Here is a 115343-nt window from a genome sequence, read left to right as displayed (position 1 = left end):
CTGGTAATGGTTGTGATTGCCAGCTCGGCCCTGCAAGTGCGACAGCACTGACAAGCAAAAATAAGCTTAACCACAGAGAATTGGTTTTGCTGTGTTTGGTTTCACCATCTAACAGAAATTGTGCAAGGTGAGGGGCGATAGGACTATTGCTAATATGTTTGCGTTTTTTAATAAACTGCAATGCCATTACCAAGGCAACTAACGGTAATAGGTAAAAGGCTTCAGGGCGAATAAATTCTAACGTCATGCGCCACTCCGTGTTGTTAAACTGCGAATACTATTTACTAATGTTTGCGTGAATAGTAGTAGCACTGCGATAAATAATGGAATATAAAACAACGCTTTTTGCGGTCTAACGGTTTCACTGTTATCGCTAATGGGTTCTAACTGATCAAGCATTTGATAAATGCGTTGTAAACTCGCCACGTCGGTTGCGCGAAAGTATTGGCCACCGGTATCACGTGCAATTTCTGTTAATAAGCCTTCATCTAATGCGCTACCACGCTGCATTTGAAAGCCAAAAAAGTTTGATTGGCTGTCGGCACCTACACCAACGGTATATACTTTGATTCCCGCATCCTTAGCAAGGATCAGCGCTTCTTCTGGGCTTAAATTACCAGCGGTATTTTGTCCGTCGGTTAACAAAATAAGTATGCGGTTACCATCTTCTTTTAATGCAAACCGTTTTACAGCAAGGCCGAGTGCGTCGCCGATTGCGGTGGCTTGACCCACCAAGCCAATTTGCGCTTCTTCTAGCATTTTAGCTACTGTGGTTAAGTCGCGGGTAAGTGGCGTTTGCAAAAAAGCGGTATCGGCAAATAAAATAAGGCCTAGACGATCGCCAGTGCGGGCCGTAATAAATTCGTTAAGTACTGCTTTAACTACAGATAATCTGTCAATGTACTGCCCCTGATATTGCATATCTTGCTCACGCATTGAGGTAGATAAATCGACAGCCAGCATAATTTCACGCCCTTCGTTGGGTAACTGGATCGGTTCGCCATAGTACTTAGGGTGCGCTAGGGCAACGCATAAACATGCCCAAATAAGCCAAGGCCAAAGTGAAAAACGTGTTGGTTGCGATATGTTACCGGTTTGCACTACTGGGTTATGGTAAAGCGCTGTTGTTCTAACGGTTGCGACTTGTTTGTTTTTTTGTAACTTACGCAGTAAAAACGGCAGTGGCAATAATAAAGAAGCAAATGGCCAAGCAAACTCAAACATTAATCGCTCCTTTTACTTTAAAACGATTAATAGCCTGTGTCAGCTTGTTATGGAAATCGGTAAGTGGTTCATTATTTTCGGCTTGATATAAGCGCATTAGCTGATCATTGCTGAGCGTTGTTTTTGATGTTGCGGCGACAAGCTCAAGCCATTTTTCACCACTTTGACTGGCAGCTTCTGCGCCATAGTAGTGTTTTACAAGACGTTTCAATAACAAATGCAACGCCTGAACATTATCTAAATTGCAAGATTGATATGCTTTACTTTCTTTAATTGCTTGTTTTTTAGCTTTATTGAGTAAGTGACGTTGGTAAATTGCATAGCTGGCAATAACGAGTAGCAATAGGGCTACTGCAATGATTGCTATTGCGGGCAGCGAAAGAGGCCACCAAGGCACTGTCGCAGGTGCGATAACATCATGCAAATTATCTAACGGAGATGTTGGTGTCGCCATTAAATCATTATCCCTTTAATTGTTCGGTGATTGATTGCGCTGCACTAAAAGGCATCAGCGCTAACCCTGATTTATGTAATAGCTGATAGAGCGCATTTTGTTGGGCATTGGCTTTTGCCGCATAGCTTTCGCGAAATTTAGCGTTAGCCAGCGGTAAACTTGCTTGGCGATTACCTGATTTTAGTGAAAGTTGCTCGCCAACATTCGGCAGCGCACGTTCCATAGGGTCAAAAATAGGGCAGGCAATTAACTCGCAGTGGCGGGTTAATAACAGCAATTGCTTTGCCATATCTTCACTTAAATGATGAAAATCCGAAATGAGATATACCAAGGAGCCTGGTTTTGCTAAGTGTACTAAACGATTTAATTGATCATTTAGCGTTTGCGATTCGCCGTCGAGTTTACTGCTTAATGCTGCTTGGTGGGCAAGTTGTAAATTATGAAACAGCTTTAATGCAGCACTTTGACGTGAAGCGGGCTTTAGCTCCCAATGGGCATTATGATTAAACACTAACCCGCCAACGCGATCGCCGCGCTGAACGGCACTCCAAGCAATCAGTGCACTTAAATGAGCCGCTTGCACAGATTTTAAAAGTAACTGAGAGCCAAAGATCATGCTGTCGCTAAAGTCAGTCAAAATAAAAACGGGGCGTTCTTTTTCTTCCTGAAATAGCTTGGTATGGGCGATTCCTGTACGAGCGGTAACACGCCAGTCGATGGCACGTACATCATCACCCGGTTGATAATGCCGAACTTCGGCAAATTCCATACCTCGGCCTTTATGTGGCGCAAGATATTGACCGGCATTGTGGTGCTTCACTTTGCGTTTTGGCGTTAGCTCAAGCAAGGTGGTTTTGTTGTGATACGCCATCAACTCATTGAGCGAGAGCTCCACACCATTGCTTTGCAGTTCGGCGAGTTGTGCAGTTTGTGTATTCATAATGGGATTAAGGTGCTACCACGCGCGCGATTATCTCGGCGAGCACATCATCTTTGCTTACGCCATCAGCTTGCGCTTCGTAAGATAAAATAATGCGGTGACGTAGCACATTAGCAAATACACTTTGAATATCTTCAGGTGCGACAAAATCACGACCGGCGAGCCATGCATGCGCTCGGGCACAGCGATCAAGCGCAATTGTGGCGCGCGGACTTGCGCCGTACTCTATCCAGCGGCCTAACTCTGGGCTTAACTTTTCAGCTTGGCGTGTTGCGATTATTAGCTGCACAAGATAGCGTTCAAGTGGTTCTGATAAATGCAGTGAAAGCACTTGCTTGCGCGATTCAAACAAGGTTTGTTGCGAAATTTTTGGTGCTTTAACTTGCTCTTCTGACAGCGCTTCACCACGGGTTAGGCGTAGTATGTCGAGCTCGTTTTGTGCGTCTGGATAATCAATACTAAGGTGCAATAAAAAACGGTCAAGCTGCGCCTCTGGAAGCGGGTAGGTCCCTTCTTGCTCTAGCGGGTTTTGCGTTGCCATAACAAGAAATAATTCTGGCAGTGGGTAAGTTTTTTTACCTACCGTGATTTGCCTTTCTGCCATGGCCTCTAATAAGGCTGACTGAACTTTTGCTGGCGCACGGTTAATTTCATCAGCGAGCACAAGGTTATGAAACAACGGTCCTGCTTCAAAGACAAATTCGCTGGTTTGCTGGCGATAAATATCGGTTCCTGTGATATCTGCCGGCAATAAATCGGGGGTAAATTGTACGCGTTGGAAATTGCCTTCAACACCTTTTGCCAACGCATTTACTGCACGGGTTTTAGCAAGACCTGGAGGACCTTCAACAAGTAGGTGTCCATCAGCAAGTAATGCTAGTAAAAGTGCTTGAGTAAGTTCTGGTTGGCCAATGATTTGGCTGTCTAAATAATTTTGTAGCTGAACAAACGCTGATACCGCCATGTTAGTCGCTATCCTTATTGTTTTAATTGGCTTAAATAGTTCTTAACCGCTAGATTATACTTAAGCTGTTAGTTAAGCCAAGGGCTTACGTTAATAAATGTATCGGGAAAAATTAGGTGTGTTGATCTTCGCATTTGTTTTATGAGGCAAGAACAACAGAGGCTAAGATGGTGGCAGTAATAAAAAGTTCAAAAAAAGCTGCATAGGAAATGCAGCTTGGCAGTGATAATGTCAACACATGTGCGCATTAGGCGCTTTCGTTGCTATTTTGTTCGCTTTGCATTTTGCGGTATTTTAAACCGTCGATAACAAGTTCCAGAATGGGACGTTTTTCACCATTGTACCAATTATTAGCTGTACGCTTGCTAAGTGCACCTTGGGTTTGTTCTGAAATCGTGTTAGCGGTCCATTGCGTGCCTAGCTCCAGTTTTATGTATTGAGTTAGCTTCATAGCGCTCTCCATCTAACGTGTTTGTAATATGGAAATTGTTACTTTTATTTCGGTGAAAAAACAGATAGCCCCCGTAATCCTTTGTTTTAATTTGTGATCAAATGTTATTCAATGAATGTTGGGATTAAAGCGATAGCTGGCAGAAGACTTTTACCGCGATCACAGCAAAGGGAAGTCGGCAAGGGTGGTTGACAAAAACTTACGCTTTGCTATTGGCAAACAAAGATACCTTGTTTAGAATCAATAAACTTGATAACAGGTCAGACCTGTAACCAGAGGAACAACCTATGTCTGAACAAAATATACTAAAAACAACAAAAGGCGACCGAATTGCCGTTGTCAGCGGATTGAGAACTCCATTTGCAAAACAAGCTACTTACTTCCACCACGTACCTGCATTAGATATGGGAAAAATGGTTGTAAATGAAATGCTTGAACGCATGAATCTTGATAAAAATGAAATCGATCAGCTGGTTTTCGGACAGGTTGTTCAAATGCCAGAAGCGCCAAATATTGCGCGTGAAATTGTACTGGGTACTGGCATGCCAGTATCGGTAGATGCGTATTCTGTGTCACGTGCATGTGCAACTAGTTTCCAAGCAGTTGCCAACGTAGCCGAATCAATTATTGCCGGTTCTGTAAATGTCGGTATTGCTGGCGGTGCGGATTCATCATCTGTTTTACCAATTGGCGTAAGTAAAAAATTAGCTGGTAGCCTTGTTGATTTAAATAAAGCACGCACCTTTGGTCAGCGCTTTAAAATTCTTTCGAAATTGCGCTTCAAAGATTTACTGCCAGTACCACCTGCGGTAGCTGAATACTCAACGGGCCTTTCCATGGGCCAAACCGCAGAGCAAATGGCAAAAACTCATAACATTAGCCGAGCTGATCAAGATGCAATGGCGCATCGTTCACACTCGCTTGCGGCAAAAGCCTGGAATGACGGTTTACTAAGCAACGAAGTAATGACTGCACATGTGCCGCCTTACAAAGGTTTCCTTGATCGCGATAACAACATTCGTGAAAACTCAACAGTTGAAGGCTACGCAAAATTACGTCCGGTATTTGATCGCCAACACGGTTCAGTTACGGCTGCAAATGCAACGCCACTAACTGATGGTGCGGCAGCTGTGTTAATGATGAGCGAATCAAAAGCGAAAGCACTTGGTTACCCAATCTTAGGTTATATTCGTAGCTTCGCGTTTAGCGCGATTGACGTACATGAAGATATGTTAATGGGTCCTGCACACTCAACGCCAATGGCGCTTGATAGAGCGGGCATCACGTTACAAGATCTTGATTTAATTGAAATGCACGAAGCATTCGCAGCTCAAGCACTTGCTAACATGAAGATGTTTGGCTGTGATAAATTTGCCCAAGAGAAGTTGGGCCGTTCTAAGGCGATTGGCGAAATCGATATGGATAAGTTTAATGTAAACGGTGGTTCACTCGCTTACGGTCACCCATTTGCAGCAACAGGCGCACGCTTAATTACACAAAGCTTAAATGAATTAAATCGTCGTGGCGGTGGCCTTGCATTAACAACAGCATGTGCTGCAGGTGGTTTAGGTGCGGCATTCGTTTTAGAGGGAGCATAGTATGACAGCTGAACAAGCGAACTCAGTATTTGATTTTAAGGTTAATGATGACAACATTGCGATTGTCACCATTGACGTAGCAGGGGAAAAAATGAATACCCTGCGCGACAGCTTTGTTGATGACCTTAATGCGGTTATTAAACAAGGTGTTGAGCAAAATATTAAAGGCATGGTATTCATCAGCGGTAAGCCAGATAATTTTATCGCAGGCGCTGATATTAAAATGTTGGATAACGCGAAAACTCGCGATGACGCGCTGTATTTATCACAAACGTGTCACAGCGTATTTGCTGAATTAGTAAAACTACCTTTCCCAACCGTTGCAGCAATGAATGGTGCAACCTTAGGTGGTGGTTTAGAGTTTGCACTGGCGTGCGATTATCGTGTTGCAAGTGATGCCAGTAATACCAAGTTAGGCCTGCCTGAAGTACAGTTAGGCTTATTGCCTGGCGGTGGCGGTACACAACGTTTACCTAAACTGGTAGGGATTCAAAAAGCACTTGAATGGACACTAACAGGTAAACAAGTGCGTCCTAAACAAGCTAAAAAAGCAGGCCTTGTTGATGATGTAGTACCTAATAGTGTACTACTTGATGTGGCGCTTAAATTTGCTGTTAAAGGCAAGCGTAAGAGCATTAAGCCAAAGCTTGGTAAAGTGTCTCAATTACTCGAGTCGAACCCATTTGGTCGCAATATTATCTTCAAAAAAGCAACTGAAAATGTTGAGAAGAAAACAGGCGGTCACTATCCAGCGCCATTTGCCATAATTAAAGCAATTCGTGCTGCTGCTGAAATGGCACCAGCTAAAGGCTATGAAATTGAAGCGCAAGGCTTTGCTGATCTGGTAATGAGCAAAGAGTCAAAAGCGCTTCGTGGTATTTTCTTTGCCACCACTGAAATGAAAAAAGAGTGGAATGAGCAATCGCAGCCAACTGAAAATGTTGCTGTGCTAGGCGGTGGTTTAATGGGCGCTGGTATTGCACATGTGAGTGCATGTAAAGCAGGTGCCCGTGTACGTGTGAAAGACATTGCACAAAAAGGCATTTCTGGTGCACTTAACTACAGCTTTAAAATTCTGAATAAAAAGCAAAAACGCCGTATTTTATCTAAAGCTGAATTGCAGCTTCAAATGGCACGTATTACGGGTGGCACCGATTACGCTGGTTTTGAAAATACCGATATCGCTATTGAAGCGGTATTTGAAGATCTAAAACTGAAGCAAAGCATGGTTGCAGATATCGAAGAAAATTGTAATGAAAATACAATCTTTGCGTCGAACACATCTTCGCTGCCAATAGGTCAAATTGCTGAAAATGCAGCGCGTCCTGAAAATGTAATTGGTCTTCATTATTTCTCACCGGTTGAAAAAATGCCACTAGTGGAAATTATTCCTCATGAGAAAACAGCGAAAGAAACCATTGCGCGCGTTGTAAACTTTGCTCGCAAGCAAGGTAAAACACCGATTGTTGTAAAGGACAAAGCCGGTTTTTATGTAAACCGTATTTTAGCGCCTTACGTTAACGAAGCGGCAAACTTATTACTTGCTGGTGAGCCAATTGAAAAGATTGACGAAGCCTTAGTCGAGTTTGGTTTCCCAGTAGGCCCAATGACACTACTTGATGAAGTAGGCATTGATATTGGCTCGAAAATCGCGCCAATTCTTGAAAAAGAGCTGGGTGAGCGTTTTAAAGCACCAGATGCTTTCTCACGCTTAATTGATGCGGGTCGCTTAGGTCGTAAAAGTGGTAGAGGCTTTTTTGTTTACGATAAGAAAGATAAAAAAGTCGATGAGTCTGTGTATGAATTGCTTGGCGTTAGTAAAAATCCACGCTTGAATAAAGAAGAAATTGCAGAGCGTTGTGTTGCGCAAATGCTAAACGAAGCGGCACGCTGCTTAGATGAAGGCATTATTACAAGTGCACGCGATGGTGATATTGGCGCAATATTTGGTATTGGTTTCCCACCGTTCCTGGGCGGTCCATTTAGTTACATGGATTCGTTAGGTGCAGGGCATTTAGCATCGCGCTTAGCAACATTTGCAGAGTACAATAAGCACTTTACACCGTGCGAGCCATTAATCGCGATGGCAGAAGCTAAAGCAGCGTTTTATACGGAGCAGGCAAGCGCAAGTTAAGGGTTCTTGTTCAGTAAACGTTTAGTATAGATTTCACCCTGAAAGCTCAATTAATCATCGATTTTTTGAGCTTTTTTTTGTACTATAGCGCCCCGATTTTATGTTGTGCTTGGTGAGAAGCGATGCTTTGGTATTTATTCGCGTTATTAATTATTAATGGTTATATGAGCGCTGTTGTGGCGGGCCGCTTTGGGTTAGTTGGCAAGCGCTGGGCGATCGCGGGGTTATTAACTGGGCCTGCGGTATATAGTGTAATTAATGTTAAACAGCGAATGTTACTAAGAAAGTCACTAGGCTTTGTTTTTACACGTATTAGTGCATAAATCAGAGCGCCTAGTGTGTTATTGCACTAGGCTCAGCTTTACTTCTTGTTCCAAATCTCTTGGCGGCAAATGCGCTTCTTTACAGCGAGCTAGTAGAAACTGTTCAAATTGCTCATGTGAAAGCGGTTTAGAGTAAAAATAGCCTTGCACTGTCGCGCAGTTTAGTTCTTTTAATTGCTCCACTTGATCTTCGTACTCAACACCTTCAGCTACCACAGATAAGCCAAGGTTGTGGGCAATCGTCACGATTGAATCGACCATATTCTTACCTTTTTCATTGCCCATGTCGTCAATAAAGGCTTTATCAACTTTTAGGGTGTTTAGCGGAAATTGTTTAAGATAAGCGAGTGATGAATAACCCGTGCCGAAATCGTCGATTGCTAAATGAATACCGCGAGCACTTAGCGTATTCATAATGCGAATAGCATCTTTTGGATCTTCCATGATAGTGCCTTCGGTGATTTCGAGTTCTAAATAGTACGACGCGAGTCCTTCACGTTTTAGTATTTTATCAATACTGCCAATGAGATCTGGCTGCATAAACTGTTTTGCGGAAAGGTTCACTGCCACACGACCATCAAATAAACCGCGGTTAATCCAGTCTTTTACATCGCGACAGGCTTTTTCGAGCACCACTTCACCTACTTCAACAATTTGGCCTGTTTCTTCAGCGATTGGAATAAATTGGGCTGGGCTTATTAGGCCCTTATTTGGTGTAATAAAGCGCACTAGCGCTTCCATGCCGACAAGTTCGCCACTGTTAATGTCCATTTTAGGCTGGTAGAACACTTTAAAGTGGTCTTCTTTTAAGCCATAACGAATTAAGTTTTCGATTTGTAGGCGTTTAACCGCTTGGCGGTTCATGGCATCGTTAAAGAACAAGTAACGATTACCATGTTGTTTTGCATGGTACATTGCCGTGTCTGCGTTTTTAAGCAGTAGTTCTGGTGTATTACCATCTTCAGGGAAGAGCACAATGCCCACACTTGAGGTGATCACCAGCTCGTGCCCAGACATATGGAATGGTGCTTCAATCAGCGCTAAAAAGCTTTTGGCAGCTTGTGTAATGGTATGAATATCATTAGTGTTTTGCATTACAAGTGCAAATTCATCACCGCCTAGGCGATAGAACTGGTCGCGCTCACGAGTGCGTTTGGATAGACGCGATGCTAAACGGCACAATAAAATATCACCTGCGTGATGGCCTAAACTATCGTTAATTTTTTTAAAGTTGTCTAAATCAAATACTAATAATGCATGGCGGTTTTTGCTACCGACAAGGGATTTCATATTACTAAAGAACTGATTACGGTTTGGCAGGCCGGTTAAGCGATCGCGATTGGTCAGTTTTTGCAGTGCCAATTCAGTTTGCTTGTTGTCGGTGACATCGTTGTAAACTGCAATGTAGTGGCGCAGATTGCTCTTTTTGTTATCAATGCGGTCAATAGAAAGTGAGAAAAACGTGCTTTGCTTGTCTTTGCTAAATGTTAGTTCTTTGTGCCAGTGCGATTTTTTTTGTATTGCTTTGTACAGCTGGCTTGTTTTTGTTTTGTCGTAACCTGGAAGTCGGTAAGGGGTGCCAATGTGATTTGCAGTAGTGCCGCCAAAATAGCTTAAGTAGGCCTGATTTACTTCGACAATATTAAAGTTTGCATCAAAAATAACAATAGGGTCAGAGAGGTTTTCAATACAGTTTGCCAGTAAATTTAAACGTTCTTGGGTTTGTTTCACCGAACCAATATCTTTGACCGTGCCCATCATTCTAAGTGGTTTTAAGTCCGTATCCGTTTCAATTACGCGGCCTTTATCGAGTACCCAACGCCAATCGCCATTTGCATCTTTCGCACGGTAACTCGCTTCGAAATGCGAAATTTCCCCTGACAGGTGTTTTTTAAGAATTTGTTCAACGTGCGGTAGATCAGATGGGTGGATATTTGATTTATTAGGTGGTAAATCGGGAGTGTGGTCAATGGCATTAAATAAACCGTCATTAATGCGCTCTAGGCGATGTTCACTAATGTGCCAATCCCAAACAGCATCGCCACTTGCTAATATACTGTTTTTAAATCGATGTTCTGAACGTTTTAAGGCAAGTTGCGAGCGTCGCAGGCGCAAAACAGCAACCAGCGCTATCAGCAAACTTAATGTTGCGAGCGCAAGTGGGATCACCAGCTTGGAGTCTAGCAGCGTGGGTTGGTGTGCATCGCTTGAAAAAGCAGTAAACAAACCAGTAAACCCAGCAATTATTTTTATTATTTTATTGGGCATTGGCTTAACGCATTGTATTTAACCCCCTTACACTAAGGGATTGTCTTTATGGTGTCAAAGCTTGTTTAACCGATTGTGAACTAGTTGCTTGTTTTGCGGCCTTTTCTTTGGTTTTTAGCTCAAGACGTGTACTATTTTCGCTAAATAAACGTTTGCTATAACTTACTAATTGCGCCTTACTTAATTGCAATAGCGCAGTTTTTAACTGGTACTGCATATTAAATTGGCCATCACCATTGCCGATTGCAAGCCAAAACCGCTGTGATTTAAGACGTAGGTTCTTATCTTTTTCAACAATTTGCATCATTAATGCTTGTTTGGCTTGTTGCCAATCTTCATCGCTCATGGCGTTAATTTTCTGATGATAGTTGGCTAAAAAGTGATTGCTGTGTTGGGCTAAAATATCGGACGCGATTTCTGGCGACTGAATATAAAATGCGATACCAGCGCGATTATTTAAAGGCGCAAAGCCTGAGCCAACTAAATAGCCAAGCTGTTTTTCGGTACGCATATCGTGGAAGTAGTCTTGGCTGATTAAATGGTTTAGTGCCATTAACCTGATTTTTTCGCTGATTGAATCAGAGCTTGCTTGGAAGTAACTTACCAGCGCATTGTCAGGATGCGGCACATCGTGGGTTTGCTCTTGTTTGTTATCTAACGTTACGATAGGGCGGTTTAAATCAGCAATAGTGGTGCGTGTTTTTAGTTTTTCTCTGATTAATGCTACACAATCGTCGGCTTCTAATGGTGTCCAGTTGCCATGCATTAAAATTTGACAGTGCAGGGCTTCAAATAACTGACTACAAAATGCGTTAAATTCACAGAAACTGATTTGTTCAATCGCTTCGGCAAGTTTTAACGGCGTTGGATTCCACGGTAGCAATGTAGCGCTCAGTTCTGAGAATAAAAGACTAACCGGTTTACTTTGGTTGCCATTTTGCCAATGGCGAACAAGCTGACGTTGGTATTCATAAAAGCGAATTGAATCAAATTTACAGATCAATAACTCATTTAAAATTTCACCGATTAATTCAATTTGATTACCACTTAACCCCCAAGTGTGCAGCGTTAAACCGCCTTGGTGAGCTGAAAGCTGATAATTAATGCCCGCTAATTCAGCCGGATAAAATTGCTCAGCGACTTTATCCATAAAAAGGTCAGCAAACAGGCGTGTCATCGCCATATTTTTAACGTTTTGCACCGTAATTTCACTGTCTAGCGCCAAGTAAAAATGACCTTTGGCGACTCTAAAGGTGGAATCTTGTTTATACCAAAATTCGAACGTGTCGCTTGAAACGCGTTTTTCCGGTGTTTTATGTTTATGCTCTATCGGATGCAGCACAACCGGCTTTGTTAAATAAGGGTTGCTGGTTGGCAGGGTTAGTTCAACGGCGTTCGCATCTACTTTTTCCAGTGAGTCTAACCAAGGTTGCGATATTTTTTTGATGCTGTAAGGCGTACCATACCACTTTGCGTTGACATCGGTTGGCACGTCAGGGTGGATATGAATCAGGCGCATATTATTGGCATTTAACAGCGTGAACACATTATCAAACTGATCACGGTTAAAGCCTGTCATTATGTAATCGCCATAAATTAAGTGCTCATCTGGATAGTGATGCATATTGACACTTAAACTATTAACCCAATCCAGTACGCGGGATTTCTCTTGATTATTAAACGCGATGTCCATCAGCACTTTTTTATCTTGGTAAAGGCGCTCTAATAGCGGGGTTTCGGCTTTGGCAATCAGCTGCAGGTAACAAAACAGGTATTCCACAATGGCGGTTTTATGTTTTTCGCCTTCGTCGGTCAGTGCAATACTAATGTTAAAATCTTTAAAGTTACTGCCATTAATACCACCACCGGCACTGAGCCCGTTAATCCATCCCGCTTTTTTTAACACCGAATAAAGTGAGCATACGCCTTCGTAGCCAATTAGGTGGGCGATAAAGCTTACTGTTTTTTCGCGGTAAAAATTATCAATACTGGGCAGCGCAAACGATACAATGAGCTTTTGCATATGTTTGTGTGGCTCAATATAAATTGACTGGCACATGTTTTCAGGCAGATAAAGTGGTGCTTCAATATTGGGTTTTTCGCGTTTAGGGTTGCCACTAAGGCAATTAAATAGTTGCGCTATTTTAACCTTCATGAGTTCGCAAGGCGTATTGCTTGAAATCACTAGGGTCATGTTTTGTGCTTGGTAGTGTTTTAAAAAGAAAGCGCGGATCTCTTCGCTAATACATTCGTTTTTATTAACTAAGGTTTGATGGTTGCCGACCGAAAATTTTGCAAATGGGTGGGCACTGTTACACGTTTCTTTATGGACTTGGTAAATGCGACGTGAATCGTCTTTCAGCTTTAATTTAAATTCTGCATCAATGGCATTGCGCTCTTTCTCACATGCAGACGGTAAAATAAGCGGCGCATGAAAAATATCAGCAAACTGACTAAGCGCTTGTAAAAAGTGTTCGTTCAGGACTTCAAAAAAGTAACTCGAATGCTCTGTGCCTGTCCACGCGTTACAATTACCGCCATGATGCGATAAAAATTGTGAAAAAGAGCCGGGCTCAGGGTATTTTTCTGAACCTAAAAATAGCATGTGCTCTAAGAAGTGTGCTAAACCTTGACGGCTGATAGGGTCGTCGAAGTGTCCGCAATTTACGGTAAGTGACGCCGCTGATTTATCGCTGGCAGCGTCTTCAATCACTAAGATTTTTAGACCATTGTCCAGTTTTAGGGACTGATAAATTCTGCTATCATTGCTGCTGGTTATCAAGGTTTGCTCCGTATCTAATAAAGAAAAGAATAATCGCTTATCAACACGATTGAAGTGGATCTGGAAGCAACACAGCTAAACTAAAAACTACCTGAGTTTTTATTGCTTTAAAGCTAATATAGCGGACATATCATAGATTTGGCTATAGCAAAGTCGTTATTTTTTGTAGTTTTACGGTTTTGCCTTATTGAGCATTGTTATGAAAAAAATTTTTATTATGCGTCATGGTCAAGCACAGTCTTTGACGGTAAATGACCAAAACAGAATGCTAACAGATATAGGTCGACTTGAAGTGGCCGCAATGGCGAGTAAATTACAGCAGGACTGTAAAATAGATGCTGTACTAACAAGTACTTACCTTCGTGCTTTGCAAACGGCCGAAATTGTTACGGCAAAACAAGAAAGCATTCGTTACCAAGACAGTTTTGACGACTTTATTCCAAGTGGTGATGCTGAAAACGCTGCAGAACTGATTAAAGCAATGATCAGTTACAAACCTAACTTAAATAACTGGATTTTGGTCGCTCATATGCCAATTGTCAGTTATATCGTTGAGCAATTTTGTCCTGATAATATGCCAATTTTTGCAACAGCGGCGGTCGCTGAAATTCATTATAATGAAGAGTCAGGTTTAGCTGAGTTAGTCGCCATGCATTTACCTGATGTTGGTGAAAAAGCTTCTTAAAACAAAAAATGATTCAGTTGAGTCATTTTTTATTAGCTGAAACACATTAGCGGAAAAACGGATCTTCTGGAATATCCACCAAAATCAGTAACGCGCCACGCCCACCATATTCAAGCGGCGCTTGATGAATTGCCAGCACATCAGGGTGCTGTACTAAATAATGCGGCACTTTGTGTTTTAATACGCGCTCACCCACACCAGTCACAATGCATGCGCAGCGTAAATGGCGCTTTTTACACGCACTGATAAGGCCTGCTAACTCCAGCTTTGCCGTTTCTTTATTCATGCCATGCATATCTAAAATAAGTTCAGGAGCAAAGTCACCACGGCGTAATTGTTTGGCTAAATAGCTATCCGCACCAGGCTTAACAAAGTTAACGGTACCTGATGTGTCTATGTCTGGAATATATTCATCCGAGAAATAAAATTCAGCATCGAGCTGTTTTACCTTAGTGTTGGTAGTTTGCTCCGGTGCTTTTTGCGCTTTTTTAAAATGAACAGTATCTTGGCTTATTTTTTTTGAGCCTGACATTTCACTGCGAAAAAGGGCAATGTCGTCATCGGAAAGTGAGTGATCTTTTTTCATGGCGCGATTGTAGCCAAAAATATGTAAAAAACATAGAGTATTGCGCCTTTAAACCGTTACAATAGTGCTTTTAAACACTAGTGAAACTTGATTATGGAACAGGCATTTTTAGATTCGGCAATGCAAACAGAAGCCGTTACAGAGCTTAATACAATTAATGATTGGTTACGTTGGACGACCAGTCAGTTTGCTGCGTCAGGTATTTTCTTTGGTCACGGTTCAGATAACCCGTGGGATGAAGCAGTACAATTAATTATGCCGGCATTGAGTTTACCGATTGATGCGCCAAAAGAGCTTGCAACCAGCAAACTGACCACGTCTGAAAAAGAAACGCTGGTGGCGTTAATTGCGGCGCGCATTAATGAACGTGTACCAGTTGCTTACTTAACCAATCAAGCTTATTTCGCAGGCCTACCGTTTTATGTTGATGAGCGCGTATTAGTGCCGCGTTCACCGTTTGCTGAGCTTATCAATAAAAAGTTTGATACTTGGCTAGACCCAGAACAAGAAGTTACCCGAATTTTAGATATGTGCACAGGTTCGGCATGTATTGCTATTGCACTGGCACAAGCGTTTGAAAATGCTGAAGTCGATGCGGTTGATATTTCGTTTGATGCATTAGAAGTAGCGGATATTAATATTTCTAATTACCAGTTAAACCATCGTGTTTTCCCAATTCAATCGGATGTGTTTTCGGGTGTGCCTGGCCAAAAATACGATTTAATCGTGGCAAATCCACCGTATGTTGATGCCGAAGACATGGGCGATTTGCCAGATGAATTCCATCATGAGCCTGAACTAGGCCTTGCCTCAGGTGAAGACGGCCTTGATGTTACTCGTACATTATTAAATGAAGCGGCAGAGCATCTAACTGATAACGGTTGGTTATTTGTTGAAGTGGGTAATTCTATGGTACATATGGAAGCGCTTTATCCTGGCGTGCCATTTGAATGGATTGAATTTAAACACGGCGGCTTAGGCGTGTTTGCAATTAATAAACAAGATTTAATTGCACATTTAGGATAGTCACTAAGTAAAAAACGCAGTTTGGCGGCACTGTATCTACCAACGCTGCCATTTGGGAATGAGGAAATGAGACGTTATGGCCGGAAATAGTATTGGTCAATTATTTAAGGTGAGTACCTTTGGCGAAAGCCATGGTATTGCACTGGGCGGGGTGGTCGATGGCTGCCCGCCGGGGTTGGAGATTTGTGAAGCTGACCTACAAATCGATTTAGACAGACGAAAGCCTGGGCAAAGTCGTTACACCACGCAGCGCCGCGAAGAAGATGCCGTTAAAATTTTATCAGGTATTTTTGAAGGTAAAACGACAGGCACGAGCATTGGCCTGCTTATCGAAAATGGCGATCAGCGCTCAAAAGATTATTCAAAAATTGCTGATGTGTATCGTCCAGGTCATGGTGATTATACTTACTGGCACAAATATGGCATTCGCGATTACCGTGGTGGCGGTCGCTCATCAGCACGCGAAACAGCCATTCGTGTTGCCGCAGGCGCAATTGCTAAAAAGTATTTAAAACAATTTCATGGTGTTGAAATTAATGCGTGTTTATCGCAACTTGGGCCAATTAAAGCAGAGCAATTTGATTGGTCTGTGGTTGAAGAAAACCCATTCTTTTTTCCCGATAGCACTAAGCTAGATGCGCTTGATGAATATATGCGCGCGCTGAAAAAAGAAGGTGATTCAATTGGTGCCAAAGTTACTGTGGTTGCGAAAAATGTACCTGTGGGATTAGGTGAGCCAGTGTTTGATCGTTTAGATGCTGAAATTGCTCATTCACTGATGAGCATCAACGCGGTAAAAGGCGTTGAAATTGGCGACGGTTTTGAAGTGATTGAGCAAAAAGGCTCAGAGCACCGCGACACCATCACTCCTGAAGGCTTTACCTCAAACCACGCAGGCGGTGTACTTGCGGGCATTTCAACAGGGCAAGATATTGTCGCATCTATTGCGCTTAAACCAACATCGAGCATTACAGTGCCAGGTAAAAGCATTAATACGCAAAACGAAGCGGTTGAGATGATCACCAAAGGTCGACATGATCCGTGTGTGGGTATTCGTGCAATTCCAATTGCCGAGGCTATGTTGGCAATTACCTTGATGGACCATTTATTGCGCCATCAAGGGCAAAACAAGCATGTGAATGTGCAGCCTGGCCCGATTCCAGGGCAAGCTGAATAATTACCGCAGATATTTAAAAAAGGGGCTATTTCAGCCCCTTTTTATTTTTGCTAAAATGCCAGCAATTTTTTGCTGTACCTATCGTTATGCATCGTTATCAAGATTTAATTACCATCTTTAATGGCTGTTTTGAGCGCACATTAAACACACGTTTAGTGAAAGGCGATGGCGAGCCGATTTATCTGCCAGCGGATGACAATACAGCATTTCATCGTATTGAATTTGCCCATGGCTATTATGCCAGTGGCTTGCATGAAGTGGCGCATTGGTTAGTAGCAGGTGAGGCTCGACGCTTATTAGAAGATTACGGTTACTGGTATTGCCCTGATGGGCGTGATGAAGCGCAGCAAGCTGAATTTGAAAAAGTGGAAGTGCACCCACAAGCCATAGAATGGGCGCTCAGTGTAGCAGCTGGCTTTAATTTTAATGTATCAGCAGATAACTTAAACGGCGCACAAACGTGTCGCTTTGCATTTCAGCGTAAGGTTTACAAAAAGGTATGTGAGTTACTTGAGAGCGGGTTTAATAAGCGTATGGAAACCTTAATCAAGGCGTTATGCGATTTTTATGACACACCATACCCGTTAACACGCGCACAATTTACTTGGCAGGATGAATTAATCAATGACGAAGCAGTTTAAACTAGGCCTTATTATTAACCCTGTTGCTGGTTTAGGTGGCAGTGTTGGCCTAAAAGGCAGTGATAATGTTACTGAAGAGGCGCTTGCCCTTGGTGCAGAGCCTAAATCGCATAAACGCACCCAAGCGGCACTTGAAGTGCTTTTGCCGTATAAAGAACAGATTCAAATATTTACCCCAAGTGGCAAAATGGGGCAAACCCTTGCTGAAGAAATGGGGTTTAGTACCGAGGTTGTATTGACGGTAGGTGAGAATACATCGCCTGCTGATACTGAGCTAACGGTTAAAACCTTAATTGAACAAGGCGTTGATTTAATTTTATTTGCTGGTGGTGATGGTACAGCGCGCAATGTGTGCAGTGCGGTTAGCGATAATACAACCGTACTCGGTATTCCTGCTGGTTGTAAAATTCACTCTGGCGTATATGCGATTACCCCCAAAGCAGCAGGGCGCGTTGTTGAAATGCTGATAAACGGCGAACTAGTTACGCTTTCAGATGCTGATGTAATGGATATTGATGAATCGGCATTTCGCGAAGGGGTTGTTAAAGCCAAACGCTATGGCGAAATGCAGGTGCCAAGCGAATTGCGCTATGTGCAAGCAGTAAAAAGTGGTGGCAAAGAAACGGATGAGTTAGTACTTGCTGACTTATCGGCCTATGTAGTGTCAGAAATGGAAGATGACGAATATTATGTAATGGGCTCTGGCTCTACCGTTGCTGCGATTATGGATGAAATGGGGCTTGAAAACACCTTACTCGGTGTCGATGTTGTGCTCGACCAAGACGTTATTGCCGCAGATTGCACCGCAAAGCAGTTAATTGATTTAACCAAGGGCAAACCGACTAAAATTGTGATCACCTTAATTGGTGGGCAAGGCCATATTTTTGGTCGAGGTAATCAGCAGCTTAGCCCTGAACTTATTCGTCAAGTAGGTAAAGAAAATATTATTGTGGTTGCAACTAAAAGTAAACTGCAAGCGCTGAATGGCCGTCCGCTTATTTGTGACACAGGCGACAGCGTGTTAGATGATGAACTATCAGGTTTTATAAAAGTGGTAACTGGATACAACGATCATGTGATGTATGCAGTGGGCCTTGAAGAGGAAAAATAAATGCAATTTTTAGCGTATGTTGATAAGGCCAATGAGTACTTTGACAAACTAATTGAAACAGCGACCGATGATGAGCTGTTTGCAAGTGGTTACTTACGTGGACACTTTGACTTGCAAGTAGGCTACGCGCAAGTTGAAGGTGATGATTTAAGCTGCGAAGAGTTAAATGAAAAAATCGAAAAGTCACTGGTTAAAGCATATCGCAATGGTGAACTAACTGATGAAGACCGCGACCATGTGGTAGCGATTTGGGAAAAAGTAAAAGAGCTTGTTTAAGCTTTTAGAGCATTTTCAATATCAAAAAAAGCAGCCAATGGCTGCTTTTTTAATTTTTAAACACATAATTGAATTGGTATTACTCAGCGTATAAGCCTAAGTGCTCTTTTGCGTATGCTTCAAAATCAGTGAAGCCGCCAATGTGTTTTTGATCTAAAAAGATTTGAGGTACTGTTTCACATGGCTTGCCAGCTGATTTTTCTAAATCCGCTTTTGATACGCCTTCTTTAATAATATCTACGTAACGGAATTTAAAATCATCACGCTCCTGGGTCAAACGCTCTGCTAGTTCTTTTGCACGAACACAAAATGGGCAGCCATCACGGCCAAAAATTACTGTAAACATTATTCTTTCCTCTTTAAATTTAATAAGCCCATTGTGTCAGCGAAAAACGTATTTGTGAAATTGATTAACTCAATCGCATCATTCGCAAATAACGATGGGTAGTTTTAAATAAACTATTTTTAGAGAATTAAGTGCGGTATACCGTTTTAATTAGGTGATAACCAAATTTGGTTTTTACAGGGCCGTGCACTTCAAATAATGGCTTTTTAAAAACCACATCATCAAATGCTTTTACCATATCGCCTTTATTAAACTCGCCCAAATCGCCACCGCGCTTGCGCGACGGGCAGGTTGAATGTTGTTTTGCAAGCTTGTTAAAGTCAGCTCCTTTTTTAAGCTTCTCTTTTAATTCTAAACAAAGTTTTTCAGTATTAACTAATATGTGATAAGCGCATGCTTTAGGCATTGGATTCTCGAATGCAAATTAAGATACGCGTATTTTAATGGCTTATGGCTATTTTGTCTAAAAGCTGCGAGCTCTTAGGCCTAATTCTGTGGAGTAACCCATCGACTTGGCAATAATTTTTAAATCTTCTGAAATCACATAATAAGTGGGAAACGCAGCAATTTTATAATTGCTAGCGGTGTGGCTATCGGCTAATAACACTGGCATGCTGAGGGATAGTTCATCTACAAATGCTTCAACCTGTTGTTTGCTCTCATAGTCAGCGGCAATGGCTATGGCATTGATACTGCCATTTTTAGCCAGCTTATCGAGGTTTGGCATGCTGAGTTTGCATACGGTGCACCAAGGGGCAAAAAAATAAACCACAGTTTGTTGGTTTTGTAACGATTTAATGGATACTCGCTCGCCGGTTTCTAGTGTTTCTAAATTAAAATAGGGTGCTGGTTGGTCGTTACTGAGTAAGTTTCGCTGCTGAAAAGTGGTGATTACGAAAAAAATCACAGAAAAAAATAAAATATTTGAAATGATGCTTTTTATTTTTAATTTCATAGGGTTGAAGTGTTCTCTAAAGATGAAGTTTAGGTGGTTAATTAAAAAAATTTAAATTAATACCTTGAAAAAGAATTTAGCCACCACATATCTAGTTATGAAGACGCCATAAGGGTTTTCTACTCAGGTAACAATTTGAATTTCCTGACTTTATTTAAGACTTGTCCGCTTTAGGAGAGTCGTTTTTAAGACAATTATCGCTTTATGAGGATATATACTATGCGTAATTTAGATCTATCTCCACTTTATCGTTCTTTCATCGGTTTTGATCACTTAGCTCAAATGATGGATAACGCAAGCCGCAATACCAAACAATCAAATTTTCCACCTTACAATATTGAGCTTTTAGGTGAAAATGACTATCAAATCACCATGGCTGTTGCAGGCTTTTTAGAATCTGAGTTAACCATTGAAACAGAGAAAAACACGCTAAAAGTATCAGGCGTGAAAGCAGAAAAAGAGTCGCAAGCTGAGCGTAAATTTATTCACCAAGGCATTGCTGAGCGAAACTTTGAGCACAAATTCCAGTTAGGTGATCATGTTAAAGTTGTTGGCGCAAATTTAGAAAACGGTTTATTGAACATTACTTTGCTTCGTGAAATTCCAGAAGCGCATAAACCACGTAAAATTGCGATTAACTCAACGCAAGAGTTACTTGAAGAAGCATAAACTTTAAAACAGATTTCCCAACCACAAAAAGCGTCGTAAGGCGCTTTTTTTAGTTTAAGGTGTCGAGCGCGCGCTGTAATTTGACTTGGGCGAGGTGATTAAGGTTTTGCGCTTTTTCAATACTAATTGCATTAAACGCCACTTCATCACCCGCGCGCTTTTGTAACAATCTTGCACAATCTAATGCAGTGACTGAACCTAGTTTCGGATAGCCGCCAATGGTTTGGCGATCATTTAAAAGTACGATGGGTTGACCATCGGCAGGGACTTGAATGGCACCTAGGTTAATGCCTTCAGAAAAGCGTGCACCGGCTGGGCTTTCTAACGCTGCGCCTTGTAAACGATAACCCATGCGGTCACTTTGCCCAGTTACGGTATAACTTGAACTTAAAAAGCGGTTTATATCAGCCGCTGAAAATTCATGATGTTGCAGTGCAAGCACCATATTAAGCGGTGTGTTTTGGCAATAATCAGGTATTAAATTAGCAGGCAGAACCTTTTGCTTTGTAAAACGAGGTGCTTGCTGTTTTATCAGTGTGTTAGCTTCAATTTTGCAGCCAAGTCCTTCACGCATGACAGTACTAACACTTGTAAAATGGGACTGCGCCTTGATACCCCCTGAGATTGCAAGCGTGTGCCGCAAGCCAGTGTGGGGCGTTGCAATTTCAATTACATCGCCACGTGCTACTTGAATACTTTGCCAAAGCGCTTGGCTTTTATTGTTAATCGTAAACCCGACATTTAGCCCTGTGAGTGCAATTGTTATTGGTGCTAGTACTTCCGCACGAAAGCCGCCTAGCGTTAACTCAAGTGCTGGGCTATTAATTGGGTTGCCGACAAGGGCATTAGCAATTTTAAAGGCGTAAGCATCGTGACAACCACCGGTGGTAAGGCCTAAATGGTTTTGCCCGAACCGCCCCAAATCTTGCACGCAGCAATAGAGCCCAGGATTTATCACTTTGAGTACGCTAGTCAATGTGACCTCCTAAGCGAATAAATTCGTTTCGCTCAATCGGCATAAACTTTACGTTATCACCAATATTAAAAGGCAAAGGTGGGGTATTTGCAGCATCAAATAGTGAAACAGGGCAGTTGCCAATAAGGTTCCACCCCCCTGGAGAAGCGGCTGGATAAACCGCAGTTTGCCTATCTGCGATGGCGATTGAACCCTTGGCTACTTTTTTACGAGGAGTCGCAAGGCGAGGAGTGGCAAGTATTGGGTTTACTTCACCTAAAAACGCAAAACCAGGAGCAAAACCAATGGCAAATACACTGTAAATTTGCTCGCTGTGGAATTTGATAATATCGCATAGAGTCAGATTTTTTGCTTTTGCCATGGTGTTTAGATCAGCGCCAACTTCGCTATGGTAATAGGCGGGTAACTCGATTTGCTTTACTGAAAATGCAATATCGTTTGGCTGGGTAAGTATGGTTTTAATTTTTTGCTTTATTGAGAAGTGATCAATACTAAGGCTTTGATAAGTAACTAATGCACTGGTGTAGGAAATGGTCACATCAACAATTAATTCACCCAGTGACGCTTTTAAAGCGTGTGAAAAGGCCGCGAGCTTTTGCGTTTGCTCACTTGAAATAGTGTCACTAAAATAAACTAAAACCGCATGTTCACTGGCATCAAAAATGCGGTAGCTAGGGTTACTCATTGCTACCAATAATCTGTTTGATTTTTGCTATTTGAGCAACCGCACTAGGATTATCACCGTGTACACATAGCGAGTCGCATTGTAGTGTTAACTTACTGCCATCACGGGTGGTGATCGTACCAAATTGCTTTAACTCACTCACTTGCTCAAGTAACTTGGTTTCATTGTGCACAGCACCTGCAAGATTGCGTGATACCAACGAGCCATCTGGGTTGTATTGCCTATCAGCGAAGACTTCAAACAGTAATTCAATGCCGGCTTTCTGTGTGATTTGAATTGCTTGGCTGTTATCAACTCTACTTAGCACCATTAACTTTAGCTCACAGGGGTAACTTGCGATTGCCTGTGCAATGGTGGTAAGCAATTCAGAGTTTGCCATCATATCGTTATAAAGTGCGCCGTGCGGCTTTACATAGCTAAGGCTAAGGCCTTGTACTTTTGCCATGCCTTCAAGCGTTGCGATTTGAAAGTGCAACAAATTGGTCAGCTCGGTAGTTGATAGTTGCATGGTGCGCCTGCCGAAACCTTGCCTGTCTGGGTAACTTGGGTGTGCACCAATCTCAACATTATGCATTTTCGCTAGACTCAGTGTATGCGCCATTACATTTGGATCACTGGCGTGAAAGCCACAAGCAATGTTTGCCATATCAATTACTGCCATGGCTTGCTCATCACAACCTAATGTATATTGACCAAAACTTTCACCTAAATCGCAATTGAGCTTCATGGTTTATCCTTGGCAGCGTTTTATATTATCGAGAATAATGCCGCTTGCCATAGCAACATTAAGTGATTCAGCCTGACCAAACGCAGGAATGGTTATTTTTTTGCTAATCGCACTGGCAATATGCTCGCGAATACCGTGTGATTCGCTGCCCATCACTAAAATTAAGTCGCTTTCAAACTGGGTTGCGTGAATGTTTTCGCCGCCTAAGTAGGCGCCATAGACAGGTCGAGTTTGCTTACTAAAGTAGTCAGTTAATTCAGTTTGAATAATATTGACGCGGGTAAAGCTTCCCATCGTTGCGCTGATCACTTTTGGATTATACGGATCTGCACAGTCGGGGCTTAAAATCAGTTCATTAATGCCATACCAGTCGGCCACGCGAATAATGGTGCCTAAATTACCTGGATCGGCAACACCATCAAGTACAATGGAAATACCTTGGCTATTTGGCTCACTTTGTTTCGGCGTTTCAACAATCGCAATGGCAGCATTATTACTAACTAGTGTACTTGCCTTAGCAAGTTCCTCTTCATCGCAAGTGATAATGTTAATGCCAGTTAATTGTGATGCGTGCTTTTCGCAAAAAATTTGGGTAGCAAAAAGTTGTTCAATGACTAAATTGCTGTCGAGTAATTCGAGTACGTTTTTTTCACCTTGCACTAAAAATAAATTTTGTAACTTGCGCTGCTTTTTTTGAGATAACGCACGTAATTGTTTTAGCTGGTTTTTAGAGATCATAATGTACCCTTCTTAATTCTTCCAAAATTATATCACTCATCGCTTTAGGCGGAAGGGTTTTGACAACAAGAATTTTTAACCTATACCTAAAAGTGTAAGGCAAATGCTTTATATACTCACAATTCGTTCAAATGGTTTGAACCTCAACGCAAAGGAGCGCGTAATGAAATTACTTTCACTGCCAGTACTTGGCGCATTATTATTAGGTATTACTTCAATCACTTTTTCTGTGAACGCAGAGTCACAAGCGACAAAACCGACAAAGAGCAACGTTGAAGAGGTTGTTAAGTTAGAGCTCGTCAATGTAAATACGGCGAATGCAGAGCAGTTAGCTACCTTGCCCGGTATTGGCGAATCGCGAGCGCTTAGAATTATTAACTATCGTGAGCAGAATGGAAAAATAAAATCCCTTGAGGAATTGAATGAAATTAAGGGATTTGGTGAAAGGTCAATCGCCAAACTGAAAGGTAGAGTAACGTTTTAATTAAAAAGGGGCGTTTGCCCCTTTATTTATTATTGTTTTCGAACTCAGCTCGCGCCTCTTTAAGCAGCGGTTTAATAAACATTAGTGTGAGTGGTGTAGTTATAAGTGGATAGCACAAACCCACTATTAGTAAGTATAAAAGCAACCACCAAGATTCAATATTTGCTAACAGCAAAAATATGGGTGTTAAACACGCTATTTTTACTACATTGAGTGTAATTTTTTTGCTGGCCGGCAAGTTCGCCACGGCTAAGTGAATAACTTCTTGTCGTTGTCGAACTGATAAACCATCTAATTCAGGAATGTTTTTTGTTGAGAAATACATATTAAATCTTTTTAGCGAAAACCAAACGCGTAATTAACACAACAAACAATACCGCACTGGCAATAGCAAAGATCACTTGCATCCAACCTGGCATACTCAAGCCAAGAAATTGCCAGCTGATATTTCCGCAATCACCGGTTACTTCAAAAAACCATGGCATCCACTGGTGCAGCGGTAAAAACTCAGGGAAGTTCGGCTCAAATGCACAACCTGCAAAAGCAAAAGGGTCGGTATTATTTTGCATAGCGATATGTTCGGCAGCAATTAAGTAACCCCAAAGTGCTGAAATAGCCCAAAGCGTAAATCCGATAACACGAGCAAAGACATTTTGCGGTTTAATCGCACCTGCAATACCTGCAAACAATAGCCCCAGCATCGCAGTACGTTGATAAATGCACATTACGCATGGCCCTAAATCCATTGCGTATTGGAAGAAAAGTGCAGCACCTTCTAGGACAAGAGCGATGCCCGCTAATAGAAGCCAAGGTAAGCGTTGTTCCGGCAAGTGAGCAAGTTTTGAAAACATAGGCGATACTAAAATTCGTTGATAATGGGGCACACTATAAAAAAAACGTCACTGCTTCGCACGAATTTTCGATGGAATTTTGTAAAACGGCGTAAATACCAAGGTTTGCGTGATTTTTGTATTGTGAAATGCGTTACAAACATTAACAGAGCTTTGGTAAAAACAGTTTACAGACTATTTTATCTTATGCATTTATTTGCTTGTGCAAACAATCGCATCTGGTACAATCAGTTTGATTAAAAAAGCATTACAAGAACGACTGGACACTTCATGAGAATTTTTAAAGCCAAAAGCCCTGCGGGATTTGCTGAGGAATACATAGTTGAATCGATTTGGAACGGCGAATTTGCGCCAGGTTCAATTTTACCAGCAGAGCGTGAGCTTTCAGAGCTTATAGGTGTAACACGTACAACTTTACGTGAAGTGCTACAGCGTTTGGCGCGCGACGGCTGGTTGACTATTCAACACGGTAAGCCAACGCGTGTTAATAATTATTGGGAAACGTCGGGTCTTAATATTCTAGAAACGCTCGCTAAATTAGACTCAACTAAAGTACCCGAACTAATTGACCAGTTGCTTTCAGCGCGTACCAATATCAGTGCTATTTATACGCGTTCAGCGATTAAAACAAATCCTGATAAAGTAATCGAAACCTTGTCTCGTGCTGATGATTTAGCCGACACAGCTGAAGCGTTTGCAGATTACGACTACCGCATGCATCACGAACTTGCATTTGCCTGTGGTAACCCAATTTACGTATTAACGTTAAATGGTTTCAAAGGTTTTTACGCACGCATTGCGCGTCATTACTTTGCCGATGAGCGTACGCGAAAGTTAGCACTTAAGTTTTTTGCAGAATTAAAAGCACTAGCAGAGCAAGACAAGTTTGATGAGTCTATTTTCTTAGTGCGTAAATATGGTCTAGAGTCAGGCGCATTATGGCAAGAAATTAGAGAAACTATGCCTGAAGATATTATGGAGCAAGATGCGTAATTAACTGCGCGCTTACCCAACGAAAGCCAGCACAATTGCTGGCTTTTTTGTTTTTATTGCTGAAATAGCAAGGTAGGTGAAACCTCTTACCTACCGTAAGAAAAGTGTCGTGCAAAAACAACAATGATTGATAAGCTAGAACGCACAATTGTGTGATTTCTATCATAATCGTTTTTATCGAACGGCCTTATCGTTTTAATTGATTATCTTTAACTACATCGATTCGTTAAACTTTCTGCAGTATAAAAATAAAAGCCAAGCCCTCTTGGTTTTTTTTATTTTGGCATTATATTTATTGCCAGAGATGATGATTAATCATCAAAACTGGATATTTCATTATAAATAATTGGAGAAAATAATGGGCGTATTAGTAGGCCGCAAGGCACCAGACTTTACAGCTGCAGCAGTTCTAGGTAACGGCGAAATCGTAGATAGCTACAACTTACACGAAGCAATCAAAGGTAAAAAAGCAGTTGTTTTCTTTTACCCATTAGACTTTACATTCGTATGTCCTTCAGAGCTAATCGCTTTCGACAAGCGTTTTGAAGAATTCCAAAAGCGTGGCGTAGAAGTAATCGGTGTTTCTATCGATTCACAATTCTCACACAACGCATGGCGTAACACGCCAGTTAACGAAGGCGGTATTGGTCCAGTTAAATACGCACTAGTTGCTGACGTTAAACACGAAATCTGTCAAGCATACGACGTTGAGCACCCAGAAGCTGGCGTTGCTTTCCGTGGTTCTTTCCTTATCGATGAAGAAGGTAACGTACGTCACCAAGTAGTTAACGACTTACCACTAGGTCGTAACATCGACGAAATGCTTCGCATGGTTGACGCACTAGCATTCCACTCAGAGCACGGTGAAGTATGTCCTGCTGGTTGGGAAGAAGGTAAAAAAGGTATGGACGCAAGTCCAGCTGGCGTTGCTGCATTCCTTTCTGAAAACGAAGGCGACCTATAAGTCTTTTTTCGTTAAAAGCTGCATTTTAGCAGCTTTTAAAAGATATAAAAAATCCGGCAATTGCCGGATTTTTTTATGGTTTAATTTCTAATTAGAACTTGTATTTAGCACCTAACATAAATACAAATGGGTCGATTGCAACGTCTGACGTTAATACCTTGTTGCCACCTGCAAATACTTCAGCATCTGTATCGATGTCGATGTAAGAAGCCATTGCGTGAATACCCCACTTTTCATTGATCATGTAGTTTGCACCTACTTGACCTGCTAAACCAAATGAGTTTGATAGCTCAAGTTTAACATCATCAGTACCTAATACTGCTTTTAGGTCTGCACCCGCTTCGCTGTCAAAGAAGATTGTGTAGTTAACACCAGCACCTACGAATGCACGGAATTTGTCACCAGCGCTACCGAAGTGGTATTGTGCAAACAGTGATGGTGGTAAGTGTTTAGTTGAACCAATGCTTGCGCCGCCGATAGCTAAATCACCAATTTTACCTTCACCAGAAATATCGTGGCTAAATGGTGTTGCTGCTACTAACTCTACTACCCAGTTATCGTTAATTGCATAGTCAAATGTAATACCTAGCTGGGTGTTGCTGTCTACTGAAACGCCCGCTGTTGGGATTTCATTTAAGTAGCTTGTACCGCTGTCAGGGTTTACGTTGATTGCACCTACGTTAACGCTTAGTTTTGCCATTGCTGGTGCTGCGATTAAACCTGAAGTTAGTAATGCTGTAGTTAGTAATTTTTTCATCGATAATCTCCCGAATCATCTTTTGTTTTGATGTGGCTATTATCGGTAGCTAGAAAAATTAAAAGCTGTTCTAGATCAAGTTTTGATAGTCAAATACGGTCTATCCACATTAGAATTTGATTTAGATTAAGTTTTTGACAGCCTAGAGTTCGTTTATGAGTATTTTATTAGTAATCCCCAACCGCAAGCTCGATAAACTCATCGAAAAATTTCAAAGTATATTGCCTGACGTTAAAATTCAGGTGTGGCCAGAAGTGAGTGATGCACTCGCGGTTGAATACATTGTTGCATGGCAACCACCGAAAGGATCGTTAGCACCGTTTGTTAATTGTAAGGCGATTGCGTCGTTTGGTGCTGGCGTAGACAGTTTATTGCAATACGATGGTTTACCCAATGTGCCAATTACCCGTATTGTTGATGATAACTTAGCGAGTGATATGAGCCGTTACGTACTCACGCATATTTTAGCGTATCAACATCGAGTTGAATTATACGTTAAGCAGCAACAAGAAAAACTGTGGAAGCCAAAACGCGTAAGAGTGGGCAACAAAGTAACAGTTCTAGGCGCAGGGCAGCTAGGTACTGCCAGCGCAAATTTACTGCAACTAAATGGCTTTGATGTCAGTGTTTGGTCACGCACCGCTAAATCACTAGAGGGCATTACTAGTTATGCGCAAGATGATTTAGCACGAGCGGTAAGTGATGCCGACTATATTGTGTGCTTATTGCCATCAACTAAACATACCCACAATATGATTGATCATGCGTTTTTGTCAAAAACCAAAAAAGGTGTGGTGATTATTAATGTTGCACGTGGCGAAATAATCGATGAGCAAAGCCTATTAGCGAATCTCGATTCAGGTCAGGTAGCGCATGCAATTTTGGATGTGTTTAGTATTGAACCTTTGCCGCAAACACATGCATTTTGGCAGCATAGCGCCATAACTATTACCCCTCATTGCTCGGCGCTTAGCAATGTTGATACAGTGACACGTCAGTTGTGTGATAACTATTTGAGATTAAAAGCGGGCCAAGCGCTTGTGAACACCGTAGACTGTGACTTAGGTTATTAAACTACTGGTTGTAAAACCAGCGTTTTAATGGGTTGTTAAAATTTGTAAATTGTTTAGAATGATTCTCCAGTACAGTTTATGTACTAGAACAATAATAAAAAAACAAAATTATTGGGGGAGTTATGCACCGCGCAATGGCAAAAGGGATCAAATTAAGCTCAGTCGCTTTATTGGTTGCTTTTTTAGGAGTGAGTGCTTGGTTCACTCAGGCTGATGAAGCCGTAAACCAAAATACAGTAGTAACAAATGCAGAATAAGGCTCAATAGAGCCTTATTTTTTTGCGTGAATTTCTTTGTTTGCAAGTTTTGCTTGTTCGTTTTTACTCAACAATACGTAAACTGCGCCATAGCCACCATGATGGGTTTGCGCGCTATGAAAGCCAAGTACAAACGGGAAATGCACAAGCCACGCATTTACATGACTTTTTAATTTAGCTGGTTGTTCGCTATTTTCTTTGCCAACACCGTGTTTAATAAGCACAACACGTATGTTGCGGCGATGACAATCAGACAACTCTTGTATTAACTTATCCTGTGCTTCTTTGATGGAGTGGCCCTGCAGCTCAATTTTGCCATCGATATCATATTTGGCAAGTCGCAAGTTTTTAAATACGCCAGCCTGAAGGCCTGAAGATTTGTAGCTAATGTAATCGTCGGGTTCAACGTATTCAACAGTTGCACTACTCAATGCATCATTTAGTAAGCTTATTTGCTTTGAGCTTTGTTGCTTGTAGAAATTACTTAGCGCGTTCTTGGCGTTAGAGGTTGGGGTTGAAACCGCGTCTTGTTTGAGTGGCGTTACATCAGCCATTTGCTGTAAAAAAAGGTCAGAATCGGAATGTGACATGATATGGCCCCAAATGGTTACGAAATCATGTCACTATTGTATCGTTATGCTTAATTCTGTTCTAGTTGATACTGGGTATAAACTTTAAATAGATAAAACGCATTAATCAGAATAAGCGTGATATTTGACAAATGCTGTTGTGGCGCAGTATTCATACTTTGCATAACAAAAAGTGCAACTAATGAAATTGCGGCAAATAGCTTGATAACCTTAGTATTACTAATAAAAAATGCACCAATACATAAAGCGACAATTGTTAGGTTTGTTGATAAAAAAATTAAGTTTTCCACTTTGGTGCCTCCGATAATACTAAGTGGCGCGAATTATCGGAGCATTCTAGTTTTTGTTCAAACGAGAAAATCTACAATTTTAGAATAAAAAAAACTAATCTGAAAAAAAGCTCAAGATCACAGAAATAAAACCTTCCTGCTTAACTACTTGATACTTATGACAACCTACATTTTGATTAATGTTATCGCATAAAAAGATCTTTCCTTGCTCGATTTCGCCTGCAAGGGTGAGGTCGGAATCAAAAATGGTTGCTGGTAGACCCAAAAAGCCAGGCCAATAGATACTCGTACCCACTACATTAAGCTTTTGGTACGAGATTAATTGTGGTTTGGGAATAATTAAAACGGCTAGGGCAATAAAGGCTAAACTTAACCATAAGCCTTTTTTTGGCTTAGCTTCTACCTTAGCTGCTACTTTTTTTTGTGCGGCTTGAATTTCAGCCTGCGAAGGGCTTTGAGCTGGTTGTTTTTTTGTGGCTCTTTGTTTAACTTTTTTTTTGCTGGCTGAGTCGCCCATCAGCGACTGGCGCTTAATTTTAATAGACATATGTATAATTTCGTTTGACAATAGTGTCATTAATTTGTGATCTGAATTATAAGTATATAAGTTTAACATTATAATTCATTAATAAATACGGGACGATTTATGAGTGGTGAGCACGCTATTTTAATAGTAGATGATGTAGGGACAGTGAGAAACTTTCTTCACCAAACTTTGATTCATTTTGGTTTAGCAAACATAGACGAAGCATCAACTGCACAAGCGTGTTTGGAACAGATTAAAAACCATCAGTACGACGTGATTTTTTTAGATATTGAATTGCCAGATGGCGACGGTAAAGAGCTGATCAAATCAATTAACGAGATTTCACCTGAGGCAAATGTGGTTATGGTTTCGGCGCACTCGACGGTTGAAAACGTTAAGGACGCGATTGAACGTGGTGCAAAAGGGTTTGTGGTAAAGCCATTTTCACCAAAAAAGATAGCAGGTATTTTGAAGAAGCTACTGCCTGAGTTGGCAATCTAGTTGCGATACAAATTTTAGACATAAAAAAACCGGTGTTAACCGGTTTTTTTATTTGCAAAATAAAGTACTAATTAAAGTGCTTTAATTTTTGCAGCAAGACGGCTCTTGTGACGAGCTGCTTTGTTCTTGTGAATTAGACCTTTAGTTGCGTAACGGTCTAAAACTGGAACTACTTTTTCGAAAGCTGCTTGTGCGCCTTCTTTGTTACCCGCTTCGATTTCAGCAACTACTTTCTTGAAGAAAGTACGCATCATTGAACGACGGCTTGCGTTGTGCTGACGACGCTTTTCGCTCGTAATAGCACGTTTTTTTGCAGACTTGATGTTAGCCAAGGTTTGCTCCTAACAATCTTAAAATAAGCTTAATTTAAAGGCCGAGGAATATGCCAACATTAAGAGCAAAAGTCAATGACTTTTGTACTTTAGTTTAGCTTAATTGCTGTACTGGCTTGCCTCAACCGAACAAGTGGCGGGAGTATATCAAATAAGCACTTAGCAATACTAGTACTTCACACGATAATTTATCGTTATAAACTGCATACGCGTGTGTCACCACATAAGAAGTTTGTGGCATACTGAGCAACTTAATTTTATTGTCGGTTATTAAAGCGTAGGGGGAGCAGTGGCAAAAGGCCTATTTCGTTCGGGCATGGTTGTGAGTTTAATGACCTTTATTTCCCGTATTTTAGGATTGGTTCGCGATGCGGTTACGGCTCATTTACTTGGCGCAGGTGCTGCTGCTGATATTTTTTTATTTGCTAATAAAATCCCCAACTTTTTACGTCGCCTCTTTGCCGAAGGAGCATTTGCACAAGCCTTTGTACCCGTATTAACTGAAGTAAAAGAAAAAGGCGGCGACAATGGGGTACGCGTATTTGTAGCCCAAGCAGCAGGCACACTCGGTACGGTGTTATTAATTGTCACAATGCTCGGGGTGTTAGGCTCAGGTGTAGTTGCCGCGATATTTGCACCGGGTTGGTACAACGAATATGTTACTGGCGGTGCCGAAGGGTTTAAGTATGAACTATTCAGTCAAATGCTTAAATTAACCTTTCCTTATTTGTTTTTTGTTAGTCTTGTGGCGTTATCTGGCGCAGTACTCAATGTCTACAACCAGTTTTCGGCTGCCGCTTTTACGCCTGTTTTATTAAATATCTCTATTATTGGTTGCGCATATTACTTTCACGATAAATTTGAGTTTGGTGCATTTGCTATGGCACTTGGTGTGTTTATCGGTGGCCTAGTACAGCTTTTGTTTCAACTGCCATTTTTACGAAAAAATAATGTGCTGGTAAAACCAACATTTGCGTGGCGCGATAAAAACGTAAAGAAAGTGCGTACGTTAATGTTACCTGCAATGTTTGGTGTTTCGGTAAGCCAAATCAACTTGTTGTTAGATACAGTGATTGCATCGTTCTTAGTTACCGGCTCAGTTGCTTGGCTTTATTATTCTGACCGTTTAATTGAATTTCCACTTGGCTTATTTGGTATTGGTATTGCGACAGTTATTTTGCCTACCTTGTCTAAGCTACATGTCAATGATGATCCTAAACAGTTTCAAGCCACAGTCGACTGGGGCGTACGTTTTGTTGTTTGGCTTGGTATTCCTGCCTGTTTCGGTTTAATAGTGTTAGCGCCTTTGATTATTAATGTATTGTTTGGTCACGGGGAATTTATGGCCAGCGGCAATCATATTGAAAAGGTGGCAATGGGTGTTACCGCGTATGCGTTTGGCCTGTTAAGTTTTATGTTGATTAAGGTGTTGGCCCCCGCTTTTTACGCGAAACAAAATACTAAAACACCAGCCAAAATTGGCGTAGCTGCAATGGTATTAAATATGGTGTTTAATTTAATACTAGCCCCAATGTTTGGCTATTTAGGTTTGGCGCTGGCAACATCGCTTTCTGCTACCTGTAATGCAATTTTACTCTATTACTTTTTGCACAAGCAGGGCGTTTATGGGGTGTCGAAAACCACTGTATGGTTCTTCGTTAAGTGTTTAATAGCCAGTATTTTAATGTTTTTAGCTGTTTCTCAATTACAGCACTATTTCCCATGGCAGCAGCAAGGTTTTATGCAACAAGTAGCTTTGTTAAGTGGATTTATCGTGGTCGCAGTAGTTGTTTATTTTTTATTGCTTGTGCTCATGGGTGTGCGATTCAGACAAATAAAAAATATTAACTGATAATCGAGTAAAAAAAGTCTATAATCGGGCGCTTAAATTTTAATTCACTTTTTTTGAGGTTTGCTAGTACGTAATGGAGTTAATCCGCGGTATACACAATATAAGGCCAAAACATAAAGGCTGTGTATTAACCATTGGTAATTTCGATGGTGTGCATTTAGGTCACCAAGCGGTTATCAAAGGGCTGATTCAAGATGCAAAACAATATCAATTGCCCAGTACGGTAATGATATTTGAACCTCAGCCACAAGAGTATTTTAGAAAAAGTGATGCACCAGCACGTTTAACACGTTTACGAGACAAACTAGCGTTATTGTCTCAATTAGGGGTGGAACGTGTTATTTGCATAAAATTTAATGAGAAATTTGCGAATCAATTTGCTGACGAGTTTGTTGAGCACGTACTGGTTGAAAAACTTGGCGTAGCAGCGTTAACTGTGGGCGATGATTTTCGATTTGGTAAAGGCCGCAGTGGCAATTATCAAATGTTACAAATAAGCGGTGCATCGCATGGCTTTAACGTAAAAAGTACCGCAAGCTTGCGACAAAAAGATTGTCGCGTGAGTAGCACTGCAATTCGCTTAGCATTGAGCCAAGGTGATATTCACTTGGCAAACGAAATGCTAGGCCGAACTTACAGTGTTATAGGTAAAGTGGTACATGGCTGGAAGAAGGGTCGAGAACTAGGCTTTCCGACGGCAAATATTCCGCTTAAACGACAAGTTAGTCCGTTAAGTGGTGTGTACTGTGTACAAGTCACAGTAGCAAGTAAGATTTATTACGGGGTTGCTAATATTGGCACTAAGCCAACATTTAATGGCAAGCGCACCCTTTTAGAAGCGCACCTTTTTGATTTTAATTGTGACCTTTATGGTCAGATTATCGAAGTTGCACCTGTGCATAAACTTCGAGATGAAATAAAGTTTGATAGCTTTGCCCAGTTAACAGCGCAAATTTCGCGTGATGTTGACGATGCAAAAGCCTATTTTGATTTAATTTAGTAGCCGATACGGAAAGTAGAATTAAATGAGCGACTACAAACATACCTTAAATTTGCCGGAAACTGAGTTTCCAATGCGTGGTAACTTAGCAAAACGCGAACCACAAATGCTTAAATCTTGGTACGAAAAAGACTTATATGGTCAAATTCGCACCGCTAAGAAAGGCAAGAAATCTTTCATTTTGCACGACGGCCCTCCGTATGCGAATGGCAATATTCACCTAGGTCACTCTGTAAATAAAATTCTTAAAGACATTATTATTAAGTCTAAGACGCTTTCAGGCTTTGATGCACCGTATGTTCCAGGTTGGGACTGCCACGGTTTACCAATTGAGCTACAAGTAGAAAAGAAAGTAGGCAAGCCAGGTAAAAAAGTGTCTGTTGCCGAATTCCGCGAAAAGTGCCGCGACTACGCTAAAAAGCAAGTTGAAGGGCAAAAGGCAGACTTTAAACGCCTTGGCGTATTCGGTGATTGGGACAAGCCTTATTTAACAATGAACTTCGACTTTGAAGCAAACGCGATTCGCGTATTAGGCCGTATTATTAAAAACGGTCACCTTCATAAAGGGTCTAAGCCAGTTCATTGGTGTACTGATTGTGGTTCGGCACTTGCTGAAGCAGAAGTTGAATACCAAGATAAGCAATCACCTGCAATTGACGTTAAGTTTACTTTTGTTGATGAAGCAGCACTTATCTCTAAATTTAATTTAGCTGATGGTCATGAAGGTGAAGGCGATATTAGCATTGTTATTTGGACTACTACACCTTGGACACTGCCTGCTAACCGTGCAGTTGCAGTGCATGAAGGTCTTGAGTACAGCTTAGTGCAAATTGAAACTGAACAAGGTAAACAGCGTTTAGTATTAGCATCTGATCTTGTTAAAGATGCAATGGATCGTTACGGCGTGGATAAGTTCCATGCACTTGGTTATTGTCAAGGTTCAGACCTTGAATTATTGCAAACAAATCACCCATTCTACGATTTTACGGTTCCTGTGATTTTAGGCGAGCACGTAACTACTGATTCTGGTACGGGCGCGGTTCACACAGCACCTGGCCACGGTCAAGAAGACTTTGTGGTGGGTCAGCAATATAACTTAGAAGTAGCTAACCCTGTGGGTGCAAATGGTGTGTATTTACCTGATACTGAACTATTTGCAGGCCAACATGTATTTAAAGCGAATGCGAGCGTAATTGACGTATTAACTGAGAAAGGCGCATTAATGCATCATCATGCACTTAATCACAGTTACCCGCATTGCTGGCGTCATAAAACGCCAATTATTTTCCGTGCAACGCCGCAGTGGTTCGTTAGTATGGATCAGGCTAATTTACGTCAAGATTCATTAAACGAAATCAAAAAGACTCAGTGGCTACCAGAGTGGGGCGAAAGCCGCATTGCGAACATGGTTGAAGGCCGCCCAGATTGGTGTATTTCACGTCAGCGTACGTGGGGTGTGCCAATTGCACTATTTGTTGATAAAGATACTGGTAGCCTACACCCGAATACTGCCGAGCTTATCGAGCAAGTTGCTGCAAAGGTGGAAGAAAAGGGTATTCAAGCTTGGTATGACTTAGAAGTAACTGAGCTATTAAGTGCTGAAGACGCAGAGCAATACGTAAAAGTACAAGACACGTTAGATGTTTGGTTTGATTCAGGTGTAACACACGCATGTGTTGTCGATGCTCGTGAAGAACTAACAGGTCCTGCTGATTTATATCTTGAAGGTTCTGACCAACACCGTGGTTGGTTTATGTCGTCAATGATGACATCAGTTGCGATTAATGGTCACGCACCATATAAGCAAGTGCTTACACATGGTTTTACAGTTGACCAAAATGGTCGCAAGATGTCGAAGTCATTGGGTAACGTAATTTCGCCGCAAGATATCATGAACAAAATGGGTGCAGATATCCTACGTTTATGGGTTGCGTCTACTGATTACACAGCAGAGATGACAGTTTCAGACGAAATCTTCAAACGTTCAGCAGATCGTTACCGCCGTATCCGTAATACTGCACGTTACTTGTTAGCGAATCTAAATGGTTTTAATCCAGAAACAGATATGGTTGCAGCAGATGAAATGGTTGCTCTTGATCGTTGGATCTTAGACCGTGCCGCTGTATTACAAGACGAGCTAGTTGCAGCATACGATGAATATCAAATGCTGGTAGTAACACAAAAGCTAATGAACTTCTGTACCGTTGAACTTGGTTCATTCTACTTAGATGTCATTAAAGACCGTCAGTACACAGCAAAAGCTGACAGTGTTGCACGTCGTTCATGTCAAACTGCGCTTTACCATATTGCTGAAGCAATGACGCGCTGGATGGCACCGATCATGAGCTTCACAGCGCAAGAAATCTGGCAAGTACTACCAGGTAAGCGTGATGAGTTTGTATTTACAGGCGAATGGTACCAAGGTCTGGTGAAAGCAGATTCAGCTAAGCTAGATAATGCTTTCTGGCAGCAACTCTTAGAAGTGCGCGCCGAGGTAAACAAAGTACTTGAAGCTGCACGTAAAGAAGAGAAAATCGGCGCAACATTGCAAGCAGAAGTTACCTTGTATGTGGGAGCTGAGCTTGAAGCGCAATTGAATGCGCTTGGCGATGAGTTACGCTTCGTATTGCTTACTTCAAAAGCTGCTGTTGAAAATAAAGAAAACCGTCCAGCAGATGCGGTTGCAAGCGAAATTGACGGTTTGTTTATTTCGGTAGCAGCAACATCAGCAGAAAAGTGTGAGCGCTGTTGGCATTACTGCGATGATGTAGGCACTCACGAAGAACACAAAGATATTTGTGGCCGCTGTGTAACCAACGTAGATGGCGAAGGTGAAGTTCGTCAATTTGCATAGGGGATTTGTGTGTTAAAAGGACGTAGTGGCCTAATTTGGTTAGTGCTCAGTATCACTTTGCTGGCACTAGACCAGATTACTAAATGGATAGTGAGCACAGAAATGTCTCTCTACCAAACAATTGATATTCTGCCAGTATTTAATTTCACTTATGTGCACAACTATGGTGCTGCATTTAGCTTTTTAAGCGAAGCGGGTGGCTGGCAAAAATACTTTTTTAGTATAATCGCAGTGACGATCAGTGTACTGCTGATTTATTGGCTAAAAAAATTACCAGCAACTAACAAATTACTATGCAGTGCGTACGCATTAGTGTTAGCAGGTGCAATTGGTAATTTGATTGATCGCTTAGTACATGGATACGTAATAGACTTTCTACATGTATATTACCAGCAATATGATTTCCCTGTGTTTAATATTGCTGATGTTGCAATCAGCATTGGCGCAGCGTTGCTGTTACTTGATGCGTTTTTTGAGCAAAAAGAGAGCGATAAATGACAGATTTAAAGATTGGTGAAAACTCAGAAGTAATTTTTCACTTTTCAATCAAATTAGAAGATGGCTCAGCTGCCGATTCAACGAAAGTTCATAACAAACCAGCTAAATTAGTGATGGGTGATGGTAGCTTAACTGCAAATTTTGAAAAGTGTTTGCTAGGCTTATGCGCAGGCGATGAAAAAAGCTTTACGCTGGCGCCAGAAGATGCATTTGGTATGCCTAATCCTGATAATGTTTACTATGTTGACCGCAGTAAATTTGGTTCAGATACACCGGCTGAAGTAGGCGCAATTATCGCGTTTACACAACCTGATGGCACCGACCTTCCTGGTTTAATTCGCGAAGTGGCGGGTGACTCTGTAACGGTTGATTTTAATCATCCATTAGCGGGACAACAGGTTGAGTTTGAAGTTGAAATTTTAGAAGTGCGAAATTAATGAAAATTTTGTTAGCAAACCCTCGTGGCTTTTGCGCAGGGGTTGATAGAGCGATTAGCATTGTTGAACGTGCTTTAGACTTATTTAAGCCGCCTATTTACGTGCGTCACGAAGTTGTGCATAACAAATATGTGGTTAATCGTCTTAAGGATCGCGGTGCAATTTTTGTTGAAGAATTGCACCAGGTACCTGACGATAACATTGTTATTTTTAGCGCTCACGGCGTATCGCAAGCGGTACGCAAAGAGGCTAAACGTCGCGAGCTTAAAGTGTTTGATGCAACCTGTCCACTTGTCACAAAAGTGCATATGGAAGTAACACGCGCTAGCCGCAAAGGCACAGAATGTGTGTTAATTGGTCACCATGGTCACCCAGAGGTGGAAGGTACTATGGGTCAGTACGACAATGATGACGGCGGCATTTACTTGGTGGAAACACCAGAAGATGTAGCAACACTTTCAGTGAAAGATGCGGATAACTTGTTCTACTGTAGCCAAACAACACTGTCGGTGGATGATACTGCTGATGTGATTGATGCGCTGCGAGTAAAATTCCCAAACATTCATGGTCCGCGTAAAGACGATATTTGCTATGCAACACAAAATCGCCAAGATGCGGTGCGTGATTTAGCCGATAAGAGTGATTTAGTATTAGTGGTTGGCGCTAAAAACAGTTCTAACTCAAATCGTTTACGTGAGTTAAGTGCAAAAGTAGGAACACCTGCACACTTAATTGATGATGCAAGCGTAATGGAACAAGTCTGGTTTGAAGGTGTAACGAGTGTCGGTGTAACAGCAGGAGCATCTGCACCAGAAGTCTTGGTGCAACAAGTGGTAGACCAACTTAAAGCATGGGGTGGCACAGAAGCAATTGAAAACCCAGGTGAAGAAGAAAATATCATCTTTGCGGTACCTGCTGAATTGAGATAACGACAAGGCTTGCTAATGATTTCGATGAATCAAATTAAAGGCGATTTATTAGCAAGCTTACTTAATGACCGCGCACTGTTAGCAGTAATTATTGTCGGCCAACTGTTGGCCGTTATTTTAACCTTCTCACCTCTTATTCACCGCGACCCTTGGATTGCCCTCGCACCCGTTAGTCTGTTTATTCATTTTGTTTCACTCACCAGTTTAACGTCAATTTATTTGCTTAAAAGTCAGTTGCAAAAAGCAAGTTATCAGCAGCAACTTATTGTACTAGTCCTACTTATATGCGGTTTTACAGTTGCAACCAGCTACTTTGTTTATTCGTTTGAGATTTTAGATGACATTTCGCTGCTCGAATTTTTAACACGAAATTTGCTTATCGCGTTTATAATCGCAATGCTTTACGCGCAATTTAGCATTATGCATGCAGAGCGCAGCCATTCAGAACAAGTCGCCACTAAGGCGCAGTTAAGTTCGTTACAAGCTCGGATCAGACCACACTTTTTGTTTAACAGTCTTAATATGGCAGCTGAATTGGTGTATCACGATGCACAAGATGCTGAAAAAACAATTTTAGCGCTGGCAGACTTATCCCGTGCTGCAATGCATTGCGATGAAGCGATTTTACTTGAAAAAGACGTATTATTAGCCCAACAATATATGCTAGTTGAGTCTTGGCGCTTTGGTGATAGATTAACCGTTGATTGGCAAATTCCAGAGCACTTACCTGAACTTAAAATACCTGCGTTGACTATTCAGCCTCTTTTAGAAAATGCGATTTGCCATGGCGTTGAGCCAAGTGTGAGTTCATCGCATATTTCAGTGCAATTATTAGTAAGTAACAGTTCAGTGTCGCTCATTGTCGATAATCCGTACTTGCCTGAAGCATCTAAATCGAGGCCTAGCAATGGTATTGCGGTAGAGAATATTAAAGAGCGGCTGCAAATGTATTTTGGTAAACGGGCAAAATTGACTCATTTTGTTCAAGGCGATAGTTTTCGCACTAAGTTGGTGATCCCGAGATAGCAATGAATGTATTAATTGTTGATGATGAACCGTTAGCGCGCGCGCGGATCGCACGTTTACTGCAAAAATTAAGACCAGACTTTAACATAATGTCGCTTGCGGAAAACGCTGAGCAGGCGTTACTGGCGTGTAGCGACTTAGTGCCAGATTTAGCATTGCTTGATATCGAAATGCCTGGATTATCAGGGATAGAACTTGCTGAAAAATTGAAAGAATTTAACCCACCGCCCGCGATTATTTTTATCACCGCTTACCCAGATAAAGCGCTTCCTGCGTTTGCGGTAGCACCGCAAGGATATTTAGTTAAACCGATTGATGAAGTTGCACTTGCAAAAGCGATAGATGGTCTGAAAATTTCACATCGCGCGCAAACTGCTTTAAAGCAGCAGGCCGCTATTGAGTACATCGAAGGTGGAATTCACAAAAGTGTGTTGGTATCAGATGTTCGACTCGTTCGTTCGGAAGATAAATACTTGCGTGTCATTACGCCAAATACAAGCGTATTAATTGAAGGTTCGTTAAAAAAACTCTTATCAGAATTTGAATCTTACTTTGTGAGAGTGCACCGCAACACAATTGTTAATCAAAGCTACTTGACCGAAATTGGCCAAGATCACAACAAGCACTGGCTTAAACTATTAGATTTTAATGAAAAAGTAGAAGTTAGCAGACGCGAGTGGCCGCATATTAAACAGCTAATTCAGCAATAACTACCGTTTATCTGAAATCTTAACCGTTAACACCCTGTTAATTGAGTTTCATATTTCGTTCAGCGATTATTAAGCTAGAAAATTTTCAGCTTAAAGGATGAATGAAAAATGAGAGCAAACTCGTCACCTTTTTCCTCATTACCAAGGCAACAAGCAAACAAAGGCTTCACACTTATTGAAGTGCTTGTAGCTTTTATTATTTTGACAGTGGGTTTACTTGGCACTGTAGCGTTGCAAACTAATGCAAAGCAGGCCAGTTACGATGCTAACCAACGTAGTGCAGCGTTGGCGCTCGCTAACGATATAATGGAAAGAATTAGAGCGAACGACACAGCAGATATCGTAGTTAACTATAGTAAAACTTTTAGTTATAAAAATACACCTGTGTCGAAAAATTGTTTAAATATACGTTGTTCTTCGAGTGATATTGCAGAATATGATCTTTCTCAATGGCAAAAAGCGTTACGTGTTGCAGATAACACAGGAACACTTGCAAATGGCACTGTATGTATTAGACCTACGGCGGATGACAATGGTGTTTTTCTCAGAGTAGTGGTGGCTTGGCAAGGACGACAAAAACTAACTGAAGCTACAAATAAAGATATTCAGTGTGGGACGATTTCAAACCGTAGAACTGTTGTATTGGATAGTTATGTGTTTATGAGGGAGGCTTGATAATGACCAAAAGTAACTTACAAAACCAGCTAGGTTTTACAATGCTTGAATTGCTACTTTCTTTGTTTGTCGGTGGTTTTGTGCTTGCCGGTGTCATGTTCACTTATATGGGCATGAAGATGAGTACTTCCGATACTTTAGATATGGGAGAGCTCCAGGAGTCAGGTAGACTGGCTATGGATATATTAAAAAGAGATATCGAGTTAGCCGGCTTTTGGGGGAATTTTTTGCTTACACCCAATGCTTCTTTTCTAACTAATGCTCCTCCGAGCTCTCCATCAGACGATTGCTTCGAAGGTGTTAACAATGGAACATTTCCAGAATTGGGTTCCAATTCTGCTTTTAAAGTATTTTATTCAAAAGAAGCAGAGTCATCAAATGAACTAAGTTGTATAAGTAGTCCAACTTCGGGTAGTGATATTCTTCAAGTTAAGCGTGTTTTGGGTGAAGAAGTTACTGGAGCCACTGTTTCTTCAAATACTTACTTTATTGGCACTCCCCAAACGGCACGTTTTTTAAGAGGGACTGGAGGCGGGCTGAGCACCAGTGGGAATGCAAAAGTTTGGGAGTATGCACACAATGTATATTTTGTTCAGGATCAGTCATACACACTTAATGGTAAAGCTGTAGAAGTACCGACATTAAGGCGAATGCGTCTCTCAAATGGAGAGATGATTTCTGAAACAGTGATGGAAGGAGTTGAAAATATTCGTTTTTTGTTTGGTTTAGACACAAATAGTGATTCACGTGTGGATATGTATAAAACATCATCACAAATGTCTCAGACTGACTGGGACCAACAAAACGCAGTCGTTACCAGTGTTCAAATTTTTATACTTGTTAGAACGCTTGAAGAGGATAGAGATAATCCTCCAGGAAGTCAGACTTTTATCTTGGGTGGAGAAGGCGAACATACAAGAAGGTTAAGCTTTGATGATAACTTCAGACGTAAACTATTAACATCAACTGTACGCTTAGTAAATGTGGGGACAGATCAATGGGCAATTTAAATAAACAAAAGGGTGTTGTTCTTGTTGGTGCAATATTAATGATTTTAATGGTATCAGGAATAGCTGTTAGCGTTATGAGTGGCAGTGCTCTCGATAGTAAGATGATTATCGCTACGCAGGAAAGCTATATGACAGAGTCAGTCGCACGAGGTAATACTGAAGAGGCCATTAAAGATGAATTGGCGAAAAAGTCGGGCAATAGATTTCTAATGAAGAAAAGAGCTTATCCGTCAGAGTCCATCACGCTCTCTACATCGGGGTCTAACATTGTAATGGTTAATGAAAATAACAGTACTGTATCGGATTTATTAGATTGTCCGCCACGTTTTGCGCCAACACCAAGGATGAAATGTAATTACTTAAAGTTAATTACTTCAAAAAGTTATGGTAAAGGGAATAAACATACGATGACACTAAATACGGGTATTGAACAAGAAATGATGGGAGGTTCTTAAAATGATAGCTAAATCGTATACGAAAATGAGAGTTTTAGTTTGTTTTCTTATTTCTATTCTTTGTTTGAGTCCGAACGCGTTTGCAGAGGACATTGAGCTATACATTAATGCACTTTTACAAGAGAAAGAGAAAGCGAGAGTAATGTTGATGTTTGATACTTCAGGCAGTATGCAATACTCGTCAGTTAACGGTAATAGATGTCGTGACTTTTATAACAATACAATTGATTGCGTTAGTAAAACAGTAAATGGAAGCGTTTTTAAATGTCGTGATGGTTATAATGCTACCTATAAAGAATGTCCTGCAAGTCGTTTACAGGTCGCCAAAGAAGCAGTAACTAGTGTTATTGAAGATTCAAAAGATGTTGAATTCGGTATTGGTATTTTTGATAGTTATGTTAGCTATATAGTTGCGGGAATTGGAAAGAAATCAAAAGCTGACTTAAAAACAATCGTCAACAACTTAGATGGCTCTGGTGGTACGCCGATAACAGATTCAGCTTATCAAGCATATAGTTACTTTAGTGGTGGCCCCGTGTTTGAAAGAGGGTATTTAGACAGCGAACGTGACAAATCGATAGAAAAAGACGGGTATTACATTTCCCCTTTTGCAAATCTAACAGGCCCAAACGGAAGTTATCAACCACGTTGTGATAATGATGCATACTTCATTATGATGACCGATGGTGATCCTAGTTCAAGCGGTAACTATCACAATGCTGCTGCTTCAATACAAGGTCTGTTACCGGATGCCAGTTACACAGATGCAACATACACAGACAAAAATGGAAACGTATATACTCTAGCCGCAATGTATCAGCATTTTCCACGAATTGCTGAATTTATGGCGAATAACGATGTTTACTCAAAAGACCAAAAAACAAATAATATTAAAACTTTCACTATTGGTTTTGGTAACGGTATGAGCGAGAAAGGTCAAGGGATGCTAGAGGCCGCGGCTAAAAAAGGAGATGGTGATTATTATGATACCAGCGATCCGACTCAGTTAAACACGAACTTAAAGGCAACATTGCGGAAAATAGTTGAAGTATCGGGTAACTTTACATCTCCATCCGTTGCAGCGAGTCAGAGTGATAGCACTCGAACGAAAGAGTATGTTTATTACTCACTGTTTTCGCCGTTAGGTTCATCTCGTTGGAATGGTAACATTAAAAAGCTGAAAATTAATGGATACAATATTGTTGATCAGGACAATAAGAACGCAATTAATAGCAAAGGTGAAATAGATAAAGAGGCTAAAACATTTTGGCGCGATTATGAGCCGAGCGAAGGAGATGTTCCTTCCAAAGATGGCAGTAATGTAATGTTAGGTGGATTAGATGAGCAAATTACAAATCCTGTTCAACGAAAAATATTCACGGACTTGGGGGATTTCAGTAGCGAAAATACAACTGTTCTAGCGAAGATAAAGGTTGCACTCAAAGATTATTCTGGTAGCAGTGCTACTGATCAGGAAGCCAAAGACATGATGGATTGGATGAGGGGCATTGAAAAAAATGAAGAAGGTGAAGTCGCTTTACGTGACCATATATTAGGAGATGCACTTCATTCAAAGCCTGCGGCCATTACATATGGCACTGCGGGCAATGACAGTAATGACTCGACATATTTACTGTTTGGTACTAATGCTGGCTTTGTCCATTTTTTTGAAGATACTAGTGAAACTAAAGCAACGGAAGTTTGGTCATTTATTCCTTCTGAGTTGTTTAGTATTCAACCTGGCTTAAGAGATAATATTCCAGGTAAGTTGTATGGAATGGATCTAACACCGACTATCTATCATGATGATGCTAATGGTGACGGTAAAGTTAACTCAACAGAAAAAGTTTGGGCATTTATGGGGATGCGAAGAGGCGGTAGCACTTATTATGCGTTAGATATTTCCGACCGCCAGAATCCGAAGCTACTCTGGGCCAAGGGGGCATCTGATTATCCTAATTTAGGGCAAACCTGGTCTCAACCTAGGGTGATTTATATAAATTTACCATCCTACGCAGAAAAACCATTGTTAGTATTTGGTGCAGGCTATGATAAGGAGCAATTTGAAAATGGTGCCAGCAATACTGTTGGAGCTGGTGTATACATTGTAGATGCTGAAACAGGTAATGAGGTATGGAGCACTGATGACATTTCATTTGACGGCAATGACAGTATTGTTGGAAGAATTGCGACGTTGGATTCAGATTATGATGGATACACAGATAGGCTATACGCAGCGGATACCGGTGGTAAAGTTTGGCGTATCGATTTAGCTGGCTCTAACACCTCTGATTGGTCTGCATTTGAATTCGCTAGCTTGCCAGGTAAATTCTTTTATCAACCAGAGGTTGCACGCAGTTATTACAGCAGGGTGACAACCTTTAGAACTGATAACCAAGTCGTTAGTGCAACACGTATGATAGTTCCATTTGAAGCTGTAGTAATAGGTAGTGGTGATAGAACTAGTCCTTTAGATCAGTCCAGTAATGATAGTTTGTACATGATGCGAGACATCAATGTTATTACAGAATCATTTAAATCTAATCCGCCAGCGAGTATTGACTCGGATGATTTAATGGCGATTGATACATCGACATTTGGTAGCTTAACATCAGCACCAGATGACTTTATTGCTAAAGAAGCTGAGTTAGCAAAGTATAGTGGATGGAAATATGCACTATCTGGAATGGGTGAAAAAGCTTTAGCTAAGCCAGCGATAATTGGAGGAGTTGCTTATTTTCCGACTTTTATGGCTGGTTCTCCAAATACAGATGAATGTTCGCTAACTGGTGGCACTGGCCGTTTATATGCACTTCATTTACACTATGCAGTTAATGTATACAAGGATACATACACTGAAACGGGCGATAGTATTCCTCCTACACCAGAATTAGTTTTTTCTGAGGATGGTGACGAAAAGTCTCAGTTCTTGCTTATTGGTATTGGAGCAGGTGAAAACAATTCAGGCATTATAAAGGCGAAATCGATTAATGACAGTGCTGTCCCAGAACTCGTTTGCGACGAAAATGGTGAAAATTGTAAGATTAATTTAACAAGTGGCTTTGCTGGTTTTAAAACACATCGCAGCTACATGTATCGTGAAACAAGTAACAAGGTTAATTAGTAATGAAAAAACACGAAGGCTTTACTTTGATTGAAGTGATAATAGTAGTTGGAATAATAGGGTTTTTATCAGCTCTTGCATATCCTTCTTACGTTAATTACCTTTACAAAGGCTCGCGTGCAGAGGCAATGACTTCTCTTTTAGACATCGCAAGTAGGCAAGAGCAGTTTTTCGCAGATAACCATAGATATACGTCAGCACTAAGTGATTTGGGAGTGTCAGATAAAAGCGATTCGGGGCTATTTACTCTTACGCTTACTTCTGACGGAACTGCATTTTCTGTAACAGCTAGTCCGCTTGATTATCCTGCCACAAAAGACCCTGAATGCTCCAGTTTTAAGATTGATGATTTGGGTCAAAAAACATCAAGCGGTTCAGGTGGCGATGCAACCTGCTGGAACAGGTAAAATGTTATTCTGACTCAGGATGGAAGATGTTAAATAAAAAGCACCCAGCGGGGTGCTTTTTTGTGTTACTCGAACATGTTGGCATTATTTAATTTTAAAGGGAGAATATACTGTTAATGAATTATTAGTGCTTCAATTAATAGGAGTTTTGTGCGCTATAAATCAGGAGTTGTACACCTATCAGAGTCTCGAATACGCACTCGACCTACTTGACTAACTGTGATTTGGTTACCAGTTAGACGAGGGTAAGTTTTATTACAGTAAATGAAGCTGCCTGATTGCATAAAACTGATTGAACCATTTGGTCTATATGTTATGGCTTGGCGAGGGTAGGAAAGCTCATCGTTAATATTGATTTTATCTAGGACTTTTATTATTTGTTCGTTTTCATCCAAAGATAAATTCGCGTTTAAATCGTTAAAAGTAAAAATTTTATTGTTCCAACTTTTTGTACAGCTTCCAGATATAAGGGGACAAGTTGTCACATAGGTTGAATTAGATACTGCCACAGCTCTAGCTAAATGCATCGTTTTTAAAATAGTATACATTGAACTATCTAGGCGGTTTTGGGCTGCAACGCGAGATAAATTAGGTAGAGTAAGACTTGCTAATGTGCCGATTAAAGCAACTGACACTAATACCTCTACAAGGGAATAACCATCCGTATAATGCTTCATCCTTGAAGCCTTAATAAATATTAAATTGTATCTACAAGGGTAGTATAATTATACGGTGCCGCAAGTTAATACATTACGTCCTAATTTCCAAGTATTACCCGATAAACTTATTTGAAGTGCTGACGTATTGTCATTGTTTCCATTTGGGCAAATTACAAACTGATGTTCTTGGTTTACTCTACCTTGACCATCAATGGTAATTGCAGTAGTGCCTTTACCTTGAATCACATTGTCGAGAGAGTTGGGCAATGACATAGTTCTAATCAGAAGATCTGTATCTGTATTCAAGTTAAAATCTTGTTCTTTATCAACAAAAGCAACTATTGGATTGTTCTTCCAATCAGAAGAGCAACCCCCTCCGCCATTCGGGTTTGCTATAGGGCAAATTACGACAAACTCATCTGTAGTTGTAGCTTTTGCTCGAGCGTATTTGATTGTTCTGCTAAATTCGGTAATAAAATTATCGGCACGATCTGATTCCATGACTGAGCCTAAATTCGGTAGTGCTATTGCTGCTACTATGCCTAAAATAGCAACAGCGATCATGACTTCAAGTAACGTGACACCTTGTTGTACATATTTCATATTTTGTACCTCCTTTAGTAATTATACGCTTTTGAAAAATCCAGACTAGTAGATTGTATAATTCTTTTAGAACAGTTATTTATATTGATGAAAATAATTACCAATATGTCTATAAGTAAATACCTTGAATTGATTAGTTAACGCGATAGAATGGTGGCATTAAGCATATTGGAAACATATCTATGAAAAAAATAGAAGCAATCATCAAACCATTTAAACTCGATGACGTTCGTGAAGCGCTGTCAGAAATCGGCATCACAGGTATGACGGTATGCGAGGTGAAAGGTTTTGGTAGGCAAAAAGGGCATACCGAACTGTATCGCGGCGCCGAGTACATGGTGGACTTTTTACCGAAAGTAAAATTAGATATTGTACTTGCCGATGAAGATGTAGACCGTGCCGTTGATGTTATTGTAGAAACGGCGCAAACAGGCAAAATTGGTGATGGTAAGATATTCGTTTCTGATATTGAGCGCGTGGTACGTATTCGTACAAAAGAAGAAGACGAAGCTGCTATATAAACTTATTTTTTTAAGCTTTTAAACATAAAAAAGGGACTGAACTAGCCCCTTTTTTGCATACCAAGTGCACGTTTATTTGTTTGCATCTAGCACGGCTTGTGCATTATTTTTTAACTCACTCAGCCCAAGCTTATCGTAGCTTTTTACCATTAGCTCAAGGGCTTGTTTGGTATAACTGCTTTTTGAAAAGTGCTCTACTACATACTTACAGCGGTTTGCCGCCGCAAGGTATGCCTCACGATCATAATAATAGTTTGCCACTTTTAGCTCGTAACGTGCCATTTTATTAAGCAGCCACGCCATGCGTTTTTTGGCTTCGGTAGTGTATTTACTGTCAGGGTAATTTTTAACAAGCGTAGCAAAATCTTCGTATGCGATTCGTGTGCGCTTGGTGTCGCGATCAGCGCGATCAATACCAAAATACTCTTGGAATGCGTTTTCATGAGCTTTAATATTTACTAAACCACGCATGTAATACATGTAATCTAAATCTTTGTGATTTGGGTTTAATTTAATAAAACGGTCAATGGTTGCCGTAGCCTGTTCGGTATTATTTGATTGATAATAGGCGTAAATAAGGTCCATCTGAACTTGTTTTGATAGCGGTCCAAATGGGTAGCGTGAGTCAATCGCGCTTAGTAACTCGATTGCGCGTACATATAAACCTGAATCAAGCGTTTCTTTGGCATCTTGATAAAGTGCCTGTGGCGATTTATTCGGAACTCTTTGAATGTCTTCTTCGTCCGGCGCTGAAGAACATGCTGATAACACTGAGATTGCAAGCGCTAGCGCTAATGAACGTTTACTAAGCGAACGCTTCCCAACTACGTTTGTCATTAAAATACACCTTTTTATTATCTTGTTTGGGATTCCACCCTAGGCTCAGTCAGCAAAACCGAGTAAACTATGCATATTAGCGATTCTAACCGAGTAAGCAATAGCTTGCATTGGATTTTACATAATTAAGCGGAACAATGGCAGAGCAAATTACATTATCAGCTGAAGTACCAATTGAACTGGGCGGTAAACGTCTAGACCAAGTTTTAGCAAAAATGTTCCCAGATTATTCGCGTTCGCGAATTAAAAACTGGATCCTCGACAATATGGTAAAGGTCGATGGTGAGGTACGTAACGTGCCGCGTGAAAAATTAATGGGATATGAGCAGATTGAAATCCATGCTGAACTCGAAACCGAAGTGGTGTTTGAAGCACAACAAATCGACCTCGATAAAGTGTATGAAGACGATCATATTTTAGTTGTTAACAAACCTGCCGGCTTAGTTGTGCACCCCGGTGCCGGCAACCCTGATGGCACTATGCTTAACGCGTTGCTGCACGATTATCCTGATATCGACTCTGTACCGCGTGCCGGTATTGTGCATCGTCTTGATAAAGACACCACGGGTTTGATGGTGATAGCTAAAACAGTACCAGCACAGACCCATTTAGTTGCTAACTTGCAAGCAAGACGCAACTTTACGCGTGAATACGAGGCGATTTGTAATGGCACAATGACCGCAGGTGGCATGGTAGATGCGCCAATTGGTCGTCACCATACAAAACGTACGCACATGGCGGTAACTGAATTTGGCAAACCTGCTGTAACGCATTACCGTGTGGCAGAAAAATTCAGAGCGCACACGCGCTTACGTTTGCGACTTGAAACCGGACGTACGCACCAAATCCGTGTGCATATGGCGCACTTAAATCATGCTTTGATTGGTGATCCGCTATATCACGGCAGACCTCGTCCGCCTAAAAATGCGACTCCAGAGTTTATTGAAGTGCTTCGCAACTTTAAACGTCAAGCACTACACGCGGTAAAATTGGAGCTTGAACATCCAATTACCGGTGAATTGATGAGTTGGCAAGCGCCGATTCCAGACGATATGAAGTTATTAAAAGAAGCGCTTCGTCAAGATACCAAAGCTAACCCTAATATTGGGTACTAGTGGACACGCTTGTAGCAAAGTGGCAAGTACCGAACAGGGTGATTGCCTTTTCCACAACACGACAAGGCGGCGTTTCAAAAGCGCCGTTTGCGTCGTTAAATCTGGCGCAGCACGTAAATGACAACCCGCTAGATGTAGCAGAAAACCGCAAACGTTTAACAGCCCTGTTACCACAAGCCCCTTTTTGGTTATCGCAAACGCACAGTGTTCGCGTGGTGTGTGTTGATGCGCAAACTGATGCAAATCAATTGTATGACGCTGATGCACTTTACACGCAACAGGTGAATCAACCTTTGGCGATTATGACGGCAGATTGCTTGCCTGTATTTGTGTGCTCAAAGCAGGGTGATGAAGTGGCGGTAATTCATGCCGGTTGGCGTGGCTTATTAAATGGCGTGATTGAAAATACACTCAATTGTTTTAAATCGAGCCAATTGATTGCGTATTTAGGTGCAGCAATTGGACCGCAAAAATTTGAAGTAGGTGATGACGTAAAGAGTGCGTTTTGTAACAAGAATGAAGGCGCTATTAGCTGTTTTCAGCCGATTGATGGCAAGCCTAATAAGTACCTTGCGAATATTTATCAGTTGGCACGTATTGTACTTGAAAAGCAAGGTGTTAGCTCAATATCAGGTGGTGAATACTGCACCGTCACGCAACAAAATTTATTTTTTTCCTACCGTCGCGACGGCGTCACTGGTCGTAATGCACACATAATTTATATTGCTGATTGACCTTACTTTTTGTGTAATTATTTTTAACCTATTTTTACCTTTCTCTTGATCTTAAAAAAATTTATACCCATTTATAATTACAGTTAAGTTTTTTAAGGGTATCAAGCATGCGATTAGATCGTTTTACTAGCAAATTTCAAGCTGCACTTGCTGATGCGCAATCATTGGCACTAGGCCGCGACCATCAGTTTATTGAGCCAATTCATTTAATGTATAGCTTGCTTACGCAAACCGGTTCAAGCGTACGAGCATTGTTGGCACAAGCAGGTGTTAATGCCGATGAAATGATGACCAAAGTGTCTGCGGAAATCGACAAGTTATTTAAAGTTGACGGTGTGGGCGGTGATGTTCAGTTGTCACATAATATGGCTAACTTGCTGAACTTATGTGATAAGTACGCACAAAAACGCAAAGACTCCTATATTTCTAGCGAGATCTTCATTTTAGTTGCCTGTGAAGATAAAGGGCCGCTGGGCACTTTATTTAAGCAATTTGGTTTAACGCAAAACAAGATTGAAACCGCAATAAGCGCGATTCGTGGTGGCCAAAAAGTTGATAGCCCAAATGCCGAAGATACCCGCCAAGCGCTTGAGAAATTTACCGTAGATTTAACTGAACGCGCCGAGTTAGGTAAACTTGATCCTGTAATAGGTCGCGATGAAGAAATTCGCCGTACGATTCAAGTATTACAGCGCCGTACTAAAAATAACCCCGTACTCATTGGTGAACCAGGGGTGGGTAAAACGGCGATTGCGGAAGGGCTCGCACAACGTATTATTAATGGTGAAGTGCCTGAAGGGCTGAAAAATAAGCGTGTATTATCACTCGATATGGGCGCGCTTGTAGCCGGTGCAAAGTACCGCGGTGAATTTGAAGAACGTCTCAAGTCAGTTCTCAACGAACTTGCCAAAGAAGAAGGGCAGGTTATTCTATTTATTGACGAAATCCATACTATGGTGGGAGCTGGTAAAAGTGATGGTGCAATGGATGCCGGTAATATGCTTAAGCCTGCGCTTGCTCGTGGTGAGCTTCATTGTGTCGGTGCGACAACACTTGATGAGTATCGTCAGTACATTGAAAAAGATGCAGCGTTGGAACGCCGCTTCCAAAAAGTATTGGTTGAAGAACCAAGCGTAGAAGACACCATAGCGATTTTACGTGGATTAAAAGAGCGCTACGAACTGCATCATACGGTAGAAATCACTGACCCTGCGATTGTTGCTGCGGCAACACTTTCTCATCGTTATATCAGCGACCGTCAATTGCCAGATAAAGCGATAGATTTGATTGATGAAGCGGGTTCACATATCCGCATGCAAATTGACTCAAAACCTGAAGAGTTAGATCGATTAGAGCGAAAAATTATTCAGTTAAAGCTTGAAGATAACGCGTTAGCAAAAGAGACTGACGACGCATCAAAGTCGCGTCAGGCAGATATTCAGGCACAGATCAAACAACTTGATAGCCAGTACAATGAATTAGATGAAGTGTGGAATGCGGAAAAAGCATCGCTGCAGGGCACGCAAGTAATCAAAACTGAGTTAGAACAAGCGCGATTAGATTTAGAAGTGGCAAGACGTGCTGGCGATTTACAGCGCATGAGTGAATTGCAATATGGTCGTATCCCTGAGTTAGAGCGCAAACTTGATTTAGCTTCGCAAGCCGAAATGCAGGATATGAGCTTACTCGTTAACAAAGTTGGTGAAAACGAAATTGCTGAGATCCTCTCTCGTTGGACTGGTATTCCGGTAGCGAAAATGCTGCAAGGTGAACGCGATAAACTACTTTCAATGGAAGCAAAACTGCACGAGAAAGTAGTGGGGCAAGATGAAGCTGTGGTGGCGGTGTCAAATGCGATACGTCGCTCGCGCGCAGGCTTGGCAGACCCCAATCGTCCAATTGGCTCGTTTTTATTCTTAGGCCCAACAGGGGTTGGTAAAACCGAGCTGACGAAAGCGCTTGCCAACTTTATGTTCGATACAGAAGAAGCTATGGTGCGCATTGATATGTCTGAGTTTATGGAAAAACACTCAGTCGCGCGCTTGGTAGGAGCACCTCCAGGTTATGTGGGCTATGAAGAAGGTGGCTATCTAACCGAAGCGGTTCGTCGTAAGCCGTATTCAGTTGTATTGCTTGATGAAGTTGAAAAAGCGCATCCTGATGTTTTCAATATCTTGCTGCAAGTGCTTGATGATGGTCGTTTAACTGATGGGCAAGGGCGCACTATCGACTTCAAGAATACGGTGATTATTATGACCTCCAACTTAGGTTCAGATGTGATCCAAGAGCAAGCAAGTAATAACGATTACCAAGGACTTAAAAACACTTTGATGTCGGTGATTGGTCAGCACTTTAGGCCTGAATTTATTAACCGTATTGATGAAACAGTGGTATTCCATCCGTTAGCACAAGCGCACATTGAAAATATTGCGAAGATCCAATTGCAACGCCTTGAACAACGTTTGCAAGATAATGGATATCAGCTTGAACTTACGGATGCGGCGCTGGCTAAAATTGCAGAAGCGGGCTTTGATCCAGTGTTTGGCGCACGTCCATTAAAACGTGCCATTCAGCAAACCATTGAAAATCCATTAGCACAAACGCTGTTATCGGGTGAGTTCAAAGCGGGAAGTTGTTTTGTTGTTGATTGTCATGACGGTGAAATAGCCATTGCTTCAAAGTAAAACATAACAAAGAAAAAACCACCCAATTGGGTGGTTTTTTTATTCGCAAAATGCTTTTATACGCTGTTGTGCTTGTTTTTTGTATTTATCTTTAGCACTACCTGAAATAGTCACTTCTTGGCCGTTTTCATCAACCTGACTAACTTGGTCGTAATTCTCTAATACGCTTAAATTATGTTTTGCGTTTTCACAGTATTCTTTTTTACGTGCAATCAGTGGATCTGCTTTATCTGAAGCTGTATCGCTACCGAGTTCTAGTTTTCGTTTTTCGGCACCAAACGACGTATGATCTTTTAGCTCAAATGAGCGAACACCACTTTTGTGCGATGGTTCTACATATGAAAAATGGGCAATGCCTTTTTCATCAACCCAACTATAAACGGTTAACTGTTTCGCATCGGCCTTGGCGATGAAGCAGCTAAGGGCTGTTAGTAGCAGGGTTATGACAGTAAACCTGTACATAGTTTAACTTTCCTTTGACTAAATATAATGTAACTATAGCGCAAGCTTTTGGCTAAGGCTACTGCCTTTTTAAGCGCTGGTTATCTACCTAAGCTACTAATCTCATTATTCTTTTAGGTAGAGTAAATAATCTTGTACTAATGCTATTAAAATCTAGTTACGAATAATTTTACCATCGCACCTTGAGGTATCGTAATGTTGACCATACATTGTTAAGATATTGAAAAAGCGACCACCTTACTAGGACTCGCGGTGAGAGGACTGAATTTTTGAAAACAGTGTCAATAGATTCGATACTAAGTACCTTATCTGAACAAGGCTCAGCGAGCGTATTAAAGGGTATCAAACGAGGTGTCGAGCGAGAGTGTTTACGTATAGATAAGCACCGTCTTGCAAAAACGTCACATCATAATGCGCTTGGCAGCGCGCTAACGCATCCATATATCACAACCGATTTTTCCGAGTCTTTACTTGAATTTATTACGCCTGCCTGTAGTGATATCGAGCAAACACTTGCGCAGCTTGAAGATATTCATAAATTTACGCTAGCAAACATTGATGGCGAAGAGTTGTGGCCGTTGAGCATGCCTTGCTTTATTGAAGATCAGGATGAAATTCGATTAGCAGACTATGGCAGTTCAAACGTCGGTAAAATGAAGACTTTGTATCGCCAAGGGTTGAAAAATCGTTACGGCAGCATGATGCAAGCAATTGCCGGTGTGCATTTTAACTTATCGTTTCCTGAAGCGTTTTGGACACAGTTGCAGCAAATTGAAGGCAACAGCAATAAATTAAGTGATTATATTTCAGGTAAATACTTTTCGTTGATTCGAAATTTCAAACGAGAGTTGTGGCTGATCAGCTATTTATTTGGCGCATCTCCAGCATTGTGCAGTTCGTTCTTAGGTGGACGTAAAACTAATTTACCATTTGAGTCATTAGGTAAAGGCACATTATATTTACCTTATGCTACGTCATTGCGATTAGGTGATTTAGGTTACACCAACAGTGCGCAGTCAAGCTTGCGTGTTACCTACAACAGTCTTGAAGAATATTTAGAGGGCTTTAAGCAAGCGATTTCAATGACTTCTGATTTGTATCAGCAGTTTGGCGATTACCGCGACGAACCAGCAAAGCAGCTTAATCAAAATATTTTGCAAATTGAAAATGAGTTTTACTCACCGATCCGACCAAAGCGAAACGCGCAATCGGGGCAAACGCCAAGCGAAGCACTCGCTGAAGGTGGAGTAGAGTACATTGAAGTGCGAGCACTTGATGTTAACCCGTTTTCTGAAGTTGGGATCAGCAAAGAACAGATTCAGTTTTTAGATGTATTCTTACTTTATTGTGCAATCAAACCAGCACAGGACCTTGCGTGGCAAGAACAAGTAGAAACCCAGGCAAACTTAGATCTTGTTGTTAATCAAGGACGTGAGCCTGGATTAGCATTGTCTAATAAAGGCAAAGCGCATTTACTCAGTGATTGGGCTGGCGATATTTTCACTGAGCTTAAGAAAATTGCGAAACTCTTTGACGAGGCATTTGGTACTCAAGAGTATAGCGCGGTGATTAGCAAGCTTGAACAATCTGTTGCAAACCCTGAATTGACTTATTCAGGACAGTTCTTAGCGCATTTGCTGGAACAGCAAGAAGATAATGGTTATTACGCGCTAAAACTGGCAAGTGAATATAAACAGAATACGCTTGGCAAAGGCTATCAAGTATTTGATCAAGCCTTGTTTGAACGTGAAGCAGTGGCATCACACAACAAGCAAAAAGAAATAGAGGCCAGCGATACGCAAAGCTTTGTTAAGTTCTTAGATGATTATTTTAAGTAATAAAAAACGCGGCTAAATGGCCGCGTTTCACTTTCAGGGATGAAACAATGTGTTTTGCTTAATAATTGAGATAGGGTTTTGACACAAAAGTTCAAAATTATTATGAAAAAAATTATCCCACTTGTACTTACCGCCACATTAGCCGGTTGTGCCACGCCACCACCGCAAAACCCGAATAACCTATGTGATATATTTTTTGAACATCGAGATTGGTATTTTGATGCCAAAGATGCGCAAGAAAAATGGGGAGCGCCAAAGCACTTACTGATGAGTATGATGTTTCAGGAAAGCTCTTTTAAGCATAATGCAGCGCCTCCAATGGAATACTTCCTCGGCTTTATTCCAACGGGTAGGGCGAGCTCTGCTTACGGATATTCACAGGCAAAAACACCAACATGGAATGATTATGTAAGTAAAAGTGGCAATAGCGGCGCAGACAGAGACGATTTTGCCGACGCTATCGATTTTATGGGCTGGTTTGTTTACAACACTCATAAAATAAATGGTGTATCGAAGTGGGATGCATACGGGCAATATTTAAATTACCATGAAGGGTGGGGCGGCTATCGCCGTGGTACCTACAAGAAAAAAGCATGGTTAATGAAAACGGCGCAAAAGGTGAAAGTGCGTACCGGTAATTATGGTGTGCAGCTTAAAAAGTGCGAAGATGATTTAAATAAAAATTGGCTACAACGTTTGTTTAGTTAACAAGAAGTTTTAGCCTTCAGACAACAGGTTTTAGACTATTACTAAAACCTGCTTTTAATTTCTGCTGAAACCTGAAACCTGAAACCTGAAACCTGAAACCTGAAACCTGAAACCTGAAACCTGAAACTCTTAGTTCTTATACTCAGGCATAATTCTCGCCAGCTTGATGGTGTTTTCATTTACCTCAACAATTTCGATAGGGTAGCCTGAAATACGCATACTGACTTTTTCGCTTGGAATATCTTCTAAAAACTCGATAATTAAACCGCTTAAGGTCTTCGGGCCATCGGTCGGAAAATCCCAATCCATTTCTTTATTGAGGTCGCGCACGTTGGCACTGCCATCAACTAAGAATGAACCATCTTGTTGCGGGTGCACGTTTTCACTCAGTGTTGGTGTCATGCTGGTGGTAAAATCACCCACTACTTCTTCAAGAATATCTTCTAGGGTTACGAGGCCTTGAATATCTCCGTATTCGTCTACCACAATACCAATACGCTCTTTTGCTTGCTGAAACTTAAGTAGCTGTACGTTTAACGACGTACCTTCTGGAATGTAGTAGATTTCACGTACTGCGCGAAGCAAAGTCGCTTTCGTAAATTGCTCTTTAGTCAGTAAACGTAGCGCGTCGCGAGCGTGAATAAAGCCAACTGTGTCGTCAATATTTTCACGGTATAGCAAAACACGGGTATGTTGTGCATGGGTAAGCTGACGCATAATCAGCTTCCAATCGTCGTTTACATCAATCGCCACAATTTCGTTGCGAGGAACCATTACGTCTTCAACTTTTACTTGCTCAAGGTCAAGAATCGATACCAACATATTTTGGTGACGTTCAGGTAATAAAGCAGCGGATTCGTTCACTACTGTTTTAAGTTCTTCTTTACTTAAACTGTGCTCTTCAATTTGCTCAGGACTAATGCCAAACAGTTTTAAAATACCATTGGTTATAAGGTTTACTAAAATAACCAGCGGGTAGAGTAACTTGAGTAAAAAGTTAAGAATAAATGAACTTGGAAAGGCCACTTTCTCAGGATACAGTGCTGCTAATGTTTTTGGCGTTACCTCAGCAAAAATCAAAATGACAAAGGTTAAACCAAAAGTGGCAACGGCAATACCGATTACGTCACCAAATAAGCGAATACCGATAATAGTTGCAACAGATGATGCCGCAATATTAACAAGGTTATTGCCAATTAGGATTAACCCTATCAGTCTATCTGGACGTTGTAACAGCTTGCTAACCCGTTTGGCGCCTTTATGGTGTTCTTTTTCAAGGTGTCGTAAACGATATTTGTTTAGCGACATCATGCCCGTTTCTGAGCTAGAGAAATAAGCTGAAAGTAGTATCAATACACCAAGAATGATGAATAAAGTACTCGTCGATATGGCGTCCAATGAGGGATCCTTTAAAAACTGTCGAAAGAGTATTAACTCTTAGTTGAGGTGATTAGTCAAGTGCTCTATTTGTATAAGCTAATTCGTACCAAAGGTACTAAAACTTACCCAAAATAATTTCTTGAACAAAGCGGCTACCAAAATACGCAAGCGTAAGTAATGTTGCCGCGCAAATTGTCGTAATTACACTGCTTTTGCCGCGCCAGCCACGGTACTTGTGGCCCCACGCAACAGTGACAAATAACGCCCAGGCAAGTAACGATAATACTGTTTTATGGATATAGCCTTTATCAAACATATTATCGATAAATAAAAAGCCTGTTGCGAGGGCAAATGTAAGTAGCAACGAGCCCATTGAAACCAGGTGGAATAACTGCCTTTCTACCAGCATTAAAGGCGGTAAGTGACTGGTCACTATCGACATGTCTTTTTGCTTTAAACGGCGATTAATAAAGTAAAATTGAATTGCGTATAAAGTCGCAATAATCAGCACGCAGTAGGCCATAAAGGCAAGCGAAATATGCGACACCAATCCGAATTCAAAATTAACCGATTGCAAAATAACATGATGCGGAATAAATAAACTGGCGATTAATAAAATTGCGGCAAAGCCATACACAACCGGCAGTAATAAGGTGGCAGGAAAGCGCAAGGAAACGGTCGTTACCGACACCACAATTAGCCAACATATTAATAGTGCAACGTTGGCAAAGCTGAGGTCTTGCCCGCTTTCAGTGAAAATCGAATTAACAATCACAGCAAGGTGCAACAAAATAGCAACAGTGCTAAGCAACAAAGTCTTCTTTTGATTTGGGCCTTGCTTATCAAATAACTTACTCACCACATGCATAGTGGAAAGGCTATAAAACAGACTCGCAATTACAGTTAAAACAATTAAATTCATGACTTTGTTTAAAATCGGTTTCGATTAAAATTTTTACCTCATTGTATTTTATCAATCGCTAAAAGCCTAGCCCAGAATAGGAAAATAACCTTTAGTTACCGTTGCAAAGCTTTTTTATTCCTGTTTCTTAGGTATAATTCTCGCAAAATATTAGTTTGGATTAACGTGAATGTTTCAGAACTTACAGGAACGCCTTGGTAAAACCCTGAAAAATATCAGTGGTCGAGGCCGATTAACTGAAGACAATATAAAAGATACGCTGCGCGAAGTGCGTATGGCACTACTCGAAGCGGATGTAGCCTTACCGGTAGTGCGTGAATTTGTAAAAACAGTTAAAGAACGTGCTGTAGGTGTTGAAGTCACTAAAAGTTTAAGCCCAGGTCAGGTTTTCATTAAAATCGTTCGTGAAGAACTTGAAAAAGCCATGGGTGAAGCAAACGAAGAGCTTAACTTAGCGGCACAACCGCCAGCGGTTATCATGATGGCAGGTCTGCAAGGTGCAGGTAAAACTACCAGTGTTGGTAAGCTTTCTAAGTTCTTAAAAGAGCGCAAAAAGAAATCTGTGTTAGTTGTGAGTGCCGACGTGTACCGTCCAGCTGCGATTAAACAGCTAGAAACCCTTGCTAACGAAGTTGATGTGGAATTCTTCCCAAGTGATGTTTCACAGAAACCGATCGATATTGCCAATGGCGCAATTGACCACGCGAAAAAGAAATTCATCGATGTCGTAATTGTTGATACCGCAGGTCGTTTGCACGTTGATAACGAGATGATGGAAGAAATCATTGAGTTACACGGTGCGATTAAGCCGGTAGAAACACTCTTTGTTGTTGACTCAATGACAGGTCAAGATGCTGCGAATACCGCAAAAGCATTTGACGAAGCACTGCCACTAACCGGTGTTGTACTGACTAAAACTGACGGTGATGCCCGTGGTGGTGCTGCACTATCAATTCGTCATATCACAGGTAAGCCAATTAAGTTTATTGGTGTCGGTGAAAAAACTGATGCGTTAGAACCATTCCACCCAGATCGTGTTGCGTCACGTATTTTAGGTATGGGTGATGTGCTTTCTCTAATTGAAGAAGTCGAAATGAAAGTCGACAAAGAGAAAGCTGAAAAAATGGCGAAGAAGGTAATGAAGGGCGATGGCTTTACATTAGAAGACTTCGCTGACCAATTACGCCAAATGAAAAACATGGGTGGCATGATGGGCATGCTTGATAAGCTGCCGGGTATGTCAAACTTGCCAGATGCGATTAAAGACCAAGTTGGTGATAAAACCTTTAATCAAATGGAAGCCATCATTAGCTCAATGACGCCAAAAGAGCGTGAGCGCCCAGACATCATTAAAGGGTCTCGTAAAAAGCGTATCGCTGCAGGTTCTGGTACGCAAGTGCAAGACGTAAATAAGCTATTAAAGCAATTTACACAAATGCAGAAAATGATGAAGAAGATGAAAGGCAAAGGCGGCATGATGAAAATGATGCGCAATATGAAAGGCATGATGCCACCTGGCATGATGGGTGGCGGCGGCCCGAAATTCTAAACTTTGCAAAGTTGTTAAAAAAGCACCAGTTTTGGTGCTTTTTTTGTATTGATGTTGGTATAACTGTCACAAAGTAGCCAAAAGAGTGCATTTTAACTTGCAATCAGAGTAAAAATTCGTACAATTCTCGGGCTTCCCGTTAGGGAAGTAAAATTAGTTTTTATGTTAATGAAATCAATCAATCTATGTAGAGGACGGTATGGTAACTATTCGTTTGCAACGTGGCGGCGCTAAGAAGCGTCCATTCTATCAAATCGTGGTTGCGGATAGCCGTTTCTCGCGTGATGGTCGTTTCATCGAGAAAGTAGGTTTCTTTAACCCACTAGCTCGTGGTCAAGAAGAATCACTTCGCCTAGACCTTGATCGTGTAGATCACTGGGTAGGTCAAGGTGCAGGTCTTTCTGATCGTGTAGCTAAGTTAGTTAAAGACGCTCGTAAAGCGGCTTAATAGGCGTAATGTAACCATGAGTCAAGAGCAAGCCAAATTTATAGCAGGCAAACTCGGCGCCCCTTACGGCATTAAGGGTTGGCTTAAGGTTCATTCATTTACTGATGATCCCGAAGGGATCTTTGATTTCAGCCCATGGTTGATAGGGCAACAAGGAAACTGGCAAACCGTTGAAGTGGTCGACTGGCGTCGTCACAACAAAGGTTTTATCGCCAAGTTGGCAAATGTTGAAGACCGTGACCAAGCAAATGTGTTAACAAATGCTGAAATTGCTGTTTTTGAAGAACAATTGCCAGACTTACCTGATGGTGAGTTTTATTGGCGAGATCTCATCGGTCTTACTGTAGTAACTGATAAAGGTTACGATTTAGGTAAGGTCGACGACATGCTAGAAACAGGTTCTAATGATGTTTTAGTGGTTAAAGCTAACCCTAACGACGGATTTGGAAAAGGTGAACGTTTAATTCCATATTTAACCGAGAGCGTAGTGTTAAAGGTGGATTTAGATGCTAAAGAAGTTACCGTAGACTGGGATCCTAGCTTTTAAATGTCGCAACAGGCACACATGTGGTTCGGTGTTATTTCACTGTTCCCTGAAATGTTTGATGCGGTAACAAAGCAAGGTGTTACTGGTCGCGCAGTTAAAAACGGTTTAATCGATTTTAACTGTTGGAGTCCGCGTGATTATGCTTTTGATAAGCATAAAACTGTGGATGACCGCCCATACGGCGGTGGCCCTGGTATGCTAATGATGGTGCAACCATTGCGAGATGCCATCGATGCAGCGAAAGCTTCAGCGGGTGAAGGGGCAAAGGTAATCTATCTATCACCACAAGGTAGAAAGCTAGATCAACAAGGTGCGCAAGAACTTGCAAACCATAAAAAGTTGATTTTAGTGGCAGGTCGTTATGAAGGTATAGATGAGCGGTTAATTGAATCACACATTGACGAAGAATGGTCAATTGGTGACTTTATATTATCCGGTGGCGAACTCGCTGCAATGACATTAATCGATTCAGTATCTCGTTTAGTGCCAGGCGTGTTAGGTCACAATCAGTCTGCCGAGCAGGATTCATTTTCTGACGGCTTATTAGATTGCCCTCACTATACACGGCCAGAATTATTGGATGGTAAGCAGGTGCCCGCTGTATTGCTCAGTGGAAACCATAAAGAAATCGCTCGCTGGCGCTTAAAGCAACAGTTGGGTAGAACTTGGCTTAGACGTCCGGACTTGTTGCAAAACCTAGCTCTGACTGAGGAGCAAGCAAGGTTACTCGCTGAATTTCAGCAAGAACATAATGTTTGTGGCTAGAAGACAGTTACTCCTAGGAAATGTGAGAAATATAATGGCAAAAGTAAACCAAAATATTATTAAAGTGCTTGAAGATGAGCAACTTAAATCTGACGTACCAGAGTTCGGCCCTGGTGATACAGTAGTTGTTAAAGTACGTGTTAAAGAAGGTAACAAAGAGCGTCTACAGGCGTTCGAAGGTGTGGTAATCGCTAAGCGTAACCGTGGTCTTCACTCTTCTTTCACTGTACGTAAGATCTCAAGCGGCGAAGGTGTAGAGCGTGTTTTCCAAACACACAGCCCACTAATCGACAGCATCGAGCGCAAGCGTCGCGGTGCAGTTCGTCGTGCTAAGCTTTACTATCTACGTGAGCGTTCTGGTAAGTCTGCACGTATTAAAGAAAAACTTAACTAATACGTCTGAACTTTCAGAATCTAAACAGGCTGAGCTTTGCTCAGCCTGTTTTGTTTTTATAAAACAAAAAATTACCTATCAAACAAAGAACGTATCTACACAAGCCTACCAGATTCAACTCATTATTAACTTCGATAAACTCTTAATTGATGTGCGTTGCGGGTATTATTGAATTACACACCAAACCTTGGTAGTCACAGCAATACGAATTTACTCAACAAGCCTCTAATTCTTCGCACACTACTAACTATACTGTGGAGAGGTTTGCTGATTCACTTACTTGAAATTGTGATATTTGTATTATCTGATTTAGGCAACATCGTTGGTGAGCTGAATATTTGCATGTGATATTCAGGTTTATTGATGTGGAATAACCTCTTAAAAATAGCGACTCCAGAACTTAATGTCCTAAGTCTGTTAAAAATTCCGCGCTGTATCTAACAAGAAAGCTAACACCCTAGAAAGAGTTCTTAAATATGGGCTAAATAGCTAACTTGTATAACGTATTTAATTTTAACACTTTTACTCAGCGAGATAGCTTGATATTATTTTGTATATATTAATTTACTTGCTGTAAAGAAAGGTTTACTTTGTAATGGGCGCACTGAATACGTTAAGAGATCAAATTGATGAATGTGATAGGCAACTTGTTGAACTATTAGCTAAACGAAATCATATCACAGCTCAAGTTGGCGCTTATAAGCAACAACAAGGTCAACCCGTTTATGTACCATCGCGAGAAACCGAATTAATTGATGCACGGCGATCACAAGCAATTGCTGCTGGGGTAAGCCCAGAATTAGTCGAGGATGTATTGCGTCGACTTATGCGTGAATCTTACCAAAATCAACAACTCGGTTTAGCGTGCGTTGCGCCGCACTTATCGCCAATGGTGATAGTGGGTGGTAAAGGTGCAATGGGCCAATTGTTCATGCGTCAGTTAGAGCGCTCGGGTTATCAGGTGAACGTGCTTGATAAAGATAATCAAAGTGAGCGTGATAGTTTGTTATCTGAAGCACGTTGCGTGATTGTCTCTGTGCCAATTCATGCGGTTGAATCAGTTATTGCAGATATGCCAAAACTACACCCTGAGTGTTTATTGGTTGATATTACCAGCGTTAAATCATCACCACTCAAAGCGATGGAAATTCACCATCAAGGACCGGTACTGGCATTACACCCGATGTTTGGTCCCGATATTCCTCATTGGGTAAAGCAAACCGTTGTTGTTTGTCAAAATAAGCCCTGTGACGTAGCGAGTTCCTTACTTGAACAGCTTACCGTGTGGGGTTGTAATTTAGTGTCTATGGATGCTAAAAAGCACGATGAAGCGATGCAAATTGTGCAGGTAATGCGCCACTTAACGACCTTTGTTTATGGTCAATTTTTGGCGAAACAAAGCCATAGCCTTGAAGAAATAGAATCTTGCTCTTCGCCTATTTATCACTTGGAATTAATGATGGTAGGGCGCTTATTTGCACAGTCGCCAGAGCTTTACAGCGATATTATGTTAGCGCAATTTGAAGACGTCGCACCTTTGATGAAAGAGTATTGTGAGGTTTTCCAACAAACCTTTGAAAAATTGAAGGAAAATGATAAAGCGGGATTAATTGATGACTTTGCCGCTGCAAAAACCTTTTTTTCAGATTCTGCCAGTACCTTTTTAAGTCAAAGCAAAGCGTTATTGAGTAAGGCAAATGACGCGAAAGTGTTAGATTATTAAAAAGGGGCTTAGCGCCCCTTTTTTTATTCAGTTGCAACGCTTACGGCGCTCAACGTTTCACTTTGGTAACAACCAAGAATACGAATGTAGGCAGTCACTTCTTTAAGCGCATCTAGCGCTTTTTTAACTTCTGGCAAATCGATGTTTGCTTCTAGATCAACATAGAATACTTCTTCCCATGGATTCCCCGGTACTGGGCGAGACTCTAATTTTACTAGGTTAATGTTATGCTGTTTGAAAATCATCAGTGCATCAGCAAGCGCACCGGCTGACTGCTTAGTTGCCATAATTAATGTTGTTTTAGTCGGGATCTGCTTAGATACTTTAACTGCTTTACGCGCAACAACAATAAAGCGGCTGTGGTTATGGCTTTGATTGGCGAGGTTAGGCTCAAGTACCACTAATCCAGCCTTGCGAGCTGCGTCTTCAGATGCGATTGCAGCACCTGCATCATCTTGTAGCGCTTCTTTCAGTGCGCTTGATGTTGAGTCGCTGTAGGCCAGTTGTACGCCGCTTAAATTACTAATAAATTGGCTGCATTGAGCAAATGGTTGCGGGTGACCGTATATTTTCGTCACTTCTTCAATGGCAACTCCCGGGCTTGCTACTAAACAATGTTCTACCGCTTGTGTTAGTTCGCCAACAATCGATACCTGTGTGTGCTGCAATAGGTCATATACTTCGTTAATACTGCCTGAGCAGGTATTTTCGATTGGTAATAAACCAAAATCGGCCTGTCCAGTTTCTACTTTATTGGTGATTTCATTAAAGCTACTGCACCCTAGTTCAACAAGTTTGCCAGGGCGACGACTGAAGTATTTATGGCATGCAAGCTGGCTGTATGAGCCCTGACCACCCAAATAAGCAACGCGATTCGTTTCTGTGTGCAGATCTGGATTTAGGTTCTGCTGCAACATTGCTTGTTGATGCAGTACAGAATCTTCAATGATGGTTTGAAACACACGATTTACGTAATAACCGTCAAGCCCCAGTGAACTGCCATAACTAATGAGTTTTTCTAGTAACGCCTGTTCACGTTGCTCATCACGGATCGGTTTGTTGTTGGCAATTTTATACTCAACAACGCCGTGGCTGACGCGACGTCTTTTGGCGAGTAAGACTAGTAACTCCGAGTCTATCTCATTGATATCCCGACGTAGGGACTCAAGTGCATTGGACATTTTCTTTTCCTCATTCCCAATTGCAAAAAAAAACCTCCCAGTGGGAGGTTTAGTTTGACTTTAGCTTGTTCGTGACAAAGTCGCCTCCCGAGTTACGGATGGTGAAAAAAGAAGCTAAAGTTAAAGATTAATTTGTTCATATACCCGAATTTAGAAATAAGTGTTGTTAAAGTCAACAGTAAATTGAGAGTAACTTATGCCAAAACAGATTTTTTCATTATTTATTATGGCTTTTTTGCAATAAACCGAAAAAAAGGTGTAGAAATTAGTGAGATTCTTTTATAGTTCCAAGCACCACAATCAACGAGTTGCAGCAGAAGTAAGGTTACATTGTGAACTCTAAACATTTGGATGCGAGTTTTGGCATTAACGCACTTAGTACCAAGTTATCCATATTAATATCAGCCATTTGTTTAATAGCTGGATTATCTGCTGCGTACTTGATGGTTAAATCTGAGCGCAAACAACTGCTTTTTGAAGAGTTTGGTGTGCTAACAGAGTTATCGAAGCCATTTGTTAGCCGTTTTGAAAACCTACTTAATGAGAAAAAGCGCATCGCAATTGATGCCAATACCATAGTTACAGAAGCCCTTTATTCCGAAAGCGCGCTTGCTGAAAAAATCGTGCCGAGTAAGTTGGTTTTTGGTAAAGACGGCAGTATTCGCAGCTCTTCAAGTACCAATGTTGCGGGTGTTCGTTCTGCGGCTTTCCTTCCTCAGCAAAGCTATAGTCACGAATATAAACGTATTTTTTCGCAAACAGAAAAAGTATGGTCGCAAATCGCGCCGATTTTAACCGACGAAACCTTTTTTAATTTTTACTTTATTAGCCAAGACCGTTTTATTCGCATATCGCCACCAAACTGGGCGTTAAATGTGCCGGCAAGCCATGACTTTAGGCAGGATGTTTTTTACGAAATTGGAACGCCTGAATTTAACCCTAACTTAGAAGCAACCTGGACCCCCATTTATTATGATGACATTTGGGAGCGCTGGGTTATTAGCCTTATTGTACCGTTACATTATGGCGGAGAATTTAAAGGCGTTACTGGCAGTGATATTGAGTTGCCAAAGCTGCAGGCGATGTTCCCTGACAAAGTGGGTGATGCCAAGCTGTTTGTGTTAAACGGCAAAGGACAAATTATTCAGTTTGAAGGTAAAACAGATATTATCAATCGCCTCAGCGGCAGCATGAACGATTCGTTGGATACTAAAAACCAGTTACCAGATGAATTGCGTAATCAAGTAGACCAACTATTAACAAGTCAGCGTCATGAGTTGCAGGGTGAATTTGCCATTGACGACAGCAAGCATATTTTCAGCATCAAAAAGTTTAGTGATTTTGATTGGTATATTGGTGTTTATAAAACCCATTCTGAAGCACTTTCGGCGATTGATGAAATAGAAGTAAAGTTTTTTGGCTTGTTTATTTTATATGCTGTGTTGGTCGTATTGTTGCTGCATCAAACGCTTTCTCATTTAGTAATTAAACGTATTAAAGCATTGGTTGCAAGCTCGCGAGAAGTTGCAAGAGGGCAATTTACTACGGCGCAAAACCTAACGGTTAACAAAGACGAAATCGGCTTGCTCAATTTTGAGTTTGGCGCAATGGCAGGCAAGCTCGAAAAGACCATGCGTGATTTACGCCAAGAGCTAGATGAAAAAGAGCAAGCAGAGCAGCGCGCAAGAAGATTATCAAAAGCCGTTGAATTCTCTGGTTCAGCTATCGTAATTACCGATGAAAATCTCAATATTGAATACGTGAACCCTAAATTGCTTGAAATGACAGGGTTTGAGAAAAGTCATTTTATTGGACAACCATTACTTGTATTAATGGAACCCGATATGATGATTTTGGTTGAGGATATCGTTCAGGACTTACTTTCGCGCCATCACTGGAAAGGTGACACGTTACTGCATAACAATGACAAACGTGCACTTTGGGTGTCGTTATCTGTTTCACCAATTCGCGATGATAACCACAAAGTTTATAGCTATGTTGCTTCTGCGCAAGACATTTCCTTTGTAAAAGAAAGTCAGCGCAAAATGGAACAGTTGGCGTATTACGACACGCTAACAGGGCTTGCCAACCGTGCGTTATTTAGAATGCAGCTTAAAAAATCTTTAGCCTTAGCATCGCGCGGCCATTACTCGTTTGCTCTGTTCTATTTTGATTTAGATGAATTTAAACGTATCAATGATACATTAGGCCATGATGCGGGTGACCAACTGCTGTTGGAAGTAGCACAACGCCTACAAAAGCGTCTTCGAGCTGAAGATACCATTGCCCGTCTTGGTGGTGATGAGTTTGCTGTGTTGCTCAGTGGTATCGATGACCGCGAAAAAGCCACAGAAGTGGCACTCACCATCCAAAATACCTTAAGCCAGCCAATTCGCTTAGGTAGTAACGAGGTGATTGTTAGCGCCAGTATCGGTATTACAATGGCATCGGATCAAAGCCCTGAAGAAGATGTGTTACTGAAACATGCCGATCTTGCAATGTATGAAGCAAAAGCGTTAGGTAAAAACACTTATTACTTCTATAACGACACCCTTGATGCCGCGGCAAAAGAGCGATTATTTATTGAAAATGAACTGCGCATAGCGATTAAAGAACAACAGTTCGAGCTTTATTATCAACCGCAAATTGATATTACCAACGAGAAGATAGTCGGTTTTGAAGCACTGATCCGCTGGCACCACCCAACACTTGGGCATATTGCGCCAGATAAGTTTATTCCAATTGCTGAAACAACTGGGTTAATTGTTGAATTAGGTGAGTGGGTATTGTGGGAATCGTGTGCATTTGCTCAGCGTATGGCGCTTAAAGATCATGAGAGCAGCATCTCTATTAATTTATCAGCACGCCAATTTAAAGATACGAGTCTAATTCCTTTACTAGAAAAGGTGATTAAGAAAACAGGTATCGTGCCTGAGCGCGTGCACCTAGAATTAACTGAGAGTATGCTAATGGGCGATGTTGAAGGCTCTATTAAGCAAATGCATCAATTAAAATCGCTTGGGCTATCGTTGTCGATAGATGACTTTGGTACGGGATACTCGTCACTCAGTTATTTAAAACGCTTCCCACTGGATATCTTAAAAATTGACCGCTCATTTATTAAAGATATTCCAGAAGATAGCAATGATATGGAAATTACTGCAGCAATTATCGCTATGGCGCAAAAGCTTAATTTAGAGCTGGTTGCTGAAGGCGTTGAAAGCGATGAACAAATTGAGTTTTTAAAGCTGAATAAGTGTGATGTAGTACAAGGTTATTATTACAGTAAGCCGGTACCAGAACATGAGATTTCGTTGATGATAGATAAAATGAAAGGTATACACTTTTAGCGTTTAATTTGGTGATGGCTAGCTGCCATCACCAAGCAATGTCTATTATCCGCCTGCAATTTTCACCTTGAAGCCTTGCTGCTCAAGCAAACCCTTCAACTTATCGCGGTCATCGCCTTGAATTTCAATGATACCGTCTTTGACTGCACCACCTTGACCCATTTTAGACTTTAAAGTTTTGGCTAGCTTCTTTAAGTCATGAGCGCTTGGATCAATTCCAACAACGAGCATCACTCCTTTGCCTTTTCGTCCTTTTGTTTGGCGTTCAATACGCACCGCACCGTCTTTAAATAATTTTACATCGAGCTCAGGTGCTTCTTTTGGCTGTTTTATTCTTCCGGTTTCTGTGGAATAGACTAAATTTGAGTCTGACATAATAAATCCAAGTAAATACGCATGACGCAAGTTTATCATAATTTTGCAACCATATTATTGTTCAATTTATTTTTAGTTTTTTTAAGATAATATTTGCAAATTAGCGGGTTAAGTACTTAATTTAAGTAAAGCGAATGGCGTAAATTTAGCAGGCATTAGGACATTCCAAGGAGAATTAAATGAGTTTGAATAAGGCTCTATCGCCAGATGGCAAATTATTTACGATTGAGATTAAAGGCAAGTTTGACTTTAACTTAGTACAATCATTTAGGAGCGCATATGCCGATGTTGGCGTAAGTACTCCAAAAGTAATTATCGACTTACGTGAAACCGATTACATGGATAGTTCGGCACTGGGAATGTTATTAAATATGAAAAAGTCGTTAGGCGACTCTGTGAGCAGTATTCATATTACAAATTGCAGACCTCAAATTAAGAAAATTTTACAAATCTCTCGTTTTGATAAAAAGTTCGACATCGACTGAGCCATGAAAATTCTGGTTGTCGATGATCAGGAGCTAAATCGTAACTTACTGCGTTTTATGCTAGAGCAAGAGCAGCACCACGTTGCCCTTGCTTCGGACGGAGAAGAAGCACTAACGGTTTTCGATAAGTTTTCTCCCGACTTGGTTTTGCTTGATGTTGTAATGCCTAAATTGGATGGCTTTGAAGTAGCGCCGTTGCTAAAAGCCAAATCTGCAGATGTATATCTTCCTATCATTTTTATCACCGCATTGGATGACAAAAGCAGCCTAGAAAAATGCTTGCAGGTTGGTGGTGATGACTTTTTGAATAAGCCTTTCGATAAAGTAATTCTTTCGGCAAAAATTAAAGCCCATGCGCGGACACGCGAATTCAGTATAAAAACCTACAAACAAAACCAAGAACTTGCTTACTATCAGCTACATACTGAACGCGAACACGAGCTAGTTGAACATATTTTTGAAAATGCGCTGGAAAAGCGCTTTTTGTTACCTGAACTTGTTGAATTTAATTTATCGCCGGCATCCATGTTTAACGGTGACTTATTTTTAATGGCACCGAGTTGTACCGGCGGCATTTATGTCTTGATGGGGGACTTTACCGGCCATGGGTTAGCAGCGGCGATGGGAGCGCTTCCAGCATCAAAAATCTTTTATTCAATGACGCAAAAAGGTTTACCTGTTGGCGATATTGCCGCTGAATTAAATTCAACTCTCAGTGAATTATTACCAGGCAACATGTTTTGCGCGGCAACGATTCTTGAGCTAAACAGCTCGGGTCGATCATTTTCAGCTTGGTTGGGAGGGCTTCCTGATAGTTTTCTGTTGAGTAAAGAAGGCAAGGTTAAGCAGAAGCTAACATCGCGCCATATGGCATTAGGTATACTCGAAGAATACGAATTTGAACGCGATACTATTTACGTAGAAACGGAATTAGATGACAAAATTATCTTGTATACCGACGGTGTCATCGAGGCAGAAAATACCAAAGGCGAATTTTTTGGTGAAGAACGATTACTGCGCAAGGTGACGGCTTCATCGTTTACTGAATTAGGCTCCATTGTTGACTCGGTTAGGCGTTTTACGGGTAAGCAAGATCAGCAAGATGATTTAAGTTTAGCGTTGGTAAAATGCAGACCATCAAATATTGAGCCCCAATTGAGCGATGAATACATGACAACGCCGTTAAACATGGCAATGACATTAGATGCAGAACGCTTAAAACAAACTGATCCAGTTGTTGATGTTGTTGAAATGATTTGTGCGATGAAAGGCTGTTCTGAGCATCGCTCTAATTTGTTTTTGCTGATCTCTGAAACATTTAACAATGCACTAGAACACGGCGTATTAGGGCTCGAGTCCTGTTTAAAAGATAGTGATGAAGGGTTTTGTGAGTACTACGAACTTCGTGCTGAGCGATTAGCAGAGCTTTCGGCAGGGGCGATTAATATTGATGTGAGCTACTTACCAGAAGACCCCAAAATAAGTTTTACAATAACGGACTCAGGTGATGGTTTTACAAGGAAGAATATTGCTAATGACGACAATAATTTTCATGGCCGTGGCTTGGGCTTAATTAAAGAGATTGCTGAATCAGTTTCACAAAATGAGAGCGGAAATAGCATCACTGTAACGTACTCACTATTACATAATTAAAGTGGTACCATTATAAAACAGCATGTTAAAAGCTGCTTTGATTTGTTACTTTGCCATATTTATTTTTTATAAAAACAAAAGGTTAGGTGGTCTCAATAAAAAGTGCCAAATTTGCAGTACAAGCTACTACGCTCAATTGGTTAGCACATTTAAAATGTCCATTTGATTTTCTATTCACCTTATTTGTAACGGCCCATAAATGCCATTAACTACGTAATCTAAATTTATTTGTAATTTAAGTTAAGAATAGTATTGCATAAACCAATATAAGCCATGTAAACTTTATTTTTTAAAAGATGTTTAGATGGCTATATGGCTAATTCAATAGATTTTTCAGATTACGTTTTAGATACGCAAAAAGTGGCTGATTTCCGTCAATTAATTGAAAATGAAATTACGCAAACAGATCACTTGGATATTACGTGGCAGTACCTTATTCCTGAATTGGGCGAGGGCGGAACCTGTAGCTTATTCGGTCAGTTGCAAGAAGCGCCGTTTGATCTTACGCAGCATGTAGATAAGCGCCAAAAAAATGTTGATGCAATGGCTGCACTTGCTCGCATCGTTAAATTTGTTGAGCAACAAAACCTAATTGATTGGTTTGGTATTTACCAATCACGCTCGATTGATAATCAAACGCAGCTACTTAAATTAAGCTATTTTGGCAAACCAAGCCGCCCACTTTTTCCTGTTGATGAAGACTATGCGCGTATTAGCAACAATGCCTTTGTTGCGCTTTATGGCAAAGGACGCGTGATTAACAACGTAGAACACTATGTTGCTAATGGCGGCGAGTACTATACTTGCGATCCCGCAGTTAAATCGGAAGTTTGCCTGCCTTACTTTTCGAAATCTGGCGAAGTACTTGGCATTATTGACGCCGAAGCGTTTAATAATGATGTGTTTACGAGTGATGCACTAGCTTTACTACAGGCTGTATGTGAAATAGTACCCAATTACTTACCTGAATAATCTAAAGCAAAAAGTTCTATTGATTATCGCCATGAAATTTTCTTTAGATACTTCTCCACAACAGAGAGTATGGTAAGCTAGGGCTTCATCCCATAGCAAAAATTCAATTTAAGAGATAACTATGTTTGCAAACTTAAAGCCATTACCAACGGATCCAATTTTAGGTTTGATGGCCAAATATCGCCAAGATACAAATCCAAATAAAATCGACTTAGGCGTTGGTGTTTATAAAACAGAACAGGGTGATACCCCAATTTTAAGCTGTGTAAAAAAAGCTGAAGCGTTTCGTTTAGAAAATGAAACAAGTAAATCATATATTGGCTTAGCTGGTGATTTAGGTTTTTGTGCAAAAATGGAATCTCTATTACTGGGTGAGCATAAAGCGCTTTTAGAAAACCGTGTTCGCACAGCGCAAGCACCAGGTGGTACAGGTGCTCTACGTGTTGCTGCAGAATTTATCGCAAAAGCAAACCCAAATGCGAGCGTATGGGTAACTACACCAACATGGGCAAACCATATTGGTTTATTCTCAGCTGCTGGTTTAACAGTTAAAGAATATCCGTATTACGATTACGAGAATAAAGGCTTATTGTTTGATGAAATGATGGCCACCTTAAAGACAGTTCCTAAAGGCGATATCGTGTTGTTACACGCATGTTGTCATAATCCAAGCGGTATGGATTTAAACGCAGAGCAATGGCAACAAGTTGCAGATCTTGCAAAAGAAGTTGGTTTTACGCCGTTAATCGATATTGCTTATCAAGGTTTTGGAATCAGCCTTGAACAAGATGCGGCAGGCTTACGTTTATTAGCTGAAACAGTTGATGAAATGATCATTTGTTCTTCTTGTTCTAAAAACTTTGGTCTATATCGCGAGCGTATCGGCGCGTGTTCAATTATTTCAGAATCGAGCGCAGTTGCCGACGTTGCTAACTCAGTACTATTAAGTGTTGTGCGCAGTATCTATTCAATGCCGCCAGCTCACGGTGCTGCAATTGTTGATACTATTCTTGGTAGTGAAGAGCTAACTGCCGAGTGGCATCAAGAGCTTGCGGAAATGCGTAATCGTATTAATGGTTTACGTAGTACGATTGTTGAGGCGCTTCATAGCCGTGGCGTTGCACAAGACTTTTCATTTATTGAAAAACAACATGGTATGTTCTCTTTCTTAAGTATCACGCCAGAGCAAATTGAACGTTTACAAAAAGAGTACTCAATTTACATTGTCGGCTCAAGCCGTGTAAATGTAGCAGGCGTTAGCCAAGCAAACTTAGATTACTTTGCCGATGCAGTTGCAACTGTAATTAAGTAAATTTACGCATAAATAAAAAAGCCACCTTCACGGTGGCTTTTTTATTTAACTTACTTTTTTAATATCAGTTACTTTTGCTTTATTGTTAGGCGGGGTTGGTTTTCCCCCTTTTAAAGCTGCAATAAATTGGTCTTTACGTTTTGCCATTTCAAGGGCCAGCGCTTCATTTTGTTGCTCGCTTAACGGCACATCAACTTCACCAAGCATGGCTTCAAGTGCTTCCGCAATATCCAACATTTTGTCATATGCGTCTGCCTCTTTTTTTGATGTAAATGTCATGCGTTCGACTCCATCTCTAACTACTTTGTAACATACCTCAACGGCCATATTGCACCTTCTTAACTGTTGTTTTATACAGTACTATAGCAGTAACGAAAAAAAAATAAAGTGTAATTATAATCACACCTTACAGAACCCCGCTGTGGTAAGCAATTTTAGCGACTAAATGCTTGATAACATTGCACCGCTACAGCAAGTACATTAATCTTACATTATGTAAAAGATTAAGGGGTTCTAATGTCAATTGATCAGATAACAACGTTTCTCGGTTGGGCGACCATTGCTAATTGTTTAATCGTTAGCGTTAGCATGGTGATTTTTTTACTTTTTCGCAGCACCATTGTCAGTATTCACAGCCAGCTATTTAACGTAGAGCATAAAGCATTGAATGTAGTTTATATTCAATATTTTGCTTTTTATAAGATCTTAATTGTTTTCTTTAATCTCGTTCCTTATTTAACTCTTAAGTTAATTATGTGATTTAGGCCTTTTTGAAATGTTCCGCTTACAAGGAGTTTTAAAGGTTTGCTTTATCGCCATGCTGATATTTTTATCAGGCTGCGATAACGGGAATCGTCAAAGTAAACTTAATCAGGCATCAATTACCTCGATTAGTTTGGCAATTGATTTGTGGCCAGGTTATTACCCAGTTATTCTTGCTGATGAGTTGGGTATGTTAAAAAAGCGCAATATTAGTTTAGAGTTATCAATCCCGCGTAATACCGACCGCATGTTAGCTAAATTTGCGGCGGCAGAGTATGACGCGATTGCGGTAGCACTGGGTGATGTAATGAACCTTTCACAGCAGTACCCTGATGCACGCATTGTTATGGTGGCAGACGAGTCGAGTGGCGGTGACGCGATTTTAGCGCGAAGTGACCAACAAGTGATTAAAGGCACTAAAATTGGCACCAACTTAGGTGGTTTTGGTGAGTTATTAGTACGCCGCTTTTTGGATGCAAACGACATCGCAATTGATGATGTGACGCTAATGAATATCGAAGTGTCGCATGCTGCGAAGTTACTTAACAATAATAGCATCGACTATGCACATACTTGGCAACCCTACGTAGATGAAATGGTTGCAGGTGGTGCGCACGTTGTGTACTCAAGTGCCCAAACACCGGGCTTAATTCCAGATGTTATAGCGATGCAAAGCGCGTTTATTGAAAATAATCATGAGGCAGCGCGTGGGTTTGTTGATGCGTGGTTTGAGGCGCAAGCTTGGTGGCTTGAAAATCCAAGTAAAGGTAATGAAATCATTGCGCGAGTCATCAAACAAACACCGCAAAGTATTAAGTTAAATGGCGTTAAACTGTTAAATCGAGCGGATAATTTTGCAGCATTTACGTCGCAAAATAGCGCAGGCTTAAACAGTGTTATTGGTGTGTACAATCAATTTTATGTTGGGCAAGGGATCATTGCTAAACCAATTCGCAGCGAGCGTTTACTAGATGCCCGGTTAATTCAATGAAACTAAAGTTTGTATTGAGTGCCATTTTGTTGGCCTCATTAGTGCTTCCTACATCGTTTATTTCATATATTGCGTATACGCAAAAAGTCGCAACTAACGAACAAAACCAAGCCACGGTGCGACGTCTTACGCTTAACCGCAGTAAAGAACGCGTTGAATCATATTTAAATACAATTTTAGAGTATGTACGTGCCGACAGTAATATTCCCCAGTTTGCCAACTTTCTTACCGCTTATGGTACTGAACAAGAAGCACAACTCGCTGAAATAAATGCTATTTTGCGAAATGTGATCGTAAAAGACACATTGAATGTTACCTCGGTGGCGCTTATTAATACAGCGGGTAAAAACATTCAAGACATTCGAATTGGCCAACAGAGCCGAGATGAATCGTCATTCGCTTACTTTAAACGTCAATCTATGTCGCCAGCACCAGTAATGCATTATTCAGGTGCAAACAATAAGGACCCTGAAAGTATTTATTTTTCATCGCCGATCCGCAGCAGTGATGGGAAGGTAGTAGGGTATTTGCGCTTAATGTTAGAAACATCGGCGATTCAACAACTCGTAAATAGCATTGCAAAACACCTAACCTATTCTCAGTGGCTAACGATTAGCGCAAACGAAACGCCAATCGCAGATTCACGCCAGCGACAAAAGCGGCTGGAAGAGCGTGATAATGTTTATAAAAGTTATGCAAAAATCAAACCGTTTGAGTGGCAAATCGCCCTGATGCAAACGGCACAAGAACACAATCGTGACCTTGCTAACTATCGTCAATTTTTATTGTTACAGATTGCTATTTTGTTGATTGTTTCGATATTCGTCAGTTTGGTTGTTGCGCGTCTTATGTCTCGTCCAGTAGAGCGTGTTAAAAAGTTAGCAATTGAAATTGCACATCGAGACCTCGATAAACGCATTCGCGGTGGAAAAATCGATGAATTTAATGAGCTTGCCGCGGCAATTAATTCAATGGCAGATAATTTAGTGGAAGGTTATCGCAATTTAGAGCGAGAACATCACGAGTTAGAACAAATCCAACAGCAAGTGACTGAACTTAATGAAAAACTCGAAAAAAGAGTGTTAGAGCGTACGCAGCAATTAAGCGCCCAAAACCAAGCGTTAGAAAGCGCGATGCAACAAATTGTACAAAGCGAAAAGTTGGCGTCACTCGGCAGTTTAGTGTCGGGTGTGTCACATGAGTTAAACACACCAATTGGCGTGGCGCTTACAGCGGGAAGCTTTGCACTTGAGGTTCATAATAAAATCGCAAACGAACTTAAGCAAAAATCGCTCTCTGTTGACTCTCTGTCGAAGCATCTTCAGCAATTAGAAGAGGCGATTGGGTTAGTCACCAATAATTGTCACAAGGCAAGTGAGTTGGTTATCAACTTTAAACAAATTAGCGGCGACCATACCAGCAATAAACGCCGTGTGTTTAATTTAGCGCAAACACTCGAGGTAGTGGTTAACACCTTAAATACAAAATTGCTGTCAAGCAATACGGTCAGTTTTTACGGGTTAGAAAATGTTGAAATAGACAGCTTTCCAGGTGCTTTTGAGCAAGTCTTTATTAACTTAATCAACAACTCGTTGGTTCACGGGTTTGATGACAGTGTACAAGGCAAAATTAACATTTCAATGCAGCAGAGCGACGCAAATTTTATTGTGATTAATTACACCGATGACGGTAAAGGTATTGATATTGCGCATCGCGATAAAATATTCGACCCATTTTTCACTACGCGTCTTGGCGAGGGAAGCAGTGGTTTAGGCTTGTATATTGTGTTTAATCTTGTAACCGGTGTACTTGGTGGAGAAATTAAATTGTGTCAATCGCAGGGGAAAAGTGGCGTATCGTTTGATATTAAGCTACCCACTGTTGCACCTATTACAAAAATCGAATGAGTTTGAATAGATTGTAAATTTTAGTGGTTTGAACTGTTATAACTTGGTCAATCTTACCTTGACTTTACCCCATAATGCTCCAAAATAATCGTTATACTTATAATAATGACAAAGGGATGAGCCTTTAACTTTTATGTTGCTCTATACTGACGACACTGAGTTAGACGCTGGCATATATTTACGAGAAGAGCGAACTAAGTTTCGCGAACTTCGAAATCTACTAAATATAGCCCAATCAAGCTTACGTAAACTATTAGAAACGCCTACTTCTTCACAAGATCTCGATTTACAACGTGAAAATTTTGAGGATTGGAATAACCTGCAACAAGCATGTGCCCAAACACTTAAACAAGAGTCACGCGATATTGAAGTGTTTGTGTGGTGGTTAGCGGCGTTGGCATTTAATAACAGTAACCTTTCAGCATTTAATGAGGGGTTAGACGACTTTTTATATGCATTAAATGCATTAAATGAGTCCATACATCCTAAGTTACCAGAGAAGAAGGTTGCCAAGCTTGACGAAGATCAAGTCGCGGCAAAACACTGTGAGAATCAGACTCGTGCACTTGAGCAATTAACCGGTGATAGCCCAAGCTCTGGCTTACTTAATGTTCCACTTATGCGTTTCCCATTAATCGATGATTATACTTACAGCGATTACTTATCGGATCAAAAATCAGGTTCACTTGAACAAGTTAAAGGGACCTTTATCACTAAGTTGCAGGCGAATAAAAAGCTGTTAACAGAACAGTTCAGCCGCATTATTGAGCTCGATAAGAAAATCGGTGATATCGACTTATTTATTAATGGTTATCGCAATAAATTTGGCCATTCTTTGTTGGGTTTTCGTTTTATTCGCGACAACTTAAAACAGATCAAATTAATGTATCTGTACTTTTTCCCAGATGTTGATAAACAAGACGAACAACCAAGTGAAGCGGTTCAACCTCAAACCGTGAATACTGAAAATAGTGCGGTTGAGTCAACAACACCAGCAACTACGCAAGTGGTACAGGCTACACCAAGTGTGGCAAGTACACCTGTTGCTGCTACTCAAGCGTATACACGCGAAAATGCACTTGAAGATCTTAATCGCATTGCGGTCTTTTTCAAAAAAACAGAACCCCATAGTCCTATTCCGTACCTTATTGCTCGCGCGATTCGCTGGGGCAATATGTCGTTTTCAGAATTGCTTGGCGAGTTGATCAAAAAAGAATCCCCAGAACTTGCTGAAATCCGCAAGCTAACAGGGGTAGATAACGATTTAGGCGAATTGCTCAATGACGATATAGCTATTACAGCACCAATTGCTGAAGTAGAAGAAGTTGAGCAAGCATCTGAAATAGCAGTAAGTCAGCCAGTTGTTCAAGCTGAACCAAATCAAACAAAGGAACCTGAAACTGACACAACGTCGAGTTCAGGCCCTTTATGGTAAAAATTAGTAAAGATTGCATCTACATTTAGTAGGGCAAAATAATAAATATTTAAGGAGAATGTAAGATGGCATCAATCTTCATGAGAATCGATGGTAACGATAGCATCAAGGGCGCTGCAACTGTAGCTGATTTAAATAGCAAAAAAGGTTGGTTTGCAGTAGATAGCCTTTCTTGGGGTGCTATGCGTGGTGTGTCGGTTGATATCGGCAACGCAAATAACCAAGATAACGGCATGGTAGCGCTAGGCGAAATTAGTATTTCTAAAGGATACGATGGTGCGACACCATACCTTTTAACTTATTTATTCCAACCAGGTGCAGATGGTAAAACTGTTGAGCTTGTAATGACTAAACCATCTCGCGATGGTAAAGGCATTGTTCCTTACTTTGTTATCTCACTAGAAGAAGCACGTATGGCTAACTTTAGTATTTCAGGTAGCGATGGCAGCCAGCCAAGTGAATCATTCTCGCTAACATATACTAAAATTGAGCAAATCTTCTTCGTAGAAGATGAAGGCGGTAAGTTAGAAAAAGCAGCTTCTGTTAAGTACGACGCAACTGGTAACCAGTTAACTTCTGCGGCAGACTTAAAATAAGGTAATTAAAAATGGCACTTAATTCGCAACATAAGCGTGTTAGTAAAAACCGTGTAAGTATCACTTACGATGTGGAAACTAATGGCGCAACAGAGAAGAAAGAACTTCCTTTTGTTTCAGCCGTATTAGGTAACTTTTCAGGTGACAAAGAAGATCCGAAAGAAGTAGAAGATCGTGAATTTATTCAAGTTGATCAAGATAACTTTGACGAAGTTCTTGGCCGCATCAAGCCTGAGTTATCGCTGAAAGTTGATAACGTAATTGAAAATGATGATAGCCAGTTTGAAGTAAATCTTGAGTTCGAATCAATGAAAGACTTTGAGCCGGATGCGTTAGTTCAGCGCATCGAACCGCTTAAGAAATTACTTGAAACGCGCAATCAACTAAATGAATTATTGAGTAAAGCAGACCGTTCGCGCGATTTTGAAAAGCTGTTAAAAGACATTCTGCAAAGCGCTGATTCGCTTAGCTCATTATCAGAAGAACTTGGTGTGAAGGGAGAAGAATAATGTCTGAAGAGTTACAACAAGGATCAGCTGCCGAAGGTGAAAGCCTGTCATTTTTAGACAGAGCAATTAGCGCAACAAGCCAAACAGCACCAGACAGAACCAAAGAGCTATTAACGTCGCTTACGCAAGAAGCGATGTCAGGCACAGTTACATGGGATAAAAACCTTACCGATACAATTGCAAATGCGGTAGCGGCGATTGACAAAAAAATGTCAGAGCAACTGTCACAGATTATGCAAAAAGATAACTTTCAACAGTTAGAAGGTTCTTGGTTAGGTTTACAGAAACTGATCCGCAACAGCGCATTAGGCACATCACAAAAAGTAAAACTACTTAACATCTCAAAAGATGAGTTGTTAGAGCAGTTTGAAGATGCACCAGCAGTTGACCGTAGCCCACTATTTAACTCACTTTATCAACACGAATATGGTACAGCGGGTGGTGAACCTTATGGTTTACTATTAGGTGACTATGAATTTTCTCAATCTGATGAAGATGTTGCTTTACTGCGCTATATGGGTGAAGTGGCAGCGGCAAGTCATGCGCCATTTATTGCTGCAGCATCGCCAGAAATGTTCGAACTAAGCAGCTTCTCAACGTTTAGTGAAGGCAAGCCAATTGCACCTGCTTTTGATTCGCCAAGTTATGCGTCATGGAATTCATTCCGTGAAAGTGATGATGCACGTTATGTTGCGTTAACACTGCCTCGTACTATGGCTCGTTTACCGTACGGCTTTAAAGGTAAAAAGATTAAGTCATTTAACTTTGAAGAGCTTGCAAACGATAACGCAGGTAATCCAAAACCAGCAAGCAACGATGAGATTGTTTGGTCAAATGCTGCATACGATATGGCGTTGAACATGAATAACGCATTCGAAGCGTTTGGTTGGTGTACTGCTATTCGTGGTATGGATAATGGCGGTAAAGTAGAAGCGTTACCTAACTTAACTTACTTGACTGACTCAGGTGATATCACCCAGCAATGTCCGACAGAAGTAAACCTTACGGATGAGCGCGAGAAAGAGCTAAGTGATTTAGGTTTCTTACCACTTGTTCATTATAAAAACTCTGACTATGCCGTGTTCTTAGGTGGTCAAACGACTCAGAAGCCAAAAGAATACACAGACCCAGATGCAACGGCAAACGCAGCTATTTCAGCACGTTTACCGTACATTATGGCAAGTAGCCGCATTGCACATTATTTAAAAGTAATGGGCCGTGACAACATTGGTTCAAATATGGAAGCAAGCGACATTCAAAAGCAAATGAGTGAATGGATTGCGATGTATACCAACTCTGGAGCAATGGGTAACGAAGAACGTGCGAAAACGCCACTAGCGGAAGCGCAAATCTCAGTTATCGAACAGCCGGGTCGCCCAGGTTCATACTCGGCGGTAGCGCATTTAAGACCGTGGTTACAGATGGAAGAGTTAACAACGTCTGTACGTATGGTTGCAAGCCTACCGGGCTAATGCCACATCAGGGCAACTTATTTAGGTTAGTTGCCGCTATGCGAGGTGCTGTTTTAGCACCTCGCTTTTGATTTAAAAATAATAAAAACAAGGAATACTGTGTGAATCTGAGCGATCAGACAGCTTCATTAGAACAATCAAAAGCGTTAGCGTACAATTTGATTGCTGAAATTGACCAACTTATCAGTGCTCAATTATCTAAAGTGATGTCTGACAAAAAGTTCCAAGCTTTAGAAGCTCGATGGCTTAATTTACAGGAGCTAACCAGTTTACCTGTTAACTATAAAGCGATAAAAGTTCGCATTCTTAATATTTCTTGGCGAGAGATATCGCAAGATTTAAATATTTCTACTTCGGTATCGCACTCACGTCTGTTTAATTTAATCGCGAATAAAGAGTTTAATACCTTAGGTGGTGAGCCATATGGCTTAGTGGTTATCGATCACAATTTAACATTAGACTTTGATTACGATAACGAGTTTGATGATTTATATACCTTAGAGTTGCTTGCTGCGTTAGGTGAAAAGAGTTTATGTCCAATTCTACTCGATGCTGACGATGGTTTTTTAGGCGCTCAAGGTGAACAGTATTTGGCTGATGTAGAAAAAGTAAAACGTGTACTGACGGATCACGACTTTGATACGTGGCATCGCTTAAGAGAAAGCCCAAATAGCCATTTTCTCGGCTTGGTATTTAATAAAGTAGCGATTCGGGAAAGTTACGAATATTACCCCGCTGGTTTTGTCTTTAATGAAGACGAAACCGAAGCGTTTAAATGGGGCAATGCTGCGACCACGTTTTTAAAAAACGTAATTATTGAGTTTAATCGTGTGCGCTGGTTTGGTTTTTTAAAGTCGCGCAAGCTAGACTCGCTAGGTGGCAGTGCAATTAAAAACTATGGTTTAAAAGCTAATTTAGAACCACGCTTTAAAATTCATTTGTCGGCTTCTAGTGCTGCGTTTTTATCCCAATTAGGGTTAATTCCGATTTTTTACAACCCTCTAAATAATCGCTATTTTTTCCAATCGAACAGTTCGGTTAAATTAGAGCAAGACGGTGAAAATCGCTTTTTGATTCAAACAACATTAATGATCAGCAGAATTGCCCATTATATTAAACTGCAATTAAGACAAATGATTGGCGCAGCTATGGAACCCCATGACTGTGAGAACCGCATCAGCCATTGGTTAGAGCAGTATTGCTCTAACTCGATCGTTAATGATGAGGTGACCTTAGCTGGTATGCCGTTACGATCGGCGAAAGTAACGGTGGATGAAGAACCTGGCAGCCTTAAGCGTTACAGTTGCCAAATTGATTTAATGCCACAGTACCAATACGACCGCGTTGCAAGTTTAGTTAGTTTATCGACGGCGGTTGAATAAATGTCATTTTTTAGCGCGTTTTATTTGGAACAGGATGAAATTGGCACTAACTCAATGGATGAAATTGTGTTGTCTATTCATCACAACATTGGCTTGATTTTAAAAACCGAAGCAGCGAGTTTACACCAAGGCGATGGCAGTTTGAGTGATGACTCAAACTTGTGTTTCGGTATAGAAGATATGGCATTGTTTAGTCGCCTAAATTCAGGTGAGCAAATTGCACTAAGAATAAAAAATAAAATTATGCAGTTTGAACCACGCCTGCAAGATATAAAAGTGAGCTATGTTGATGACTCGCAAAAAGCCAAGTTAACTAATACGCTCAAATTTGAAGTATCTGCAATGCTACTAATAAATGGTAAAAAAGAATTGCTCCAGTTTGATACAGATATAAATCTGACAAAAATGACTGTCATGATAGAGAACGACACAAATTATGATTAATCGCATGTTAAAACACTTTGAAGATGAACTTGCGAGCATTAGAAGTGGCTTGGAGGGGTTTCGTAAGCGTTTTAGACGTGAAGCTGAACACATTAACCTCAACGACAAAGGGCAAGAAGATCCGAACGTTACACGTTTAGTTGATAGCTTTGCCTGGGTATCGGCAAAAAATGCAATTCAAATCGATTCGCTGCGCACTCGCCATATTGAAGAATTTGCGCAAATTGTTTCACCTAATCTGTTTAAACCTTTGCCAACAGTCGTGAAAGCACACTTTAATCCAAATCCAGATGATTTTAACAAGCCTGTATTTCTCGATAAAAAGATTGAAGTTGAGTTGGAAGTCATTAATAAAGGGGATGACAACACTCAGGTTACCTTATGTAATTCATTACCCATCACTTTTAGCCCAATTAAAATTGATTTCTTTAAATTAGAGCAAACGCCTTTTGAGCATGCGATTCCAAGTAACCTAGACACCAAGCACGCGCTTTTTTGTCTTCGTGTTGCGCTCGATCCAATTAGTCTTGAAGTTGATATGCGCCAAGTGTTGGCGCAGCCGTTGCAACTTCATTTTAGTAATGAGTCGATAGGTCGTAATGTTGCTGATGTTATTAATCAGGCTTTAATAGACGTTGCAATCACGGTTGATGAACAAGCGCAGTCGGTATCGATTGGCCGAGATAACTTTAAGCCGCTGGTGATTGATGATGATTTTATTGTATCGCCAATTGCTAGCAATGAAGTGCCCGTTTACTTTAAGCTCAAAGAGTATTTTTCTATTCCTGATAAGCGCCACTTTTTTATTTTGCGCAACCCTCATCATATTGCGGTTGAAGCAGGTCAACGCGTGTATCTCGATTTCTATTTAAACGAGCTAGGCGCAGCCCTATTAGATGAGAAAAAACTAGAAGTAAAAATAAACAAAACCCTGTTTAGTAACTTGTTTCATCAAACATCTGAGCCAATCCGTGTTAATTATCAAGAGCTTTCGTACCCTGTGATTGCGGATGCAAGTCAGTCGAATATTCAAGTGTACTCAATTGATCGGGTACTGCGCGTTGATACTGAAGGTGCGGTAGAAATTCCACCGATTCTGGGCAAACAAGCGATCGACTTTAATCAGCAATTGTATTGGTCACAAACAACAAAACTTGGCCGCGGTCGAAATATTAAAGCCTTATCAGGGCAGGAAGTTCAGCATCTAATATTTCCAATTAATCACTCTAGCAGTGAGTTACCTAATGGTTTTAATGCCTACGCAGAGGTAACCTGCTTTGATGCACATTTAGCAAACAAAGTGCATGTTGGTAACCAAATTGTTGTCAATACAGAAGAGGCGCTTGCAGGTGAGTTTAACGTTGGCGGTGTAGCAATACAGCCAACGCAAGCAACTACCGATGAACAGAATTATTGGAATATGCTCAAGTTATTGTCGTTTAATATGTCGCAGTTATTAACGGCGGATAATGCCAAAGAAAGCCTCAAAGGGTTTTTGCGCTTATTCATTAACTCAAATGCCACGCACCATGAGCTAAACGTCATCTACAACGTTGCCGCTAAAAAGATTAATGCCCCGTTTTTACTGGAAGGGCGAATGGTGTTTGTACCAGGTATGAAAATTGAATTGACCTTGGATAACTCTGAGCTCAATGCGGACTATTCCTTATTTATTGCATTGCTTAATGACTTCTTCTTAGCACAGACTGCATTTGACCGTTGTTGCCAGTTATCGGTATCGTACACTAGCTTCAATTGGCCGGTTAAAACGTTTGATGCGCAGCTAGGGGTTCGCGTATGCAGCTAAAGCAAAAGGCACTTTATAAAGTAAAGTCGGCGCTTCATTTCAATCGCTTAGCGCGAGTACTCGGTGTTAAAAAAATTAGCTATAAACAAGATTTGTTTTCTAATCAATATCACGATAAGTACATTAAGTTCACCCAATTACCCGACCAACACTTGGTTGTGCGTTCGCATCAAGCAACCTTGTTCGGCATTAATGGCGGCTTACCTCATTTTATTTTAGATTGGTTAAAAGAAGCATACTTAAAATCTAATCGCGCTTATTTACGCTTTATTGCTATTTTTGATGATGCGATGGTGCGTCAGTCAGTGAAGCTTGATTCATATAACTCAATTGTTTACCGCGCCGAAAAGTGCGGTGATAAACAACAGCAAAATGCGTTGAAACAGAGTTATTTTGAAGCGCTTACCGCCCATTACGAAGAATTAAATATGTTGCCGGCAACTTTGGTTGTGCGTGGTGAGAGTCATTCACTGAACAATTTAAAGTTGCTTTTGGCGTATTATTTTCCGTTTCAATTTACCATTGCGCTTAATCAGCTAGAAAAAAAGCCCATCCCGCAAACGGCGCGCAGTCGTTTAGGGGGGTGTCAGCTAGGTCATGGCGCTATTGTAGGAGAAACGTTTGTGCAATTGGGTCGAACGCTAAATGTCGTAGTGAAAATAGACGACTCTGCATTTTTTAGTCAAATTGAACAGCAAAATAGCGCTGCAATGGACGTTTTACAATCAATCAAATCAATTTGTAAGTATTATGTTAATCACGAAGTTGTAGTTAATGTTGAGGCTGAATATACTGGTCCAGATAAATCGTGTTTAGCACTTACCAAGAATAAACAGCATGCGCTGGTGTTAGGTATTAACTCAAACTTAGCCACACTGCATGGAACAAATAAACGAACCGTAAGGGCTCTGTCGAGCTAAAAGGATTTTTATGTCACAAATATCAATTTCAAAGCTCATTTCCTTTTTGGACAATAACCTAAAAAATGCGTTGGAATATGCAGCAGCAGATGCGATGAAGTCGCAAGTTGGTGCAATTGAAGTAGAGCATTGGTTGGTTTCTTTGTTGCAAGGGCGTGACGCTAAGTTACTGCAATTCCTTGAATCACAAAAAGTTGATTTACCTGCTTTTCAAGCTGAACTAGAAAAGGCGCTAGCACGTTTAGATAAAACACATTCGGGGCAACCTACAATTAGTCCTGATGTTATCGAATTAATTAAATCAGCGTGGTTAATTGCCTCGGTCGAATTTTCGCATAATGCAGTAGTGGGGTTGCATCTGTTACTTGCAATGCTACAAACCGATCCGCTTTCATTGAACCGCCATCACTTTGAGGCGCTTAATAATGTTTCGATTGAAAGCTTAAAAGAATATATAAAGTCACTTGTAATTGGCGCGGCGAAAAGCGCCACAAGCCAAGGTGCGACGCCTGCAGCACCAATTGCCAATGGGGCACTTGAAAAATATACGGTCAACCTAACCCAAGCGGCTAAAAATGGTGAATTAGATGTGGTTTCGGGGCGTGCTGACGAGGTGCGATTAGCAATCGATATTCTATGTCGAAAACGCCAAAATAACCCAATTTTTGTCGGTGAACCTGGAGTAGGTAAAACCGCTGTTGTAGAAGGGCTCGCGCAAAAAATTGCGAATGATGAAGTTCCTCCCGTTTTATCTGGCGTACAAATTCATTCATTAGATTTAGGTCTATTACAAGCGGGTGCCAGCGTTAAAGGCGAATTTGAAAATCGTTTAAAAGATGTCATTAACGAAGTTAAAAATGCCGATGTACCGATTGTGGTATTTATTGATGAAGCACATACTTTAATTGGTGCTGGTGGTGCAGAAGGGCAAAATGATGCGGCGAACCTACTAAAACCAGCTCTTGCACGAGGCGAGTTTAGAACGCTTGCAGCGACCACATGGGAAGAATATAAAAAGTACTTTGAAAAAGACCCTGCGCTTACACGTCGTTTCCAAGTTGTAAAAGTTGATGAGCCAAATGAAGACGATGCATTACAAATGCTGCGAGGCGTCGCTGAATCTCTCAAAAAGCACCACAAAGTGTTTATTACCGAGGCAGCATTGGAAGCCGCGGTGAACTTATCAATACGTTATTTGCCAAGTCGTAAGCTGCCTGATAAAGCGATTAGTATTTTAGACACGTCATGTGCGCGTATCGCATTAACGCAAAGTGCCAAGCCAGCAAAATTAGAGAAGGTTGAGCAGTCAATTCGCTACCTTGAAAATGAACTTGTATCGCTTAGTAAAGAAAACGAGATGCTCGGTAACCAAGCTGTCAGCATTGCTGAAAAGCAAGCAAAAAAAGCACAACTTGAGTCTGAACTTGAAGCGATTAACCAGCAGTGGCAAAAAGAAAAAGAATTAGTCGATCAACTTAGTGCAATTCAAAGCGGTGAACAGCAAGGCGACTTCTTAGCATCGTTAGACAAGTTAAAAGCACTGCAAGGTGAAGCGCCAATGGTTCATGCTATTGTGGATGAACAAACCATTGCCGAGGTAATTGGTGCGTGGACAGGGATTCCTATTGGGAATTTACTAAAAGATGAAGTAGCGAAATTATTGACACTTGAAGCGTCGTTGCATCAACGAATTATTGGTCAAAAACATGCAATGCATGAGTTGGCGAAAAGCATTCGTGTGTCGCGCGCAGGTTTAACAGATAAACGCAAACCGGTTGGTGTGTTTTTAATGTGTGGACCAAGTGGTGTAGGTAAGTCTGAAACGGCGCTTACGTTAGCCGACCAACTGTTTGGTGGCGAACAAGATATGACGGTTATTAACATGACCGAATTTAAAGAAGCGCACAAGGTATCTATGTTGCTCGGCTCTCCGGCTGGCTATGTTGGTTATGGTAAAGGCGGAGTGCTAACAGAGGCAATTCGTCGTAATCCATATTGTGTGCTACTACTTGATGAAATGGAAAAAGCCCACCCAAGTGTGCATGATATTTTCTACCAAATCTTTGACAAAGGCTGCATTCAAGATAGTGAAGGACGTAATATCGACTTCCGTAATACGCTGATTATTATGACTTCAAATGCGGCTGATAGCGCGATAGTGGACTATTGTGATGCACAGGACACGCGTCCCGATTTAATCGAGCTGGTTGATAACGTGCGTCCGGCACTGCAAGAGTACTTTAAGCCAGCGTTTCTTGGTCGCTGTAATATTATTCCATATTACCCACTCAACACTGATGAATTAGCACAAATAGCGGGCATTGCGTTAAAACGAATTTCACAAAAGCTGTCAGAAACCTATGGTGCATCATTGGATTATGATCAGTCGTTTATCGATTATGTAGTGCTCAAAGGTAATGAGCCAACTATCGGTGGGCGCGCGATTGAGCAAATCGTTAACCGTAATTTAATGCCGCTATTAGCAGAAAAATGCATCGAACGAATTAGTAATGGTGATGCAGTAACCTGCGTAACGATTACGGGCGTTGCCGATGCGACCGATTTTGAACTGAAGGTTGAATAACATTTAATGTGGTATCGAGCATTTTCTTCTGTGCTGCTTGTATCGAGCTTATTCGTTACAGCTAACAGTTTGGCGATTGAACGGGTGCGTTTAGCGACGCACCAAGTTTACCCATATCATTATGTTGAGAACGGTAAAGTTTATGGTGATGTCATTCGCCAAGTAAAGTGTGCTTTTAATCGCATGGAAACGCCGTTTAAAGCAGAGTTTAGTGATTGGGTTGACGTTGAGTTACGACTGCGTACTGGCCAACTTGATGCTATTTTTGCTGTGGCTAACAGCGAAAGGCGAAGTGAATTTGGTGAGCTTTCTATCCCGTTGGCACAAAAGCACCTTTATTGGTATTTTACAGGCCCTAAAATTAATGTCGCGACAACTAACCCGCTTTATCAAAAATATAAAGTGGCTGCTGATTTTGGCTCAGACGAATGGTTAACCTTAAAACGCCAAGCATATAACGTACAGAAAAAGCCGCGTGATGCCGGAGAGTTGGTGCAATTGTTAGTGAGCCATGAAGTAGACGCGATATTGCTGGATGAACAAGAATTTAGTTATGAATTATCAAAGCATAATTTGCAAAGTACTCGCTTTTCGCGTCAGCACTATGGGAATATAGCGCTTGGTGTATTGTTTTCTAAGGCTTTTTTAAATGAGCATCCGACGTTTTTACAATCATTTAATACTGCAGCGTCTAATTGCCTGGTGCAGGATACGGGGAACTAACTCATGAATTCGGCAATGTTACAAGTGACAGAGTGCCCCGAAGACGTTCGCTTATTATCTCGCATGGCAACTGTCACCGAGGCAGGCGTGGCGTTAGGTGGATCAATTGAATGTGATTTAATTTTACCCGCAGTTGATGCAAACCAAGACGCGGGCGCTATTTACTTTCGAGTTTCGCCTGATGTGACAACTGGTCGTTTTAAACTGCTGACTAAAGTTGAAGGGGTTGCGGTTAACCAACGAGCACAAATTGCCAATTCGTCTGTTACTTTAAGTGACGGTGATGTGATAGCGGTTAATGGTTACACCCTATTATTTTCGGCCGACACGGATATGCAAACTGAATCAATCAACGATTCAGACAAGGCGAATAATGCCACGAGTGATTTTTATGACACGGTTTCGAATGTTGAATTTGATGCCAGTAATATCTTTGCCGATCTTGAAAGTGAACTTGATCAAGTGGCTGAGCATCAATCAAAAGAGGATGAGTTCGTTGATTATCATGCTTATCAGGAAGTTGATGTATCAAGCCAACAAGGAGCTTATTCTCATACGGTTGAAAAGAAGTTAGATAAACTTTTAGAAGTGTCACAAAATCCATGGATTCAGCAAAAACAATTGCTTATGATGTTGGATGATGTTGTTGAGCAGTTTATTAAAGAGTTTGATCCTGAGATGATTGAAGAGATGGTTGGACCGCCATCACGCTGGAACAACAAACAGTGGGTCGCATACAAGAATTATTATCAGCGAAAACAAAATGAAGGGCATTTTAAACGTCAGTTTAAAGCGCTATTAATAGAATGCATGCAAAAATAATTATATTAATAATAATCGCTAGTTTATTTGGTTGCTCGAGCAACGATTTATTGAAGCGTTTTTCTCTGCCTATTCAGCTAAAACTGGAGACCAATGAAAAACTTAATTGGTCAAATAATACCGCCAATCCAGTGGCGGTTCGCTTGTATCAGCTTGAAAAGTCAGATCGCTTTATGCAAAGCGACTTTATTACGCTATTTAATGACGATAAATCAGTGTTGGCTGAGCAGCTGATAGAGCGTCAAAGGTGGTATCCTGTGATGCCGCAAACCTCAGAGTTTAAGACCATAGAATTGTTGCCAGGTGTGCGCCATTTAGCTGTATTAGTTGAATTTACAGACTATCAAAAAAGTGCAGCAAAAGCCTTGATTACATTGCCAGAGGATTTATCGAAAGACACGGTTGTTTGGTTGGGAATTCAAGGCAGTACAGTGACCTTTAATGTGGTACCACAACCAAGTTGGTGGGATAGTCTATTTAGCTGGGGAGCAGCATAATGAATAATAAAATCGTTTGGCGCGATGGCACCTTTTTGTATCCTCAGCACTTTCAACAGATGGATGCGCATTTAGAAGGCGTAATACAGAATTATAGCAGGCTGAAAACCGGAGAGTTGACGCCACATTGTGGTTTAACCCGTTTAAAAATAAATGAAGGTTTGCTTAATCTTGGGCAGTTTTCAATTCAAGCATGCGAAGGCATTTTACCAGATGGTCAATACTTCAATTTAGAAAGCGAGATTGCTTTGCATATCCCTGAAGGTACGGTTGACCAAATGGTTTATTTAACCGTACCAATTATGTTGGTTGGCAATGATAGCTTTAACAATCAGCTTGCAACATCTCGCTATCGAACACATTTCTCTAAAGTGTTTGATTTCACCTCAAGTGAACAAGCTGAGCTTGAAGTTGAACATGCGTCACTTAATATCACCTTGCAACTCGAAGAAGATAACTTAGATGGCTTCGTTAAATTAGCCGTTGGCAAAGTGTTGGAGGTTAATGGTAACGGAGAAGTGGTGATTGACCGCGCGTTTATTCCTGACTGTCTTAGCTTAGGAGCCGCGGATATTTTGCTTGAACGAATTAAAGAGCTTGAGACCTTAGCGAATGCAAAAGCGAATCAGCTACTTGCACGTTTAAACGCAACGATTGAAACGCAAACGGGTAGTGTGTTGTTTAAAGAGCAACAACTTCTTTCTTTGATCTATCACTGGTTGCCATGGCTTGAAGCGACACAGCGTACACAGCACTACAAGCTGGGACGTTTTTTTTATGAATTAAAGCAATTCGAATCGGCATTACTGAGCGCTGATTTTGAACCGCGCACATCGTGGACACCGCTGACATTTGAAAACTTGTATCACCAATTTCATAGTGTGATATCACGAATAAAAGACAAGCTTTCAATTAATCAACAGCAAAATGTAATTGAGTATTTATGGGATAAATCACTATTTGATAGCAGACGCATGCTACTGGCAAAGATTAAGCAAGTAGAAGTGAGGCAAGCTCAACGGGTGATTATTGCGGTATCTTCTGAGGCCAATATTGCCAAAGAAGTATTTGAAACCGGTTTCAAACTGGCGGGCAATAAATCCATTGTTGAATGCATAAAAAATGCAACGCAAGGGGTAAACGTTACTGCATTGCCATTTCCGCCACCTGAGTTAAAAGAGCGTGCCAACACCAGCTATTTCCAAATTGATTTAAATGATGTGCTGTGGCAAAAAGTGCTTGATAACAAGGAGATGCTCGCATTGCACATTGATGCGCGTATTTATGTTGAAGACGTTAAATTATTTTTAATTAACTAGTATGCAAATAGCCAGTTATACCGTTAACCAGTTTTCATTAGTTGATGAAAAAAATACTGCACTTAAAGATCTATTCAATGAAATTGAATGGCAAGGTGAAGCGTTATTACGTTTGAGTTTACCGTTTTTGCCGATGATTGATGCAGTTGCGTCACTCGATGAGGCAAATTCCCTTGATAACTTGCGCGATAAATTGGTAACGGAACTTAAAGCGCTAAAGCGCCGTGGCCGCGATGAAAATATAGCGCCAGCGCTGCTCGATAAACTGTGTTTTGTTTGGGCTGCGTTTTTTGATGAGCGCATCAGCTATGAATGTAAATTAGATACAACTCAATGGCAAAATAACACGCTTGTGAGTCAGTTGTTTGGTATTCGTAACAGCGGCGAAACCTTTTTTAGTTTACTCAAGCAGTTAATGGAGTTTCCAAAAAAGCATATTGAACTTATTAAAATTTGCTATTTGTTGTTACAGCTCGGCTTTAAGGGCAAGTTTAATAACCAGCAGCAAGCAGAGCTTAACAAAATTATTGCTGATGTAAATTTTGCAATTACTGAACTAGGCGCATTTAAAGAACAAAACACGGTTTCGCCATTAGCAAACGTTGAGCGAAGATCTCATATTAGTTATGGCTTATTTAAAGGCGTTTCTGCTACGTCTTTTGTTTTTTTTATTGTGTTCTTAATGCTCGCTGGATTGATCTCTTACAATGTTTATGTCGGCAAAATATATCAAAGCCAACATCATGAATATGATGAAATGGCCAAAAATACCTTTGCCCATTTGCAACAGTTAAAACATAAACCAATCTCAATTGAAAATGCGCAATTTACCGTTAAAGAAAATAACCAAAAGTCAGTCGTGACAGCCGCGCCAATTACACACGCACCTGAAATACAGCCTGACTCCCAAGTTGATACAACAACTCAATATTTTGTGCAACTTGGTGCATTTTATGAGCGCTCACGCGCGCTTGCTTTGCAACAAAAGTGCGGCAATGAAGACTATCAAACCGTGATCGAAGATGACGGTGCGCGCCATCGAGTAGGCTTTATTGCCGACGGCTTCACCTCGGCTAAAAAAGTGAGCGCATATTTTTCAAGTTTATGTCGCGTGTCACCTTTTATTAAGGAGTACCAGTGAGCCGTTCATTAGTGCGTCTATATAGCGGCGCAATACTTATTATAATTGGTATAGTGCTGGCGATACTTAATGCTATTTTTCATTACTCAAACACCTTGTACTGGGCATGTATTGCAATTGCCCTAGTAGGTGTTTTGATTATTACACTGCCAACTATCAACCAAGCTTTACTGCGCGGTGTACACAAACGTAATCAATTTAAGCAATACTCGCGTCTTATTCGCGGCGCACAAAAAAAATTAAAACTGAATGCCAATTTATATCAAACAGCCTGGTATTTAGTTGTGTCTGAAGAAAGTGTGGGTGAAAGTTTTGCCCAGTTTAACCGTGTTAAATTGTCTTATATGCCCCCTGATATTGCACTTTATCATGTTAAAGGGGCACTAATTTGGCATGTAACAGCTAAAGACAACGTAACCCGTGAAAACTTTTTTGCATGGCTTAATTTTGTTAGACCTAAACAAGCATTAAATGGCGTGTTATTGCTAACGGATGCGTTTAGTCTGATTCAACGTTCACAGAAAACCAAGCAAGACTTTTTAAGTGATGTTAAAGCCCAACTTGAATCAATTTATATTCGTAACGGCATTCAAGTGCCATTGCATTTGTTTTTGTGTGGCGTTAACAAACTGGACGGCTTAGCTGAAAGTCTGCACCAGCAAACGGACATTGATGACTTATCTTTCTATTTGGCCGATCAAACAACGGGTGTGCAACACTCCTTATCGCATGCCTGTGATGAGCTGTTTAAAAAGTTGTTTATTAACAATATTCATCAAGTTTCACTGCAATTGGATGACGAATTCAAGCGCAAACAGCTATTAGGTTCAATGCAACTCCAATATGTAAAACTTTCTGTTGAAGGCTTTATCGAAGATTTGCTCGACTTTAATGGCTTGGAATCGCCATTTACGTTAACAAGTTTTCATTTGGTTGAGTCTGAATCAAGTGAGTATCGGGTCAATTTAGCCACAGCGCACACCTTGATTGAAGTAAATCAAACGATGCTACCGGTTGTACGAGATGCAAATTTAAAACCGCGCGCAGAATTAACTAAAACCTTTGCGGCGCAAGTATTACCACTGTCGAATTCAGCGCCAACAAATAAACGTCGCGTTGTTAAGCACTTTGTAAAGCAAGTTGGCATGTTTTCGGTAGGCTTAACGATATTTTCTGTGGCAGCTTGGATTGGTTGGCAGGCATATATTTACAACGAAACGCTACATCAAGAATTTGGTGACGTTCATCAGCAGTATCGTACAGAGCTTGATAATACCCAGTTCGATATCAACGACCCTGAATCTATTATCGAGCCACTTACAGTGTTACGACTAGCCTACGCAAAGTTTGATACCGAGCAACATAATCAGCCGTGGTTTGCATTACCAGTGCTGGCTTCAATTGAGCGCGAGCGTCACTATACAGAGCTTTATCAAAAGCAATTAAGTCTGGCATTGCAACCGACCTTATTAAAGTACCTTGAAGAAGAGTTATTTGTTTATCTAGAGCTCGAAGACTACTTAAAAGTCATTAATATTAAAGATGTTTATGAGTCTTTTGCTAGTGGTTCAAATAAACAAGTTGTTGCGAATTATGTTTCGCAGTCATTAAAGCAGGGTGGTATTTTGGATGAGGTACAAACTCAGAATTTTGTTGCACTAATAGAAGATTATTATCAACTGGGTTATGAAAAGATCGACACCAATGACAAATTATTAGCGATTGTTGATAGTCAGCTTGCAATGCAAGACACTAACCAATTGATGTATGAATATATAAAGCGATTGCCTGAATTTTCCCGTTTAATTGATATCAGAGCATCTTTATTTGGTGATGAGGCAACGCAGACGCAGCTGTTTCAGTTAAAAGGTGATGATGCAAGCTTCTTAGTGCCTCAATTGTTTACACCTGCAGCGTTGCAACAGCTGTCGTTTATTCCTGAGTCGGCGTTTATGCAACAGTTGGTGAAAGACAATCATGGCTTATTCAAGTCATCGCCATCGCAACGTGAGCTTACTCGTATTGGTACTTACTTAAAGTACCAGTTTATTAATGATTATATTAGCTTTTGGCGTCAGTACTATCAGCAAATCACACTGGTTGATGGCTTAACATTAAAGCCAATGTTAAATGCGTTAACCGAAAAACAAACATCGCCATTAGTGCAGTTGTACAGCACGCTGCGCAGTTATATTAATATTCCACCTGTCGAAGTGCCGACGTTTGAAGATCCGCAAAGCGCATCGAAAGCGCCGAAAAAATTAGCCGCAAAAGCAAAAAAACTCGACAAATTAGCGAGCTCGGCGAATCATTTATTAAATAAAGAGCAGCAATTAGCGATTGCTAAGGCTGAGGAACACAATGAAATTAGTGAAAAGGTGGCTCACGCGTTTTCACAAAACACGCTGATCATCGCAAAGCGTGAAGATATTAGTAATGAATACCAGTTGCTTGTTAAAGAGCTGACTGAGTTGAAAAAGTGGTTAGCAAAAGCAGATAACGACGTAGTACCGGGCTTAACTTACTTTAAACAATTACAAACTGAAAACCGTTTTGATGCCTTTTCAGGGTTGTGGCTTGGCAATTATTCAGAGCCTGTTGTGGCTGATTTAATCGACCTCGTACTTGTGCAATCAGCAAATCATATTGAAGAAAAAGTATCGGCTTATTTGCAACAAACTTGGCGAGACAGCGTAATACAGCCATACAACAGCACGATATCACCGTTTTACCCGTTCAATAAAGATGGCACAGATTTATCGCTGACAGCGCTGAGAAGTTATTTCGCCCCAGGCAGTTCGGTAAATAATTTTAACGACAGCATATTGAGCCACTTCTTAAACGTTGGTAATCAAAAACAGCTCGCTATTTTTGATAAAGATACTGTAATAACGCTCAATAGCGAAGTAGAGCAGTTTATGAGTCAGTATATTGCGTTACAAAAACGTTTGTACGGCCGTAATAATGAACTTCAAGTAGCTGTTACCGTCTCGGCGAGAAATATGTCGCCAGAGCTCAGTGCATTTACACTACAATCGGGTGAGCGCTCATTGCACTATACTCATGGCCCTGAAATCCCGAAAACATTTAGCTGGCCTAAAGAGTTTACTGAGTCAAATTTAACAATCACGTTGACAGATTTAAACAATCAAAAGCAGCAACTGAATTACCAGGGAAGCTGGGGCATTTACCGCTTTATCAGTGAGCATCAAACTAGCACTAATAGTGAATTGCTAAGCATTAATTTTAAAAATAAACAAGGTGTTGCGATCGCGATAAAAGGTATTGATGATAATAGCAGTATCTTAAATCCACTGTTTTTTGCAGAGCTCACTATACCCGCAACGTTATTAAAATAAATAGCGTGAGATAAGAGAAAGTTATGGATACGTATATTGCAGGCGAAACCAGTTACCTTGTTGCTAAAACCGAGCAAGGCAAAGAGTATAGACTCAGTAGCTGCAAGGTTAATGATGTTTTAAACACTAGTTTTTCAATCACAACGAATATTATCACTGATGGTGAAGACGTATTTGAGCAACTTGGCAAGTCGCTATCGATCACTTGGTATCAAGATGTGGCGGGACGTCCAAATACGCTGTTGCAATACAATGGTTATGTTACCGAGGTTCGCGAACTCGAAGCCAACGCTGAATCTATACGAAGCTTTGAGGTGAGTTTATCTAGCTGGCTTTCACTGCTGCTATTTTGCCGTACCTATCGCATTTATCAAGCGCAAACAGTTAAAGACATTTTATCCGACATTTTTGATAATGCGGGTTTTAAAGGTGCGTATAAATTTGGCGCTATGCCATCAACAAAAAAAGAGTACTGTACGCAGTTTAACGAAACAGATTATCAGTTTGTTACTCGCATTATGGCTGAAGCGGGCGTTATATTTTACTTTACCCAAGACGAGGGAAAGCACACGTTAGTGGTACAAAACGCAAGCGCCCCTTTTTCTGCAAATAGCCTTGCGAAGTTTGACCATACCTTAACTAAGTCTGCATCAAACTTACTCATGAGCAAGTTTGAACCCGAGCAAAAGCTGATCGCAAAAAGCATATCTTTATCGGGTTACAATTACGATAAGGCAAAAACCGAATCGGGTTCTGCACAGGTTTCATCAACATCTATTGCTACCTTTACGAATAAAAAGTTAGAGCACTTTTCATTATCGTCTGATAAAGGGGATTACAGCGACAGCACTAACTTAGTGAAGCAATTAAGTGACTCTCAGCAAAGTGAATCGCAAAATATTGCGATGCTAACAGATGCAAATATTGTCACTGTAGGTACCAGCCTGTCAGTGAAAAATCATCCCAATACACAATGGCAAGGCGACTACAATGTGCTGGCATGTCATCATGATATTGAAGTATCACAAAGTAATCTTAGTACCAGTTACCAATGCCGTGTTACATGTCGCTCGCCCAAATTACCGATTACACCGAAATACCCTGCAAAACCCAGAAACACCGGTATAACAAATGCCATCGTGGTTGCTGACAGTGGCTCATTTGATAGCAAAGGTGAAATTAACCAAGATAAAGATGGTCGCATCAAAGTGCATTTTTTATGGGATGTAAGCGATTCAAAATCGACCAGTTGTTACTTAAGGGTCATGCAACAAACGGCAGGTGTAAATGCCGGTATGCAGTTTATTCCGCGCATTGGTGATGAAGTGTTAGTTGACTTTATCAATGGCGATATTGATCAGCCGATTGTGATTGGCAGTGTTTTTAACGGAAACACCCAGCCACCTTATGCCCAAAAAGATGCGACGCAATCGACCATTAAAACAGGGCTGGCAGATGATACTGCACATGAAATTTGTTTTGATGATAAAAAGGGTGAGGAGAAGTTATCACTTACTTCGGGTAAAGACTTCGCTATTACAGTGGCAAATAACGCAACAACCTTAGTAAACGCTGAAGATTCAGTTACCATCAAAAAGACGCAAACCACATCTATTGAAGATTCTCAAACGGTTACGGTAAAAAATAATTACACGTTAAAAGCCGACAAAATAACCTTGGAAGGCGATACTCAAATTGAGCTAAAAGTGGGTAGTAACAAAATTACGATTAGCAGCTCAGGGGTTAAAATAGACGCGTCGAGCATTGAGCTTAAATCGAGCCAAGATACTAAAATTTCTGCAATGAATTTTACTACATCTAGTAATGCTTCAACTAAAATTAGTGCTAACGCAAATGTTGATATAAAAGCGACGGCACAAGCGAATCTTGAAGGTACCGCGGGGGCAAATGTTAAATCGACTGCAATTGCTAAGTTAGAGGGCACCGCAGGGGCGCAGGTAACATCAACAGCAATGGCAAAACTCAGTGGTGCTGCGATGGCAGAAATTACCGGTGCACTGGTTAAAATAAATTAAATAATCACAATGAATATAATTACCGATGCAATTGTTAGTGAACTAAAACAACCTAAAGTCAGCGTGATATTGGCTAAATACCAAGCGTCAGATAATGCTAAAACGCTATTACACCCCAATCCAGATTGGCAGCCTAAAATGGCAGTCTCACAGCTTGTTGAGAATGACTTACCACATGATGCAATTCAATTAATTGCGCATGGTTTACCGGTAATGACAGCAATACGCTGGGGACTAAGTGTTTTATCTAACAATGACCGGATCGCCGCTGAAAATGCCGCTATTTTAGAGTGTGTTGCAAACTGGTTGAGTTCACCTAATGAAACCATGCGAATTCGAGCTCAGCAGTTAGCTGAACGAGTAGGGTTGGATACCGCGGCAGGATGGCTAGGCTATGCGGTATTTTGGTCAGGCACTGGCTCGATTGTCGCGCCTGAACTACCTGTTGTGATGCCACCGGATAATATGGTTGGTCACGCTATTAATGCAGCGATATTGTTATCCTTGGTTGAATCAAATTAAGCCAGTTTGATAGATGTTATTTAAGAAAGGAACTTAGAGTATGAGTGATACTACGATGCGAATGCTGAACTTTGTAAAGCGCGGAATGTTACCAAGCTTTTTAAAGTCGCCAGAGACAGACAAGCTAAGCTTCCTACATCAGCTTTTAAAAGATTTGCTTGTTTTCCAACCGGATAGCGATAGCGATGAAAGTCGAGCAGGTCAATTATATAACTTGTATCCGCGTAAATTTAAAACCGGAAAATATGATTTTAGTTGGATGGTATTTTTAACCGATGATCAAGTTAAACAGCTAGCGTCGAAGTGGATTAGCTCGCTGTTGCTCGATTCACAGCAACTAGGTCAAAGCCAACAACCGTTACAATCAAAGTGGTTGCAAAACCAACAGACTGGCGAATGGGAAGATGTGAGTAACAACCGCTTTGGTGATTTAAGATTGGCGACGTTAATGTCATTTGATCGTGGCAGTCAACTAATCGTCTCTGGCAAAGTGTCAAAAGACGTATGGAAACTACTTGATAAGCTTAAGCAAGAGTACAAAAGCTTGGCAGGTGATAATGAAGGTCATTGGTATGATTCAATTGCTAAATCGTGCAGCGATGTTAAAGATAAAGTAGTTAAAGTATCTCAAGAAAAAATCAATGATTTCAAAGGTAAGGTTGAGCAAGCACCATTTTATGACGATGCAATGCAAGCCAAAGCAATGAAAGATGTTTCAGACGCTGTTGTTAAGTTTCAGCTTAAGCACGGTATATTAGACGGCGCCAATGAACTGGTGTTATTTAGTCAATTTGTCAGTTTGGTATCAAATACTAAAAAAATTACAGAAGAGCTGCTGAAATCACATCCATTAAACCCACTTAACCTCAACCCTAAAGAGCTTGTGACACGTGTTAAAGTGCTGTGTAAATCAGGCACCGAGGTAATTTGCTCATTAGGCGTTTTAACATACAGTGGAGTTGCCTACGCGCGACAGCGTGATATCAACAGCATTGATGTATCAAAAGGTAATGTGATCCGTAATACGCTCAACCAAGGAAAAGACTTTGTTTCGGATAAAATTAAAGTCAAAGTTGGTTTTGGCGAGCTGAGTAGTTTCAAGTCTACAGTGAGCAACTTAGGTGAAGGTGATAAGTTTGCCAAAAAACGTGCAGAATCTACCAAGAAAATGCTTGATGATTTTGTTACTAGCAGCGCAACACTCGAGCAGCATGGTGCCAGCAGCCTAAAAGAAAAGTTTGATGGATTAATGCAAAACATTGAGCAGTTTTTGGTGCGTAAAAGAAACTACTTAACTGCGCTTTTAAACAACCGTGCTGATCCCGAATTAGATGACTCTCTGGGTAAGCGGATCACTGATAAAGCATTCACAATACTGGTTTCAACATTACGGCTTTTGATTGACGGATTATATAAGCTGGTGCAATTTGCTAAAGAAGTGTTTAAGAAAATAGCGCAGCTTATTAGCAAAGTACGAGATAAGTTAGTCAAAATATCAACTCAGCTGAAAGAAGAATTTGTCAGTATTCAACAAACAGCGCAAAGCTTGGTAAATGCGATTGATGGCGTGAGCAAAGTGACTTTAAAACGCCACTTAAGTTTAATGTCTGAGATAAAATCGTTTGATCGATCATTATTAAAGTCACCTAGTTAATTCCGATTCTGTTAAGTATGTGATCAGAGGTTGCGCTGGATAAATGAAATGATAACAAGGCTGAAGTTTTCTAATGTAGTTGTTCTACATTGATAAATTCCAACGCAGTTAGCATGATATTTGACCCGCTTGAATGACCAGCTATTTAAATGAATTGGTATAACTAGGCTCTCAATTTAAAAATTTAGTACGTTAGTGGAGTAACTAAGTGAGCACGTTTACCATATTTTTCTGTGGCACATCGTCAAACGCGAGAGACTACAATAAAAAGCATGTTTTTCATCAAGGCGAACTTGTTAGTAGCTTGGCAAAACACGCACAAGGCATTGAATACCAAGACTATATGATCGTCGACGGTGTAGGCAGTGGTAATGAAACTGAATTCACTAAGTTCAGTAAGAGTTACTATGGTGGCGCACTTGCACCGCTATTTGGCTCTGGTATTGCGAGTAATATGCAGCATGCATTAAGCGTCGTACTTGGTTTTCCATTTGAACAAGACCTTGCTGAAACTCAAAAACGTGCTGAAGGCTTGCTAAAAGACAGCAGGCCAAGCAAGTACTCGCTTGGTGGTTTAGGCATTATTACGCACAGTACAACGGCTGCTTATGACAAGTGGCAGCAAGAAGTGAATGCGCTAAGTCAGGATTTACAAGTTCATATGCGCTCGCTTGTGAAGCGTATAAAAACAGCACGAGCAAAAGCGCCGATTACACAGCTTAATCTAATTGGTTGGAGCCGCGGTGGCGTGAGTTGTTTTGAATTTGCCAATATTCTTAATAAACACCCATTAGCTAACACAATCAAAGTTAATATTTTTGCGTTAGATCCGGTTCCAGGTGGTGTTAATCCGTTTCAAGATTACAAAAAGTTAGGCGCTAATGTTGCGCATTTTGTAGCTGTTTTCGCAGAGGATGAACGCTCTAGTGGCTTTAAAGCTCGCATGCCTGAACTACATACGAAAACAAAGTTTTACACCACTTTTATGCCTGGACGACATGGCACCCTAGTGGGTAATGCTGCAGAAGATGGCCAAGGACAAGCAATAACCGAAACCATGCTTAATAACCCCGGTTTTGTTACACGTGATTTCGCATTTAAAGTACTGTGTAGTTGGAGATGTCAGTTTAAATCAAATAGCATTAACCCGTTATCGCAGCAACAGCTATTGGGCTGCTATAAGATTATGCTGTCGAAAGAGCAGCAATACGCCAAGATGCAAAGCAAGTCTTATACTAAATTTACCAATGGGTGGTTTGGCAAAATTGATGCAGTACAGCGCATCAAATCGACTAACCCTAAGCAGTTGACTTCGGTGTTTACGGGGCTGGCATTACAGCAACAGTATAAAGAAAAAGACATAGTTAACCGTCACCATTATGACGTGTTAATGGGTAACTCTTTCGTTGTTAAAGGTAATTTGGCGGCGTTTCCGGTTAGCTCGGTGATGTAACTAATTTATGCCAACATAATCGAAGTGGCTTGGAAAGTGTGTAGTGATAACGAAGCATCAATGACGTTGATTGTAATGCTCGTTTAGTGCTTTTTTATAAGAGTCAGACTACCTTAAATGAGATGTTTATTCTCGTTATTAGTATAACAATAAGAAATTTTAAAAATGGATCTACCTCAATCTAATCGTATTCGAAAAGCGCGTTTTTTTGGCAGTCGAATTATTACGCCTCTTTTAGTCTTTTGCTTATTGTTTAGTGTGCTTAGTGCACTTTTTGCAACGTTTGCGATTTATCAAAAACACAGTCGCTTTAAATCCGATGTGAGACAGCAAGTAAAACAACAAACTCTTGATGCCGCTAAGCAAATCGGCGAAAAATTATCAGAGACAATGTTTCATGTTGATGAATTTGAAAAGCAAATTACCCAGCTTGACGATAAGCGCTACGCGCCTGAATTACTTGAATATGAGTTTAAAAATAACCCGGATATTTTTTCCCTTAATGTGACTTTTCACCCGTATCAATATGATAAATATACGCGTTATTTCAGCCCTTATTATGAACGCCTAACTGGAGTAGAGCGCAAGTTTGACTTACTGGATTACGATAAACCCGACATTGAATTTAGTTGGTATCACAGACCATTAAAAGAAGGACCGATTTGGACCGAACCCTATTATGAGCCGCAAAATAATGTATTAATGACGACCTACTCAGTGCCGTTTTATGCATCTGAATCGGCAAAAGCCAATGGCGAACACCCACTAGGTGTTATTCCATCTGATGTGTCATTGGATTACCTTACAGCGTCTTTGAGAAAGCTTAAATTAGGCTTGGGTGGTTATGGCGTTATATTCTCAACAGAACAAAACCTAATTTCTCACCCGGTTTATGCCCATGTACGCGAATCTGAGAATAAAGCGTCGCTTGCAAGCACGGAAGAATTTAAATACCTCAAGCAAATTGAACAGTGCTTTAACCCCGAACTCGACTACTTGTTCTTTAATGGCGAAACGCTCGATAATGACGAACACTATGCAGCGTGCACGCTAATCCCACATACAAACTGGTTGTTGATTACGCGAATGTCGTCAGACATGTTTGAAATCGACAAAGATTTTCGACGCCAAACTAATATAATTGCGATTAGCTGTTATGCCGCTACTTTAATTTTCATTATTCTGCTTTTGACGCGCAGACGCAAAATCAATTGGACGCAGAACAATGTTTCTATTTCAATTGTACTAATGCTGAGCAGTATAGTGGTGTTAGATTTTGCACGCAGTTTCAATGCAATAGAGGCAGCTGATACGGTTATTGTCACCTCCACGGCGCAGCGAGAAGCATTCGAAACTAGCTATAGCAACAGAATGCAACAGATGCGTGTTGATGAGCCTAACTATGTTGCGACAGGGGTTTATATAGAATCGATAGAATTCGTTAACGCTAACAATGTTCATTTAACGGGTAAAGTGTGGCAGAAATTAACGACTAAGCAGCGTGCATTTTTGAGCGCCAAAATTGGCTTTAACGAAGCGATAGAGTCATCAATTGAAGAAGATTTTCGTAAAGAGCTGAGTGATGGTTCATTACTGGTTGGCTGGCACTTTTCAATTGTTACGCGTCAGCAATTTGATTACTCAAAATACCCGTTTGATCATAAAAATATTGTGTTGCGCTTAAATGCATCTGACTTAGGCAGTAATGTGGTGCTTGTGCCTGATTTAGAGTCATACGAGCAACTAGGTAAAGCGGATAACCCTGCTGTCGCAACTGATATTGTAATGGAAGAGTGGAAACTGGTACAAAGCTACTTCAAGTACACGTTTCAAAACTATAATACAAACTTTGGTCTTGAAACGTTTACGAATCAAGATGTGAGTGCCGAGCTGAATTACAGTATTAATTTAGAGCGTGAGTTTTTAGGCCCGTTTGTAACAACTTTATTACCTGTAATGGTCATGGTGTGTTTACTTTATGCATGTGTTGTTAGCATGGCTTACACCCCATATGGTGATTTACGTAACAATATAACCGCGGTAGTTTTTACTATTTTACTGGCCCACTACAGTATTCGTGAGCACTTACAAATAGATGAAGTAGTGTATTTTGAGATATTCTATTTCTTACTGTACTTGCTCGCGTCGGCATTTATGCTAATTGCGCATCAATACTACAAAGCAGTAACGTCGCGAGGTGATGCTAAATTTTACAAACGTATCGCGAATATTTGGTTCTGGCCACTGCTAACTGTGATGATATTTATAACAACAATAATGACCTACTACTAAGGCAAACAAATGAAAAATGGAATTGAAAATGCGGAACAACTTGCAGGTATACCACAAGAACACTCAACTGTTTTCGCCAATGTAGCGAAAGAGACCGACACTGTGGTTGCATCACGCGCTGTTGGCATTTATGCAACTCAGCTTATCCGTGAAGGCTATGCCACTAAAGGCTATCATGTTAAAGCGAAATCGTCTGATTGGGGTCCTATGGCTGGGTTCGTTTTGGCTGATCCGTCTCTTGGTAAAAAGGGCACAGATAGCACGGCAAGGAGCTGGCAAGACGGCAAAGTAACCGAAGCGATGAACAAGTATGGCGCAATGGCGATTCCACTTTACATTAGCTCTGAACGCAAAGCGGCGTTGCCGGCACTGATGTTACGAGCGGGTAAAGCTTACCGAGAGCAGCGTATTAATGATCATATGTACACCATTACTGCTGCGTCAAAAGATGGTAAAAAGCATAACTTCGTACTTATTCAAGTAAGCCAAATCGCCCAAACGTCGCGCGCTTATAGTCCAACTAATAGTGATTGGGCGGTGTGTTATGCGCTAGATAACGAATTGGTTGCACACTGTCCTGAGGCGCGAAAGCATAGTATTACCGTTGCAACAGATCAAAACTATATTCAAGTATGTGGTTTAACTAACCCGCTTGGCTTTGGTGCCAAGGCGCCTTCTAATTTTAAGGGCGTTCAAACTGGAGATTACGATCTGTGGGGCGTGTTTCCGAAAAATAGATTTTTCTCAGAAGAAGAGCGCAAAGTAGTGCAGGCAGCTACCAACGGTAAAAAAGATGGTTTTTGGCAGCGCGATGTTGATGGCAGTGACACGTTTATTCGCACGTATCAAGAATATGGACGCCAAGAAGGCGCACATACCGGAAACTTATCACTGCTGATTGAAGAAATCGCGGTGCGCGTTAATGCTGGTTGTATGAAGCTAGGCAGTGGTGGCTGGGTAATTCACCATAGCGATGAAGCAGGAAGACCAATGGTGGACGAAGTCGATTACGAAGCGGTTATTTACTTTCCAGATGGCAGAATTTGGATAATGGAAAGCGAACAAGATGTGCGTACTTTACGGGCGCAGCTAGTGCAAATGGATTATGTGCCGCTATTTAACCCTATTTGGAATTTTAAATTGGGCTTCCAGTGGATGAAGATCCTTGTTGAGTGGTTAGGAAAACACGGAAATATGAAAGGCTTCCCGTTAAAAGAATATCAAAATATTGATTTAGGATTTTAAAAAAACGCGCTTTAAAGCGCGTTTTCTTTCAACCAATCAATACGTTTGGCATGCCTAATACGATATTGCCGCCATGGCTTGTTGTATCACCCATTCGTGCCGCAGGGCGGCCGCTAATTAAAACGGATGTACTGCCTTTCACAATCACATCTGGCGGGCCTACGCATACCGCCATATCGCCAACTACGGCTGCGGGTAAACCGCCAATAAGCACGTTTGGCACAGAAGGCCCAGATATCGGGCCGCCAACATGGGGCACTACGCCTGTCACCATAGGGCAAACATGCATATCAGTAATTCTTGCAGCGGGTAAACCTGGCATTTAAATTCCTTGGCGGCGAGTTGGAAGTTATGTCTTAGTGTACTCAGAATTGAGTGTTAAACAAGGGTTACGATTATGGTGGGGTATAAAAAAGGCAGCACGTATTTGCTGCCTTAATGCGCTGTGATCAGCGTATTACTTTTTGATGCCTTCAATGTGAAGGTCGAAATCGATTTGGCCAAAATCCATTTTATAGCCGAAGTCTTTCATTTGAATCGCTGTAGTACCTGCAAAACCTGCGCGGTAACCGCCCCAAGGATCTTTACCTTCACCGATTTTTTCTACATCGATAGTAATTTCTTTCTCAATTCCTTGTAGCGTTAAAAGACCGGTAATAGCCAGTTTACCATCACCTAAATCTTTCACTTTTGTGCTGTTAAATGTCGCTGTAGAGAATTTTTTAACATCTAAAAAATCGCTATCGCGCAAATGCTTGTCGCGCTCTGCATGATTTGAGTCAACGCTGGTGGTATCAATATTAACTGATATTTTACTTGCTTCAGGTTGTTTCTCGTCGTAGCTGAACTCACCTGAGAAGGTATTAAAACGGCCTGTTAACCAGCTGTAGCCTAAGTGCTTCACTTTAAAATTAATTGATGCGTGAGCGCCTTTGGTGTCAATTACATAATCTGCAGCCATTGCTGGCATTGTTAAGCTTGCCATCGTAAGTGCTGTTGCTAAAAGTGTTTTTTTCATAATTGTTTCCTTTAAATTTATACAACCTGAGCTTTGACTAGCCAAATCAGAGGTTACTTAATCATTCGGCGTAACGTGTCATCTTTATCAATACAGTGATGCTTTAACGCCGCTAATATATGAATACCGACAATCGCCATTAAGCTACAAGCGGCATATTGATGAATACTGCCTGCAATATCTTCTTGATTTGCAATTAATTCGCCTAAACTTGCTACTTCGAACCAGTCAAAAACAGCAATTGCGCGACCATCAGCGGTTGAGATCAAATAACCACTGGTTAAAATTATCAATAAAATCCCATACAAGGCTAAATGGCCTAGTTTTGTTGCAACGCGAGTTTTAGATGAATGGGTAGAGATGGGCTCAGGTGATACCGTAATCACTTTCCAACCAATGCGCACTAGCGTGAATGCCAGCAATATAATGCCAATACTTTTGTGCCAATGGGGCGCTGTGCGATACCATTCACTGTAATAATTCAAATCAACCATCCAAAATCCAACGCCGAATAATGCAAAAATAACAAGTGCACTAAGCCAGTGAAGCAGCTTACTAATAGTACCGAATTTAGTGTTGGAATCGAGAAGCATAATCATTTCCTTAAATAGATTGAAACACTTTAATTGAGCTTCATTTGAATGTGAATAGCTCAAAAGTGAATTCATTGTTCACTTTTGACTATTAATAGAGGTGTTTAAGTTGAAAGGGTATTAGAAAAGCGATGAGTAAAGTGCAATCACTTCGTCTTTGCGAAAGCATTGATTGTGATGATCATTAACCATGCCGCATGCCTGCATATGAGCATACACCGTGGTCGGTCCTAAAAACTTAAAGCCACGTTTTTTAAGGTCTTTCGCAAAAGCTTGCGACTCGGCAGTGGTGGCTTGGTAATCAGCTTTACTATTGATGTTATTGACAATAGGTTTATTGTTTACAAATTGCCATTGATAGTTAGCAAAACTACCAAACTCTTTTTGTATTGCTAAAAAGCACTGTGCATTGTTAATTGCGGCATTAATTTTTAAGCGGTTGCGAATAATGCCTTTATCTTCCATTAAGGCAAGCGCTTTTGCTTCATCAAATTGGGCAACCACAGTTGGGTCAAAGTTGGCGAACGCGTTGCGGTAGTTATCGCGTTTTTTTAATACTGTGTACCAACTCAGTCCAGCTTGCGCTGATTCTAGTGTGAGGAATTCAAACAGTGCATTATCATCAAACAAAGGCACGCCCCATTGGGTATCGTGATAGGCTACATAATCAGCTTTAGTGGTATCTAACCACTCGCATCTAAAACACATAAAAATCCCCTAGACAAATAATTGACGTCTTATTACTTCACTTAACTTGCTGTATTTATTGAAAATAAAAATTGGCACGTTTTGTGTATCTACACCGATTAGTTAGAGTAAATTATTTGGTGTAACTATGGCGTTAGCTCAAATCATACCCCAACAATTTCAAGAGGTATACAACCCGTGTTTGATGCAGGAAAAGTACGTGGGTGAACTTAGTGAATTAAGAAAACAGGCAAGTTGGCTTAGTCATTTGGTTGATACCATGCCTGCGGGCGTCATTGTGCTTGATGGTAACGGCATGGTCGCAAAGGCCAATCAAATCGCAATTGATTTACTCGGAGAGCCGTTAGAAGGCGAGCGTTGGTTTACCATTATTCAGCGTTCTTTTGCGCCCAATGGTAGTGATGGTCACGAGGTAACGCTTCGTGATGGTCGATTAGTGAAACTTGATATTTCACCGCTCACACCTGAACCAGGTCAGTTAATTTTAATGACCGATCTTACGCAAACACGCCAATTACAGTCACGTATTGCACATATGCAGCGTTTGAGTGCGCTTGGTAAAATGGTTGCATCCTTAGCGCACCAAGTAAGAACCCCGTTATCAGCGGCGATGCTATATGCTGCGAACCTGTCGTCAGAAAAATTAAACCCAACGGCGCGTAGCAACTTCCATGAAAAGTTGATGTCGCGTTTGCAAGATTTAGAAAGCCAAGTAAACGATATGCTGTTATTTGCCAAAAGTGGTGAGCAACAAGTACTTGCACCTGTGTCTATGCAAGCCTTGCTAACGGATGTAACGCATGCTTCAGAAGCAATGATTATGCGCCAACAATGCATTCTCGACCTTAAATTGCCTGAGCCTGATATTGAAATTATCGCTAATAAAGTTGCGCTGAGCAGTGCAATTAGCAATTTAGTGCACAATGCGGTGCAAGCTTGTGGCCAAGGTGGAAAAATTGAGTTAAGTGCAACGCGGTCTGAAAAATTCGCAGATCACGTCAAAATTTCGGTGAAAGATAACGGCACGGGGTTAAGTGAAACGGCTATCCAACAGATCTTTGAGCCATTCTTCACCACTAAATCACACGGTACCGGGTTAGGTCTTGCCGTGGTTCAATCGGTTGCTAACAGCCATCAAGGGTTTGTAAAAGCAGGCAATAGTGAGCTTGGTGGGGCTGAGTTTAACTTGTACCTACCGATTATCTCTAAAACAGCATGTTAGGAGTGATTATGAACGATGCAAAAGTATTAGTCGTAGAAGATGATTCTGGTTTACGAGAAGCGTTAGTCGATACCCTAGCATTGGCTGATATTAATTGTGTTGAAGCCGACAGTGCCGAACAAGCGATTATTAAGCTTAAAGAAGGCGGTATTTCAATGGTGGTCAGTGACGTGCAAATGGGCACTATGTCAGGTATCGATTTACTTAAAAGTATTAAGCTTAACTATCCTGATTTACCCGTATTAATGATGACAGCTTACGCGACCATTGATGATGCGGTTGAAGCGATGCGCTTAGGAGCCATCGACTACATGGCGAAACCATTCGCACCAGAAGTGTTATTAAACATGGTAAGTCGTTATTTACCAGAAAAAGAAGCCATTAAAGATGGGCCAATTGTTGAAGACCCAGCTAGTAAAGCGCTGATGCAACTTGCAGAGAAAGTGGCTAAATCTGATGCATCCGTTATGGTGCTTGGGCCAAGTGGCTCAGGTAAAGAAGTGATGGCACGTTATATTCATGATAGTTCACCGCGTGCAGAGCAGAACTTTGTAGCGATTAACTGTGCGGCGATTCCTGAAAATATGCTAGAAGCCACTTTATTTGGCTATGAAAAAGGCGCGTTTACCGGCGCTATTCAAGCATGTCCTGGTAAGTTTGAACAAGCACAAGGCGGCACTATTTTACTCGATGAAATTACTGAGATGGATTTAAGCCTACAGGCCAAATTACTGCGTGTACTGCAAGAGCGTGAAGTGGAACGTCTTGGCTCTCGCAAGACCATTAATTTAGATGTACGTGTGCTTGCAACGTCTAACCGCGACTTAAAAGAGGCGGTGGCGCAAGGCGTATTTCGCGAAGATTTATATTATCGCCTTAATGTTTTTCCGCTCGAGTGGCTGCCACTTGCTGAGCGTCCAGGGGATATCGTCCCGTTGGCTGAGCATTTAATTCAGCGTCATAATAATGACATGCCGGTGCAGTTTGACGTACAAGCTAAAGAAAAATTACTTAGTTACAACTGGCCAGGTAACGTTCGCGAGCTTGAAAATGTCGTTCAGCGCGCATTGATTTTGCAAAGCCATAAAATGATTACCGCAGATGATATTTTCTTAGGCTCGGTAGCAAGCATGCAACCAACAAGCCTATCGCCAAAGATACAGCTGGCTTGTGAACAACCTGAGCAAGTAGCACCAGATGTCGCAACAGTGCAATCAACCCAAGTAGATGATGCTCAGGGTTATAAACAAGAGCTTAAAGATAAAGAAAATTCAATTATTCTAGATATGCTTCGCGCGTGTGATGGCAAGCGTAAAGACGTTGCTGAGCGTCTTGGTATGAGCCCGCGAACACTACGTTATAAACTTGCAAAAATGCGTGAGATGGGAATTGAATTACCTGCGTAAAAAATCATTGTACTGAGCACAACAGATACACCTACTTTTTAAATCGAGCCTCTGACAGGAGGCTTTATTTCTGTCTAAATTTTATCAAAGTCAAAAAAATGCCGCTATAAGCTGTTGATTTTAAATATTTTATTTTTGGCATTAAGCTTGCATTAATCGTATTAAGTCAATTTTTACGGTTTGTTAGTATGAACATTTCACCAAACAATCTTTATCAAGAAATGCAGTCACTTGCGGTAGAAGCAAGTAACTTTTCTAAACCGAAACAGCCTATAGAATCTATTCAAGGTAGCTCACAGGTTGAATTTAATAATCTATTAAAAGATGCGCTCGATACGGTTAACGGTTTACAGCAAGACTCTAAAGCGAAAGCAACGGCGTTAGAAATGGGTGACCGCAATGTGTCACTGGCTGAAGTAATGATCGCATCGCAAAAATCTTCGGTGGCGTTTGAAGCAACCGTTCAAGTGCGTAATAAGCTTATTGAAGCTTATAAAGACATTATGAACATGCCTGTATAAGAAATAGTGGAGTAGGGTTGTGGCTAATACATCAACAGATTTATCAACACTAGACGCTAACGACTTAGGTGTCGGCGATGTAGGTGGTGGTAATCAAGAACAAAAATCAGGGTTTCTTGGCAGCTTAAGTGGTGTTGATGTAATGCGCCAAGTCACGCTCATTATCGCACTAACAATTTGTGTCGCAATTGCCGTATTTATCATGATTTGGGCGAAAGAGCCTGATATGCGTCCTCTTGGCAAAATGCCAATGGATGAACTGATCCAAACGCTTGAATTTTTAGACGCACAAAAAGTGGAATACAAGCTCGATGGCAATGTTGTTTCAGTACCGGTTGAAGCGTATCAAAATATTAAGTTGTTGATGGCTAAAGAGGGTCTTGAGCAAGTACCTTCATCGGGCACCGAAATTTTAATGCAAGATATGGGCTTTGGCGTGAGTCAACGTCTAGAGCGTGAGCGTTTAAAGCACTCACGTGAGCAGCAGCTTGCACGTACTATTGAAGAGCTTAGTAAAGTAGCGCGCGCTAAAGTTCTGTTAGCGATTCCAAAAGAAAACGTCTTTGCCCGCCGTGAGAAAAAACCAAGTGCAACGGTTGTATTAACGGTAAGACGTGGTCGCACACTTGACGGTGAAGAAGTTGATTCGGTTGTTGATATGGTCGCCTCTGCGGTACAAGGCTTAGAGCCTAGCCGAGTAACGGTAACAGACCAAAATGGCCGCCTACTTAACTCGGGTTCACAAAACTCACTTACCGCGCGTTCGCGTAAAGAATATGAAATTGAACGTAAACGTGAGCAAGAATACTTAGAAAAAATCGATTCAATTATGATCCCTGTTGTTGGTTTAGGTAACTATACTGCGCAGGTCGACCTAGTAATGGATTTCAGTTCAATTGAAGAAACGCAGAAGCGTTTTAACCCAGACTTGCCAGCGGTACGCAGTGAAATGACACGTGAAGACACCAACATTGGTGGCCTTGCGGTGGGCATTCCAGGTGCGCTAACGAATCAACCGCCAGTTAACTCGCAAATTCCAGAACAAACAGGCGATGAATCAGCACAAAACACATTGCCAAGTAGAAACAGTAAAGAAGCAACCCGTAATTATGAGCTCGACACCACCATTTCACATAAGCGTCAGCAAACCGGTGTGATCCGTCGTATCAGTGTATCGGTTGCGGTGAACTACACAAACGGTGTAGCAGAAGGTGGCGAAGCGACACGTGATCCGCGTACTCAGCAAGAATTAGCGAACATCCGCCGTTTACTGCAAGGTGGCATCGGCTTTGATATGCAGCGTGGTGATGCGTTAGAAGTCGTGACGATTCCGTTTGTACAAGAAGAATTTAGTGAAGCGATTGAGCTACCAATTTGGGAGCAACCTTGGTTCTTCAAAGTAATCAGACTAGCTTTAGGTGCCTTGGTTATTATCGTGCTTATTCTTGCAGTAGTGCGTCCAATGTTACGCAAGTTGATTAATCCAGAAGACACGACAGAGGATTATGATGACGCAAGCCTATCAGCAGGTGTAGACTTAGGTGATGATACCATTGATATGCTAAGTCAAGAATTTGACGAATCGGCAGTCGGCTTTAGCCCAGATGGTACCTTACAATTACCAGACTTACATGGTGATGAAGACTTACTGAAAGCAGTAAGAGCATTAGTGGCAAATGAGCCAGAACTTTCTTCTCAAGTAGTTAAAGCGTGGTTAACTGAAGATGACTGATCAAGATACGCAAGTAGCAGAACAAACAACAAGTAGCGGCTTCGACGTAGATAAACTTGATGGTGTAGAAAAAGCATCGATTTTATTACTGAGTTTATCTGAAGAAGATGCCGCGCAGATTTTAAAGCACTTAGAACCAAAGCAAGTACAAAAAGTAGGTATGGCGATGGCGGGCTTGGATGATTTAAGCCAAGACAAAATTGCCGCGGTACATAAGCTGTTTATCGACCAAATTCAAAGCTTTAGTACTATTGGTTTCCAATCTGAAGACTTTATCAAGAAAGCGCTTACCGCAGCGCTAGGTGAAGAAAAAGCGGCGAACCTAATTGACCAAATTATCATGGGCTCAGGTGCGAAAGGACTTGATTCACTGAAATGGATGGACTCAAAACAAGTAGCGAATATTATTCGTAACGAGCACCCGCAGATCCAAACCATTGTTTTGGCGTATTTAGAGCCAGAGCAATCTGCTGAAATTATTAATCAATTCCCTGAAAAAGTGCGTCTTGATTTAACCATGCGTATTGCCAATCTTGAAGAAGTGCAACCTGCCGCACTGCAAGAATTGAATGAAATTATGGAAAAACAATTCGCAGGTCAGGCTGGTGCGCAAGCTGCTAAAATGGGTGGCTTAAAAGCAGCGGCAGATATTATGAACTACCTAGATACTAATGTTGAAGGGCAGTTGATGGATTCAATTCGTGAACATGACGAAGAAATGTCGCAGCAAATTCAAGACTTAATGTTTGTATTTGATAACTTAATTGACGTTGATGACCGCGGTATTCAAGCGATTCTGCGTGAAGTACAGCAAGATGTACTGATGAAAGCAATTAAGGGTACTGACGAAGGGCTTAAAGATAAGATCCTTAAGAATATGTCTAAACGTGCGGCTGAAATGATGGCTGATGACCTTGAAGCAATGGGTCCAGTTCGTATTAGTGAAGTAGAAGCGGCACAAAAAGAAATTCTGAGCATAGCACGACGCTTAGCTGATTCAGGCGAAATTATGCTTGGCGGCGGTGGTGGTGAGGAGTTCCTCTAATTTATGAAATTAGGCAAGTACCGCTCAGGGCATAAAATCGAAAATGCAGAGGCGATAGAAACGCTGCTTGAGAATTGGCCGATCCCGGATGTCAAAGATGAAAGACGCAATCTAAGAGGCCGCTCAACGGCAATGGGCAAGTCGCTAGAAGAGCTCTATCAGAAAAAACAAGCCGAACAAGAACCCGAGCCAGAAGAAGAGTTTACGCCACTAAGTATTCAAGAAATTGAACAAATTCGACAAGAGGCGTACCAAGAGGGACACGCTGAGGGCAAAGAAGCTGGCTATCAGGAAGGTTTTGAACAAGGTAAGTTAGAAGGTGCGCAAAAAGGCTATGAAGAAGGTTTAGAGCAAGGTAAAGAAGAAGGACTTGCGCTAGCAAAGCCCGAAGTCGAAGAAAAAATCGCGCAACTTACTAAGCTATTAGATGAAATAGCTACGCCTTTTGAGCAAGTGAGTGACGAAGTTGAAAAGCAAGTCGTGATTTTAGCATCTGAGCTGGCGAAAGCGGTAGTTCATGGCGAACTTAGCATTAATGAAAAAGCTATTTTCAGCGCCATGAAAGTGGCAACTGATGCATTAAAAGGTCAACACCGTGCCCTTGAAGTGTTATTGAATCCAGAAGATTTTGAACTGGTACAACAAGCCATACCAGCCGAACAACTCGCCGATAGAAATTGGAAGTTAGTTGTTGAGCCGAGTATCACCAAAGGTGGCCTCCATATCAATTCTGACAATTCATCAATTGATTACTCGGTAGAATTGCGCCTTAAAGAAATACTGGAGAGCTTTTTGCAAGACGCAGGTATCGATAGTCAAAAACACGACGGTTAATTATGAGCCAAGGGCTTGCACAGCGTCTTGCTAGTTACCAATCAAAAATTAAAACTCACCGCCCAGCAGTTGCAGGCAGTTTAAAGCGTGTTGTTGGGCTTACGCTTGAAGCCGAAGGACTAAAAGCACCAGTTGGTAGCAGTTGTCAAATTGAAACCCAGCAGGGCTTAGTCGATGCTGAGGTAGTAGGCTTTAGCGGTGAGACTCTCTACTTGATGCCAAACGATGCCATTTCGGGTGTATTGCCTGGGGCGCGTGTTATTCCCCAACAATCAGATGTGGGTTTACCTGTGGGTATGGGGCTGTTAGGTCGCGTTGTTGATGGATTAGGGCGACCGCTTGATGGACTTGGCCCTGTAAAAGCAGAAGCTAAATTAAAATTCGCCGCAAAACCGATTAATCCATTAGCCAGACGCCCGATAAAACAACCGATGGACGTCGGTGTTCGTGCCATTAATTCTGTACTTACCGTAGGTCAAGGCCAGCGTATGGGCTTATTTGCGGGCAGTGGTGTGGGTAAATCAGTATTACTTGGCATGATGACTCGAGGTACTAATGCCGATGTGATTGTGGTTGGTTTAGTCGGTGAGCGTGGTCGCGAAGTTAAAGAATTTATTGAAGAAATCTTAGGCGCAGAAGGGCGAGCACGTTCAGTGGTAGTGGCGGCTCCTGCGGATGCATCACCGCTGATGCGTTTAAAAGGCTGTGGAAACGCCGTAACGATTGCTGAATATTTTCGTGATCAGGGGTTAAACGTACTGTTGCTGCTGGATTCAGTAACGCGTTATGCCATGGCGCAGCGGGAAATTGCGCTAGCGGTAGGCGAACCTCCTGCAACTAAAGG

General features: G+C 41.1%; 112 protein-coding genes, 1 pseudogene and 1 other annotated feature (1 of these 114 running past the window's edge). Of the genes and pseudogenes, 77 read left to right on the top strand and 36 right to left on the bottom strand.

Features of this window, described 5'->3' with window-relative positions; all coding sequences use genetic code 11:
* The 6 genes from ACHSBP_RS16325 to ACHSBP_RS16300 form a co-directional block, all read right to left on the bottom strand.
* On the bottom strand, window positions 1-247 hold the 5' end (the start) of the coding sequence (locus ACHSBP_RS16325; protein ID WP_395389630.1) for a VWA domain-containing protein. The gene continues 1646 nt to the left of window position 1, outside the view; only the first 247 of its 1893 coding nucleotides appear in the window; the start codon lies at window positions 245-247; its stop codon lies beyond the left edge, outside the window.
* Complete coding sequence (locus ACHSBP_RS16320; RefSeq protein ID WP_395389629.1) at window positions 244-1224, bottom strand: vWA domain-containing protein; 981 nt, start codon at window positions 1222-1224, stop codon at window positions 244-246. Before ACHSBP_RS16320 ends, ACHSBP_RS16325 begins: the two co-directional genes overlap by 4 nt.
* Complete coding sequence (locus ACHSBP_RS16315; protein WP_395389628.1) at window positions 1217-1678, bottom strand: DUF4381 domain-containing protein; 462 nt, start codon at window positions 1676-1678, stop codon at window positions 1217-1219. The genes ACHSBP_RS16320 and ACHSBP_RS16315 overlap by 8 nt, the downstream gene beginning before the upstream one ends.
* 7 nt (window positions 1679-1685) lie before the next feature.
* On the bottom strand, window positions 1686-2618 hold the full coding sequence (locus ACHSBP_RS16310) for a DUF58 domain-containing protein (protein ID WP_010560691.1): 933 nt from the start codon (window positions 2616-2618) through the stop codon (window positions 1686-1688).
* A 7-nt stretch (window positions 2619-2625) separates the two neighbouring features.
* Window positions 2626-3582 (bottom strand): AAA family ATPase, encoded by a 957-nt coding sequence (locus ACHSBP_RS16305; protein WP_395389627.1) that lies wholly within the window; start codon window positions 3580-3582, stop codon window positions 2626-2628.
* Window positions 3583-3829: 247 nt separating this feature from the next.
* Complete coding sequence (locus ACHSBP_RS16300; RefSeq protein WP_010560689.1) at window positions 3830-4033, bottom strand: hypothetical protein; 204 nt, start codon at window positions 4031-4033, stop codon at window positions 3830-3832.
* 287 nt (window positions 4034-4320) lie between these two features.
* On the opposite strand from ACHSBP_RS16300, the gene fadI reads away from it, so the two are divergent.
* The 3 genes from fadI to ACHSBP_RS16285 all read left to right on the top strand — a co-directional run bounded on the left by fadI (window position 4321) and on the right by ACHSBP_RS16285 (window position 8088).
* Entirely contained in the window at window positions 4321-5631 is a 1311-nt protein-coding gene (fadI, locus tag ACHSBP_RS16295) for an acetyl-CoA C-acyltransferase FadI (RefSeq protein WP_054978506.1), read from the top strand.
* A 1-nt stretch (window position 5632) separates the two neighbouring features.
* Entirely contained in the window at window positions 5633-7765 is a 2133-nt protein-coding gene (fadJ, locus tag ACHSBP_RS16290) for a fatty acid oxidation complex subunit alpha FadJ (protein ID WP_395389626.1), read from the top strand.
* Between the two features lie 122 nt (window positions 7766-7887).
* A complete protein-coding gene (locus ACHSBP_RS16285; protein ID WP_010560686.1) occupies window positions 7888-8088 on the top strand; it encodes a hypothetical protein in 201 nt (66 codons plus the stop codon).
* Between the two features lie 18 nt (window positions 8089-8106).
* On the opposite strand, the gene ACHSBP_RS16280 is transcribed toward ACHSBP_RS16285, so the two are convergent.
* Both ACHSBP_RS16280 and ACHSBP_RS16275 read right to left on the bottom strand, forming a co-directional pair.
* Window positions 8107-10356, bottom strand: a complete 2250-nt coding sequence (locus tag ACHSBP_RS16280) for an EAL domain-containing protein (RefSeq protein WP_395389625.1) — start codon at window positions 10354-10356, stop codon at window positions 8107-8109.
* 46 nt (window positions 10357-10402) lie between these two features.
* Window positions 10403-13138 carry an insulinase family protein gene (locus ACHSBP_RS16275; RefSeq protein ID WP_395389624.1) on the bottom strand — a complete coding sequence of 912 codons (2736 nt, stop codon included), beginning with the start codon at window positions 13136-13138 and terminating at the stop codon, window positions 10403-10405.
* Window positions 13139-13337: 199 nt separating this feature from the next.
* Here ACHSBP_RS16275 and sixA point away from each other — a divergent pair, with 199 nt between their 5' ends.
* Window positions 13338-13823, top strand: coding sequence for a phosphohistidine phosphatase SixA (gene sixA, locus ACHSBP_RS16270; RefSeq protein ID WP_336434683.1), 486 nt, complete (start codon window positions 13338-13340; stop codon window positions 13821-13823).
* A gap of 46 nt (window positions 13824-13869) precedes the next feature.
* Here sixA and smrB read toward each other — a convergent pair whose 3' ends face one another.
* A complete protein-coding gene (smrB, locus tag ACHSBP_RS16265; RefSeq protein WP_010560682.1) occupies window positions 13870-14409 on the bottom strand; it encodes an endonuclease SmrB in 540 nt (179 codons plus the stop codon).
* Between the two features lie 93 nt (window positions 14410-14502).
* Here smrB and prmB point away from each other — a divergent pair, with 93 nt between their 5' ends.
* The 5 genes from prmB (at window position 14503) to ACHSBP_RS16240 (ending at window position 18640) form a co-directional block, all read left to right on the top strand.
* On the top strand, window positions 14503-15435 hold the full coding sequence (prmB, locus tag ACHSBP_RS16260; protein ID WP_010560681.1) for a 50S ribosomal protein L3 N(5)-glutamine methyltransferase: 933 nt from the start codon (window positions 14503-14505) through the stop codon (window positions 15433-15435).
* A 76-nt stretch (window positions 15436-15511) separates the two neighbouring features.
* The gene (aroC, locus tag ACHSBP_RS16255) at window positions 15512-16612 is read left to right on the top strand and encodes a chorismate synthase (RefSeq protein WP_395389622.1); all 1101 of its coding nucleotides are present in this window, start codon (window positions 15512-15514) and stop codon (window positions 16610-16612) included.
* An 86-nt stretch (window positions 16613-16698) separates the two neighbouring features.
* Window positions 16699-17253, top strand: a complete 555-nt coding sequence (locus ACHSBP_RS16250; RefSeq protein ID WP_395389621.1) for an elongation factor P hydroxylase — start codon at window positions 16699-16701, stop codon at window positions 17251-17253.
* On the top strand, window positions 17237-18364 hold the full coding sequence (locus tag ACHSBP_RS16245; RefSeq protein WP_395389620.1) for an ATP-NAD kinase family protein: 1128 nt from the start codon (window positions 17237-17239) through the stop codon (window positions 18362-18364). The genes ACHSBP_RS16250 and ACHSBP_RS16245 overlap by 17 nt, the downstream gene beginning before the upstream one ends.
* Window positions 18365-18640 (top strand): YfcL family protein, encoded by a 276-nt coding sequence (locus tag ACHSBP_RS16240; RefSeq protein ID WP_394226819.1) that lies wholly within the window; start codon window positions 18365-18367, stop codon window positions 18638-18640.
* A 79-nt stretch (window positions 18641-18719) separates the two neighbouring features.
* Here ACHSBP_RS16240 and ACHSBP_RS16235 read toward each other — a convergent pair whose 3' ends face one another.
* From ACHSBP_RS16235 to ACHSBP_RS16225, 3 genes are all read right to left on the bottom strand, one after another.
* Window positions 18720-18986, bottom strand: coding sequence for a GrxA family glutaredoxin (locus tag ACHSBP_RS16235; protein WP_010560676.1), 267 nt, complete (start codon window positions 18984-18986; stop codon window positions 18720-18722).
* 127 nt (window positions 18987-19113) lie between these two features.
* Window positions 19114-19392 (bottom strand): peptidylprolyl isomerase PpiC, encoded by a 279-nt coding sequence (ppiC, locus tag ACHSBP_RS16230; protein ID WP_010560675.1) that lies wholly within the window; start codon window positions 19390-19392, stop codon window positions 19114-19116.
* A 57-nt stretch (window positions 19393-19449) separates the two neighbouring features.
* A complete protein-coding gene (locus tag ACHSBP_RS16225; RefSeq protein WP_395389618.1) occupies window positions 19450-19941 on the bottom strand; it encodes a TlpA family protein disulfide reductase in 492 nt (163 codons plus the stop codon).
* A 219-nt stretch (window positions 19942-20160) separates the two neighbouring features.
* Between ACHSBP_RS16225 and ACHSBP_RS16220 the strand changes: the two genes are divergently transcribed.
* Complete coding sequence (locus tag ACHSBP_RS16220; protein WP_010560673.1) at window positions 20161-20610, top strand: Hsp20 family protein; 450 nt, start codon at window positions 20161-20163, stop codon at window positions 20608-20610.
* Between the two features lie 49 nt (window positions 20611-20659).
* Here the strand turns inward: ACHSBP_RS16220 and ACHSBP_RS16215 are convergent, their stop codons facing one another.
* Genes ACHSBP_RS16215 through ACHSBP_RS16200 form a run of 4 tightly spaced genes read right to left on the bottom strand, consistent with a single transcriptional unit; the run spans window position 20660 to window position 23736 of the window.
* On the bottom strand, window positions 20660-21586 hold the full coding sequence (locus ACHSBP_RS16215; RefSeq protein ID WP_395389616.1) for a biotin-dependent carboxyltransferase family protein: 927 nt from the start codon (window positions 21584-21586) through the stop codon (window positions 20660-20662).
* Window positions 21579-22271, bottom strand: coding sequence for a 5-oxoprolinase subunit PxpB (gene pxpB, locus ACHSBP_RS16210; RefSeq protein ID WP_395389615.1), 693 nt, complete (start codon window positions 22269-22271; stop codon window positions 21579-21581). Before pxpB ends, ACHSBP_RS16215 begins: the two co-directional genes overlap by 8 nt.
* On the bottom strand, window positions 22264-22998 hold the full coding sequence (locus tag ACHSBP_RS16205; protein ID WP_395389614.1) for a 5-oxoprolinase subunit PxpA: 735 nt from the start codon (window positions 22996-22998) through the stop codon (window positions 22264-22266). The genes pxpB and ACHSBP_RS16205 overlap by 8 nt, the downstream gene beginning before the upstream one ends.
* Before the next feature lie 3 nt (window positions 22999-23001).
* On the bottom strand, window positions 23002-23736 hold the full coding sequence (locus tag ACHSBP_RS16200; protein ID WP_395389613.1) for a TrmH family RNA methyltransferase: 735 nt from the start codon (window positions 23734-23736) through the stop codon (window positions 23002-23004).
* Between the two features lie 163 nt (window positions 23737-23899).
* Here ACHSBP_RS16200 and ACHSBP_RS16195 point away from each other — a divergent pair, with 163 nt between their 5' ends.
* The gene (locus tag ACHSBP_RS16195; protein ID WP_010560668.1) at window positions 23900-24220 is read left to right on the top strand and encodes a ComEA family DNA-binding protein; all 321 of its coding nucleotides are present in this window, start codon (window positions 23900-23902) and stop codon (window positions 24218-24220) included.
* A 22-nt stretch (window positions 24221-24242) separates the two neighbouring features.
* On the opposite strand, the gene ACHSBP_RS16190 is transcribed toward ACHSBP_RS16195, so the two are convergent.
* Both ACHSBP_RS16190 and dsbB read right to left on the bottom strand, forming a co-directional pair.
* Window positions 24243-24545, bottom strand: a complete 303-nt coding sequence (locus ACHSBP_RS16190) for a DUF6170 family protein (RefSeq protein WP_010560667.1) — start codon at window positions 24543-24545, stop codon at window positions 24243-24245.
* 1 nt (window position 24546) lies between these two features.
* The gene (gene dsbB / locus ACHSBP_RS16185) at window positions 24547-25071 is read right to left on the bottom strand and encodes a disulfide bond formation protein DsbB (RefSeq protein WP_395389612.1); all 525 of its coding nucleotides are present in this window, start codon (window positions 25069-25071) and stop codon (window positions 24547-24549) included.
* A 270-nt stretch (window positions 25072-25341) separates the two neighbouring features.
* On the opposite strand from dsbB, the gene fadR reads away from it, so the two are divergent.
* Together fadR and ACHSBP_RS16175 are read left to right on the top strand one after the other, a co-directional pair.
* On the top strand, window positions 25342-26064 hold the full coding sequence (gene fadR, locus ACHSBP_RS16180; RefSeq protein ID WP_010560665.1) for a fatty acid metabolism transcriptional regulator FadR: 723 nt from the start codon (window positions 25342-25344) through the stop codon (window positions 26062-26064).
* Window positions 26065-26422: 358 nt separating this feature from the next.
* Complete coding sequence (locus ACHSBP_RS16175) at window positions 26423-27028, top strand: peroxiredoxin C (RefSeq protein WP_010560664.1); 606 nt, start codon at window positions 26423-26425, stop codon at window positions 27026-27028.
* A 91-nt stretch (window positions 27029-27119) separates the two neighbouring features.
* On the opposite strand, the gene ACHSBP_RS16170 is transcribed toward ACHSBP_RS16175, so the two are convergent.
* Window positions 27120-27785 (bottom strand): OmpW family protein, encoded by a 666-nt coding sequence (locus tag ACHSBP_RS16170; RefSeq protein WP_010560663.1) that lies wholly within the window; start codon window positions 27783-27785, stop codon window positions 27120-27122.
* Window positions 27786-27940: 155 nt separating this feature from the next.
* Here ACHSBP_RS16170 and ACHSBP_RS16165 point away from each other — a divergent pair, with 155 nt between their 5' ends.
* Both ACHSBP_RS16165 and ACHSBP_RS16160 read left to right on the top strand, forming a co-directional pair.
* Window positions 27941-28858 (top strand): 2-hydroxyacid dehydrogenase, encoded by a 918-nt coding sequence (locus tag ACHSBP_RS16165; protein ID WP_395389611.1) that lies wholly within the window; start codon window positions 27941-27943, stop codon window positions 28856-28858.
* A 122-nt stretch (window positions 28859-28980) separates the two neighbouring features.
* Entirely contained in the window at window positions 28981-29115 is a 135-nt protein-coding gene (locus ACHSBP_RS16160; RefSeq protein WP_267890920.1) for a hypothetical protein, read from the top strand.
* A gap of 14 nt (window positions 29116-29129) precedes the next feature.
* On the opposite strand, the gene smrA is transcribed toward ACHSBP_RS16160, so the two are convergent.
* The 3 genes from smrA to ACHSBP_RS16145 all read right to left on the bottom strand — a co-directional run bounded on the left by smrA (window position 29130) and on the right by ACHSBP_RS16145 (window position 30542).
* The gene (smrA, locus tag ACHSBP_RS16155) at window positions 29130-29705 is read right to left on the bottom strand and encodes a DNA endonuclease SmrA (protein ID WP_010560661.1); all 576 of its coding nucleotides are present in this window, start codon (window positions 29703-29705) and stop codon (window positions 29130-29132) included.
* A 50-nt stretch (window positions 29706-29755) separates the two neighbouring features.
* Window positions 29756-29995, bottom strand: a complete 240-nt coding sequence (locus tag ACHSBP_RS16150) for a hypothetical protein (protein ID WP_054978487.1) — start codon at window positions 29993-29995, stop codon at window positions 29756-29758.
* Window positions 29996-30089: 94 nt separating this feature from the next.
* Window positions 30090-30542, bottom strand: coding sequence for a hypothetical protein (locus ACHSBP_RS16145; protein ID WP_395389608.1), 453 nt, complete (start codon window positions 30540-30542; stop codon window positions 30090-30092).
* Between the two features lie 99 nt (window positions 30543-30641).
* Here ACHSBP_RS16145 and ACHSBP_RS16140 point away from each other — a divergent pair, with 99 nt between their 5' ends.
* Window positions 30642-31022: a response regulator gene (locus tag ACHSBP_RS16140; protein ID WP_010560658.1), complete on the top strand. Its 381-nt coding sequence runs from the start codon at window positions 30642-30644 to the stop codon at window positions 31020-31022.
* 71 nt (window positions 31023-31093) lie between these two features.
* On the opposite strand, the gene rpsT is transcribed toward ACHSBP_RS16140, so the two are convergent.
* Window positions 31094-31354 carry a 30S ribosomal protein S20 gene (gene rpsT, locus ACHSBP_RS16135; RefSeq protein ID WP_010560657.1) on the bottom strand — a complete coding sequence of 87 codons (261 nt, stop codon included), beginning with the start codon at window positions 31352-31354 and terminating at the stop codon, window positions 31094-31096.
* A gap of 289 nt (window positions 31355-31643) precedes the next feature.
* On the opposite strand from rpsT, the gene murJ reads away from it, so the two are divergent.
* The 13 genes from murJ (at window position 31644) to ACHSBP_RS16070 (ending at window position 46331) form a co-directional block, all read left to right on the top strand.
* Window positions 31644-33206: a murein biosynthesis integral membrane protein MurJ gene (murJ, locus tag ACHSBP_RS16130; RefSeq protein WP_395389605.1), complete on the top strand. Its 1563-nt coding sequence runs from the start codon at window positions 31644-31646 to the stop codon at window positions 33204-33206.
* A 73-nt stretch (window positions 33207-33279) separates the two neighbouring features.
* Complete coding sequence (gene ribF, locus ACHSBP_RS16125; protein WP_395389603.1) at window positions 33280-34206, top strand: bifunctional riboflavin kinase/FAD synthetase; 927 nt, start codon at window positions 33280-33282, stop codon at window positions 34204-34206.
* Window positions 34207-34231: 25 nt separating this feature from the next.
* A complete protein-coding gene (ileS, locus tag ACHSBP_RS16120) occupies window positions 34232-37060 on the top strand; it encodes an isoleucine--tRNA ligase (protein WP_395389602.1) in 2829 nt (942 codons plus the stop codon).
* Window positions 37061-37069: 9 nt separating this feature from the next.
* Window positions 37070-37558, top strand: a complete 489-nt coding sequence (gene lspA, locus ACHSBP_RS16115; protein WP_395389601.1) for a signal peptidase II — start codon at window positions 37070-37072, stop codon at window positions 37556-37558.
* Window positions 37555-37995: an FKBP-type peptidyl-prolyl cis-trans isomerase gene (gene fkpB, locus ACHSBP_RS16110; protein WP_395389600.1), complete on the top strand. Its 441-nt coding sequence runs from the start codon at window positions 37555-37557 to the stop codon at window positions 37993-37995. Before lspA ends, fkpB begins: the two co-directional genes overlap by 4 nt.
* Window positions 37995-38924, top strand: coding sequence for a 4-hydroxy-3-methylbut-2-enyl diphosphate reductase (gene ispH / locus ACHSBP_RS16105; RefSeq protein WP_010560651.1), 930 nt, complete (start codon window positions 37995-37997; stop codon window positions 38922-38924). Before fkpB ends, ispH begins: the two co-directional genes overlap by 1 nt.
* Before the next feature lie 15 nt (window positions 38925-38939).
* The gene (locus ACHSBP_RS16100; RefSeq protein WP_395389598.1) at window positions 38940-39950 is read left to right on the top strand and encodes a sensor histidine kinase; all 1011 of its coding nucleotides are present in this window, start codon (window positions 38940-38942) and stop codon (window positions 39948-39950) included.
* A gap of 2 nt (window positions 39951-39952) precedes the next feature.
* Window positions 39953-40660: a LytTR family DNA-binding domain-containing protein gene (locus ACHSBP_RS16095; protein WP_010560649.1), complete on the top strand. Its 708-nt coding sequence runs from the start codon at window positions 39953-39955 to the stop codon at window positions 40658-40660.
* Between the two features lie 108 nt (window positions 40661-40768).
* A complete protein-coding gene (pilV, locus tag ACHSBP_RS16090) occupies window positions 40769-41335 on the top strand; it encodes a type IV pilus modification protein PilV (RefSeq protein WP_010560648.1) in 567 nt (188 codons plus the stop codon).
* Between the two features lie 2 nt (window positions 41336-41337).
* Window positions 41338-42345: a PilW family protein gene (locus tag ACHSBP_RS16085; RefSeq protein ID WP_010560647.1), complete on the top strand. Its 1008-nt coding sequence runs from the start codon at window positions 41338-41340 to the stop codon at window positions 42343-42345.
* Complete coding sequence (locus ACHSBP_RS16080) at window positions 42333-42800, top strand: hypothetical protein (RefSeq protein ID WP_010560646.1); 468 nt, start codon at window positions 42333-42335, stop codon at window positions 42798-42800. Before ACHSBP_RS16085 ends, ACHSBP_RS16080 begins: the two co-directional genes overlap by 13 nt.
* Before the next feature lies 1 nt (window position 42801).
* Window positions 42802-45924, top strand: a complete 3123-nt coding sequence (locus ACHSBP_RS16075) for a pilus assembly protein (protein WP_021033072.1) — start codon at window positions 42802-42804, stop codon at window positions 45922-45924.
* Between the two features lie 2 nt (window positions 45925-45926).
* Window positions 45927-46331 carry a type IV pilin protein gene (locus ACHSBP_RS16070; RefSeq protein WP_010560644.1) on the top strand — a complete coding sequence of 135 codons (405 nt, stop codon included), beginning with the start codon at window positions 45927-45929 and terminating at the stop codon, window positions 46329-46331.
* 155 nt (window positions 46332-46486) lie between these two features.
* On the opposite strand, the gene ACHSBP_RS16065 is transcribed toward ACHSBP_RS16070, so the two are convergent.
* Both ACHSBP_RS16065 and ACHSBP_RS16060 read right to left on the bottom strand, forming a co-directional pair.
* Complete coding sequence (locus ACHSBP_RS16065; RefSeq protein ID WP_010560643.1) at window positions 46487-47008, bottom strand: GspH/FimT family pseudopilin; 522 nt, start codon at window positions 47006-47008, stop codon at window positions 46487-46489.
* Window positions 47009-47056: 48 nt separating this feature from the next.
* Entirely contained in the window at window positions 47057-47593 is a 537-nt protein-coding gene (locus tag ACHSBP_RS16060; protein WP_010560642.1) for a GspH/FimT family pseudopilin, read from the bottom strand.
* A gap of 182 nt (window positions 47594-47775) precedes the next feature.
* On the opposite strand from ACHSBP_RS16060, the gene glnB reads away from it, so the two are divergent.
* On the top strand, window positions 47776-48114 hold the full coding sequence (gene glnB / locus ACHSBP_RS16055) for a nitrogen regulatory protein P-II (protein WP_010560641.1): 339 nt from the start codon (window positions 47776-47778) through the stop codon (window positions 48112-48114).
* Window positions 48115-48186: 72 nt separating this feature from the next.
* On the opposite strand, the gene ACHSBP_RS16050 is transcribed toward glnB, so the two are convergent.
* The gene (locus ACHSBP_RS16050; RefSeq protein ID WP_010560640.1) at window positions 48187-48951 is read right to left on the bottom strand and encodes an outer membrane protein assembly factor BamD; all 765 of its coding nucleotides are present in this window, start codon (window positions 48949-48951) and stop codon (window positions 48187-48189) included.
* Between the two features lie 137 nt (window positions 48952-49088).
* Between ACHSBP_RS16050 and rluD the strand changes: the two genes are divergently transcribed.
* From rluD to clpB, 3 genes are all read left to right on the top strand, one after another.
* Window positions 49089-50066, top strand: coding sequence for a 23S rRNA pseudouridine(1911/1915/1917) synthase RluD (rluD, locus tag ACHSBP_RS16045; protein ID WP_010560639.1), 978 nt, complete (start codon window positions 49089-49091; stop codon window positions 50064-50066).
* On the top strand, window positions 50066-50800 hold the full coding sequence (gene pgeF, locus ACHSBP_RS16040; protein WP_395389597.1) for a peptidoglycan editing factor PgeF: 735 nt from the start codon (window positions 50066-50068) through the stop codon (window positions 50798-50800). The genes rluD and pgeF overlap by 1 nt, the downstream gene beginning before the upstream one ends.
* Before the next feature lie 107 nt (window positions 50801-50907).
* On the top strand, window positions 50908-53484 hold the full coding sequence (gene clpB, locus ACHSBP_RS16035; protein ID WP_010560637.1) for an ATP-dependent chaperone ClpB: 2577 nt from the start codon (window positions 50908-50910) through the stop codon (window positions 53482-53484).
* Window positions 53485-53523: 39 nt separating this feature from the next.
* Here clpB and ACHSBP_RS16030 read toward each other — a convergent pair whose 3' ends face one another.
* Window positions 53524-53946 (bottom strand): hypothetical protein, encoded by a 423-nt coding sequence (locus ACHSBP_RS16030; RefSeq protein WP_010560636.1) that lies wholly within the window; start codon window positions 53944-53946, stop codon window positions 53524-53526.
* A 269-nt stretch (window positions 53947-54215) separates the two neighbouring features.
* On the opposite strand from ACHSBP_RS16030, the gene gshA reads away from it, so the two are divergent.
* On the top strand, window positions 54216-55784 hold the full coding sequence (gshA, locus tag ACHSBP_RS16025; protein ID WP_010560635.1) for a glutamate--cysteine ligase: 1569 nt from the start codon (window positions 54216-54218) through the stop codon (window positions 55782-55784).
* 102 nt (window positions 55785-55886) lie between these two features.
* Window positions 55887-56492 (top strand): hypothetical protein, encoded by a 606-nt coding sequence (locus tag ACHSBP_RS16020; protein ID WP_010560634.1) that lies wholly within the window; start codon window positions 55887-55889, stop codon window positions 56490-56492.
* A 129-nt stretch (window positions 56493-56621) separates the two neighbouring features.
* Here ACHSBP_RS16020 and ACHSBP_RS16015 read toward each other — a convergent pair whose 3' ends face one another.
* Together ACHSBP_RS16015 and ACHSBP_RS16010 are read right to left on the bottom strand one after the other, a co-directional pair.
* Window positions 56622-57890, bottom strand: coding sequence for an HlyC/CorC family transporter (locus tag ACHSBP_RS16015; RefSeq protein WP_010560633.1), 1269 nt, complete (start codon window positions 57888-57890; stop codon window positions 56622-56624).
* Window positions 57891-57987: 97 nt separating this feature from the next.
* Window positions 57988-58794: an inner membrane protein YpjD gene (locus tag ACHSBP_RS16010; protein ID WP_010560632.1), complete on the bottom strand. Its 807-nt coding sequence runs from the start codon at window positions 58792-58794 to the stop codon at window positions 57988-57990.
* 169 nt (window positions 58795-58963) lie between these two features.
* Between ACHSBP_RS16010 and ffh the strand changes: the two genes are divergently transcribed.
* The 6 genes from ffh to tyrA all read left to right on the top strand — a co-directional run bounded on the left by ffh (window position 58964) and on the right by tyrA (window position 64220).
* Complete coding sequence (gene ffh / locus ACHSBP_RS16005) at window positions 58964-60343, top strand: signal recognition particle protein (RefSeq protein ID WP_395389596.1); 1380 nt, start codon at window positions 58964-58966, stop codon at window positions 60341-60343.
* Window positions 60344-60542: 199 nt separating this feature from the next.
* Window positions 60543-60791, top strand: a complete 249-nt coding sequence (gene rpsP / locus ACHSBP_RS16000; RefSeq protein ID WP_010560630.1) for a 30S ribosomal protein S16 — start codon at window positions 60543-60545, stop codon at window positions 60789-60791.
* 16 nt (window positions 60792-60807) lie between these two features.
* A complete protein-coding gene (rimM, locus tag ACHSBP_RS15995) occupies window positions 60808-61338 on the top strand; it encodes a ribosome maturation factor RimM (RefSeq protein WP_010560629.1) in 531 nt (176 codons plus the stop codon).
* Between the two features lie 18 nt (window positions 61339-61356).
* On the top strand, window positions 61357-62103 hold the full coding sequence (gene trmD, locus ACHSBP_RS15990) for a tRNA (guanosine(37)-N1)-methyltransferase TrmD (RefSeq protein ID WP_010560628.1): 747 nt from the start codon (window positions 61357-61359) through the stop codon (window positions 62101-62103).
* Between the two features lie 34 nt (window positions 62104-62137).
* Window positions 62138-62497 carry a 50S ribosomal protein L19 gene (rplS, locus tag ACHSBP_RS15985; RefSeq protein ID WP_010560627.1) on the top strand — a complete coding sequence of 120 codons (360 nt, stop codon included), beginning with the start codon at window positions 62138-62140 and terminating at the stop codon, window positions 62495-62497.
* A gap of 595 nt (window positions 62498-63092) precedes the next feature.
* Window positions 63093-64220 (top strand): bifunctional chorismate mutase/prephenate dehydrogenase, encoded by a 1128-nt coding sequence (gene tyrA / locus ACHSBP_RS15980; RefSeq protein WP_010560626.1) that lies wholly within the window; start codon window positions 63093-63095, stop codon window positions 64218-64220.
* A gap of 23 nt (window positions 64221-64243) precedes the next feature.
* Here tyrA and ACHSBP_RS15975 read toward each other — a convergent pair whose 3' ends face one another.
* Window positions 64244-65401, bottom strand: coding sequence for a chorismate mutase (locus tag ACHSBP_RS15975; RefSeq protein WP_010560625.1), 1158 nt, complete (start codon window positions 65399-65401; stop codon window positions 64244-64246).
* A gap of 24 nt (window positions 65402-65425) precedes the next feature.
* Window positions 65426-65542 (bottom strand) — a sequence feature (Phe leader region).
* Between the two features lie 191 nt (window positions 65543-65733).
* Here ACHSBP_RS15975 and ACHSBP_RS15970 point away from each other — a divergent pair.
* The gene (locus ACHSBP_RS15970) at window positions 65734-68751 is read left to right on the top strand and encodes an EAL domain-containing protein (protein ID WP_010560624.1); all 3018 of its coding nucleotides are present in this window, start codon (window positions 65734-65736) and stop codon (window positions 68749-68751) included.
* Between the two features lie 45 nt (window positions 68752-68796).
* Here the strand turns inward: ACHSBP_RS15970 and yciH are convergent, their stop codons facing one another.
* Window positions 68797-69126, bottom strand: coding sequence for a stress response translation initiation inhibitor YciH (gene yciH / locus ACHSBP_RS15965; RefSeq protein WP_010560623.1), 330 nt, complete (start codon window positions 69124-69126; stop codon window positions 68797-68799).
* Between the two features lie 179 nt (window positions 69127-69305).
* Between yciH and ACHSBP_RS15960 the strand changes: the two genes are divergently transcribed.
* The 4 genes from ACHSBP_RS15960 to ACHSBP_RS15945 all read left to right on the top strand — a co-directional run bounded on the left by ACHSBP_RS15960 (window position 69306) and on the right by ACHSBP_RS15945 (window position 73548).
* A complete protein-coding gene (locus ACHSBP_RS15960) occupies window positions 69306-69611 on the top strand; it encodes an STAS domain-containing protein (protein WP_010560622.1) in 306 nt (101 codons plus the stop codon).
* Between the two features lie 3 nt (window positions 69612-69614).
* Window positions 69615-71264: a fused response regulator/phosphatase gene (locus tag ACHSBP_RS15955; protein WP_010560621.1), complete on the top strand. Its 1650-nt coding sequence runs from the start codon at window positions 69615-69617 to the stop codon at window positions 71262-71264.
* Between the two features lie 312 nt (window positions 71265-71576).
* Window positions 71577-72236, top strand: a complete 660-nt coding sequence (locus ACHSBP_RS15950) for a GAF domain-containing protein (protein ID WP_010560620.1) — start codon at window positions 71577-71579, stop codon at window positions 72234-72236.
* A 121-nt stretch (window positions 72237-72357) separates the two neighbouring features.
* A complete protein-coding gene (locus ACHSBP_RS15945) occupies window positions 72358-73548 on the top strand; it encodes an amino acid aminotransferase (protein WP_010560619.1) in 1191 nt (396 codons plus the stop codon).
* A gap of 45 nt (window positions 73549-73593) precedes the next feature.
* Here the strand turns inward: ACHSBP_RS15945 and ACHSBP_RS15940 are convergent, their stop codons facing one another.
* A complete protein-coding gene (locus ACHSBP_RS15940; protein ID WP_040642448.1) occupies window positions 73594-73875 on the bottom strand; it encodes a YebG family protein in 282 nt (93 codons plus the stop codon).
* 189 nt (window positions 73876-74064) lie between these two features.
* Between ACHSBP_RS15940 and ACHSBP_RS15935 the strand changes: the two genes are divergently transcribed.
* From ACHSBP_RS15935 to ACHSBP_RS15820, 24 genes are all read left to right on the top strand, one after another.
* The gene (locus ACHSBP_RS15935; RefSeq protein ID WP_010560617.1) at window positions 74065-74307 is read left to right on the top strand and encodes a DUF6868 family protein; all 243 of its coding nucleotides are present in this window, start codon (window positions 74065-74067) and stop codon (window positions 74305-74307) included.
* A gap of 58 nt (window positions 74308-74365) precedes the next feature.
* Window positions 74366-75301, top strand: a complete 936-nt coding sequence (locus ACHSBP_RS15930; RefSeq protein ID WP_395389594.1) for an ABC transporter substrate-binding protein — start codon at window positions 74366-74368, stop codon at window positions 75299-75301.
* Complete coding sequence (locus ACHSBP_RS15925; RefSeq protein WP_395389593.1) at window positions 75298-77208, top strand: ATP-binding protein; 1911 nt, start codon at window positions 75298-75300, stop codon at window positions 77206-77208. Before ACHSBP_RS15930 ends, ACHSBP_RS15925 begins: the two co-directional genes overlap by 4 nt.
* Window positions 77209-77341: 133 nt before the next feature.
* Window positions 77342-78643, top strand: a complete 1302-nt coding sequence (locus ACHSBP_RS15920) for an ImpA family type VI secretion system protein (RefSeq protein ID WP_010560614.1) — start codon at window positions 77342-77344, stop codon at window positions 78641-78643.
* Window positions 78644-78708: 65 nt separating this feature from the next.
* Window positions 78709-79239 carry a type VI secretion system tube protein Hcp gene (locus tag ACHSBP_RS15915; protein ID WP_010560613.1) on the top strand — a complete coding sequence of 177 codons (531 nt, stop codon included), beginning with the start codon at window positions 78709-78711 and terminating at the stop codon, window positions 79237-79239.
* An 11-nt stretch (window positions 79240-79250) separates the two neighbouring features.
* Complete coding sequence (gene tssB / locus ACHSBP_RS15910) at window positions 79251-79748, top strand: type VI secretion system contractile sheath small subunit (protein ID WP_010560612.1); 498 nt, start codon at window positions 79251-79253, stop codon at window positions 79746-79748.
* Window positions 79748-81220 (top strand): type VI secretion system contractile sheath large subunit, encoded by a 1473-nt coding sequence (gene tssC, locus ACHSBP_RS15905; RefSeq protein WP_010560611.1) that lies wholly within the window; start codon window positions 79748-79750, stop codon window positions 81218-81220. Before tssB ends, tssC begins: the two co-directional genes overlap by 1 nt.
* 101 nt (window positions 81221-81321) lie before the next feature.
* Complete coding sequence (locus ACHSBP_RS15900) at window positions 81322-82602, top strand: type VI secretion system contractile sheath domain-containing protein (RefSeq protein WP_010560610.1); 1281 nt, start codon at window positions 81322-81324, stop codon at window positions 82600-82602.
* On the top strand, window positions 82603-83046 hold the full coding sequence (gene tssE, locus ACHSBP_RS15895; RefSeq protein WP_010560609.1) for a type VI secretion system baseplate subunit TssE: 444 nt from the start codon (window positions 82603-82605) through the stop codon (window positions 83044-83046).
* A gap of 4 nt (window positions 83047-83050) precedes the next feature.
* Window positions 83051-84853 carry a type VI secretion system baseplate subunit TssF gene (locus tag ACHSBP_RS15890; protein ID WP_233430457.1) on the top strand — a complete coding sequence of 601 codons (1803 nt, stop codon included), beginning with the start codon at window positions 83051-83053 and terminating at the stop codon, window positions 84851-84853.
* Entirely contained in the window at window positions 84844-85773 is a 930-nt protein-coding gene (locus tag ACHSBP_RS15885; RefSeq protein ID WP_395389590.1) for a type VI secretion system baseplate subunit TssG, read from the top strand. The genes ACHSBP_RS15890 and ACHSBP_RS15885 overlap by 10 nt, the downstream gene beginning before the upstream one ends.
* A 10-nt stretch (window positions 85774-85783) precedes the next feature.
* Entirely contained in the window at window positions 85784-88357 is a 2574-nt protein-coding gene (gene tssH / locus ACHSBP_RS15880) for a type VI secretion system ATPase TssH (protein ID WP_010560606.1), read from the top strand.
* Window positions 88358-88363: 6 nt separating this feature from the next.
* Window positions 88364-89080 (top strand): ABC transporter substrate-binding protein, encoded by a 717-nt coding sequence (locus ACHSBP_RS15875; protein WP_010560605.1) that lies wholly within the window; start codon window positions 88364-88366, stop codon window positions 89078-89080.
* Window positions 89081-89083: 3 nt separating this feature from the next.
* Window positions 89084-89902, top strand: coding sequence for a hypothetical protein (locus ACHSBP_RS15870; RefSeq protein WP_010560604.1), 819 nt, complete (start codon window positions 89084-89086; stop codon window positions 89900-89902).
* A complete protein-coding gene (tssJ, locus tag ACHSBP_RS15865; RefSeq protein WP_010560603.1) occupies window positions 89887-90399 on the top strand; it encodes a type VI secretion system lipoprotein TssJ in 513 nt (170 codons plus the stop codon). The genes ACHSBP_RS15870 and tssJ overlap by 16 nt, the downstream gene beginning before the upstream one ends.
* A complete protein-coding gene (tssK, locus tag ACHSBP_RS15860; protein WP_010560602.1) occupies window positions 90399-91718 on the top strand; it encodes a type VI secretion system baseplate subunit TssK in 1320 nt (439 codons plus the stop codon). Before tssJ ends, tssK begins: the two co-directional genes overlap by 1 nt.
* Before the next feature lies 1 nt (window position 91719).
* The gene (locus tag ACHSBP_RS15855) at window positions 91720-92859 is read left to right on the top strand and encodes a DotU/TssL family secretion system protein (protein WP_395389589.1); all 1140 of its coding nucleotides are present in this window, start codon (window positions 91720-91722) and stop codon (window positions 92857-92859) included.
* Window positions 92856-96218 (top strand): type VI secretion IcmF C-terminal domain-containing protein, encoded by a 3363-nt coding sequence (locus tag ACHSBP_RS15850; protein WP_395389588.1) that lies wholly within the window; start codon window positions 92856-92858, stop codon window positions 96216-96218. The genes ACHSBP_RS15855 and ACHSBP_RS15850 overlap by 4 nt, the downstream gene beginning before the upstream one ends.
* A gap of 23 nt (window positions 96219-96241) precedes the next feature.
* Window positions 96242-98254, top strand: a complete 2013-nt coding sequence (locus ACHSBP_RS15845; RefSeq protein ID WP_395389587.1) for a type VI secretion system Vgr family protein — start codon at window positions 96242-96244, stop codon at window positions 98252-98254.
* Between the two features lie 9 nt (window positions 98255-98263).
* On the top strand, window positions 98264-98776 hold the full coding sequence (locus tag ACHSBP_RS15840; RefSeq protein ID WP_395389586.1) for a DUF6931 family protein: 513 nt from the start codon (window positions 98264-98266) through the stop codon (window positions 98774-98776).
* Between the two features lie 40 nt (window positions 98777-98816).
* The gene (locus tag ACHSBP_RS15835; protein WP_395389585.1) at window positions 98817-100430 is read left to right on the top strand and encodes a hypothetical protein; all 1614 of its coding nucleotides are present in this window, start codon (window positions 98817-98819) and stop codon (window positions 100428-100430) included.
* Window positions 100431-100638: 208 nt separating this feature from the next.
* On the top strand, window positions 100639-101883 hold the full coding sequence (locus ACHSBP_RS15830; RefSeq protein WP_395389584.1) for a hypothetical protein: 1245 nt from the start codon (window positions 100639-100641) through the stop codon (window positions 101881-101883).
* 165 nt (window positions 101884-102048) lie between these two features.
* Complete coding sequence (locus ACHSBP_RS15825; protein ID WP_395389583.1) at window positions 102049-104175, top strand: hypothetical protein; 2127 nt, start codon at window positions 102049-102051, stop codon at window positions 104173-104175.
* A 9-nt stretch (window positions 104176-104184) separates the two neighbouring features.
* Window positions 104185-105420, top strand: a complete 1236-nt coding sequence (locus ACHSBP_RS15820; protein ID WP_395389582.1) for an anthrax toxin-like adenylyl cyclase domain-containing protein — start codon at window positions 104185-104187, stop codon at window positions 105418-105420.
* 28 nt (window positions 105421-105448) lie between these two features.
* Here ACHSBP_RS15820 and ACHSBP_RS15815 read toward each other — a convergent pair whose 3' ends face one another.
* The 4 genes from ACHSBP_RS15815 to ACHSBP_RS15800 all read right to left on the bottom strand — a co-directional run bounded on the left by ACHSBP_RS15815 (window position 105449) and on the right by ACHSBP_RS15800 (window position 107739).
* Entirely contained in the window at window positions 105449-105742 is a 294-nt protein-coding gene (locus ACHSBP_RS15815) for a PAAR domain-containing protein (RefSeq protein ID WP_010560593.1), read from the bottom strand.
* A 135-nt stretch (window positions 105743-105877) separates the two neighbouring features.
* The gene (locus ACHSBP_RS15810; RefSeq protein ID WP_010560592.1) at window positions 105878-106438 is read right to left on the bottom strand and encodes a YceI family protein; all 561 of its coding nucleotides are present in this window, start codon (window positions 106436-106438) and stop codon (window positions 105878-105880) included.
* 53 nt (window positions 106439-106491) lie between these two features.
* On the bottom strand, window positions 106492-107031 hold the full coding sequence (locus ACHSBP_RS15805) for a cytochrome b (protein WP_395389581.1): 540 nt from the start codon (window positions 107029-107031) through the stop codon (window positions 106492-106494).
* A gap of 120 nt (window positions 107032-107151) precedes the next feature.
* Window positions 107152-107739: a DNA-3-methyladenine glycosylase I gene (locus ACHSBP_RS15800; protein WP_010560590.1), complete on the bottom strand. Its 588-nt coding sequence runs from the start codon at window positions 107737-107739 to the stop codon at window positions 107152-107154.
* Between the two features lie 127 nt (window positions 107740-107866).
* On the opposite strand from ACHSBP_RS15800, the gene ACHSBP_RS15795 reads away from it, so the two are divergent.
* The 7 genes and pseudogenes from ACHSBP_RS15795 to fliI all read left to right on the top strand — a co-directional run.
* Entirely contained in the window at window positions 107867-108961 is a 1095-nt protein-coding gene (locus ACHSBP_RS15795) for a PAS domain-containing sensor histidine kinase (protein ID WP_040642454.1), read from the top strand.
* 8 nt (window positions 108962-108969) lie between these two features.
* Window positions 108970-110367 carry a sigma-54-dependent transcriptional regulator gene (locus ACHSBP_RS15790; protein ID WP_395389580.1) on the top strand — a complete coding sequence of 466 codons (1398 nt, stop codon included), beginning with the start codon at window positions 108970-108972 and terminating at the stop codon, window positions 110365-110367.
* 188 nt (window positions 110368-110555) lie between these two features.
* Window positions 110556-110888, top strand: coding sequence for a flagellar hook-basal body complex protein FliE (fliE, locus tag ACHSBP_RS15785; RefSeq protein ID WP_010560587.1), 333 nt, complete (start codon window positions 110556-110558; stop codon window positions 110886-110888).
* A gap of 19 nt (window positions 110889-110907) precedes the next feature.
* Window positions 110908-112620, top strand: coding sequence for a flagellar basal-body MS-ring/collar protein FliF (gene fliF, locus ACHSBP_RS15780; protein WP_010560586.1), 1713 nt, complete (start codon window positions 110908-110910; stop codon window positions 112618-112620).
* A complete protein-coding gene (fliG, locus tag ACHSBP_RS15775) occupies window positions 112613-113665 on the top strand; it encodes a flagellar motor switch protein FliG (protein ID WP_010560585.1) in 1053 nt (350 codons plus the stop codon). Before fliF ends, fliG begins: the two co-directional genes overlap by 8 nt.
* A gap of 3 nt (window positions 113666-113668) precedes the next feature.
* Window positions 113669-114499, top strand: a complete 831-nt coding sequence (gene fliH, locus ACHSBP_RS15770) for a flagellar assembly protein FliH (protein ID WP_395389579.1) — start codon at window positions 113669-113671, stop codon at window positions 114497-114499.
* Between the two features lie 2 nt (window positions 114500-114501).
* A pseudogene (gene fliI / locus ACHSBP_RS15765) lies at window positions 114502-115343 on the top strand (flagellum-specific ATP synthase FliI); the annotation flags it as partial.

The sequence above is a fragment of the Pseudoalteromonas sp. XMcav1-K genome, assembly GCF_044005875.1.
Classification (GTDB): Bacteria; Pseudomonadota; Gammaproteobacteria; order Enterobacterales; family Alteromonadaceae; genus Pseudoalteromonas; species Pseudoalteromonas spongiae.
The sequence above is the reverse complement of the archived record's forward strand: the minus strand, read 5'-3'. Positions and strand labels throughout refer to the sequence as shown.

Bases quoted from the DNA above. Each gene is read 5' to 3' on its own strand.
- ACHSBP_RS15810 (WP_010560592.1), bottom strand. From the start codon at position 106,438: ATGAAAAAAACACTTTTAGCAACAGCACTTACGATGGCAAGCTTAACA.
- ACHSBP_RS15920 (WP_010560614.1), top strand. From the start codon at position 77,342: ATGTTGCTCTATACTGACGACACTGAGTTAGACGCTGGCATATATTTA.
- trmD (WP_010560628.1), top strand. From the start codon at position 61,357: ATGTGGTTCGGTGTTATTTCACTGTTCCCTGAAATGTTTGATGCGGTA.
- ileS (WP_395389602.1), top strand. From the start codon at position 34,232: ATGAGCGACTACAAACATACCTTAAATTTGCCGGAAACTGAGTTTCCA.
- ACHSBP_RS15890 (WP_233430457.1), top strand. From the start codon at position 83,051: ATGTTAAAACACTTTGAAGATGAACTTGCGAGCATTAGAAGTGGCTTG.
- ACHSBP_RS15960 (WP_010560622.1), top strand. From the start codon at position 69,306: ATGAGTTTGAATAAGGCTCTATCGCCAGATGGCAAATTATTTACGATT.
- ACHSBP_RS16070 (WP_010560644.1), top strand. From the start codon at position 45,927: ATGAAAAAACACGAAGGCTTTACTTTGATTGAAGTGATAATAGTAGTT.
- ACHSBP_RS15885 (WP_395389590.1), top strand. From the start codon at position 84,844: ATGCAGCTAAAGCAAAAGGCACTTTATAAAGTAAAGTCGGCGCTTCAT.
- ACHSBP_RS16085 (WP_010560647.1), top strand. From the start codon at position 41,338: ATGACCAAAAGTAACTTACAAAACCAGCTAGGTTTTACAATGCTTGAA.
- ACHSBP_RS16315 (WP_395389628.1), bottom strand. From the start codon at position 1,678: ATGGCGACACCAACATCTCCGTTAGATAATTTGCATGATGTTATCGCA.
- ACHSBP_RS16140 (WP_010560658.1), top strand. From the start codon at position 30,642: ATGAGTGGTGAGCACGCTATTTTAATAGTAGATGATGTAGGGACAGTG.
- ACHSBP_RS16080 (WP_010560646.1), top strand. From the start codon at position 42,333: ATGGGCAATTTAAATAAACAAAAGGGTGTTGTTCTTGTTGGTGCAATA.
- ppiC (WP_010560675.1), bottom strand. From the start codon at position 19,392: ATGCCTAAAGCATGCGCTTATCACATATTAGTTAATACTGAAAAACTT.
- rluD (WP_010560639.1), top strand. From the start codon at position 49,089: ATGGCAGAGCAAATTACATTATCAGCTGAAGTACCAATTGAACTGGGC.
- ACHSBP_RS15805 (WP_395389581.1), bottom strand. From the start codon at position 107,031: ATGCTTCTCGATTCCAACACTAAATTCGGTACTATTAGTAAGCTGCTT.
- rpsP (WP_010560630.1), top strand. From the start codon at position 60,543: ATGGTAACTATTCGTTTGCAACGTGGCGGCGCTAAGAAGCGTCCATTC.
- ACHSBP_RS15945 (WP_010560619.1), top strand. From the start codon at position 72,358: ATGTTTGCAAACTTAAAGCCATTACCAACGGATCCAATTTTAGGTTTG.
- yciH (WP_010560623.1), bottom strand. From the start codon at position 69,126: ATGTCAGACTCAAATTTAGTCTATTCCACAGAAACCGGAAGAATAAAA.
- fadI (WP_054978506.1), top strand. From the start codon at position 4,321: ATGTCTGAACAAAATATACTAAAAACAACAAAAGGCGACCGAATTGCC.
- rplS (WP_010560627.1), top strand. From the start codon at position 62,138: ATGGCAAAAGTAAACCAAAATATTATTAAAGTGCTTGAAGATGAGCAA.
- clpB (WP_010560637.1), top strand. From the start codon at position 50,908: ATGCGATTAGATCGTTTTACTAGCAAATTTCAAGCTGCACTTGCTGAT.
- fliH (WP_395389579.1), top strand. From the start codon at position 113,669: ATGAAATTAGGCAAGTACCGCTCAGGGCATAAAATCGAAAATGCAGAG.
- ACHSBP_RS16060 (WP_010560642.1), bottom strand. From the start codon at position 47,593: ATGAAATATGTACAACAAGGTGTCACGTTACTTGAAGTCATGATCGCT.
- ACHSBP_RS15955 (WP_010560621.1), top strand. From the start codon at position 69,615: ATGAAAATTCTGGTTGTCGATGATCAGGAGCTAAATCGTAACTTACTG.
- fadJ (WP_395389626.1), top strand. From the start codon at position 5,633: ATGACAGCTGAACAAGCGAACTCAGTATTTGATTTTAAGGTTAATGAT.
- tssJ (WP_010560603.1), top strand. From the start codon at position 89,887: ATGCATGCAAAAATAATTATATTAATAATAATCGCTAGTTTATTTGGT.
- aroC (WP_395389622.1), top strand. From the start codon at position 15,512: ATGGCCGGAAATAGTATTGGTCAATTATTTAAGGTGAGTACCTTTGGC.
- ACHSBP_RS16100 (WP_395389598.1), top strand. From the start codon at position 38,940: ATGATTTCGATGAATCAAATTAAAGGCGATTTATTAGCAAGCTTACTT.
- ACHSBP_RS15800 (WP_010560590.1), bottom strand. From the start codon at position 107,739: ATGTGTTTTAGATGCGAGTGGTTAGATACCACTAAAGCTGATTATGTA.
- ACHSBP_RS16245 (WP_395389620.1), top strand. From the start codon at position 17,237: ATGACGAAGCAGTTTAAACTAGGCCTTATTATTAACCCTGTTGCTGGT.
- ACHSBP_RS15925 (WP_395389593.1), top strand. From the start codon at position 75,298: ATGAAACTAAAGTTTGTATTGAGTGCCATTTTGTTGGCCTCATTAGTG.
- ACHSBP_RS15975 (WP_010560625.1), bottom strand. From the start codon at position 65,401: ATGTCCAATGCACTTGAGTCCCTACGTCGGGATATCAATGAGATAGAC.
- fadR (WP_010560665.1), top strand. From the start codon at position 25,342: ATGAGAATTTTTAAAGCCAAAAGCCCTGCGGGATTTGCTGAGGAATAC.
- rimM (WP_010560629.1), top strand. From the start codon at position 60,808: ATGAGTCAAGAGCAAGCCAAATTTATAGCAGGCAAACTCGGCGCCCCT.
- ACHSBP_RS15840 (WP_395389586.1), top strand. From the start codon at position 98,264: ATGAATATAATTACCGATGCAATTGTTAGTGAACTAAAACAACCTAAA.
- ACHSBP_RS16320 (WP_395389629.1), bottom strand. From the start codon at position 1,224: ATGTTTGAGTTTGCTTGGCCATTTGCTTCTTTATTATTGCCACTGCCG.
- ACHSBP_RS16030 (WP_010560636.1), bottom strand. From the start codon at position 53,946: ATGTACAGGTTTACTGTCATAACCCTGCTACTAACAGCCCTTAGCTGC.
- smrB (WP_010560682.1), bottom strand. From the start codon at position 14,409: ATGAAAAAAGATCACTCACTTTCCGATGACGACATTGCCCTTTTTCGC.
- ACHSBP_RS15855 (WP_395389589.1), top strand. From the start codon at position 91,720: ATGCAAATAGCCAGTTATACCGTTAACCAGTTTTCATTAGTTGATGAA.
- prmB (WP_010560681.1), top strand. From the start codon at position 14,503: ATGGAACAGGCATTTTTAGATTCGGCAATGCAAACAGAAGCCGTTACA.
- ACHSBP_RS16160 (WP_267890920.1), top strand. From the start codon at position 28,981: ATGCACCGCGCAATGGCAAAAGGGATCAAATTAAGCTCAGTCGCTTTA.
- ACHSBP_RS15870 (WP_010560604.1), top strand. From the start codon at position 89,084: ATGAATTCGGCAATGTTACAAGTGACAGAGTGCCCCGAAGACGTTCGC.
- ACHSBP_RS16305 (WP_395389627.1), bottom strand. From the start codon at position 3,582: ATGGCGGTATCAGCGTTTGTTCAGCTACAAAATTATTTAGACAGCCAA.
- tssE (WP_010560609.1), top strand. From the start codon at position 82,603: ATGTCATTTTTTAGCGCGTTTTATTTGGAACAGGATGAAATTGGCACT.
- ACHSBP_RS16300 (WP_010560689.1), bottom strand. From the start codon at position 4,033: ATGAAGCTAACTCAATACATAAAACTGGAGCTAGGCACGCAATGGACC.
- ACHSBP_RS16285 (WP_010560686.1), top strand. From the start codon at position 7,888: ATGCTTTGGTATTTATTCGCGTTATTAATTATTAATGGTTATATGAGC.
- ACHSBP_RS15950 (WP_010560620.1), top strand. From the start codon at position 71,577: ATGGCTAATTCAATAGATTTTTCAGATTACGTTTTAGATACGCAAAAA.
- fkpB (WP_395389600.1), top strand. From the start codon at position 37,555: ATGACAGATTTAAAGATTGGTGAAAACTCAGAAGTAATTTTTCACTTT.
- ACHSBP_RS15795 (WP_040642454.1), top strand. From the start codon at position 107,867: ATGGCGTTAGCTCAAATCATACCCCAACAATTTCAAGAGGTATACAAC.
- tssB (WP_010560612.1), top strand. From the start codon at position 79,251: ATGGCACTTAATTCGCAACATAAGCGTGTTAGTAAAAACCGTGTAAGT.
- ACHSBP_RS16310 (WP_010560691.1), bottom strand. From the start codon at position 2,618: ATGAATACACAAACTGCACAACTCGCCGAACTGCAAAGCAATGGTGTG.
- ACHSBP_RS15935 (WP_010560617.1), top strand. From the start codon at position 74,065: ATGTCAATTGATCAGATAACAACGTTTCTCGGTTGGGCGACCATTGCT.
- ACHSBP_RS16220 (WP_010560673.1), top strand. From the start codon at position 20,161: ATGCGTAATTTAGATCTATCTCCACTTTATCGTTCTTTCATCGGTTTT.
- ACHSBP_RS16010 (WP_010560632.1), bottom strand. From the start codon at position 58,794: ATGAATTTAATTGTTTTAACTGTAATTGCGAGTCTGTTTTATAGCCTT.
- ACHSBP_RS16175 (WP_010560664.1), top strand. From the start codon at position 26,423: ATGGGCGTATTAGTAGGCCGCAAGGCACCAGACTTTACAGCTGCAGCA.
- ACHSBP_RS16235 (WP_010560676.1), bottom strand. From the start codon at position 18,986: ATGTTTACAGTAATTTTTGGCCGTGATGGCTGCCCATTTTGTGTTCGT.
- ACHSBP_RS15790 (WP_395389580.1), top strand. From the start codon at position 108,970: ATGAACGATGCAAAAGTATTAGTCGTAGAAGATGATTCTGGTTTACGA.
- ACHSBP_RS16240 (WP_394226819.1), top strand. From the start codon at position 18,365: ATGCAATTTTTAGCGTATGTTGATAAGGCCAATGAGTACTTTGACAAA.
- ACHSBP_RS15835 (WP_395389585.1), top strand. From the start codon at position 98,817: ATGAGTGATACTACGATGCGAATGCTGAACTTTGTAAAGCGCGGAATG.
- dsbB (WP_395389612.1), bottom strand. From the start codon at position 25,071: ATGTTTTCAAAACTTGCTCACTTGCCGGAACAACGCTTACCTTGGCTT.
- tssC (WP_010560611.1), top strand. From the start codon at position 79,748: ATGTCTGAAGAGTTACAACAAGGATCAGCTGCCGAAGGTGAAAGCCTG.
- smrA (WP_010560661.1), bottom strand. From the start codon at position 29,705: ATGTCACATTCCGATTCTGACCTTTTTTTACAGCAAATGGCTGATGTA.
- ACHSBP_RS16200 (WP_395389613.1), bottom strand. From the start codon at position 23,736: ATGATCTCTAAAAACCAGCTAAAACAATTACGTGCGTTATCTCAAAAA.
- glnB (WP_010560641.1), top strand. From the start codon at position 47,776: ATGAAAAAAATAGAAGCAATCATCAAACCATTTAAACTCGATGACGTT.
- ACHSBP_RS15875 (WP_010560605.1), top strand. From the start codon at position 88,364: ATGTGGTATCGAGCATTTTCTTCTGTGCTGCTTGTATCGAGCTTATTC.
- pxpB (WP_395389615.1), bottom strand. From the start codon at position 22,271: ATGAGTAACCCTAGCTACCGCATTTTTGATGCCAGTGAACATGCGGTT.
- ACHSBP_RS16020 (WP_010560634.1), top strand. From the start codon at position 55,887: ATGAAAAAAATTATCCCACTTGTACTTACCGCCACATTAGCCGGTTGT.
- ACHSBP_RS16190 (WP_010560667.1), bottom strand. From the start codon at position 24,545: ATGTATTTCTCAACAAAAAACATTCCTGAATTAGATGGTTTATCAGTT.
- ribF (WP_395389603.1), top strand. From the start codon at position 33,280: ATGGAGTTAATCCGCGGTATACACAATATAAGGCCAAAACATAAAGGC.
- tssH (WP_010560606.1), top strand. From the start codon at position 85,784: ATGTCACAAATATCAATTTCAAAGCTCATTTCCTTTTTGGACAATAAC.
- ACHSBP_RS16250 (WP_395389621.1), top strand. From the start codon at position 16,699: ATGCATCGTTATCAAGATTTAATTACCATCTTTAATGGCTGTTTTGAG.
- ACHSBP_RS16145 (WP_395389608.1), bottom strand. From the start codon at position 30,542: ATGTCTATTAAAATTAAGCGCCAGTCGCTGATGGGCGACTCAGCCAGC.
- ACHSBP_RS15940 (WP_040642448.1), bottom strand. From the start codon at position 73,875: ATGGCCGTTGAGGTATGTTACAAAGTAGTTAGAGATGGAGTCGAACGC.
- ACHSBP_RS16205 (WP_395389614.1), bottom strand. From the start codon at position 22,998: ATGAAGCTCAATTGCGATTTAGGTGAAAGTTTTGGTCAATATACATTA.
- ispH (WP_010560651.1), top strand. From the start codon at position 37,995: ATGAAAATTTTGTTAGCAAACCCTCGTGGCTTTTGCGCAGGGGTTGAT.
- ACHSBP_RS16280 (WP_395389625.1), bottom strand. From the start codon at position 10,356: ATGCCCAATAAAATAATAAAAATAATTGCTGGGTTTACTGGTTTGTTT.
- ACHSBP_RS16195 (WP_010560668.1), top strand. From the start codon at position 23,900: ATGAAATTACTTTCACTGCCAGTACTTGGCGCATTATTATTAGGTATT.
- sixA (WP_336434683.1), top strand. From the start codon at position 13,338: ATGAAAAAAATTTTTATTATGCGTCATGGTCAAGCACAGTCTTTGACG.
- tssK (WP_010560602.1), top strand. From the start codon at position 90,399: ATGAATAATAAAATCGTTTGGCGCGATGGCACCTTTTTGTATCCTCAG.
- ACHSBP_RS16065 (WP_010560643.1), bottom strand. From the start codon at position 47,008: ATGAAGCATTATACGGATGGTTATTCCCTTGTAGAGGTATTAGTGTCA.
- ACHSBP_RS15820 (WP_395389582.1), top strand. From the start codon at position 104,185: ATGAAAAATGGAATTGAAAATGCGGAACAACTTGCAGGTATACCACAA.
- ACHSBP_RS16170 (WP_010560663.1), bottom strand. From the start codon at position 27,785: ATGAAAAAATTACTAACTACAGCATTACTAACTTCAGGTTTAATCGCA.
- fliE (WP_010560587.1), top strand. From the start codon at position 110,556: ATGAACATTTCACCAAACAATCTTTATCAAGAAATGCAGTCACTTGCG.
- ACHSBP_RS15815 (WP_010560593.1), bottom strand. From the start codon at position 105,742: ATGCCAGGTTTACCCGCTGCAAGAATTACTGATATGCATGTTTGCCCT.
- ACHSBP_RS16050 (WP_010560640.1), bottom strand. From the start codon at position 48,951: ATGACAAACGTAGTTGGGAAGCGTTCGCTTAGTAAACGTTCATTAGCG.
- tyrA (WP_010560626.1), top strand. From the start codon at position 63,093: ATGGGCGCACTGAATACGTTAAGAGATCAAATTGATGAATGTGATAGG.
- ACHSBP_RS16095 (WP_010560649.1), top strand. From the start codon at position 39,953: ATGAATGTATTAATTGTTGATGATGAACCGTTAGCGCGCGCGCGGATC.
- ACHSBP_RS16225 (WP_395389618.1), bottom strand. From the start codon at position 19,941: ATGAAATTAAAAATAAAAAGCATCATTTCAAATATTTTATTTTTTTCT.
- ACHSBP_RS15825 (WP_395389583.1), top strand. From the start codon at position 102,049: ATGGATCTACCTCAATCTAATCGTATTCGAAAAGCGCGTTTTTTTGGC.
- ACHSBP_RS16075 (WP_021033072.1), top strand. From the start codon at position 42,802: ATGATAGCTAAATCGTATACGAAAATGAGAGTTTTAGTTTGTTTTCTT.
- ACHSBP_RS15930 (WP_395389594.1), top strand. From the start codon at position 74,366: ATGCTGATATTTTTATCAGGCTGCGATAACGGGAATCGTCAAAGTAAA.
- fliG (WP_010560585.1), top strand. From the start codon at position 112,613: ATGACTGATCAAGATACGCAAGTAGCAGAACAAACAACAAGTAGCGGC.
- ACHSBP_RS15915 (WP_010560613.1), top strand. From the start codon at position 78,709: ATGGCATCAATCTTCATGAGAATCGATGGTAACGATAGCATCAAGGGC.
- ACHSBP_RS16165 (WP_395389611.1), top strand. From the start codon at position 27,941: ATGAGTATTTTATTAGTAATCCCCAACCGCAAGCTCGATAAACTCATC.
- ACHSBP_RS15845 (WP_395389587.1), top strand. From the start codon at position 96,242: ATGGATACGTATATTGCAGGCGAAACCAGTTACCTTGTTGCTAAAACC.
- pilV (WP_010560648.1), top strand. From the start codon at position 40,769: ATGAGAGCAAACTCGTCACCTTTTTCCTCATTACCAAGGCAACAAGCA.
- ffh (WP_395389596.1), top strand. From the start codon at position 58,964: ATGTTTCAGAACTTACAGGAACGCCTTGGTAAAACCCTGAAAAATATC.